We start from the raw sequence: 112,548 nt of genomic DNA, 5'->3' as shown, positions 1-112,548 counted from the left end.
TTTCTCGCTCGGCTTGAGCACGACCGTGTTGCCGCACGCGATCGCCGAGGCGACCATCCACAGCGGCACCATCACAGGGAAGTTGAACGGCGTGATCGCCGCGACGACGCCGACGGGCTGCTTGACCGAGTGCACGTCGACCCCGCGGGAGACCTGCTCGCTGCGCTCGCCCTTCAGCAGATGCACGAGACCGGCGGCGAACTCGACGTTCTCGATACCGCGCGAGACTTCGCCCGCCGCATCCGAGAGCACCTTGCCGTGCTCTGAGGTGACGATCGCCGCGAGCTCGGGGGTGCGCTCCTTGAGCAGCTGGCGCAGACGGAAGAACACATCGGCGCGCTTGATGAGGCTCGTCGCGCGCCACCCGGGTGCCGCGGCTGCTGCGGCGGCGATCGCGGAGTCGACTTCGGCAGTCGACGCGAAGGCGACCTGCTTCGACACCTGACCGGTGGCGGGATCGAAGACCTGGCCGGTGCGGGCCGCCTCGGCGGTGTCCACTCCGTTGATGACGTGACGGACGATGTCCACGATGTTCCTCCGAGGGCTGAGAATGAGCGATCGAACACTCTGACCGGCGTTCGATAGGCTTGCGTTTCTCCATGATCACAGACTGAACGAGGGGATCGCGATGTCAGACCGTCAGGACTTTCGCTTCATTCGGACAGATCGTCCGACGCGCGACGACGCACTGCTCACGGTGGCGGATGTGCTCGCCGAGCCCGTGCTGCAGGCCGGTGTTCCGGAGGTGCTCGTCGGTGGCGCAGCCCTCGATGCCGCCGTGCGCTGGGTGCATGTGTCCGACAGCGTCGGCGTCGCCCGCCTGCTCGACGGCGGGGAGCTGCTGCTCAGCACCGGGGCAGGCTGGCCGACCGCCCCCGAGGAGCTGCGGGACTTCGCCGTCGGGCTGTGTCAGGCCGGGATCGCGGGGGTCGTGGTCGAGCTCGGCTCCGGCCAGGCACGCATCCCCGAGGCCGTCGTCGAGGTGTGCGCGGAGCGTGGGCTCGCCCTGATCGCGCTGACCAGCGAGGTCAAGTTCGTCGCCGTCACCGAGGCCGTGCACCGGGCGCTGATCGCCGCGCAGACCATGGCGCTGCGCGAGCGCCAGCACCTGCACGAGCTCTTCACGGCGCTGAGCCTGCGGGGAGCCCCGGCCGACGTCGTGGTCGCCGAGACGGCGCGCGCGCTCGGTGCCCCCGTCGTGCTCGAGAACCTGGCTCGCGAGGTGATCGCCCACGAGACCCTGCGGATGCCGGTCGCCGAGGCGCTCGCACAGCTCCGCGTCGCTGACCGGGTGCCGGTGCAGGCGCGCGGCGTGCGGTGGGGGACACTGCTCGCGCTGCCCGGACCCGTGCATCCGGCCGGGCGTCTCACCGTGCTCGAACAGGGGGCCACAGCCCTCGCCTTCGGATGTCTCGCAGACGGCGGTGACTCCGAGTGGTCTCTGCTCGCCCAGCGCGGCCTCATCGATGATCTGCTGGGCGCGCGCTTCGCGAGTCCGGATGACATCGAGGCCCGCCTCGCGACCAGCGGGCTCATGCTCACGGGGCGGCACTGCCACGGGATCGTGGCGCGCGGTACAGAACCTGCGGTGCAGCTCGCGTATCGCGCGGCGCAGGCCGGGGTCGCGGTGGTCGCCGCGCCGGTGGGCGGCGACGATGTCGCGCTGCTGTCGCTGCCGGCATCCGTTCCGCTGACGGATGCGCTGGCCGCCGACCTCGTCGGTCCCGACCGCACGGTCTTCGTCGGACCCGCGGCGGATGACGTGTTGGGGCTGCTCGCCTCGGTGCGGGCTGCGCGTGATCTGGCCGGGAGCGACCGTGCGGACGCCGGCCCGCGCGTGCGGCGGGTGGACGACCGCCCGCTGGAGCGCTTCGTCGCGTCGCTGCGCGACGACCACCGCCTGCTCGCGCACAGCGAGCGGATGCTGGCGCCCGTCGTCGCGCACGATCGCGAGCGCCGCGGCGACCTGCTCGACGTGCTCGCCGCCCTCGTCGCCCACCCCGGCAACCGTTCCGCGGCTGCCGCAGCGAGTCACCTGTCGCGGTCCGTCTTCTATCAGCGGCTCACGCTGATCGGCGATCTGCTGGGCGCCGACCTCGATGACGGCGAGACGATCGCGGCGTTGCACCTGGCTCTTCTCGCGCGCCGCCGCACCTCGCCGCCGGCCTGACACGCCCCGCCCCGAGACTGTCGGGCCGACGCCCCAGGTCTACAGAACCGACTGGGCCTCCGAGAGCACCCCGCGAAGGATCTGCGTGATCTCGCGGAATTCGGCCGGGCCGATCGTCAGCGGTGGAGCGAGCTGGATCACGGGATCTCCGCGGTCGTCAGCACGGCAGTAGAGCCCGGCCTCGAACAGCGCGGGGGAGAGGAAGCCCCGCAGCAGCCGCTCGGACTCGTCGTCGTCGAACGTCTCCCTGGTGCCCTTGTCCTTCACCAGCTCGATGCCGAAGAAGTATCCGTCGCCGCGCACGTCGCCGACGATGGGCAGGTCGAGCAGGGTCTCGAGCTCGGCACGGAAGAGCGGGGAGTTCTCGCGCACGTGCGCGTTCAGGCCCTCCTCATCGAAGATCGCGAGGTTCTCCAGAGCCACGGCGGCCGAGACGGGGTGGCCTCCGAAGGTGTAGCCGTGCGGGAACGACACATCGCCCTTCGAGAAGGGCTCGTAGATCCGGTCGCTGATCACCGTGGCGCCGATGGGGGAGTATCCGCTCGTCATTCCCTTGGCGCACGTGATCATGTCGGGCACATAGCCCAGGCCCGTGCACGCGAAGGTGTGGCCGAGGCGTCCGAACGCGCAGATCACCTCGTCGGAGACCAGGAGCACGTCGTGCCGGTCGCAGATCTCGCGCACTCTGGCGAAGTAGCCGGGAGGGGGCGGGAAGCATCCGCCCGAGTTCTGCACCGGCTCGAGGAAGACGGCGGCGACGGTGTCGGCGCCCTCGAACAGGATCATCTCCTCGATGCGGTCGGCGGCCCAGCGGCCGAAGGCCTCGAGATCGTCGCTCGGGCCACCCATCTCGGCCGCCCGGTAGAAGTTGGTGTTCGGCACGCGGAAACCGCCGGGCGTCACCGGCTCGAACATCGACTTCATCGCCGGGATGCCGGTGATCGCGAGGGCGCCCTGCGGGGTGCCGTGGTAGGCGACCGACCGGGAGATCACCTTGTGCTTGGTGGGCTTGCCCATCAGCTTCCAGTAGTGCTTCGCGAGCTTGAACGCCGTCTCGACCGCCTCGCCGCCGCCGGTCGAGAAGAACACGCGGTTGAGGTCGCCCGGCGCCTCGTCGGCCAGCCGGTCGGCGAGCTCGATCGCCGCGGGGTGCGCGTACGACCAGAGCGGGAAGAAGGAGAGCTCGGATGCCTGCGCCGCCGCGGCCTCCGCCAGACGGCGTCGCCCGTGGCCCGCGTTCACCACGAACAGGCCCGCGAGCCCATCGAAGTACTCCTTGCCCTTCGAATCCCAGATGCGGTGCCCGTCGCCCTTGACGATGATCGGCACACCGCTCTTCTCCATCGTCGACTGGCGCGTGAAGTGCATCCAGAGGTGATCCTTGGCCATGGCCTGGAGCTCGGCCTCGGACGGAGTCGTGCGGTGCGTGCTCATCTGGTCCCCCAGTTGTAGAGCTGCTTCTGCAGCTTGGCGTAGATGAAGGTCTCGGTCGACAGCACACCGTCGATCGGGCGGATGTGGTCGTTGATCATCGCGAGGAGGTCCTCGTCGTCCTCGCACACCACCTCGGCGAGGATGTCGAAGGAGCCGACCGTGATGACGACGTAGTCGATCGCGGCGATCTCGGCGATCTGCTCCGCGACGACGCGGGTGTCGCCGGACACGCGGATGCCGATCATGGCCTGACGCGGGAAGCCCAGCTGCATCGGGTCGGTGACGGCCACGATCTGCATCACCCCGGACTCGGTCAGGCGCTGCACGCGCTGGCGCACCGCGGCCTCGCTCAGGCCGACCTCTCGGCCGATGTCGGAGTACGAGCGCCGCCCGTCCTCCTGGAGCAGCTCGATGATCGTCTTCGCGACGGCATCCAGCGGAGGGTGCTTCTTCGACTGCGGCATGATGCGATCTTCGCACTCCAGGCCGTGCTCTTCAACTGATTCCGCAGAGCGAATGGCCGCGCAGTCGTGAAACCGGAAGCTCAGCTCTCGAGTGGACCCAGCCAGGCACTCGCGGCCGTCGCGTGCGCGGATTCGGGGTCGGAGGGGTGGAAGGCTCCCGCCAGGACGTCGCGGTAGAGCCGGGAGAGCTCGTTCGAGGAGAAGTACGATCCGCCGCCCCCGACCAGCATCGCCTGGTCGACGACGTGCTTCGCCATGGTGATCGCGCGATGCTTGACCCCCGACAGCAGGACGAACCAGCGGGCGCCGTTGTCGACGCGCTCGTCGACGTCGCGGGCGAGCGCGGCGATCTGAGGGGGGAGCGCGTCGTAGGCGAGTCCCATGTCGGCGATGCGCCAGCGGATGTCGGGGTCCTGACTGTATGCCGCACCCGTCTTCTTGGATCGGCGCGACGAGGCGGCGTGCACGGCGAGGTCGATCGCGCGACGCGCGATGCCGGTGTACACCGAAGCGAGCAGGATCTCGAACACCGAGAAGATCCCGAAGACGATGGGGTCGGGACCGGGTCCCGCGTCGATGCGGCGGACGACGTGCGCGGCATCCGCGACGGCGCCGTTCAGGCGGGTCGTGCGGCTCTGCGTCGCGCGCATGCCGAGGGTGTCCCAGTCGTCGCTCGTCGTGATCGCGTCGGTGCGCTCGACGAACGCGAACACGAGCTTCGGGGCATCGGGGCTCGTCGTGTCGAGGCCGTGCAGTCCGAGCTTCGTCCAGACCGGCGCGAGTGAGGTGAAGATCTTCGTGCCGGTGAAGGCGTAGCCGCCGTCCGCCGTCGGCGCCGCCTCGGTGTCGCTGCCGAAGAGCACGAGGTCGTTGCCCGCTTCGCTGATGCCGAAGGCGAACACCTCGCCGGCGACCGCGCCGTCCTGCACGAACTCCAAGCCGGGGACGCCCCGGTCGGAGAACACCTTGGCGACCCCGGTCCAGACGAGGTGCATGTTGATCGCGAGCGCCGTCGCCGGCGCCGCCGAGGCGAGGCGCTGCTGCAGTATCGCCGCCTGAGCCAGGCTCAGCCCCGCGCCGCCGCGCGCGGCGGGCACGAGGATCGACAGGTATCCCGCGGCGCGCAGCTCCTCGAGATCCTGTTCGGGGAAGGTGTTGTCGCGGTCATGGATCGGCGCCCGCTCGCGGATCCGCTCGAGCAGCTCGTCGGGCAGGTGCACGGTGGGGTCGAACGGGTTCACGAGAGAGCCTCCTCGAGCTGGCGGAGCGTCTCCTCCGGTCTGTCGCGGTGCAGGGAGTGTCCGGCACCGGCGACCACCGACATGGTGATCAGCGGATTGGCGTCGAGCACGGCGTCCGCGAGGTCTCCGGTGAGGATGCTGTAGACGGCGGGGTCCGCGCCGATCACGTGCGTGGGCACCGTGAGTCGCGCGGCGTCGGCCGTGACATCCCAGGGCGTGTTCTGCACGCTCGTCTGCTCGACGGCCCAGGCGCTCGCTCGACGCACCGCGTCGACCTTGAGCTCGGCATCCTGTGGATGCCACTGCGGATGCTCCTGCCGCACCAGCTCCACCCTGTTGTCGGCGAAGGCGCGTTCCTGGCTCCGACGCACGACGGCCGCGTCCCGTCCGTCGATGAGGATCGCCGGATCCCACAGCACGAGTCTGCGGGTCCAGGTGGGGGCGGATGCCGCGGCGACCGTGCTCGCGGCTCCGCCGAGCGAGTGGCCGACCACCGCATCCCAGGAGCCGCCGCCGTCGGGGAGCGTCGCGGCGAGGTCCGCCGCGTAGGCCGCGACCGAGTAGTCGAGCGCTCGCGGTGCATCGCCGTGGCCGCGCAGGTCGATCGCCGTCGCATGCCATCCGCTCTCGGCGAGGGCGGCGCCCACACGCCACATGAGGGCGCCGGACGAGCCCAGTCCATGCACGAGGAGGATGCGGCGATCCGAGGCGGGATCACCCCAGCTGATGCGGGGGAGGGTGAGCGGTGCGGCCATGCTCTCAGCCTACGACCGGGACACGGCGCGGCGGCGGGTCAGGACGGCGTGACCGCCACGGGCTCGGTGTCGGGGTGGGGGCTCGCGTCCCGACCGCGCAGATCGGGGAACGACCTGACGAACACGATGGAGACGGCCAGGCCTGCCGCGGCGAACAGCGTGGCCGCGAGGTACGCGCCACGGGGATCGGTCGCGTCGACGAGGAACCCGGCCACGGCCGAGCCCGCCGCGGCGCCGATGAGCTGGCCGGTGCCCGCCCAGCCGAACGCCTCGGCGGTCTCGCTGAACTTCACGCTCGCAGTGGTGATCGCGAACAGCACGGCGAGTGCCGGGGCGATGCCGATGCCGGCGAGCACCAGCGTGCCGCCCAGCCAGAACACGTCGAGCGAGACCATCGTCAGTGCGAGACCGACCGTGACGATCGCGAGGCGGCGCGCCATCGCCCACGGTCCGATCGGGATGTGCCCGAACGAGAGTCCGCCGGCGAGGCTGCCGACCGAGAAGACGGCGAGCACGAGCCCCGCCGCGAGGCTGCCGTGCTCGAAGGTCGCGACGACTCCGACCTCGACCGCCGAGCAGGCGCCGATCAGGAGGAAGCCGATCACGGTGGCGAGGAGCACCGGCGGCTTCAGCACGACCTTGCCGAACGCGTTGCGACTGCGGGGGATGCGCACGCGGCCGACTTCGGGGGAGAGGATGAACCACGCTCCACCGCCCACGAGCACGATCACGACGAGGAGCAGGCCCTCCGAGGTGCCGACCTGCGTCGAGACCAGGGTGATCACGACCGGAGCGAGGACCCAGATGATCTCCTGCAGCGAGGCGTCCAGGGAGAACAGCGGGGTGAGCTGCTTCGCGTTCACGAGCTTCGGGTAGATGGTGCGCACCGCCGACTGGACCGGTGGTGTCGAGAGGCCTGCGATCATGCCGAGCACCATGTAGCCGGGAACGTTCAGAGGGAGCAGCGCGAGGCCCAGCACGGCGATCGCGCAGACGGCGAGGGTGAGGGTGAGCACGCGGCGCATGCCCCACGCGCCCATCCATCTGCTGGTGATGGGCCCGGCGACGGCCTGTCCCACGCTGGTGGCGGCGAGCACGAGGCCGGCGGATCCGTACGAGCCGGTCTGCTGCTCCACGTGCAGGAGGATCGCGAGCGATGTCATCCCGTTCGGGAACCGCGCGGTCAGCTGTGCAGCGATCATGCGCGCCACTCCGGGCGTGCGAAGAAGGTCCCGATATCCCGCCACGGGTCAACGTTACCGGGCGGCGCGGACGCGCGGCGAGGCGGCTCCGCGCCGACACGCCGCGACACGCCGAGACGTCGATTCCACAGAAACTCGGATGTCCGAGGCCCCTCGTAACCTGCCCCCTGTGGATAGATCCCTCACAGGTGCTTCCCAGCCGCGATTTCACGCGGTTCGACGACGTCGCCGGAGGGGCCGCACCTGTGGAAGAAACGGTGGAGAACCTGTGTTGTATCAGTGGAGAGCGGTGGAAAACTACACGGATGTAACTACTACCCCTAGTGGTCACTCTGAATGTCCGTACCTATATGTAGTATTGAGATCCTGGTGAGGGTCTGCCGGAAAAACACCCGATGAACAACCGGGCCAGAGATTTGAGGGGAAGCGAAAAGATGTCGATCACGGTCTACACGAAGCCGTCCTGCGTTCAGTGCAACGCCACCTACCGGGCGCTCGACGCCAAGGGCATCGAGTACGAGATCCTCGACCTGTCGGAGGATCCGGCAGCCCTCGAGCAGGTCAAGTCGCTCGGCTACATGCAGGCACCCGTCGTCGTGACGGATGAGGGCCACTGGTCGGGCTTCCGTCCCGACAAGATCGACGAGCTCGCCTCGCGTCTGGCCTGATCCGCCATGAGCGCCGTCGCGACCGCTGCGCCGCTCCTGGTCTACTTCTCGAGCGCGTCGGGCAACACCGCCCGCTTCGTCGAGAAGCTCGGGCTCCCGGCCCGCCGCATCCCCCTTCTCCGGCAGCAGGATGATCTCGTCGTCGACGAGCCCTTCGTGCTGATCACTCCCACCTACGGCGGGGGTGAGGGACGCGGCGTCGAGCGAGGTGCCGTGCCCAAACAGGTGATCCGGTTCCTCAACGACGAGCGCAACCGGCGCCACATCCGCGGAGTGATCTCCGCGGGCAACACCAACTTCGGCGAGTCGTTCTGTCTCGCCGGTGACATCATCAGCCGCAAGTGCCACGTGCCTCACTTGTACCGGCTGGAGATATTCGGCACACAAGATGACGTGGATCGCGTGAGCGACGGATTGGAACATCAGTGGACAGCACAGTTGACGAGCAGGCAGTGACCGAGACGGTCGCCTTCAAGATGAACCCCAGCTACGAGGGGCTCGACTATCACGCGCTCAACGCGATGCTGAACCTGTACGACGCGAACGGCAAGATCCAGTTCGACGCCGACAAGCGTGCTGCACGCGAGTACTTCCTGCAGCACGTCAACCAGAACACCGTGTTCTTCCACTCCCTCAAGGAGCGTCTCGACTACCTGGTCGAGAAGGAGTACTACGAGCCGGCGGTCATCGAGCAGTACTCGATGGAGTTCATCCAGAAGCTCAACGACCTCGCCTACGGCAAGAAGTTCCGCTTCGAGACCTTCCTCGGCGCCTTCAAGTACTACACGAGCTACACGCTCAAGACGTTCGACGGCAAGCGCTACCTCGAGCGCTTCGAGGATCGCGTCGTCATGACGGCCCTCGGTCTCGCGGGCGGCGACGAGAAGCTCGCGGTCGACCTCGTCGAGGAGATCATCTCCGGCCGCTTCCAGCCCGCGACCCCGACGTTCCTCAACTCGGGCAAGGCGCAGCGCGGCGAGCTCGTCAGCTGCTTCCTGCTGCGCATCGAAGACAACATGGAGTCGATCGCCCGCGGCATCAACTCCGCCCTCCAGCTCTCCAAGCGCGGCGGCGGCGTGGCGCTGCTGCTCTCGAACATCCGCGAGGCCGGCGCGCCGATCAAGCAGATCGAGAACCAGTCCTCGGGCATCATCCCCGTGATGAAGCTGCTCGAAGACAGCTTCAGCTACGCCAACCAGCTCGGTGCCCGTCAGGGCGCCGGTGCGGTGTACCTCAACGCGCACCACCCCGACATCATGCGCTTCCTCGACACGAAGCGTGAGAACGCCGACGAGAAGATCCGCATCAAGACGCTGTCGCTCGGCGTCGTCGTGCCCGACATCACGTTCGAGCTCGCCAAGAACGGCGAGGACATGTACCTCTTCTCGCCCTACGACGTCGAGAAGGTCTACGGCGTTCCCTTCGGCGACATCTCGGTGACCGAGAAGTACCGCGAGATGGTCGACGACCCGCGTATCAAGAAGACGAAGATCAACGCGCGCGAGTTCTTCCAGACGATCGCCGAGATCCAGTTCGAGTCGGGCTACCCGTACATCATGTTCGAGGACACGGTGAACAAGGCGAACCCGATCAAGGGCCGCATCAACATGTCCAACCTCTGCAGCGAGATCCTGCAGGTGAACACGCCGACCACGTACAACGACGACCTGTCGTACGACCAGATCGGCAAGGACATCTCCTGCAACCTGGGCTCGATGAACATCGCGCTGTCGATGGATGCCGACGACCTCGGCCAGACCGTCGAGACCGCGATCCGTGCACTGAGCGCGGTCAGCGACCAGAGCCACATCCGCTCGGTCCGCTCGATCGAAGACGGCAACGACCGCTCGCACGCGATCGGTCTGGGGCAGATGAACCTGCACGGCTACCTCGCTCGCGAGCACGTCTACTACGGCTCCGAAGAGGGCATCGACTTCACGAACATCTACTTCTACACGGTGCTGTTCCACGCGCTGCGCGCCTCGAACAATCTCGCCATCGAGCGCAAGCAGGCCTTCGACGGCTTCGAGGACTCGACCTACGCGTCGGGGGAGTTCTTCGACAAGTACATCGATCGCGCCTGGGTTCCCGAGACCGACAAGGTCAAGGAGCTCTTCGCCGGCAAGCACATCCCGACGCAGGCCGACTGGGTGGCGCTGAAGTCGTCGATCCAGGAGCACGGCATCTACAACCAGAACCTGCAGGCGGTGCCGCCGACCGGCTCGATCTCGTACATCAACAACTCGACGTCGTCGATCCACCCGATCGCGTCGAAGATCGAGATCCGCAAGGAAGGCAAGCTCGGTCGCGTCTACTACCCGGCCGCGTTCATGACGAACGACAACCTGGAGTACTACCAGGACGCGTACGAGATCGGCTACGAGAAGGTCATCGACACGTACGCCGCGGCCACGCAGCACGTCGACCAGGGCCTGTCGCTGACGCTGTTCTTCAAGGACACCGCCACGACGCGTGACATCAACAAGGCGCAGATCTACGCATGGCGCAAGGGCATCAAGACGATCTACTACATCCGTCTGCGTCAGATGGCGCTCGAGGGCACCGACATGACCGAGTGCGTCTCGTGCATGCTCTGATCGCCCCCTGAACACGAGAAACGACGAGGACATGACCCCCCACCCCCCGATCAAGCTGGTCGACAGCGTGCAGGCGATCAACTGGAACCGCATCATCGACGACAAGGACCTCGAGGTCTGGAACCGTCTGGTGAACAACTTCTGGCTGCCCGAGAAGGTGCCGCTGTCGAACGACATCCAGTCGTGGAACACGCTGACCCCCGACGAGCAGCTGCTCACGATGCGCGTGTTCACCGGCCTCACGCTGCTCGACACGATCCAGGGAACCGTCGGTGCCGTCTCGCTGATCCCCGATGCGATCACCCCGCACGAGGAGGCCGTGTACACCAACATCGCCTTCATGGAGTCGGTGCACGCGAAGAGCTACTCCTCGATCTTCTCGACGCTCGCGTCGACCAAGGAGATCGATGAGGCGTTCCGCTGGTCGACCGAGAATCCGAACCTTCAGAAGAAGGCTCAGATCATCATGGACTACTACCAGGGCGACGATCCGCTCAAGCGCAAGATCGCCTCGACGCTGCTCGAGTCGTTCCTGTTCTACTCGGGCTTCTACCTGCCGATCTACTGGTCGTCGAAGGCGAAGCTGACGAACACGGCCGACCTGATCCGTCTCATCATCCGCGATGAGGCCGTGCACGGGTACTACATCGGGTACAAGTTCCAGAAGGGTCTCGAGAACGAGACCGAGGAGCGTCGTCAGGAGTTGAAGGACTACACCTTCAACCTGCTGTTCGAGCTCTACGACAACGAGGTGCAGTACACGCAGGACCTCTACGACGGCGTCGGTCTGACCGAAGACGTCAAGAAGTTCCTGCACTACAACGCCAACAAGGCGCTGATGAACCTCGGCTACGAGGCGATGTTCCCCTCGACCGTGACGAACGTGAACCCGGCGATCCTGTCGGCGCTCTCGCCGAACGCCGACGAGAACCACGACTTCTTCAGCGGTTCGGGCTCGTCCTACGTCATCGGCAAGGCCGAGGCCACGGAAGACGACGACTGGGACTTCTGAGTCCCGCTGTGCGGCGTCGCGCATCGCGGCGCCGCACACCACTCAAGTTGGCGCAGTTCAAACAGTCTGGCGCTGATGGTCTAGTTGGCGCATGAAAATACGCGACTAATGCTCTGCCACTTTTTTGCGAGGTGCTATGCCAAAGTCTCAGCGCGCTACTCCTGCCGACCTCACTCCCTCCTGGACCGATGCTCCCTCCTCGGATGTTGCTGGCGAGGTTGCACGTCAACTTGCCCTCCGCGTTCGACGAGCGATTCGTGGTCAAAGCGTACGAGGAATCGCGGACATTGCCGGCCTCGACGAGGGGACGTTGCGCAACATCCGGTCGGGCGCCCGCTGGCCGGATCTGCGCACGATTGCTCTGCGTGAGCACGCGCTCGGCGAACCGCTGTGGCCAGCACGCGAAAGACGTGACGAGCCGAGCGCTGATGCGTGAAGATCGGTGATGCCGCGTCGCGGACCTCATGTCGCGCGTCTAACTCGCGCCATTCGCGGCGCAAGGACAAGAGCTCGCTGGCTGCAGCTGATGTAGTCGGAGAGCGCGCTCCACGTCTCGGCGCTTGCCGTCACGGTGTTACGGCCCCTCACGCAGGGAGGACGGTCCATCCTCGATGGTGAGAACGAAAGGCAGGAGCGATGGCCAGGGTCGTATATCCGCAGGACTTCGAGGCGGCCACGCCATTCATGCGTTGATGTCTATTCATCCCGATAGAGTCAATCCAGTTTGATGACAGGGGAATGGATATGCGTGCACTCAGCGCGGAGGACCTCGTTCCGGATGAGCCACTCGGTACGAGGACAGGCAGCATCGGCGCGAAAGACGATCTGCTACATCACCGTGTGCTGGCGCAACGAACGGCAGAACTGGCGATGTCGTCGTCCGGAAACGTAAACGTCGCTCTGTTCGGTCCCTGGGGATCGGGCAAAAGCAGCTTCAACGCGTTACTTCGGGAGGAGCTGAGCTCGCACGCCTCGAAAACACAGCACATCACTTTCGACGCATGGAAGAACGCGGGTACCGGGTTTCGGACCAACTTCCTTTCAGAGGTGGCGGAACAGATGCACGCGGATGTCAAGATCTCCGACAAGCTCTTTCAGTCGACGAGTTCCGTGCGTGGTCCGCTGACAGATCTTCAATGGAGCAAACGTCGCAGGATCGCGACGCTCGTCAGCTTTCTCGTGGGCATCTTCCTCGGTCTACCCGCGATCTGGACCGTTCTCCATCTGATCCTTGGTATGGATCGCGAGTTCCCAAGCCTCTACTCCGAGAACATCGGCGGATTCGCGAGCATGGCAGCGAGTGGCACTCTCGTTGTGGTTGTCGTCCTCGCCGTCATCGAACTATCCAAAGTCACGGTCTCGAAGTCGACACCGAGCCATGTTGCTCAATTCGGCAAGCTCTTCCACGAAATATTGAACACGAAGAAGAATCATCGCTTCGTGATCTTCATCGATGAACTCGACCGGTGTAGCCCGGACGACGTGATGGCTACCCTCGAGGGTCTCCGCACCTTTCTCGGTCACCCCAGATGCGTGTTCGTCGTCGCGTTCGACCGGGAGGCCATCGCGGGGGTCATCGCCACCAAGCTGGGGGCGATGACATCACGTGAGAACGCAGCCCCGTACTACCGCACGAGTGGTGAGTATCTCGACAAGATCTTCCAGTTCCAGCTCGCACTTCCCCCGCAGCCGGTCCACACCTTCCGACGCTTCGCCACCTCACTCGTACGAGAGCGCGGCGGAGTGTGGGCCCAGCTTCGCGCCGACCAACCGGACCTCCTCGACCGCGTTGTCAACATTCTGTCTCCCATGCACTTGGCCAGTCCTCGCAGGACCAAGGTGCTGCTCAACGACTTCGCGGTCAACGCGCGCGTCTACGAGGGGATGGGGTTTGACTGGCTCGACAGGGCGGAGGAGATCGCAGTGCTCACGGTTCTGCAGACGGAGTTCCCGCGCCTGGCTGCGGATCTCGAACGTGAGCCCGCGCTCATGCGTTTCCTCTACGGCGATGAGGTGCCGAATCGTGAATCGCTTCATGCGCTCGTCAAGCAGTACTCCGAAGACGCCGCTGGTGAACCTACGCCGCTCGACGAGGTCGTGGGAAACGATAAGCGCGAGGTTGCAGGGCGACTCGAGGAGAACCTGCAGCGGTACCTACGCCTTCTTAAGGAACGTCACGTGCCGGAGCCCCGGGCCGACCTCATCATGATGCACTCCGACGGGTCACTCCTTGCTTTCAACGATCCCGGCGTTTACCACGAGCTCCTCTCCGCAGCTGACATGCCTCGAAAGGACGTCCTGGGCGCGTTGAGCGAAGCAAGCGAGCACGACCTCGCAGAAGCGGTTCGTTATCTCTTGGATCAGACTGAGAAGGAGGCTCGGGAGGTCTCGGATCGGCTCGTCGTGCTCGTCGGTGAGATCACCGCCAAACTGTCGGCCGTCGAACCAGAACTCGCGCGTCTACTGCGCGGACGAGTGTCTTCGTCCGTCGGTGGAATGACGATTCGAAGCCTTCAAGGTTTCGGGGCTGCGGCCGCCGCAGCGTACGACCAGTCAGAGATGCAGACGATTCTCCGAGTCGCGTCCGCGCAGCGCGGAGCGAGTGTCGCCGAGGTCGTCAGGACGCTTGTCATCAGCATTGGCGAGGACGACTGGGAGACCGCCCGAAGTGACCTTCTGCCGATAGTTCTCGAGCATGCTGTCGCTGCTCCGGATGTTGCATCTGCTTTCTTCGTGCGGTACTCCCGCGACATCGAGGCGGACATCCCCTGGGACGACATAGACGCCCTCGCCGCGTCGCTTACAGCCATCGCACCGAAGCCAGTCGAACCGGCATCCGCTACGGCTGCAGCGAAGGCGGCGGCGGAGGAACAGGACGCGGAGAACGATGAGGCGTACGAGGCGCAGCGTAGAGCGAACCGCGAGGTCGCTGCAAGTCTCGCGTCGGGGTGGGCTGACATGACCCTGAACTCGGAGGTGCGCCGAGATCTCCTGCGCGTGTTCAGACGTGTTGAGAAGGGGCGAGGCTTCTATGAGTTGCATGACTCGCTCATCGACCGGGACATCGAGCGCGGACAGGTGGATGAGGCGAACACTCTCCTGCTAAGCGCGATAGACGACCGTCCCGGACGTGTCGCCCGCTGGCGGGACAAGCTCGACACAAGTAGGTCAGTATCCGCATCGCGCAAGGACAACGCCCTGCGCGCCATCCTCAAGCTCGTCACGGAAAGCTCGAACGAAGCAACCCGCGAGGCCGGTTCCATAGCCGCGCAGACCGTCGCAGAGCTTCGTTCCGATGAGTTTGACCTGACTGAGGTAGTCGAGCTGGTTCGAAGCGACCTCGCGACCGACTGGGATGAATACTCGGACTCTCGATTCGAGACACAGCTACGACTGTTGAAGGTCCTCGACATCCTCGATGATGATCCTCAGACGACCGGGCATAAACGCGCCACTCTGTATCTGACCGCGGTCGTTGCTGCTCAAGCTGAAGGTGCCGCGGTGGATATCCTCGCGTCGTCCCTAGGAGCTGAAGACCCGTCGCTTGCCGCGTTCGTCGCGACAGAGCTGAGTGCGCGGGCACCGTGGGAGCAGGACAATCCCGAGCTCGTCATTCGCGTGATCTTGGCGGCGCAGATCTGCGCCTTGTCCGGTGGCCTGGACGTCGAGACGCTCCCGCCCCAGCCGGTGGCGGCGCTGAGTGAAGCAAAGTTCAATCGCCCCCTCGCTGCAGCATGGCTCTCTACGGCGCCGCCGGTCGCTGATGTCGAGCGCGTTCCGAATGTAGTGACCATCCCCGCGGGGGCGTGGGGTCGATTCGGAGCGTCCGCGACCGAAGAGCAGCGCGGGGAGGCGTGGCAGTTCATGGTGAAGAAGCAGGCGCCCTTCGACCGTATTGGCGCCCTCGGCAAAGCGGGTCTGAACCTCGCGATCTATGAGCAGATGGGTCAGGCAGTTCGCGAAGCGGGCACCGTATCCGTCCGCGAGCGCGCCGTGAAGACGTTCTTGCAGCTTCCGGTGAGATCGGACGCGGCCGATGAGGTGCGCGCGATGGTAAAGGTGATGGCGCAGGACAAGAAGCGCACAGAGCTGGCGTCAGGAGTCCTGCTTCTCCGGGCGTACGCCCGCGTGCTTCCGAGCGCAGCGACAAAATCCTTGAAACCTCTCGTCTCCCGCTGGGCGGAGGAAGGCGAGGGGAACGTCGCCAAGCAAGATATCGCATGGCTGGTCGACCATGGTTTCGCAACGAAGAACTCGCCCCTTTGGGGAGTTGTCAAGCGCATCCGAGGTCGGCGCTAGCCGGAGGTGCAGTGGGCGGTAGAGGCTAGCGTTGTCACTGTGGACCCGGCAACCGCGCCTCAATAAGCTCCCGGCAGATCCGTCAGCTGAACACGACGTTCGGCATCCCTGCCTTGGGGAACCAGGCCGGCGGTGCGACGCTCAGCGGGAAGTTCGACATGCCGTGGAACGACCGCTGGTCGACGCCGTCGTGGCGTGGGAGCGCGTCGAGCATGGTGACCGGCGTCTTGGTCGAATCCAGAACGGTGAGCTCCGGGAAGACCTGCTGGGCGATGTATGCGGCTGCATTCCAGGCGCGGATTCTTCGCTTTTCGGCCAGCGTGAGGATGACCTCGAGGTGGATAGACGCATACTCGAAGCGAAGTTCGCCGTCGGCGGTGCGCACCGCGTCTGTATTCTCCCGTTCGGTGAGCCGGATCACCTCGTGTATCTCCTCGAGTCCTAGACCGGGCGCCAGTACGGGGGTGGGCAGGATACGGTGACCGCCGACGGTGAGCATCTCCTCGAGCGGAACGTGCGAGTCTAGGGATCTGCGCAAAAGGCCATGGCGGACTCGCTAAGCACTGAACCGCTTGTGTTTGTTTTCGGAATAGATGTAAAGTATAGGAGTCGGTTAGGCGTGAGAAAGCTGGGGGATGTATGAACACGGCACAAGAACTTGGCGGGAGCGAGTGGTTCCGCTCACGGTTTGGCGATGCGGCGCCCACCGTGGCAGCTGCCCTTATTCGAGCCGGCCGATCCGCGCATGACACGTCAGCCGATACCAAGGCGACGAGCGGTCTGCGCACGGACGAGCCCTACGGGGCAACGTTCTGGCAGGTGCTCGCGCTCGGCGTCGTCGAAGAGCTCGCCGAGGTCCAGAACGTGCGTAAGATCCGCCCGAAAGGCAGCCGTTTCCACCTGCCCGTCGTCGCTGGCACCACCATCTACGCTGCGAAGTGTGCATCGCAGTCGGGCCCCGAGGCTGATCGCCTCGTCATCCGCTGGTCGCAGTTCCGCGACGAACTCCTGTCCGATGTCGAGCGTCGCCCCGAGGAGTACCTTCCCCTGGAGGAGTGGCAGGACGACGAGGGCACCGAAGAGCTCGTGTCCCCGACATCCGAGGCTGAAGCTGTTGTACTCGTCGCGTTCGTAGCGAGTGACCGCGCTGGCCTCGAGCGGATCCATATTGGAGACGGCTACCTCGACGGCAACGGCGCAGTGATCTGGCTCCACCACGAAGAACTGCCCGTCGAGGTGGCGCTCGACCTCGACGTCACGGACGAGGCGAGCGAACCGCGCCGCTTCGACGAAGCGCCGATGCGGAGCCTCGACATGGCTGTACGTGAGGACGACGATCTCGCAAGGGGCAGCCAGTGAGGCCGATCTCGGGCGGCACATCGGCCGCGGACCCAGCGACCGTCGCGCGCGCGTTCGACCCCGAACGGTTGCAGCAAGCGCGGCAGCTCGCGCTGCGGACGAAGCAGGACGTGGCTGACGCTGTCGGTGTGTCCGCAGCAGCCATCGGCCAGTTCGAATCAGGCGTCACTCCGCCGCGGGCTGACACAGTCGAGAAGCTCGCCAGCTTCTTGAAGGTACCCGTCGGCTTCTTCGCGGCGGGGCGGCCCCGGGTTCGGCTCGAGTCAGACAGTGTGTTCTTCCGCAGCCTGCGGGCGACGACCTCTCGCCAGCGGAAAAAGGCCGTTTCCTACACGGAACAGGTCTGGGAACTCGCGAACGCTCTCGAGCGGCACGTGCGTTTCCCCTCCATCGACATCCAGGGGTTTGCAGGCGGGGAGATCGCGCCGGGCACTTTCTCTGCCGACCCCGCCGCGGCTGCTAGGCAGCTGCGTGAAGCGTGGAATCTGGGCGATGAGCCTGTGCCACAGGTGGTTCGCCTGGCGGAGTCCAAGGGGATTGTCACTGTCCTCGTCCCGATGGTCGAGGCCGAGGTTGCACGCATCGACGCATTCTCAACGTCGGCGTTCAACCGACCAGTGATGGTGCTCTCGCCCGACCGGGCGGACGATGTCTACCGTCACCGGTTCAGCGCGGCTCACGAGCTGGGGCACATCATCCTCCACGGTGGACGTGTCGCCGGCACCGCGGACATCGAGCGTGAGGCCGACAAGTTCGCGGCGGAGTTCCTCACACCGCGGGCCGCAATGGAACCTCGGCTGAAGACTCGGCTAGACATGGCAGATGTGCTGAAGGTGAGCCGCGAATGGGGCGTAGAGCCCAAGTCTGTTGTCTACCGCAGCCGCGAGCTCGGAAAGATTTCCGAGGCCACCGCACGCCGAGGCTACATCCGCCTCAATCAGGTCGGCATAGTGCACGAGCCAGTTGCGCAGTTCCCCGGCGAGCTCCCGTCGCTGCTCTCAACTGCTGTCGAACTCGCGGAGCAGCGAGGCATTACGATTCCCGAGCTTGCCACAGAACTCGCGTGGACACCCGCTCACGTTCGGCGCATGCTTGGCGCCCACGACGAACGCCCCCGACTGACACTCCTAGATTAGACCGTGTTCGCGAGTCAGGGCCGGGCGGCGAGAGGGGCGGGGTAGTGTGAGAGCATAGCGTCACCGCTGGTAGCGAGGTAATTGACTCTCGGCAGCGTCGGAGAATGGGGAACTGATGAGCACCGTCTGGACAGATGATGTCGTACCGAGCAGCGAGGTCCTTGAGGGGATCGCGGTGCTGCAAAGAAGTGCAGCGCATGATGCCGAGGTCTTCTCGCAGGTTGTCGCAGTTGCGAAGAGCATCCTCAAGCGCAACGCCTCCATCTCCGAGTCAAAACTCATTGAGCAGCTCACAACCGAAGCAGAGGTCAACGAGTCACTGGCTTCCAGCGCAGTCTGGAGGCTGAGCGACGAGGGTGCGCTGCGGCAGAGCTCAGACATCTTCGAGCTGTCCTTTGCCCGGTAAGCGAAGTGGTCCGCAACTCGACCCGACGCGTTCATAATCTCACCCGGAATCCGGAGCCCTGGCGCACAGATGCCCACGTGGATAAGGACAGAGTCTTCTATTCTCGCGAGTTCAGGCGGCTCTCCGGAGTCACTCAAGTCATCCCTCCGCAGTCGGGCTACCTTTTCCACGACCGACTGACACACTCTCTCAAGGTCGCGCAGGTGGCCGAAACGCTGGCTCGCCGACTGGCCCACAAGCACCCGCTTGTAGGCCCTCAGAACGCGCCCATCGCAGGCTGGGTGGACCCCGATTACTGCTACGTCGCCGGGCTCGCTCACGACATCGGCCACCCACCATTTGGGCATGCCGGCGAACACCAGCTGCAGACCATCTTCGAACGCCTCCCTGACCGGTGGGCTGAACAGGCTGCAGCGACCAGAAAAATGTCCGAGCACGAGGTCGAGGAAACAAGGCAGGGCCTCACTGCGCTCTCCACGCGCGCGTTCGAGGGCAACGCTCAGTCCACCCGGATCGTGGCTTCTCTGTCCGCGCGTCGCGAAAGCCCGCTGGGCTTGAATCTGACGTTGCGCTCCCTCGCTGCCATCGCGAAATACCCGTGGCAGAAGGGGCAGCATCCGGCGGGGGTGGGGAAGCTCGAGAAGAAGTGGAACTTTTACCCCGAGGAGGCGTCCATTCTGGGTGAACTCGAAGACGAGGAGTTCGTGCGCACCGAACGCGTTAATGGCGCGGTGAACCGAGTCGACCGCTGGATCGAAGCTGAGATCATGGACTGGGCCGACGACATCACCTACGCCGTCCACGACGCCGAGGACTTCTTCCGCGCTGGGATGCTGCCCCTCCATCGTGTACGAACCGGGCTGCAAGATCTTCCCTCGAGCACGGACTGGATGACCTCGTCGTTCAAGGACGTGCGAGACGACGAGATCCGCTCTTGCTTCATCTATGTCGCGGAGAAGCTCTCAAAGAGCATCTCATTCGACGGCTCCAGTCTCACCGCCTCCCTGCCAGAAATGTGGAAACTCCTGCAGGCGCTCGCGAAGAATTCGTCCTTTCCTAGCGGCCCATTCTCAGGAACGCACGATGCAAATGAGAAGCTGCAGCGATTCGCGAGCTCGATGATCCGCCTGCTTAGCGCAGCAACGTCGGTGAACTACGACGGGAGTAGCCAGCGGCTAAACTTGCGGATCCACCCCAGTGGGATTCTCATTGCCGAATTCTTTAAGGCGCTGAACGACTACTTTGTCATCCAGACCGGGGCGCTGGGTGCAATGCAGTCGGGCCAAGCGAACAGTCTCGAGCAGGTCTTCGATACCTACTGCCAGATGAGCCGCCAGATGATCCAGCGAATCAGCCGAGATGAAAAATCGCGAACTCGTGCTGTGCCACTGAACGACCTCGCGAACCTTTACCGCGAATTACCCGCAACGCTCCGCGAGTACATCCTGGCAAACACTAGCCCGAAGTCTATCGCTAAGCTCCAGGATGCGGGCGGCGTGACCGTCAATATAACCGCAGCCACAGAGTTCGCCGTGGCCGTATCCGTCGTCGACTTTCTCTGCGGCATGCGGGACAGTCAGCTTGCAACTCTCGCCGCCCAATTGAACGGCTCGCGAGAGCCCGGTTCGATGCCGGTTAGCTGGCTGGACAGTTAGGTCCGGCCAGACAGGATACGTCGCAGCCGGATCGACGCTCGGCAAGGGCTGAGTGCAAGGAGGGTCGGCGGTTGTCGCCGGCCCTCCTTTGTGCTGTTCCGGTTCTTGGGTCGCATTTTCATATTCTGCGGATTTTATTCCGCATTATTGCTGGGCCACCCACCCCAACATCGCCGCCGAGGTCAACGAGGCACTGAGCGAAGGGCGCACGGCCGACAACGTCGTCGCAGGCTCCGGGTGCACGATGACGTTCACATGCCCACTCGGCCACGACTATGAGACGACGCCCGCCAACCGGACCCGCGGCTCCCAGTGCCTGGTCTGCACCCACCAGGTGGTGAACCCGAGCACATGCCTGGCAACCGTCGCGCCCGAGGTAGCAGCCATGTGGCACGAGACCATGAACGGCGACCTTACCCCGCGGGATGTGTTCCCGGGGTCCTCCGCCAAGGCATGGTGGAAGTGCGTGAACGGATGCGACTACGACGGGGTCATCGCCAAGCGCGTCGAGGGTGTCGGCTGCCGCTACTGCTCGAACCGTGCCGTCAGCAAGAAGAACTGCATGCGGGTGACGCGACCGGACCTGGCCGCCGAGTTCCACCCGTGGAAGAACGGTGAGCGGACCCCGGGCAGCGTCGTGGCCGGCACCTCCCACAAGCTGTGGTGGCTATGCACCCCGCACGGTCACGACTGGGATGTGTCCGGCGACCACAGAGTCCGTTCAGGCACCGGCTGCCCGTACTGCAGTGGCAAGAAAGTGTGGGTGGGGTTCAACGACATGGCGACAACCAGACCCGAAATGACCGCGGAGTTCTCGCTATCCCGCAATGGCGACCTCACCCCTCAGGACGTGGTGGCCGGAACTGGCAAGCGCATCTGGTGGGAATGCCAGACCTGTGGCCACGACTGGCCGTCGACCGGGGACTCGCGGGCGAACAGCAAGCGGGGGTTCAAGGAGTGCGCGCAACGGAAGCGGTCTCGGGCGTGAGGCTGGAGCCTGCGTCTCCCGGGTACCCGCGATCTCCCGTATCGAGTTCGCTGCACCGACCGTTCACTATTCGGGAGCGCCGAGTGTTCTTCTCGCGATGTCGATGGAGCGGAGGGCCGCGTCCTTCGTGACGTGGCCCTCGCTGACTGCGAGAACTTCACCATTCCCTGCCCTCAACCGCCAGCGGTAGGCGCCGGCGCGGTCGTGGTACACCTCGAATCGACCCCGTGGACCGACGGCCGCATTTTTCAGCTGCTCGGCGACACTCTTGTCGGTGATGGCGCTGACGACGGCGGCTCGGATGTGTGCCGCCTCGTCATCGGGTGAAGGCGCCAGAGAGGAGAGGACGCTCGCCGCGGTCGCACGATCTTCGTCGGTCGCCCATTCGGCCTTGGACAGTTTCTCGATGAGGATCAGCCCCGCTGCGGATTCACGTGCATCCGTGCTGAGCGCCTGCGCGAATGCCTGCTCGTACCTTCTCGCCCACTCTTGCCGCGCGGCGTCTGCCTGTTGGGCGCGGCGAGTGATGAAGAAACTGACGACTGACCATGCGAGGCCGAGTGTCGCGATGGCCGCGGCGATGATGGCAGCGATGAGCGTGGCGGTGGTCTCATCCATGGGCTCACGATAGCGCTGACTCGACCGAGCACCGCGCATGAAGGGTAGTGGCCGACATCTGGCGTCTCATCCTTCTGATCTAACGCTAAATCAGTGATTCTGAGAGAGTGTCGTGTATGTCCCTCAGCGAACTGACCTCTGCGCTTGCGTTGGCGCTCTCCGCGGTCGCCATATTCATTACATTGGCATGGCGGCAGCGCCCGTTCATTCGCGTGGAGATCAGCGATCTGAAAGACAACAGTGAGACATCGCAACCACGGTGGCGGATCCGTGTGTCCAATCGAGGCAACGGCGAGGCCTGGGATGTTCGGCTCCGAGTCTTGCCAGGGGACGGTCTGGACGAAGTGTGGACGGTTGGGACGCTGAAGCCCGATGAATCGCACGACCAGGAGTTCATGGTCACCCCTTTCTTCGAAATAGGGGAAGGCAGCGGTACCTGGGCGAACGGCAAAGTCGACCCACGCTCATTGAAGGCGGTTGTACGTTGGCGTGCGCTCCCGTTCATTCGCTGGTATCGGCGAAAAGCCGTTCGCGTAGGTACGCCGACCGAGAACCTCGCGTGGTATCGGGACGAGTAGCGATCTCGCCGCGGCTACTTGCCGGCGGGAGCGGCCAGCGTGTACGGCGCGTTGAAAGCCGCTTCAAGTTGTGGTCGCAAACCCGACAAATACCGCTTCCCAGCCGCGTTCAACGGAAGTGCGATTCCTCGGCTCGCGAGGCGAGAGGCGACGATCTTGTGTCCCACTCCGTTGGGGAGTCCAAGATGGTTCCTGGCGTAGTCATCAACGGCTTTCGCAATGGTCACATTCGTTGCAAGGTCTTTCAACAGGATCGATTTTCCGCGCTCGGCCAGCAGCTCGTTCACGGTCTCTAAGTAGGTCGCGCGGTCGATGAGGTCTTCGATGGCCTTGCCCTTGGGTAGTTGAAAGATGTGACTTCGCGGAACTCCTTCATCTTCAAGCTGCTTCTTCTTGATCCCGCCCGATGTGTCGCCGTCAACCAAGAACGTAGTGATGAGCGCGACGGAGCTGATGGCTCTCGGCGCCGAGAGGTTAGACAGTCCGAAGGCTACTTGGAAGTCGAGCTGCGACCCGTCGGTCGCGTTGCGCAAGAGAGTGGGAAGCAAAATCATCTCGCTGACGCCCTCCGTGAGGACCGCGCGGCGAAAAGCCGAGAACGCGGCGGCTTCGGCGCCCATCGCGAAGAGCAGGTGCGAGAAGCCGGGATGTTCATTCGTCCAGAAGTTGTTTGCCACGCTACTCGTCCCTGGGTCGTCGGCATTGCGCGAGACTACACGGATGCCGGTCCCCAGATCGAGGGGTAGACACCCGGGCGAATGCGTCGTGTAGATCACCTTGTGAACTTTGAGCTCGTGAGTGAGTACTCGCACCAGATCTGCTTGCGCGTCATAGTGGAGGTTTCGCTCTGCCTCGTCGACGAGGAGCACCGGGGGAACATCGAGATTGGCAGCGAGGAGGAAACAGATGAGTCCGAGGAACGTTCGGAGCCCGTCGCTGCGCTCAGCAATCGGCGTAACCACGTAGTCGGGGCTATCCAGCTCCAGGATGTTGACCTCCAACACGCCGCCCTGGTTCAGTCTCAGCTCAATAGTGAGCTCAGACTGGGTCCACATCGGCTGGAGTCGCTCGCGAAGAGTCTCATTCATGCGGCGTTCCAGCGTCCGCATGGTTGCTGGATCCCCTCCGGTCGTGGCAGCCCACACCTCTCCCACGCTCGTCCCCGCAACACTGACGAGGTTTTTCAGCGGAGACGGAGGGCTTTCCCGTAGCGATGAGTCTTCGAGATGGTACGACTCCGATAGCTCTCGGTCATCGTCGCCAAACAGAAGGAACTTCGGTACACGTTGCTTGAGGGCGGCGCGGATCGCATCTCTGGGATCCGCGCGCTCGCCTGCCACGGCGGCGGTCAGGAGGGAACCGACCGCGATAAGACTCGCAGTCCGCAGCGCGGTGAGATTCCTCGGTTTGGGATCCTGCTGGTCAATCTCATTCACGAAAGTGCGCAGGCCGTCGCCCGCGATACGTAACTGAGCGACACGCTGAGGGGTCCAGACCGTGTCTGACGAATCGAGGGAGTGCTCTGCCGCTTCGATGGCGTCGTTCGGGGCGTCGATCTCGAGGTCATCGAGGACGTCATACGCCGCCTCCATCCGAGACGCGGCTTTGGCGAGCAGCTTCGAGGCGTCCTCGAAAGGCCGTGGATTCCGCTTCACTGTCGATTCGAGGCCGGTGGTCTGCTGACCGTTCGCCTGGCGATTGAGCCTGAAGTGGTTGACTGTCTTGAGCGAGACGGGCTGGTCGGTGTCCAGATCGAGTTGCCTCAACGCTTCGATGTCGTCGGCGTCAACGCGGTAGTGAGCACGAACAACCACCGCATCATCCGCCGGCCGCTGGCGTCGATTCTGATCTCGGAGCGGGAGCGCTGGATCCTCATGCTCGCCGGTAAGCCACGCGAGTCCTCGTAGCACGCTGGTCTTGCCTGCTTCGTTCGGACCGATGAATGCGATGGTCTGGCCGTCGACATTGCAGGATGTCTGGTCGAGCCGCTTGAACCCGTTGAACTCGATCTTCCACAGCTGCATGCCACATCCCCCACCCGTCCGTGGCTTCATATTGGCACATCGGGTCGCTGATGAGGCGAAAGCGGAGATCGTCCGCCGCGAGAACGGCGCCGGCCAGCTGATGGAACTGAAACTCTCGGATAGCTGTGACGCACCAGCCAATACGAGCCATGCGGACCTGATGACCCTAGACTCCTTGAATTTCGCGGCCCCAAGACTGTGCCAACTTCTACGACGCGTCTTGGAGTTAGCGGCTCGGACTGTCTTCAGCGTTCCCTTGAGCCAAGTGCTGTATATCTGCGCCAAGCATGTCGACGCGGCACACCCGCCGAACCGAGACGCCCGAGAGAACGACGACGGGGCGGATGCCGCGGCATCCGCCCCTTCGTCGTTTCTGCGCCCCTACGTCCGGTTCGCGCGGTAGTACTCCAGCAGCGCCCTGGTCGACGCGTCCTGGGCGTCGATCGCCGCGGCGTCGCCGCCGATCGCGGGCGCGATCTGCATGGCGAGCTGCTTGCCGAGTTCGACACCCCACTGGTCGAACGAGTTGATGCCCCAGATCGTGCCCTGCGTGAACGTGATGTGCTCGTAGAGGGCGATCAGCTGGCCGAGCACCTGGGGCGTCAGCGCCGGCGCGAAGATCGACGTCGTCGGGCGGTTGCCCGGGAAGGTGCGTGCGGCGACGAGGGCGCCCTCGGTGCCCTCCGCCTCGACCTCCTCCGCCGTCTTGCCGAACGCGAGCGCCTTGGTCTGAGCGAGGAAGTTCGCGAGGAACAGCTCGTGCACGTCCTGGTCGCCGTCGCTCGACGGATACGCCGGGTTCACGAACGCGATGAAGTCGGCGGGGATGAGCCGGGTGCCCTGGTGGATCAGCTGGTAGAAGGCGTGCTGGCCGTTGGTGCCGGGCTCGCCCCAGAAGACCTCGCCCGTGTCGGTCGTCGCCGGAGTGCCGTCCCAGCGCACGGACTTGCCGTTGGATTCCATCGTGAGCTGCTGCAGGTATGCGGGGAAGCGGTTCAGCTGCTGCGCGTAGGGCAGCACCGCGTGCGACTGCGCGCCATGGAAGTTCACGTACCAGACGTTCAGCAGGCCCATCAGGATCGGGACGTTGCGCTCGAGCGGCGTGGTGCGCACGTGCTCGTCGACCGTATGGAAGCCGGCGAGCAGGTCGCGGAAGACATCGGGACCCAGAGCGACGGCGAGCGACAGGCCGATCGCCGAGTCGACGGAGTAGCGGCCGCCGACCCAGTCCCAGAACCCGAAGGCGTTGGCGGGGTCGATGCCGAACGCGGCCACCTTGTCGAGGGCGGTCGACACGGCGACGAAGTGATGCGCGACGGCGTCGGTGCGGGCCTCGTCGTCATCGGCGATCGCCGCGGATGCCGTGAGCCCCGCCCACAGCCAGTCGCGCGCGAGCCGGGCGTTGGTCAGCGTCTCCAGGGTGGTGAACGTCTTCGACGCGACGATGAAGAGCGTCGTCTCGGGGTCGAGATCGGCGGTCTTCTGGGCGAGGTCCGTGGGGTCGATGTTCGACACGAACCTGGCCTCGATCCCGGCATCCGCATAGGGCTTCAACGCCTCGTAGACCATGACGGGTCCGAGGTCCGAGCCGCCGATGCCGATGTTCACGACGTGGGTGACCCGCTTGCCGGTGATCCCGAGCCACTTGCCCTCGCGCACCCGCGTGGCGAACGCGCTCAGCGCCTCGAGCACGGACTGCACGTCGGCATCCACATCCTGGCCGTCGACGGTGAGTTCCGGGGAGGCTCCGGCCGGTCGCCGGAGTGCGGTGTGCAGCACGGCACGGTCCTCGGAGGTGTTGAGGTGCGCGCCCTCGAGCATCGCGGCGAATCGTTCGGCGACGCCCGTCTGCTCGGCCAGACGGAGCAGTGCCGCGAGGACGTCGTCATCCACGAGGTTCTTCGACAGGTCGACATGGAGATCGGCGAGCGGGAACGAGAGGCGCTCGGCGCGGTCCGCATCGGCGGCGAACCAGCCGCGCAGGTCGGGGCTGATCGACTCGCGCAGCGCGGCGAGCTCGGACCAGGCGGGGGTGTGTGTCGGATCAACGGGAGCGGTCATGGATCCACGGTACTGCCGTGCGGAGGGTTGCGCGCCCGTCGTGACGACTGCCCTCGTCCTAGGATGACTGCGATGACCGATACGGCCCCCGAGACCGCAGCCGACCGGCGGATCAGAGCCACTGTTACCCGCCGGTTCGTGCGTGACCCCTTCGTGATCGGCGTCGGCCTGCTCGTCGCTGCGATCGCCTGGACCCTCGCCGGTGGCGACCTCGACTTCTTCCCGTTCCTGCTGATGCTGTTGGGGGGCTTCGGCATCGCCTTCTCGTTCGTCAACGCCACGATGGAGATGCGCCCCGCGCGCGTCGGCGTCATCGTGCACGTGGTCGTCGCTGCCGCGCTGGCCGCGACGGTGCTCGTCATGATCGAGTTCGACGGGGCCGAGCTCCTTGCCGATCTGCCGGAGCCCGCGCGCGCGATCGCCCTCGTGCTGCAGATCGCGGCGGGCCCCGCGACGGGATGGATCCTGCTCGGTCTGCTCTCACGCGTGACCGACCTGTTCCGGCGTCGCGACACGGAGAAGAGGCCGGCCCCCGTCGCGCCGGTCTGGCAGCAGGAGGACACCGCCGACGGATCAGGCGTCGATTTTCCGGCCGTGCCGCTGCGGATGCGGACGCTGACGATGGCCATCGTCGTCATCGTCGTGGTCGTGGGGCTCGCGGGGACCGCGCTGCTGATCGCCCTCGACGGCGCCGGCATGCTCTTCGGCCCGAGGATCGCGGTCATCGTGGTGGGAGCGGGCCTGGCGCTTCCCGTGTACCTCGTCCTGCTGGCGGTCACCCGGCGCCGCACTCTCGTGTGCGCGGTGGCCTTCGGCGACGACGAGCTGCGCATCCGGGCCGGCGCCTCGACGTATCGCATCCTGTTCCGCGACCTCCAGGCGCTCGTCTGGCGGACGCGCAGCGACTACGCGAGGATCGAAGTGCAGGGCACCACCGCTGAGGGTGCCGCCGTGGATCTCTCGCTGATCGCCGGCCTGGCGAAAGCCCCCGCGGGTCGCATCTCGGAGCTTCCCGCGCTGCCGCGACGCGTCTTCCGCCGGCTCGAGCTCGCGGGCATGGCCGTGCACCGGACGCGTCGTGACGAGGTCGTTACCTTCCGGCGGGGTGTCTGAGCGATGACATGTCTGCGCCGGAGCGCGCGTGGAGGTACGGTTTTCTCATGGGAAGACTCCGATACGACGGCATCTCAGAGCCGATCCTCATCGACGATGAGACGCTCGCGCATCTGAAGGTCATCGTGGGCACGAAGCTACGTCGTCAAGAGAGCTTCATGATGAGCTGGCGCCCGCGCGAGGGCGGTGACCCAGGACGGGTGACCGTGTGGGTCCACCCCGCGATCCCGCTGCAGTTCCTCTACACCAGCGCCGAGCCCCAGCACGTCGAGAAGCAGCGCATCGAGGACATGATGCGCTCTCTCAACGCGACCGGCGAACTCGTGATCGACGACTTCATCGAATTCGGCAAGAACGAGGGCAGCCTCGTCGAGGAGTGAGCTCGGCGGTGTGAGCTACTCGGCGGTGTGAGCTACTCAGTGGGGTAGCCGTCGTCCGCCAGCAGGCGTGCGAGGTGTGCGGCGTTGCGGGCTGCGGTCGCCGTCGCCTGCGCGACCTTCTCGGGCGTCTCGTCGAGGTCCTTGTAGTCGACGGTGTGCATCGCCTCGCCGTTCCAGTAGACCGACCCCTGTGCCGGCACGGAGTATCCGATGTCGTTCAGCGACTGGAACAGGATTGCGGCGATGTGGTGCGCGCCGTCCTCGTTGCCGACGATGCCGGCGATCGCGACCTTATCGAAGAGGATCGGGCGTCCCGCGTCGTCGGTCTCGCTCAGCTCCGCATCCAGGCGCTCGAGCACGCGCTGAGCGACGCTGGAGTGCTGTCCCATCCAGGTGGGCGTGAGGAAGACGAGGATGTCGGCGGCGTGGACCTTCTCGCGCAGCTGCGGCCAGGCGTCGCCCGCGCCCATGTCCGCCTCGACACCGGGGCTGATCGCGTGGTCGACGGCGCGGACGAGCTCGCCCGTCACGCCGTGCTCACGAAGGGCTTCAAGGATCTGCTCGCCGAGCAGGTCGCTGCTCGACTCGGCGGGGGAGGGCTTGAGAGTGCAGGAGATGGCCAGTGCTGTCAGTGGAGTGCTCATACCCCGCACGAAACCACCATCGTCGCGCCAGGCACAGGGGGTTCCGTGCCCGGGGCGTGTGCGCTAGACGGTATCGTGGAACACGGCCGCTACGACAGGAGATCCCGTGATCCTCAGCTTCATCTTCTTCATGATCCTCTTCCTCGGAGGCATCTGGCTCATGGGGCTCGCTCAGTCGCTCGAGGACTTCCAGGCGATCGTGTTCATCGGCGGCCTGCTCATCACCAGCCTGTCGCTGGCGTTCATGATGCGCGCGGGAGGCTCCGCCACCCGCCGCAAGGACAACTGGTCGGGCAACGCCACCGAGTAGTGGGTCGCGGCGCGCTCAGCCGCGCTTCGCGAGCCTCGCTTCGAGATTCGCCTTCACCGCGGGCCACTCCGGCTCGATGATCGAGAACTCCACGCTGTCGCGCAGCGCGCCGTTGCGGTAGCGGCTCATCGCCCGCATGACACCGTCCTGCTTCGCTCCCAGGCGCTCGATCGCCGCGCGGGACTGGAAATTCACCCACTGGGTCGTCAGGCCGACACGGAACACGCCGAGCTCGTCGAACGCGTGCTGCAGCAGCAGCAGCTTGGATTCTGCATTCGTTCCGGTGCCGTGGACGGACGGCCGATTCCAGGTGTAGCCGATGTGCAGTCGGGGTGCGTCCTCGTCGAGGTCGTAGTACGAGGTGAGTCCCAGTACGCGACCGTCCGCATCGAACGCTGTGAACGGGATCATCCCGCCGCTCTCGATCAGGCCGATGCGGCGCTGGATCTCGGCCGCGAGTCCCTCCGGCGAGGGCACCGAGGTGTACCACGCGTTCTTCCACAGGTCGCCCTCGAGCAGCGCGTCGAGCAGGCCGTCATGGTGCGAGGGGTCGAGCGGGCGCAGCTCGACGAGGCGACCGGTGAGGGTGACTGGGGCGGGTGCGGCGCGGAACGTCATGGTGTCATTCAATCAGCGCCGCGGGCGTTGCGGGATCAGGCGCTCAGCGACTGCTCGTCCCACTGCCCACGGCCCATCCTCGCGCCGACGTAGGTCGTGTCTCCGATGCGCAGCAGGAGACGCCGGTAGGCGGTCACGATCTCGACGGTCACTCCCAGCTCGAAGGCCATGCTCGCCAGGTGCGTGCCGCGCAGCCGCTCGGCCTCGGCGTATGCGGGCGCGGTGATGAGCAGCCGAGCCGCCCACTCGTCGGCACGACGCTCCTGACGCGCGCGCAGCGCGGGGTCGCCCGTCGGCGTGTGCCCGAGTACGGCGTGCGCCAGCTCGTGGGCGAGCACGCTGCAGGTCGCTCGCGCAGTGAGTCCCGGCACCACACGGATCGTCGCGGTCGTCGGCTCGTAGCCGCCGTAGGAGCGGCCGGGAGCCTCGATCAGGCGCAGCCCGTTGTCTTCGAGCAGGCGGAGGAGATGCTCCATGAGTCCTCCTCGTCGCGGGTCGCGGGGTCGCGGGGTCGCGGGTCAGTCGTACAGGTCGTCGGTGTCGTCGCCGTGGGTGACGGGGGAGTCGAACGCGACTTCGGAGTCATCTTCTCGTCGACCGCGGACATCGGTGCGAGGGCGCAGAGGGGTGATGGTGGCGCCCTTGCGTGCGGCCTCGGCCCGCAGTCGTTCCTCGGCGCGTCGGAGGATCAGGTGGGGCTCGAGGTCGACGGCTGCGCACACCGCGTAGACGATCGGAACCGGGATCGCGCGCTTGCCGGTGACATAGTTGTCGAGCGCGCTGCGGGCGATGCCGATCTCCCGCGACATCGCGGCGATGCTGCTGCCCGCGGCGGCGATCTCGCCTCGTAGCTGTCGGCCGACTGCTGCGTTGAACTCCTCGCCCGGTGTCTTCACGTGAGTCACGATAGCACTGCTGCGGAGCCAGTATGCCGTCATACCAGTGCTGCCGCGCTTGTCGTGAGGTCATGTGCGGCGATAGTGTCTACGAGTGACGACAGATGTGAGGCGAATGGTCGCATCCAGGGTGAGAGCCGAGATGGCCGCGTCCGGAAGGACGCCGCAGTGGCTCGCCGAACAGGCCGGGATCACCACGAAGGCGCTGCAGAACAAGCTCGCGCTGCGCGCCGATTTCACGGTCGTCGACCTCGCCGGCATCGCGCATGCACTGGAGATATCGGTGGAGGAACTCGTGCCACCGGCGCGCTAGCGTGGGCGTATGAAGACCATCCCCTTCGGATCCACCACCGCCCCCGCCGTCGTCGCCGGAATGATGCGGATCGACGACAAGGACGACGCGCACATCCGCGCGCTGTACGACAGTGCGCGCACCGCCGGCATCGACTTCTTCGACCATGCCGACATCTACGGCGGCGCGATGCATGTCTGCGAAGGGCGCTTCGCAGACGCTCTCGGCCTCTCCGCGAGCGAACGCGACGAGATCGTCCTGCAGGCCAAGTGCGGCATCAACCCGGCCGAGGGGTCGTTCGACTTCTCGTACGACCACATCATCCGGCAGGTGGAGGGATCTCTCGCGGCGCTGCGCACCGATCGTCTCGATGTGCTGCTCCTGCACCGCCCCGACGCGCTGGTCGAGCCCGAAGAGGTCGCGAGGGCGTTCGACGAGCTCGAAGCGGCCGGCAAGGTCAGGGCCTTCGGCGTCTCGAATCACACGCCCCGGCAGATCGACCTGCTGCGCACGGCGGTGACCCAGCCGCTGGTCGCGAATCAGCTGCAGCTGTCGATCACGCACGCGCCGATCATCGCCCAGCCGATCGCCGCGAACATGTCGGGCGAGGACCAGAGCATCGTCCGCGACGGCGGAGGGATCGTCGAGTACTGCCGCATCAACGGCATCACGATCCAGGCGTGGTCGCCCTTCCAGGGCGGGTTCTTCACGGGAGTGTTCCTCGGCGACCCGAACTACGCCGAGCTGAACGTGGTGATCGATCGTCTCGCCTCGTCGTACGGTGTCGAGCCGATCGCGATCGCGACGGCGTGGATCACCCGGCATCCCGCGAAGATGCAGGTGGTGCTCGGCACCACGACGCCCGACCGCGTGCGGGATGCCGCCGCCGGCGCCGACATCGAGCTCACGCGCGCCGAATGGTACGAGCTGTTCCGTGCGGCGGGGCACCTGCTGCCCTAGTCCGAGCGCCGCGGGCGCGCGTCGTCTACCCTGAACACATGCCGTTCCTGTTCACGATCCTCGTCATCGCCCTGATGGTCGGCGCGCTCGTCGACATCATCAAACGCGACGATGCGCAGGTCAGATACCTGCCGAAGATGGCCTGGATCGTCATCGTGATCCTGCTGCCGCTGATCGGGAGCCTGCTGTGGTTCGCGATCGGACGCGAGTACTCGGAGGCGGGTCTGCGCATCCCGCGGATGCGTGCGTCCGCACCGCCGACGAGCAGTAGGCCGGCTCCGGCTCCTGTCATGCCGATCGACACGCGGAGCACGGAGCAGCAGATCGCCGACCTGGATCGGGAGATCGAGGAATGGCGGCTGCGGCAGGAGATCGAGAAGCGCCGTGGAGAGAACGGCGATGCCTCGGCAGGACCGGGTTCAGTCCAGATCTAGGCGGCGGGCTGCACGAGATCGAACGATTCCCGGACGGCGTCTTCGAGTGACGGGTAGGCGAATTCGAAACCCGCGAGGGTGAGCTTCTCGGGTATCACCCATCGGCTCTTCAGGATCAGCTCGGTCTCGGTGCGGATGCCGATCGCGCCGAGCTCCAGCATCCACCGCGGCAGCGGAGGGCCGAACCCGGCGCCGAGCACGCGACGAACGGTCGCCATGAACTCCGCGTCGTCCGACGGGTTCGGGGACGCCGCGTTGACCGGCCCGTCGAGGGAGGGCGTGACCTCGAGGAAGTCGATGATGCGGGCGACATCCTCGACGTGCACCCAGCTGAACCTCTGCTCGCCCCGGCGTGCACCGGGGCGGTGCCCGGTGCCGGCCGCGCGCCGTGCGGGTCCGATCGGCCACGGGCCGTCGTGATGCGCTCCACCCAACCCGAGACGGGCGAGATTCCTGAGCGGACCGAGCACCCCTCCATGGCCGAGCACGATCGCGCTGCGCAGCGCGACCCTTCGCGTCTGCGGGAGGTCGTCGGCGAACAGTGCACGCTCCCAGGCCTTGGCGACCTCGACGGAGAATCCGGTGCCGATGTCGCCCGAGGATTCCGTCATCGGCCGATCCTCGGCGTGGCGGTAGATCGTCGCGGTCGACGAGTTCACCCACAGGGGCGGAGGGTTCGACGCCGTCGCGATCGCGGAGCCGAGCGACGACGTGGTGTCGAGGCGCGAGCGGAAGATCGCGGCGCGGTTCGCGGGCGTGTAGCGGCAGTTCACGCTCTTGCCCGCGAGGCCGATCACGAGGGAGGAGCCGTCGATGGCGCGGTCGATCGCACGCTGGTCGCCCCACGCGATGTCGGCACCCGACCGCGAGATCGTGATCACCTCCCGCCCGGCGGCGCGCAGGCGGGGGATCAGATAGCTCCCCATGAAGCCCGTGGAGCCGCCGATCACGACGGGCCCGGCGGGCAGGGGAGCAGCAGCGGTCACGGGGTCTCGCTCTCGATCGCGTAGGAGAAGAAGCCGGTGTACTCGTAGACCCGACCGAGCAGCGGGGCGTCGATCGTCATGTTCACGTGGTGGCGTTCGGTCGCGGCATCCCAGCGCTCCACGAGCCTGATCCGTGGCCGCAGGAACCGCGGTGCCGCGATGCGCAGGGGACCGAGGCGCAGTCCGACGCGCCGGATCGAGAGCACGACAGCCTCGTCGTGCACATCGATGTCGAACGTGGTGACGACTGTGCGGTGCGGCCCGATCTCGTTGCGCAGGATGCGGTTCGCGCCGAGGACCACGACGTCGGGCATGACCCAGGTGCGCCCGGGGAGCTCGAAGTGCCGGACGGCGACGGCCGTGCCGTCGACCGTGCGGTTCTCGATGCGGAAGGGGACGTCGCGCTCCCAGCCCGCGAACGCGACGCCGAGGGCCTCGGCGATGCGGAAGACCGGCCACAGCGAGCGGTGGCGGGAGCCCGCGCTGGTGAACACGCCCGTGCCGACCCCCACCTGACCGTCGGGGATGGTGCGGAAGTACCACGCGGTCTTCGGATGCAGTTCCGAGATGCGCTCACCCAGCGCGCGCTCGTATGGCGACAGGTGGGTGGTGTCCGCAGCCGTCATCGTCTCACCTCACGACGACGAGTCGCGGAGTCTGACCAGACGCTCGTGCCCGGTCTCCTCGAGCTCGGCGATGTCTTCGCGCGACTTGACGAAGTCGGAGAACGAGCGGTACCCCAGGGCCTTCTCGCTGAACGACGGATCCATGCGGCGCATGTGCGTCTTCACCGCGGAGCTGTGCAGCCACTCGTCGGCATCGGTCTTGTCGTGACCGAGGCGCAGCGCGCGATGCAGCAGCTCGGTGGCCTCGCTCTGCTCGGTGGCCTCGCCCGCGTCGACGACCGGGGACTTCGCGGTGGTGCTCGCCGCCGCCGGCGTCTGTGCGGGAGCCTGAGTCTGCGCCTGCGCCTGCGCGGGCGCCGGGGCCTTGGCCTTGGACGTCTTGGTCTGGGCGCGCGATTTCGTCTTCGCCACCGGCTCGGCGACGGTCTCGACGACCTCTGCGACCGGTGCGGCGACCGGTGCGGGGGCGCTCTTGCTCGGGCGGACGACGCCGGGCAGCGAGTCGTACGCCTCGAACTCGTCGCACGCCGCGGCCAGCGACTTCGCGGTCGACCCGGCCACGCCCACGCCGATCACGTAGCGGCCCAGTCGCTTGCAGCGCTGGGCGAGGGGGACGTAGTCGCTGTCGCCGGCGACGATCACCACGTGGGTCAGGTCGGGAAGCCGGAACATGTCTTCGACGGCGTCGACGGCGAGACGGATGTCGGCACCGTTCTTCGCGTACGCGGCCGCGGGGAACAGCTGCACGAGGTCGACGGCGCGCGCCACGAGCTGCGACCGGTACACGGCGTTCACCGGCGACGACCAGTCCGCATAGGCCCGGGTGAGCACGAGGGTGCCGAAGGAGGCGGCGTAGTCGATGATCGCGCCCACCTCGATCATCGCGCGGGACAGCCGCTCGGTGACATCGGGGTCGGACGGGTTCTCGGTGATCCTCTGGCGGTCCTTGCCGTAGGCATTCCGCCCGTGGACACGGTCGTACCAGGAGATGACGATGTTGTCGAAGTCCAGGTAGACGGCGACGCGCGCGTCGGGAGCCTCAGCCACGGTCTGCCTCCTCGCCGGGGTAGCGCACCCCGATCTGGGAGCGGATCTCGTCGAGGGTGCCCATGATCGCGACGCTCTCGGCGATGGGCAGCAGGTCGCCGCGGAGCAGGCCGTCGCGCACGAGTCGCTCGGCGGCGTGGGCCTGGTACTGCATCCCGCGACCGGCGACCTCGGAGTCGTACTCCTCGACGACCGTGCCGTCGGGCAGGACGACCCTGAACGTGGTCGGGACGTACCAGACGCGGTCGATCTCGATGCGCGCCGCGGTGCCCACGACGGTCGCGGCGTTCGCGCCTGCGGCCCTGGACGACGAGAGCGTGGTGGAGATCGCCCCGCCCGCGTGCGTCATGACGGTGGCGACCTCGGCGTCGGCGCCCGTCTCGATGAGACGGCCGACGGCACGGATGTCGGTCGGGGCGCCCAGGATGTCCCACACGAAGGAGATCGGGTAGATGCCGAGGTCGAGCAGCGCGCCGCCGCCGAGCTCGAGCGCGTTGAGGCGGTGTGCGGGATCGCTCGGAAGTAGCTGGGTGTGGTCGGCGGTCACGGCTCGGATCTCGCCCAGAGTGCCGGCGGCGATGATCTCGCGGATGCGCACCATGTGCGGCAGATAGCGCGTCCACATCGCCTCCATCACGAGCAGACCCCGCTCGGCGGCGAGCCGCTGCAGGTCTTCCGCCTCCCCGTGGTTGAGCGTGAACGGCTTCTCGACGAGCACGTGCTTTCCCGCCTCGAGCGCGAGCCTCGCGTTCTCGTGGTGCATCGGATGCGGCGTCGAGACGTAGATGATGTCGACGCCGGGATCCGCGACGAGCGCCTCGTACGAGGGATGGGCGGTGGCGATGTCGAAGCGTGCGGCGAAGGCGTCGGCCGACTCCTGAGACCGAGAGCCGACCGCGACGAGATCGAGCCCCGCGGTGCGCAGATCGGATGCGAACGCGCCGGCGATGCCGCCGGTCGCGAGGATTCCCCAACGAAGACCAGTCATCCTCTCAGCGTAGGGGGTGCGACCGACGCGCGGGGTGTTCAGGTCAGGGCGGCTGCAGTGCGCGGCGAGACGAGCGGGAGCACCTGCGCGGCGATCCGCTCGAGTTCCTCGTCGAGGGGCGACGCCTGGATCAGCAGCAGCGTGATGCCCGCATCCGCGTACGCGTCGATGCGCTCGGCCACCTGCTCCGCAGTGCCGACCAGGTTCGGACGCAGACCCCGCGTGCCCACCGAGTACTCCCGACGGGTGAGCTCGAGCGACAGCTGGGAGTTGCGCTGGAATTCCTCGAACGAGGCGTAGCCGGGCGAGTCGGGATCGACGGTCGTGATCCGATCGAGCTCGCGCTGCGCCTCGGCCTCGGTGTCGCGCACGATCACGTACGCCGGCATCCCGAACTCGGCGATCGGGCGGCCGTGCAGCCGTTCGGAGCGTGCATTCATGTCGGTCACGTTCGCGCGGACCTCGTCGAGCGTGCCGCCGTGCATGACGTAGGCGTCGGCGAAGCCGGCGATCGATTCGCGTCCCGCCTCGCTCTCGCCGCCCGCGAAGACGACGGGATGACTCGACGGCTTCGGCTCGACGATGGTGCCGTCCAGCGTGTAGTGCGCCCCGTCGAACGAGAAGGGCGTCTGCTCCCACAGACCGTTCAGTACGGACACGAACTCCGCGGCCTGCACGTAGCGCTCGTCGTGGGTCGTGAACCGCCCGCCGAACTGGCGCGCCTCCTCGGCCCACCAGGCCGCGACGACGTTGAGGGAGACCCGGCCCGGTGCGATCCGATCGAGCGTGCCGACGGTCTTCGCCAGCACCGCGGGGAGGTGGAAGCCGGGGCGCACGGCCGTCATCACGCGCAGGCGGTCGGTGACCGCGAGGATCGCCGCCGACAGCGACCAGGCCTCGAGGCTCGGCGCATCGATGCCCTTGCGGTCGTTCAGGTACAGCTCGGGGACGAGCGTGGTGTGGTACCCGAGACGGTCGGCTCTCACCGACACGTCGCGGATGTAGTCCCAGGTGGCGGCCATGCGCCCCTCGTCGGCGACATTGCGCAGGAACCCTCCGTACACGGGGGTCCAGTATCCGAGATCGATGGCCATGGTGGTCCTTCCGTCAGGTCAGGGCGAGCGCCCGGTCGAGGTCGGCGATGAGGTCGGCCGCGTCCTCGAGTCCCGCCGACAGCCGGATGGTGGTGGGTGAGATGCCCGCCGCCTCACGCTGCGCCGCGGTGAGGTGGGAGTGCGTCATGGATGCCGGGTGGTTCACGAGACTGCGGGCATCGCCGATGTTCGCCACGAGACGGATCACGCGCAGCGCATCGATCACCCTGGCGACGCTCGCGTGCGTGTCGGCGCCGCGGGGGACAGCGAGGTCGAACGAGAACACCGACGGGCCGCCGCGGGGCAGGTAGCGCTCGGCGAGCGCATGCCAGGGGGTGCCCTCGAGGCCGGGGTGGTGCACCCGCGCGACGGCCGGATGCTGCTGCAGGTGCCGCGCGAGCGCGAGCGCGGTGGCGCTCTGCCGGGACACGCGCAGATCGAGGGTCTCGATGCCCTGCAGGATCTGCCAGGCGTTGAACGGCGAGAGCGACGGGCCCAGATCGTGCACGTACTTCGACTTCACGAGCGCCGCGAACGCCTGCCCGATGCCGAACCGCTCCCACAGCGTGAAGTCGCCGACGCGCGCGTACGGCTCGGTGAAGTGCGGCCAGCGGGCAGGCTCCCGCCCGGCGTCGAACGTCCCCAGATCCACGACGACGCCGCCGAGCGATGTGCCGTGGCCGCTCAGGAACTTGGTCGCGGAGTGCACCACGAAGTCGGCGCCGTGCTCGCCCGGTCGCACCAGGTACGGGGTGCCCACGGTGTTGTCGATCACCAGCGGCACTCCCGCGGCGTGGGCGATGTCGGCGACCGCACGGATGTCGAGGACCTGCGCGATCGGATTCGCGATCGACTCGGCGAAGAGCACCCGCGTCTCGGGGCGGATCGCCGCCCGCCACGCCTCGGTGTCATCCTGATCGACGAAGGTCACCGGGATGCCGAAGTCGTCGAAGGTCTCCTGCAGCAGGTCGACCGTGCCGCCGTACAGCTGGGTGGCGGCGACGATGTGCCCGCCGCGACCGACGAGCGCGAGCAGCGTCACCGCGACCGCCGCCTGACCCGAGGCCACCGCCACCGCGGACACGCCGCCCTCGAGCGCCGCGACGCGCTCTTCGAGCACCTGCTGGGTCGGGCTCGCGTTGCGGCTGTAGAGGTTGCCCGCCGTACGCAGCGCGAACAGGTCGGCGGCCTCGGCGAGCGATCCGAACTCGTAGGCCGCGGTCTGGTAGATCGGCGGCACGGCGCTGTTCTGCGGAGTGGCGGGGACGTACCCGGCCTGGATCTGGCGTGTGGAGAACCCGGTCATGCGGTCGCCCCCGCCGTCGTCCCCGCCGTCGTCGCTGCGTTCGCTGCCGTCGCCTGGTACGCGCGGACGATCGGAGCGTGGACGTCTCCACCGCGCAACCGCTCGAGCCACTGCACCAGTGCGGCCGCGACGCTGCGGTGCGTCTGGTCGTTCAGAGCGTCGTGCAGACCGTCGACGGTCTCGAGGATCTCGAGGTCGGGCACGCTGCGAAGCGCGGTCGATATGGCGGCGATCGGCGACACGGGGTCGGCTCCGCCATGGACGGCGAGCACCGGAACCTCCACGGCCGCGAGATCGGCCGGTGCGGGCAGCGGTGCGGCCGCCGCGACGTCGACCGACGTCGCCTCCGCCGCGAGGACGCCCAGATGCAGCGGGCACGCGGTGCGCTGCTCGGCGGACGGCAGGTCGAGCTCGGCATCCACCAGGGTGCCGGCGATGACGGCCGCGTCGACCGGCGCGCCCTGCGCGACGAGATGCAGGACGGCGGATGCTCCGGCATCCGCGCCGACGAAGACCCTCGGGGCGTCCGTCGCCGCGCCGAGCCAGGCGCTCGCCGCATCCGCATCTCCTTCGAAGACGGCGACGGTGTAGCCGTCGGCGCTCAGTCGGCGGCCGAAGCGCTCGTACACGCCGGCGCGCTCGCCGCGTCCGGTGACGACGGCGAGGCTGCCGCGAACGCGCGCGGACGGCGTCCACAGCGTGGGGGAGGAGGTCGAAGTCATACCGCCCATCCTGTGCGGGGAGGGCGGGGCCGCGTTCCGATGTGTCGCCGTGTTGCGGTCCGTGTCGCTCGACTGCCGAGCGGATTGTGGGCCCTGTCGTCGCGCTCCTAGCTTCGCTTGCATGACCCGACGACCTCGCGCCGCACTGTTCGCCGCCGCCTCTCTCGCCACCCTCGCCCTGGCCGGATGCGCCGGTGCCGCCGCCGCCCCCTCCGACGCCGCGGGGCCCACCTCGCTGACCTGGGGCTGGGCGCTGCCCACGAGCTGGGACCCGGTGACCTCGACGGCCGGATGGGACACGCACGCGCTCGCCCTCGTCTACGACGGGCTCACGCAGCTCGACACCGAGGGCCAGGTCGTGCCCGGCCTCGCCGAGAGCTGGGAGTACAGCGACGACGGCACCGCGATCACCTTCCACCTGAGGGAGGGCGCCGAGTTCACGGACGGGACGCCGGTGACCGCCGATGCCGTGAAGCAGAGTCTGGAACGGGGCCGCGATCAGGAGAACTCGACGCTTGCGGGGCAGCTGCGCATCGTGGTGGGCATCGACGTCGTCGACGAGCAGACCGTGACCGTGCATCTCGACCAGGCGGACTACCAGGTGCCCTATCTGTTCGCCGGCAAGACGGGCTTCATCGTGAATCCCGCGGCCTTCGACGATGTCGGAGCCCTCGCGACGCAGCCGGAGGGCTCGGGGCCGTTCGCCCTCACCGAGTTCGTGCCGAACGCGCACGCCGATCTCGAGAAGAACGACGACTACTGGAACGCCGACCACATCTTCATCGACGACTTCTCGATCGTCCCCGTCACCGACCCCGCGACGGTCGTCGCCGGGGTCTCGTCGGGCCAGTGGGACGTCGCCATCGTCCCGCCGGCGCAGGTCCAGGGCGCCGAGGCCGCGAATCTCGAGGTCGAGACCATCAAGGCGCTGACCGTGCGGGCGCTCGACGTGAACAGCACCGTCGCGCCGTTCGACGACCAGAGAGTGCTGCAGGCGATCAGCCACGCCACCGACCGGCAGGCGCTGGTGGACGCGGCGTACTTCGGCCAGGGGACGCCGAACTGGCAGCCCTTCCCCGACGGATACGTCGCGCACAGCCCCGAGCTCGACGATCTGTACCCGTACGACCTCGACGCCGCGGAGCAGCTGCTGACCGAGGCCGGATATCCGGACGGACTCACGATCACCCTCTCGCTCACCGAGGACGACACCGCGCTCGCCGAGGTGCTGCAGGCCCAGTGGGCGAAGGCCGGCATCGACGTCACGCTCGACGTGCTGCCGGCGGCAGCCGTGGCACAGAACTACGTGCAGCGCACGCTGCCCTTCGTGCTCGACAGCTACTCGGGACGCCAGTCTCCGCTGCAGGGGCTCGAGGTGCTGTACGGCGCCGAGGGACTGATGAACCTCGGACGTCAGACGCCTCCGGAGCTCACCGCGGCCATCGACGCGGCCAGGGCGACGCCCACCGACGCCGACGACTACGCGCAGAAGGTGCAGGACGCCGTCGAGGTGGGCGTGAGGCTGCAGCCCAACACCTTCCTGTTCAGCTGGCCGCGCATCCTCGTGCACCCCGAGACGGTGACCGGCATCCAGCACTGGCTCGACGTGCAGCGCTGGGAAGACGTGAAGGTCGACGGCTGAGACGACCATGACGACCACCACCGCCGAGGCGCCCCGCGCGCCCGACATCGACGAGGCCACCGCGCCTCGCACACCGTGGCCGGTGCTCCGCTCGGTCGTCGCGACGCTGCTCACGGCGGTCACGGTCTTCGTCCTCGCGACGTTCGCGACCTTCGCACTCGGAGCGGCGAGCGGATCGGACCCCGCGGCCGTCGCCCTCGGCGAGGTCGCGACGCAGGCCGACGTCGATCGGCTGAATCACCAGTTCGGTCTCGACCGGCCGTTCCTGGTGCGCTACGTCGACTGGATCGGAGGCGCGATCGGCGGCGACCTCGGGAACTCGTGGTTCACCACCATCCCCGTGGGGGACAGCATCGCGCAGGCGTTCCCGGTGAGCTTGTCGATCGCGGCGGGCGCCACCCTGGTCGCCCTCGTCTTCGGCTTTCTCGGCGGCGTGCTCGCCGCGGTGACCCGCGGGGGTGCGATCGACCGGGTGATCACCCTGCTCAGCACGGTCGCCGCGACCGTTCCCGCGTTCGTGGCCGCGATCGGCCTCATCCTGCTGTTCTCCTACGCGATCCCCGTGTTCCCCGTGGCCGGGTACACGCCGCCGGAGAGGAGCATCGCGGCCTGGCTGACGTGCCTGGTCCTGCCGTCGGTGGCGCTCAGCCTCGACGCCGGGGCCGACATCGCCCGACAGCTGCGCACCTCGCTCGTCGGCACCCTCGGCGAGAACTTCATCGTCGGCGCCCGCGTGCACGGGCTCGGGCCTGGGCGCATCGTGTTCCGGCATGCGCTGCCGATCGCCTCGGGCCCGGCCCTCTCGGCGCTGGGCGTGCATGCGCCGCGGTTGGTCGGCGGCGCGGTGATCACCGAGGTGATCTTCGGGATGCCCGGTCTCGGCCAACTCGCGAACCGGGCGGCGCTGCAGGGTGACGTCCCCGTCGTACAGGGGGTCCTGCTCGTCACGATCGCGGTCATCGTCGTGGTGGGCGCGATCCTCAACGTCGTGATCTCCCGCACCGCCGGAACCGAGAGGAGTGCCGCATGACCGCCCTCGCCGCACGCACCGGACGGATCGCACCGCTCACCGGACTCTGGAACACGGGATGGGCGACCAGGGCGGCGCTGGTCATCCTGCTCGGCGTGGCGATCCTCGCGGTGGCCGGCCCCGCGCTCGCGCCTCAGGATCCGCTCGCGCAGAATCCCGCCGCGGCGCTGCAGGAGCCGAGCCTGACGCACCTGCTGGGCACTGACTACCTCGGCAGGGACGTGCTCTCGAGACTGTTCGCCGGCGCGCCCGCGTCTCTGCTGAGCGCGGTGTCCGCCGCGCTGATCGGACTGGTCCTCGGCGCGGTGCCCGGAGCGCTCAGCGTGTTCGTGCCGCGGGCGGCCGAGTGGCTGTCGCTGCGGGCGGTCGACGCCCTGCTGGCGCTGCCCTTCATCCTCTTCGCGATCGTGTTCGCCGCCCTGCTGGGCAACGGCCTCGTGCAGGCGACGCTGGCCATCGGCATCCTCGTCGCGCCCGGCTTCTTCCGCATCGCGCGTGCCGCGACCCTGCGGGTGCGGGATTCGCAGTACATCGATGCGGCCGGCTATCTCGGGGCGTCCGCGTGGTGGATCCTGAGTCGTCATGTCTGGCGTCACGTGGCACCGACGCTCGTGGTCGCGTCGGTCTCGGCCCTCGGCGGGGCGCTGCTGGCCGTCGCCTCGCTGACCTTTCTCGGGATCGGGGTGCAGCCGCCGGCACCCACCTGGGGCGGGATGCTGTCGAGCGACCTCGGCTACCTCGGTCAGCGCCCGTGGGGGCCCGTGGCCCCGGCGCTCGCGATCATCCTCACGGTCGGCGCGCTCAACCTCGTGGCGGATGCCGCCAGGGATGGTCTGGCGCATGTCTGATCTCCGTTCCCTCGAGCGCCCGGCCGCGCCGCTGCCGCCCTCGTTCGACGAGGCGTCGCTCGCGCGGCCGCCGATCGCCGCCGCCACCGACCTGGTCGTCAGCGCTCCCGACGGCACCGAGCTGGTGCAGGGCGTCTCCGTGTCGGTGCGCCCCGGTGACGCCCTCGGCATCGTCGGCGAATCGGGCAGCGGCAAGACGCTCACCTGCCGCGCCCTGCTGGGCATCCTCCCCGCAGGTCTGTCGGTCACCGGGGGCGCGGTGCAGATCGACGGCCTCGACCTCACTCACGCCGGGGAGCGGGAGTGGCGTCCGGTGCGCGGCACGCGCATCGGCGCGGTCTTCCAGGACCCCGCCTCGTATCTGAACCCGGCGATCCCGGTCGGGGCGCAGCTCGAAGAGACCCTGCGCGTGACCGCCCGTGTGCCGCGACGACGGGCCAGGGCGCGGGCGCGCGAGCTGCTCGGCGACCTCGGCATCCGCCGCGTCGACCTGGTGCTGCGCCAGCGCGTCGCGCAGCTCTCGGGCGGCATGCTGCAGCGCGTGCTGATCGCGATGGCGCTCGCCGCCGACCCCGCCGTGCTGATCGCCGACGAGGCGACGACCGCTCTCGACGTCACGGTGCAGGCCGAGCTTCTCGAGCTGCTGCGGCGGCTCCGCCGGGAGCGCGACCTCGCGCTCATCCTGGTCTCGCACGACCTCGCCGTCGTCGCACAGGTCTGCGAGCGCGTGCAGGTGTTCCGCGACGGCCGGGTCGTCGAGGCCGGTGCGACGTCGCGGGTGCTCCGGGCGCCCGCCCACCCCTACACCCGTGAACTGCTCAGCGCGCACGCCGCGTACGGACTCGAGAGGTTCCTCGCATGACGCGCACTCCGCTGCTCCGACTCGACGATCTGTCGGTCGACTACGGGGCCGTCCGCGTGCTCGACCGCATCTCGCTCACGGTGCGCCCCGGCGAGGTCGTCGGCGTCGTCGGCGAGTCGGGCTCGGGCAAGACGACGCTCGCCAGGGCGGTGCTGCGCGCGGTCGACAGCGCGGCGGGCTCGCGGATCCTCGTCGACGACCGCGACGTGACGCGCCTGCGCGGCCGCGGCCTGCGGCTCTGGCGCCGGGCCGGCGTCGTGCAGTACGTCTTCCAGGATCCCCTCCGCTCGCTCGACCCCGGGGTGCGCGTCGCCGAGTCGATCGTCGAGGGGCTCCGCATCGCGAAGGTCTCGGCGCAGGAGGCCACCCGTCGTCGCGCGGCGGCGTTGGAGGCCGTGGGGCTCGACGAGGAGCTCCTGACGCGGGTGCCCGCCGGCCTCTCCGGCGGGCAGCGGCAGCGCGCCGCGATCGCCAGGGCCCTCGTCGTCGAACCTCGCCTGCTGCTGCTCGATGAGCCCGTCAGCGCACTGGACGCCGCGAGCCGTGACCGCGTGGTCAAGGCTCTGATCGCTCTGCGCGACGCGCGAGGCGACGATCTGGCGATGCTCGTCATCTCACATGACATCGGCTCGCTCGCCGCCATGAGCGACCGACTGGTGGTGCTCGACCGCGGACGCATCGTCGAGGACGGCCCCACGCGGCGCGTGATCTCGCGCCCGGAGCACCCGTACACCCGCCTGCTGATCGACTCCGTCCCCCTCATCCACACACCCACCGCGAACCGACCTTCGCCCGTCCCCGCCAGGAGCTGACACCATGCCCATCGAGATCCTCGGAATGATCGCCACCACTGCGGGGTCGGAATCGACGGCGGTCTCCGGCCCCGTCGTCGACGCCGCGTACGTGCGGGAGTTCTCCCGCGCGCACGAGGAATCCGGTTTCGACCGGGTGCTGATCGGCTACAGCGCCAGCTCTCCCGACGGATTCGCCGTCGCGGCCGCGGCGCTGCACGCGACCGAACGGCTGAAGGTGCTCATCGCCCACCGACCGGGGTTCGTCGCGCCGACCGTCGTCGCGCGCAAGCTCGCCACCCTCGACCACCTGACCGGAGGCGGACGGGTGGCGATCCACCACATCACCGGTGGCAGCGAGGCCGATCAGCGTCGTGACGGGGACTTCAGCGCGAAGTCCGAGCGCTACCGCCGCACCGGAGAGTTCATCGAGGTGCTCCGACGCACGCTCGCCTCCGACGAGCCCTTCGACTACGAGGGCGACTTCTATCGCGTGCAGGGGGCCTTCTCGGCCGTGAAGCCCGCGACCGAGGCCGGCATCCCGATCTTCTTCGGCGGGCTCTCCGACGGTGCGGTCGACGTCGGGGCGGGCGGGGCCGACGTGTACATGCTGTTCGGTGAGCCGCTGGCCGAGGTGGCCGAGAACATCCGGGTGATCCGCGCGGCGGCGGCCGCGCGAGGGCGCACCGTCGAGTTCAGTCTCTCGACCCGCCCGATCATCGGCGCCACCGAAGCTGAGGCCTGGGAGAGGGCCGACCGGATCCACGCCGAGACCGCGGCGCTGATCCGCGACAGGGAGTCCGGCGACACCCTGTCGTTCGCGCGCCCCCTGCAGCGCGAGCAGAACGCCGTGTCGGCCGACCGCCTGCAGCAGGCGGCCCTGCGCGGTGACGTGCACGACGAGCGCCTCTGGCTGGGGATCACGAAGCTCACGGGCCCGTCGGGAAACTCCACGGCTCCGGTGGGCACGCCCGCGCAGGTGGCCGAGGCGCTGCTGAAGTACTACGACCTGGGTGTGACGCGCTTCCTCATCCGCGGATTCGATCCGCTCGGCGACGTGCGCGAGTGGGGAGACGAGCTCGTCCCCGCGCTCCGCGAGGGCGCGCGGCTCCGGGATGAGGCGCGCGCAGCACGTGACGACGCACGTGACGAGACCCGCGTCGCCTGACCACGCTCCCTACGGAACGAGGACGATCTTGCCGGAGGCGGCGCCGGACTCCACGAGCTCGTGGGCCTGTGCCGCCTCGGCGAGGGGCAGCTCGGGGCCGAGCTCGATCGTGAAGTCGCCGGTGGCCAGCAGATCGACGGTCGCCGCGAGCGCCTCGGCTCGCCACTCGAGCTCTTGCGGCGTCAGGGGCTCGGGCGATCCGCCGGAGAAGGCGCGGATGCCGAACGACGCCGCGTCGGGACCCCGGACGATCGTCGCGATGCGGTCGCGGTCGGCGACGAGCTCGAGGGAGACCTCGATGGCCTCGTCGGTGCCCGCGCAGTCCAGTGCCACCGTCACCCCGTCGGGGGCGGCGTCGCGCACGCGGTCGAGCAGTCCCTCGCCGTAGGCGACGGGGATCGCACCGAGTTCACGCAGCTGCTCGTGCCGCGCAGGGCTGGCGGTCGCGACGACGGTCGCGCCCCAGGCGACGGCGAACTGCACAGCCGCCTGCCCGACCGACCCCGACCCGCCGTGCACGAGCACCACGTCGCCCTGCGCGACGCCGAGCGAGCGGAGGGCCTGGAACGCGGTCCCTGCGGGGATGCCGATCCCGGCGCCCTCGGCCGAGGTGACGGAGTCGGGCAGCGCGACGAGCTTCTCGACCGAGACGGCGAGGTGGCTCGCGTACGTGCCGACCGTGTCGCGGATCGCCACGCGGTCGCCCACGCCGAAGGTCTCGACGCCGTCGCCGACGGAGTCGATCACGCCCGCGCCGTCGAAGCCCACACCCCGCGGCTCGGTGATCGGCGGCGACGGGCGCTTCGCGCTGCGCAGCTTGGCGTCGATCGGGTTCACTCCGGCGGCCTCGATGCGCACCACCGCCTCGCCGCTGAGCGCGATCGGGTCGGGGACCTCGATCAGGTGCAGCACATCAGGGGAACCGAACTCCGTATAGACGATCGCGCGAGCCATGCGTCCAGGCTACCCCCGCGTCGACAGCGCCTTCATGATGCGCTGCGGCGAGACGGGCTGGGCGGTGCCGAGTCGCTGCGCGAACACGCTCACGCGGTACTCCTCGAGCAGCCACCGCGTCTCGACCAGTGCGGACGGCGCATCGGCGGGGAGCGGGATCGCGCCTCCGGCGTCCTCGAACGCACTCGCCATCCGCTCGTACTCGGTCATCCGGGCACGGTCCTTGCCCGGCTCGCTCGCCAGGGTCTTCAGCCGGTCGAGCATCCCGTCGAGGTAGCGCGGGAAGTGCGCGAGGCGGTCGACGCCCGCCGCGGAGACGAACCCCGGGTGCAGCAGCCCTGAGAGCTGCGTGCGGATGTCGTTCAGCGGGCCGAGCAGCGCGAGGGAGTTCTGCGAGCGGATGCCGCGTTCGACGTCGCGCGTCTTCGTCAGGATGCGCGCGACGAGCGACACGCACGCGAACAGCGCGTCGACGAGAGCCGCCGACACCGCCTCGCGCACGCGCTGGAATTCGGCCTCGGTGCGGATGATGCCACCCGGCACGGTGCGATCGATCACGTTCTGCACCACCGCGGCCCGGCAGTCCTCGATGAGCGCCGCCGCCGACTGATAGGGCGATGCGGCGAGGGCGAGCTTCTCCTGGCTGGTGAGGTGCTCCTGCACGTACGACGAGGGCGAGGGCACCCCGAGCAGCACGAGGCGCAGCACACCGCGGCGTGTGGCGGCCACGGCGGCATCCGCCGTGGACTCCACCCGCACCGACACGGTCTTGCCCTGGTCGACCAGGGCGGGGTAGCCGCGCACCACGCCGCCGGCGACGCGGGTGTCGAGGACCTCGGGCAGCTCGCCGAACGTCCAACCGGTGAGGCCGTCCTTCTCGATCGAGGTGGCGACGGCGGGCGGCTGCGGTCCTTTCGCGGGGCCGGGGCGGCGTGGCGGGGCCGCGATCGAGCGGGCGACGCTGCTGCGCGCCCGGTCGGCGAGCTGCGCCTGCAGTGCGCCCAGGTCGCGACTGGATGCGACCACTCGGCCGCGCTCGTCGACGGCGCGGAAGTTCATGCGCAGGTGCGCGGGCACCCGGTCGTCCTCGAACTCGGACGCCGAGACGAGCTGGTTCGCCAGCGGCTGGATCAGTCGCGCGAGCGCGTCCTTCAGCGTGCGCGTCGGCAGACCCCCGTGCGATTCGGGGCCGTGACCGACCAGTTCCGCCCCGAACCTGTCGGCCCAGTCGGCTGCGGGGACCACGTGCCGGCGGATCGCCTTCGGCAGCGCGCGCAGCAGACCCGTGACGAGTTCGGCGCGCAGACCCGGCACCTGCCAGTCGAAGCCGCGATCCTCGATCTGCGCGAGCAGGGGCAGCGGAATGACGACGCTCACGCCGTCATCGGCCGCTCCCGGCTCGAAGCGGTAGGCGAGGCCGAGCACCTGGTCGCCCTGCGTCCATCTGGTCGGGAACTCGTTCTGATCGGCGCGACCGTCGTCGTCGAGCAGGTCGGCCTCGCGCATCACGAGGAGCTTCGGCGTGGTGGACAGCTGCTCTCGCCACCAGGTCTCGAACGAGCGGACATCGAACACGTCCGAGGGGATGCGCTCGTCGTAGAAGCGGAAGACGGCCTCGTCACCCGCGAGGATGTCACGGCGGCGCTCGCGCTCCTCGAGCTTCTCGAGACGTCGGCGCAGTTCGGCGTTGCTGCGCCAGAAGGCGCTCACACGCTTGTCGATGCGCGTCGGATCCCACTCGCCCTCGACCAGCGCATGCCGGAGGAACAGCTCGCGCGACGCGGCGCGGTCGATGCGGGCGAACTGCACACGGCGCCGAGGGATGATCTCGACCCCGAACAGCGTCACCTTCTCGTAGGCGACGGCGGCGCCGGCATCCTTCGACCAGTGCGGCTCGGTGACCTGACGCTTGGCGAGGTCACCCGCGAGAGCCTCGGCCCAGGCCGGATCGATCGCGGCGACCGTGCGCGCGTAGGTGCGCGACGTCTCGACGATCTCGGCGGCCATGACCGCCTGCGGGGCCTTCTTGCGCAGCGCGGAACCGGGGAAGATCGAGAAGCGGATGCCGCGCGCACCGCGGTACTCCGCCATCCGCTTCTTCTTGGGATCCACGCCCTTGCCGCTGTTGCGCTCGTCGAGGATGCCGATCTGCGACAGCAGACCAGCGAGCAGCGCGCGATGGATCGCGTCCGGATCCGCGGCGCCCGAGCCGCCCGTGTCCTTCTCCCTGACCAGCGAGCGCAGCTGACGGTGCACGTCGAACCACTCCCGCACCCGCACGTAGTTGAGGTGCTCGGAGCGGCACAGTCGCCGGAACGCGCTCGACCCGAGTTCGCGCTGCTGTTCCCTGAGGTGGTTCCAGAGGTTGAGGATCGAGAGGAAGTCGCTCGTCGGGTCGGCGAACCGCGCGTGCATCCGGTCGGCCTCGTCGCGCACGCTCTGCGGGGCGTCCTGCGACGGGCGCTCACGGACGTCCTGGATCGACATCCCGGCCACGATCGCGAGCACGTCACGGCTGACGGCGGCGCCGCCCGCGCGACCGGCCTCGATCAGCATGCGGGCGAAACGCGGGTCGATGGGGATGCGCGAGATGTCGCGGCCGATGCGGGTGAGGCGCGGGGAGTCCCCGCCGCCGTCGACGGCGCCGAGCTCGGTGAGCAGGTCGACGGCCGCCTTCACACCCCGGGAATCGGGAGGGGTGAGGAAGGGGAAGGCGGTGATGTCGCCGAAGCCGAGCGACAGCATCTGCAGGATGACCGAGGCGAGGGAGGTGCGCAGGATCTCGGGCTCGGTGAACTCCGCCCTCCTGTCGAAGTCCTCTTCGCTGTAGAGACGGATCGCGATGCCGTCGCTCGTGCGGCCCGCACGGCCCGAGCGCTGGTTCGCCGAGGCCTGGGAGATCGCCTCGATGGGCAGGCGCTGCACCTTCGACCGGCTGCTGTAGCGCGAGATGCGCGCGGTGCCGGTGTCGATCACGTAGCGGATGCCCGGCACGGTCAGGCTGGTCTCGGCGACGTTCGTGGCGAGCACGACGCGTCTGCGCACGCCGGCCACCCGGCTCTTCTCGAACACCCGGTGCTGCTCGGCGGCCGACAGGCGCCCGTACAGCGGCAGGACCTCGGTGGGGGAGCGGTCCTTCGCGTAGGCGCCGCGCACGGCATCCGCGGCGTCGCGGATCTCCGCCTCGCCGGGCAGGAACACGAGCACGTCGCCCGGCTCCTCGCGATCGAGCTCGCGCAGCGCCGCGACGATCGCGGTCACCTCGTCGGCCTCCTCCGCGGAGCCGGTCTCGCCGGTCTCCTCGTTCTCGTCGGTCTGCGCGCGGTAGCGGATCTCCACCGGGAAGGTGCGACCGGACACCTCGATGATCGGGGCGGGCTCGCCGGCGGCGGTGGCGAAGTGCCGGGCGAAGCTCTCGGGATCGATCGTCGCCGAGGTGATGATCACCTTGAGGTCGGGGCGCTCGGGCAGGATGCGCACCAGGTAGCCCAGCAGGAAGTCGACGTTGAGCGAGCGCTCGTGCGCCTCGTCGATGATGATCGTGTCGTAGCGGCGCAGCAGTCGGTCGCGGTGGATCTCGTTGAGCAGGATGCCGTCGGTCATCAGGGCGATGCGCGTCTCGTCGGACACCTTGTCGGTGAAGCGCACCTTGTACCCGACGACGCCGCCCAGCTCCACCTGCAGCTCTTCGGCGACGCGCTCGGCGATCGTGCGGGCGGCGAGGCGGCGGGGCTGCGTGTGGGCGATGCGCTCACGGCCGAGGTCGAGGCAGATCTTCGGCAGCTGCGTGGTCTTGCCGGATCCCGTCGCGCCCGCCACGATCACGACCTGATTGTCGCGGATGGCGTCGGCGATCTCGTCCCGCGCGGCGCTGACGGGCAGCTCGGGAGGATAGAAGATGACGGGGGAGGACATAGAACTCCCATCGTACGATTCATCCGTGAGCACTGCGTCGTCGTCCCTCCCCGCCACCCGGTGGTTCCGCGAGTTCGGTCGGTCGCCCCGCATCCTGGGTCTCGACATCGCGCGGGGTCTGGCGATCCTCGGGATGGCCGGCGCGCACATCGGCGAGACCCCGTCCTTCGATCCGATGGATCCGTCCACCTGGACCGATCTCGTGCACGGCCGCTCCTCGATCCTGTTCGCCGTGCTGGCGGGCATCTCGATCGCCCTGATGACCGGGCGCCGCACGCCGCCCGCACCGGCGCAGCTGCCCACGATCCGCCTGCAGCTGGTGGGGCGCGGCGCCGTGATCTTCCTGATCGGTCTGGCGCTGGAGATGCTGAACACCCCGATCGCCGTCATCCTCACCCTCTACGGCCTGCTCTACGTCGCCGTCATCCCGTTCCTGCGGTGGCCGCCGTGGAAGCTGCTGACGGCGGCCGGCGTCCTCGCGCTCGCGGCGCCGTCGCTGCTGGCGCTGCTGGCTGCCCTCACCCTGCACCCGTACGGGGCGGGGGTGAGCCTGGTGCTGTACGGCTCGTATCCGATCACCGCCTGGCTCGCCTTCGTGCTGGCCGGCATGGCGCTCGGCCGCCTGCAGGTCGACAGGCTCGAGACCGCGGCGATCACCCTCGCCGTCGGGCTCGGTCTCATGGCGGTCGGATACGGGCTGGGTCTCTTCGGCGCGGTCGCGGGGCTGGGTGCCTCGTCGTACGACGGCGGCGGCGCGTCCGCGTCGGGCTGGAGCACCTACCCGGAGGCTCTCGCCGCCGCAGATCCGCTGCGTGCGGTGCTCTCGGCGATCTTCGCCGTCGACCCGCATTCGGGAGGGACCGCCGAGATCGTGGGATCCGGAGGCTTCGCGCTGGGCGTCGTCGCCGCGTGTCTGCTGCTGAGCGGCCCGCTGCGCTGGGTGCTGCTCCCGCTGGGCGCCCTCGGATCCATGCCGCTGTCGGCATACACGCTGCACGTCGTCTCGGTCGCTCTCATCGGCGGACCCGGGGGCTTCTTCGCGAGCAACGCGTTCTGGGGTGCCACGGCCATCTGCCTGCTGCTGATCTCGACCGTGTGGTCGATCCTCTGGGGTCGCGGCCCCCTGGAGAGGCTGGTCGGACGTGCCGCGACGAAGATGGCCGCGATCCCGAGCGGCCCCGCCGCGACAGGCCCTGCACAGGCCACGGGTCGTAGGCTGGAATCATGACGATTCCTGCACTCGAACTCAACGACGGACACTCCATCCCCCAGCTCGGGTACGGGGTGTTCAAGGTCCCGGCCGACGAGACCGAGCGTGCCGTGAGCCAGGCGCTCGAGATCGGCTATCGGCACATCGACACCGCCGCCATCTACGGCAACGAGGAGGGCGTCGGCGCCGCGATCGCCGCCTCCGGTCTCGCGCGTGACGAGCTGTTCATCACCACCAAGCTCTGGAACGACCGTCACCACGGCGAGGAGCCGCGCGCGGCGATCGGCGAGAGCCTCGACAAGCTCGGTCTCGACGCCGTCGACCTCTACCTCGTGCACTGGCCCACGCCTGAGAAGGACGACTACGTGCACGCCTTCGCGAAGCTGGTCGAGCTGCGCGAGGCCGGCCTGACGCGCAGCATCGGCGTCTCGAACTTCCTGGTCCCGCACCTCGAGCGCGTCGTGGCCGAGACCGGTGTGACCCCGGCGGTCAACCAGATCGAACTGCACCCGGCCCACCAGCAGCGCGACATCGTGGACTGGGCGACCGCGCACGGCATCCGCATCGAGTCCTGGGGCCCGCTCGGACAGGGCAAGTACGACCTGTTCGGCACTCCGGCCATCGCCGATGCGGCCTCGGCGCACGGCGTGACGCCCGCCCAGGCGGTGCTGCGCTGGCACCTGCAGAAGGGGTTCATCGTGTTCCCCAAGTCGGTGCGCGAGGAGCGGCTGCGCGAGAACCTCGATGTCTTCGGATTCGAGCTCACCGAGGCCGAGATCGCGGCCATCGACGCGCTCGACCCGCTCGACGGATCGGGTCGCGTCGGCTCGCACCCGAACGACGTCAACTGAGGCCAGGTGCCCTGACCCGGCTCGGACGGAGACGTCCCGTATCGACAGATGACGCCCCGTGTCGCCGCTCGCGACACGGGGCGTCGTCGTGAGTAGCGTCGTCGGCATGACTGCTCCCTACCGCGTCGTCGCCGTCTCCGGCTCCCTGCACGAGCCCAGCAAGACCACGGCGCTCATCCGTGCCATCGCCGATGCCGTCGCCGAGCGCGCGGAGGTCGAGATCGAGATCGTCGAGCTCACCGACATCGGACCCTCGCTCGCGGGTGCACTGCGCCGCGATCAGCTGCCCGCCGAGGTCGAGGAGAAGCTCGTCGCGATCGAGGCGAGCGACCTTCTGATCGTCGGGAGCCCCGTCTACCGGGCCTCCTTCACCGGGCTCTTCAAGCACCTGTTCGACTTCGTCGGCCAGTACGAGCTCGTCGGCAAGCCGGTGCTGCTCGCCGCGACCGGCGGCGGCGAGCGCCACGCGCTCATCATCGAGCACCAGCTGCGACCGCTGTTCGCGTTCTTCCAGGCGCTCACGCTGCCGGTGGGCGTGTACGCCAGCAACACCGACTTCGACGGCTACGTGATCGCGTCGGAGGTGCTGCGGGCGAGGATCGCGCTCGCGGCCGAGCGCGCCCTGCCGCTCGTCGGCTACGCGGCATCGCGTCCCGCGGAGCAGCTCCTCGTCTCCTGAGCAGTTCGTCTCCGCGCCTCGTCGTCGGCGCGGCGGCGTAGCGTGATGGCATGACCAACCGGCTCGCCGACACGCTCAGCCCCTATCTCCGCGCTCATGCCGACAATCCGGTCGACTGGTATCCGTGGGGGCCTGAGGCGTTCGCCGAGGCGCAGCGCCGCGACGTGCCCCTGATGATCTCGATCGGGTATTCGACGTGCCACTGGTGCCATGTCATGGCGCGGGAGTCGTTCGCGGATCCCGAGACGGCCGCGCTCATCGACCGCGATTTCGTCGCGGTGAAGGTCGATCGCGAGGAGCATCCCGAGGTCGACAGCGCCTACATGGCCGCCGCGTCGGCGTTCACGCAGAATCTCGGCTGGCCGCTCACGGTCTTCACCACACCCCGGGGGCGCGCGTTCTACGCCGGCACCTACTGGCCGCCCGAGGCGCGGCCGCCGATGCCCGCGTTCCGAGACGTCCTCGCGGCCGTGCACGAGGCCTGGACCGTCCGCCGCGGGCAGGCGGAGGAGTCCGCGGATGCGGTGGCCGACGCGCTGGCGAGGGCGGCGACCTCGACGCCCTCCGATCTGCCGGATGTCGCGGCGATCGCCGCCGCGGCCGGGGCGATCGCCGCGCGCGAGGATCCGCAGTTCGCCGGGTTCGGCGGCGCACCCAAGTTCCCGGTGGCGACGACGCTGGGGCTGCTGCAGGCCCCGCTGGTGCGCCGGGAAGCCGCGGATGCCGCGGCGGCGGCCGAACGGGCGCTTGCGGCGATGGCGGCATCCGACCTGCGAGACGCCGACGGCGGGTTCTTCCGCTACGCCACACAGCGCGACTGGACGGTGCCGCACTACGAGCGGATGCTGACCGACAACGCGCAGCTGCTCCTCGTGGCTCTCGACGCGGACGATGAGCCGACGGTCCGCGGCCTGGCGGGGTTCCTGCTCGACACGCTGCGCCTCGACGGGGGAGGGTTCGGCGCCGCGCAGGACTCGGAGTCGTGGATCGACGGCGCGCGCAGCGAGGGCGGCTACTACCTGCGGCCGGTGTCGGCGCGGGCGGGTCTGGAGCCGCCGTCGGTCGACGGCAAGGTGATCACGGGCTGGAACGGCCTGGCGATCGCCGCGCTCGCCACGGCGGGGGCGGTGCATGCCGAGCCGTCGTGGGTGCGCGCGGCGCAGGAGGCCGCCGAGTACGTGCTGCGCGTCAACACGGACTCCGCCGGGAGGCTCGTGCGCGCCTCGCTCGACGGGGCCGCGTCCGATGCGGTGGCGACGACCGCCGATGTCGCGCTGCTCGCCGAGGGGCTGTTCGCCCTCGCGCTCGCGACGGGGCAGGCAGCGTGGGCCGTCTTCGCACGCGACCTGCTCGACACCGCCATCGAGGGCCTGGACGGCGATCCGCTGCTCGCCGCGCACGGCATCGCCGCCGCGCCGGATCAGACCGACGGCGATCTGCCGTCGGGTACGGCCGCCGTCGCCCAGGCCGCGCTCACCGCCTGGCGTCTGGGAGCGGGGGAGCGGTATCGGGAGGCCGCCGCCGAGCGGGTGCGCGGGCACGCGGCATCCGCTCTCGCCCAGCCTTTCGCGCACGGCAGCCTGCTGCGGGTCGCGGCCGGGCTCGTCGATGCTCCCCGCCAGCTGGTCGTGGTGACGCCGTCACCCTCTGGGGCGCTCGCCGCCGCTGCGCGCCGCAGCGATGCCGACGTGATCTCGATCGTCACGCCCAGCCAGGCCGAGGCGTTCGCGGATGCCGGGTTCACGCTGTTCGAGGGCAAGGGCGCACCCGCCGAGGCGAATGCCGCCGAGCGGGCGTTCGACTGCCGAGGGTTCGTCTGCCGGCTGCCGGTGAGCGATCCCGGCGAGATCTCCCGTGCGAGATGATCGGCGGCGGGTCCTGCCCGCTCAGCCGGCGTTGCGCGGATGCCGGCGCGCGGTGCGCTCGTTGCCGCGGCGGTAGTCGCCGGTGATCCGCGCCATCAGCAACTGCGCATCAGGGCCTGCAGGCTGCGCATCGGTGCCTGCGACCTGAGCGAGGAAGTCGCGCGCCCGCGCGCCGCGAAGCACTGTCGCGGTCGTCCCGTGGTGTTGGATGACGACGTCGTCGCCGCGCACGGTGAACTCGAAACCGGAGGGGCTGCCCATGCTGCGATCGTAGACCTCGGGTCAGATCCAGCCCGGCATCCAGTTGTGCAGCAGCCAGAACTCGTACGGCACGCTCATGCCGGTCCAGACGGGGTAGAAGAACGCGGAGACCAGCACCACGACGACGAGGAAGATCAGCACCGTCCGTTCGCCCGCCTGACGTCGGTGCAGCGGGTCCTCGCGGCGTCCGGCGAGGTGACGCAGCACGACGGCGAGCGCGATCGCGAGGAAGGGTGCCATCGCCACCGTGTAGAACTGGAAGATCGTGCGCTCGGGGAACAGCAGCCACGGGATGTACGTGGCGGCGAGGCCGACGAGCGCGAAGGTGAAGGCCGGTCCGACGGGGCGACGGGAGATCCAGCCGCGGACCATCCGGTAGATGAGGTAGACGGCGGCGGCGACACCGGCGTACCAGATGAGCGGATTCGGGATCGTCGAGATCACGGCGATGCAGTGGTCGACGCCGCACGGGCCGGGGTCGCTGCCCACCCAGACCGCCGTCGGGCGCAGCAGGAACGGCCACTCCCATGCAGGACTGGCGTACGGATGCCCCTTCACGAGTCCGACGTGGAAGTTCAGGATCGCCTCGTGGTAGTTCCACAGGGCGATCAGCGGGTTCGGGTCGCTCTGGCGGGCGTAGCCGCCGGAGGTCACCAGCCACCCGGTCCAGCTGGCGAGGTAGACCGCGAAGGCCGGGACGACCAGCAGCACGAACGACACGGGCCCCTGGCGGAAGGCGGCGGAGGTGGGCCACAGCACCACGCCGGCGCGTCGGCGGGCGAGGGCATCGGTCACCACGACGTAGAGTCCGAACGCGGCGAGGGCGTACAGGCCCGACCACTTCACGGCGCACGCGGCGCCGAGCGCGACACCGGCGGCGAGCAGCCACGGCCGCCGCCACAGCACCCGGCCCCACATCGGGTCGGGGGCGTCGGGGTCGGCGCGTTCGAGCACCGGGATGACCCGGTCGCGGTCGATGAGGATGAAGAGCGCCCCGAGCATCAGGAAGAACGTGAGCGGACCGTCGAGCAGCGCGGTGCGGCTCATCACGATGCTGAGGCCGTCGATCGCGAGCAGCGTCGCGGCGACGGTCCCGACGACGATCGAGCCGGTCAGACGGCGCGCGACCAGGTACACGAGCAGCACCGTGGCGGTGCCGAGCAGGGCGGTCGCGATGCGCCAGCCGACGGTGTTGTCCGGTCCGCCGACGGCCATCCCCAGGGCGATCAGCCATTTTCCCAGCGGCGGATGCACGATGAACGACCCCGCCTCCGACAGCGGAAGCTGCTGCAGGGTGATGAAGGCCTCGTTCGCGTCCTTGCCCCACGTGCCCTCGTAGCCCAGGGTCCACAGCGACCAGGCGTCCTTGACGTAGTACGTCTCGTCGAACGCGAGCTGGTGCGGATGCCCGAGGTTGACCAGACGCAGCACGGCGGCGAGCGCCGTCACGACCAGCGGTGCGAACCAGCGCAGCATCCGCCCCCAGTCCGGGTCGTCGAGGAGGCGGTCGCGCAGCCGTCCGTAGCGCGTCAGCCGTTCCTCAGGCGGAGGCATCAGCGGTACGGGCGTGGTCACCGCTCCAGCCTAGACAACCCGGCCATGGCGTCCGCCTAAGCTGGGCGGGTGATCATCCTCGCCGCGACCCCGATCGGAAACCTCGGGGATGCGTCACGTCGCCTCGTCGAGGTGCTGGAGAACGCCGAGGTCGTCGTCGCCGAAGACACCCGCACCACCGGGCGACTGCTGCAGGCCCTGCAGATCGCGAATCGGCCGCGGCTGATCGCCCTGCACGATCACAACGAGAAGCAGAAGGCGGCCGAGCTCGCGACGCTCGCGATCGAGACCGATGTCGTCGTCGTCAGCGATGCCGGGATGCCGGCGATCAGCGACCCCGGCTACGGGCTGGTCGCCGCGGCCGTGGCGCTGGGCGTGACCGTGACCGCCATCCCCGGTCCCAGCGCGGTGCTGATGGCCCTGTCGATCTCGGGACTGCCGACCGACCGGTTCACGTTCGAGGGGTTCCTGCCCCGCAAGCCGGGGGAGCGGCGCTCGACGCTGCGCGCGCTCGCCGCCGAGCCCCGCACCATGGTCTTCTTCGAGTCGCCGGCACGGCTGGCGTCGTCGCTCGCCGACATGGGCACAGCCTTCGGCGACGACCGACGCATCGCGGTGTGCCGCGAGCTCACGAAGTTCTACGAGGAGGTCCGCCGAGGCACCTCCGCCGAACTGGTGGAGTGGGCGACGGCGGGGGTCAAGGGCGAGGTCGTGGTCGTCGTCGAGGGGGCGCCCCGCAGGGAGGCCTCGGCGGATGACGCGCTCGCGCAGGTGCAGCGGCTCGTGTCCTCCGGAGTGCGCCTGAAGGAGGCCTGCGCCGAGGTCGCCGCGGCCACCGGTCTCTCATCGCGCGACCTGTACCAGGCCGCGCTCGCCGCCCGCAGCTGATGACCGCGGGGGTCGATGCCGAGATCGCGGCGGCGTACGACGCGCGCGCGGCCGAGTACGTCGCGCTGGCGGGCACGATCGCACAGCTGGATGCGCGGGATGCGGCGGTCATCGCTGCCTGGCGCGACGGCACCGCGGGCGCGCTGCTGGACGCAGGATGCGGGCCCGGTCAGTGGACGCAGCTGCTGGCCCGAGGGGAGCGTGAGGCGCGCGGGATCGATCTGTCGGCCGCCTTCGTCGCCTCCGCGCGGCGCCGGCACCCCGGCATCCGCTTCGACGTCGGCTCCTTCCGCGACCTGCCTCCGGACGACCGGTCGGTCGGCGGCATCCTCGCCTGGTACTCGCTGATCCACGTTCCCCCTGCAGAGCTGCCCGAGATCCTCGCGGAGTTCGCGCGGGTGCTGGTTCCCGGGGGCAGCCTCCTGATCGGCTTCTTCGACGGCGAGCCGCGAGAGAGCTTCGCGCATGCGATCGCTCCGGCGTACTTCTGGTCGGCCGACGCGCTCGCCGCGGCGCTGGCCGAGACGGGGCTCGAGGTCGTGTCGTCGGAGAGCCGCGGGCGCGAGCCCGGCGAGATCAGCACTCGGCCGCATGGGTCGCTCATCGCGCGCTCGACACCCGGGTAGCCTTGCTGCACACCCACCCGGAGGAGGAGCGAGCGTGAGCAGGAAGGCGACCGTCTACGACGTCGCGGAGCGCGCCGGCGTGTCGATCGCGACGGTGTCGCGCGTGCTCCGGCAGCCGGACGCCGTGCGTCCCGCGACGCGTGAGCGCGTGCTCGACACGGTCTCCGAGCTCGGGTACGTGCCCAGCGGCAGCGCGCGCGGGCTCGCGGAGCGCCGCACCGGTGTGCTGGGACTGTACTTCCCGGGGTTCGACGCCTCGGAGGACGCCCCGGCGCTCGACGTGCTCGCCGAGGGGCAGCCGACCCGTCCGTCGTTCACGGTCGAACAGCGCACCGCTGATGCCGGCGTCCCGCAGCCGACCATGCTGTTCCTCGACGAGGTGCTGCGCGGTGCCGAGCTGGAGGCCTGGAAGCAGGGCTTCGTGCTCATGATCGGCGTCGGTCGCGACGATCCCGGCCGGGAGACGGTGCGCGACATCGCCGGTCGGGTCGACGGGCTGATGGTGCTCGCCCGGAGCGTGCCCGACGATGTGCTCGCCCGGCTCGCCCGGCGGATCCCGGTGGTCGTGCTGTCGGGGCCCGCGCGCGGCGACAGCTACGACCACGTCACGGTGGACAACGCCGAGGCCATGGCCGAGCTGACCCGCCTGGTTCTCGCGCAGGCCGACCCCGGGGGGATCGCCTACCTCGGGGGACCCGCGGATTCTCCTGACGGTGCACAGCGGTGGGACGGCTTCGCCGCCGCCGTCGCCGAGGCGGGGCTCGCGCTCGATGACGTCACCGTGCTGCGCGGCGACTTCACGCGCGCGTCGGGTCATGCGGCGGCGCAGACGCTGATCGTCGGCGGAGCGCCCGCGGTGCTCGTGGCCGCCAACGACCAGATGGCGCTCGGTGCCATCGACGCGTTCCGCTCGGCGGGCATCCGGGTTCCCGAGGATGTGCGGGTCACCGGTTTCGACGGCATCGAGGCCGCGGCGCTGTCGCGTCCGGCGCTGACCACCGTGCGGCAGCCGATGATCGATCTCGGTCGTGCCGCCGTGCAGCTGCTCTCCCGCCGCCTCGAGCGGCCGGACGCCGATCCGATGACCGTGCGCCTGCCGTTGCAGATCATCGTCCGCGAGAGCTCGCAGCGCCCCTGACCGACGGACGGCGGCGACGGCGGTCCCGAGAGCGGCTGCTCAGGCGCGATCGTGCAGCGTGATGCGGTAGCCGTCGGGGTCGGCGAACGTGAACGTGCGCCCGAACGGGCCGTCGATCGGTGCGGCGACGATCGTGTGGCCGTCGGCGACCAGCGCGTCGTGGATCTCCTGCACGTCGGTGGCATGGAGCCAGATCGCGGCGCCGATGCCCGGCTGGTCGACGGCGTCGAGGTCGGTGCCGGGGGCGATGTCGCGCAGGGCGAAGGCGATGGGAGTCGTCGTGAAGACCACGGCGTGCGGGGGGCCTGCCGGTGAGCGGACGAGGCCGAGGTACTTCTCGTAGAAGGCCTGGGAGGCGGTGAGGTCGCGGGTCTGAAGGGAGACGAAGTCGGGGCCGGTGACGGGCATGGGGTGCTCTTCTCTTGTTCGTGTCAGTTATCTGACACGAGTCAGCATATGTCAGAATACTGACATGAGTCAAGACGGCAGCGGCATCGACCTCGACACTTCGCTCGGGTATCTGCTCAAGGAGGCGTCGAGCGCCCTCCGCGCGGCCATGGAGGAGGTGCTGCGTCCGCTCGGGATGACGATCACGCACTACTCCTGCCTCGAGCTGCTCGCCCAGCGCCCCGGCCTCTCGAACTCCGAGCTCGCCCGTGGGGCCTTCGTCACACGGCAGTCCATGAACGTCCTGCTCCAGGCGCTCGAGCGCGACGGCCTCGTCTCGCGCCCCGCCGCTCCTCCGGTCGGCAAGGCGCTTCCGGCCCGCCTCACCCCGCGCGGGCGGGAGAGTCTCGCCGCCGCCACGGCGGCGGTCCGCTCCGTCGAGATCCGCATGCTCGCGGGTATGACGGAGGCGGATCAGTCCGCGGCGTTCCGTGCGCTGCAGAGTATGACCAGGTCTCTGCGCAGCCCCACTCATTGAGCCTGCGCAGCCCCACCCGCTGAATCGCTCCCTCGTCGAGCGGGGGTTGCGCGGCGTAAATGTATGCGCTTACAATTGCCGGAACGGCTTCGGCCGTGGGGTGCCCCGACCCGTGGGATCCCTTCATGACACAGACGACATGAGGTGGCAGTGTGGCGAAGACGCACATGCTCCGGCGCTGGCGGAGAGCGGCGATCGTGGGACTGGCGGCAGCGGCCGTGGTCCTCAGCGGTTGCAGCATCCAGATCAGTTCGCAGCCCGATCCATCGATCGGCGACGACACGATGCTCATCAATGCGGACAAGGGGAACCCGTTCTTCACGCGGAACTTCAATCCGTACCTGACGAACACCCGCACCGCGTCGAGGTGGATCTATGAACCGCTGATCCTGGTGAACCCGCTCGACAACACGCTCAACCCGTGGCTGGCCGAGTCCTGGTCGCAGCCCGATGCGCGCACGGTCGTCATGACGATCCGCGACGGCGTGGAATGGAGCGACGGCGAAGAGCTGACCCCCGAAGATGTCGCCTTCACGTTCCAGCTGCTGAAGGACAACCCCGCCCTCGACATCAAGGGCGCGTGGCAGCACCTCGAGAGCGTCGAGGTCGACGGCGACGACGTCATCATGCACCTGCAGACCGACGACGCCCCGTCACTGTCGATCCTCGGTCTGACGATGATCGTCCCCGAGCACATCTGGAGCGATGTCAAGGACCCCGGCACGTTCCGCAACGAGAACCCGGTCGGCACCGGCCCCTTCGTGCTGGGCAACTACAACGACCAGCAGTACTCGATGGACAAGAACCCCGACTACTGGCAGGCCGACAAGATCGAGATCGAGCACATCATCCTGCCCGGCACCAACACCCAGCTCGACACGGTGACGCGCGGCTACGACTGGTCGTACTCGTTCATCTCCGACGTCGAGGGCACCTGGGGTGCGGCGAGCGAGCACAACACCTGGTGGTTCCCGCCGGGCGGCGTGATCGCCCTGATGCCGAACCTCGAGGTCGCGCCGTTCGACGACGTGAACGTGCGTCGCGGCATCGCGCTCTCGCTCGATCGTGAGGAGATCGCCGAGACCGCCTCCGAGGGGTACATGCAGCCCGCCGGCCAGACCGGACTCATCCTGCCCAACCAGGAGGAGTACCTGGATCCCTCGATCCCCGATCAGGGAATGATCACGCAGGACAGGGATGCCGCGCTCGCGGCCTTCGCGGAGTCCGGATACACGCTCGACGGAGACCGCCTCGTCGGCCCCGACGGCGCGCAGCTCGAGTTCGCGCTCACGACCGCCAACGGCTATTCGGACTGGACGCGTGCCGCGCAGACCGTGCAGCGCCAGCTCGCCGACGTCGGCGTGAAGGTCACTCTCAAGCTGCCGCAGCCCGCGGGATATCAGAGTGCGATCAGCAACGGCGACTTCGAGATGGCGATCGGAGGCATGGGCAACGGCGACATCTACCAGGCGTACAACAACCTGCTCTCGAGTCAGTTCTATGTCCCCTCCGGAGAGGCCACCGCGAACAACTTCGAGCGGTACCGGTCCGACGAGGTCGACGCGCTGCTCGCGGAGTACCGCGAGACGGTCGACCCCGCGCGGCAGACCGAGATCACGCACGAGCTGCAGAAGATCGTCTACGACGAGATGCCGGTGATCGGGCTCTACTACGGCGGTATCTGGGGTCTCTTCAACGACGCCAAGTTCACCGGGTGGCCCTCGGCGGACGACCCGTACATGATCCCGCAGAACTACGACTCGGCGCCGCTGCTGATCTTCACCAGGCTCGAGCGCGTGAAGGGAGACGACCAGTGAAGTACGTCCTGCAGAAGGTCGGCCTCTTCGCTCTCACGCTGTGGGCCGCGATCACGCTGAACTTCTTCCTCCCGCGGATGATGCCGGGTTCCCCGGCGGATGCCGCGATCGCCAAGCTCGCGCAGAACGGCCCGGTGTCCGATGCGACCCGCGCCGCCATCGAGGCGCAGCTGGGCGTGCCGACCGGTTCGCTGTGGGATCAGTACGTCTCCTACCTCGGACAGGTCGCCCGCCTCGACTTCGGCGTCTCGTACACGTTCTATCCGCAGACCGTGTCGAGCATGGTGTCGACCGCGCTGCCGTACACGATCGGCCTGGTCGGCATCGTCACGGTCCTCGCCTTCGTGATCGGCACGTTGATCGGCGTCGCCGCCGCGTGGCGCCGCGGCACCTGGCTCGACTCGCTGCCGACGCTGACGGGCTCGTTCCTCAGCACCTTCCCGTACTTCTGGACCGCGCTGCTGCTGCTGTTCTTCCTCGGGTATGTGCTGCACTGGTTCCCGACGACCGGCGCGTACGCCGCGACCACGGCACCGGGCTTCACGGGCGACTTCATCGCCGACCTGGCCCGCCATGCGGTGCTGCCGGCGCTGACGATCCTGCTGACCTCCCTCGGCGGCTGGATCATCGGCATGCGCAACGCCATGATCAACACGCTGGGTGAGGACTACGTCACCTTCGCCGAGGCGAACGGTCTGCACGGCCGCACGATCGCCATCCGCTACGCCGCCCGCAACGCGATCCTGCCGAACCTCACCGGCTTCGGTCTCACCCTCGGCGGTGTGGTCGGCGGATCGATCCTCGTCGAGCAGGTCTTCCAGTACCCCGGTATCGGATATCTGCTCTTCAACGCCGTGATCGGGCAGGACTACCCGCTCATGCAGGCGCTCTTCCTGATGATCACCGTCAGCGTGCTCGTCGCCAACTTCCTCGTGGACATCCTCTACGGGGTACTCGACCCGAGGACTCGCCGATGACCTCCACCATGAACGTCAAGGTTCCCGCCGAGCGGATCGCGGCTCCCAGCCCGTGGCGCTCGTTCGCCCGCATGGTCGGCACGCTCTGGTCGAACGGCAAGGCCAGGCTCGGACTCATCATCCTCGGACTCTTCGTCGTGGTGGCGGTGTTCGCACCGCTGATCGCGCCGTACGGGGCCAAGGACAACTCGTTCGAGCGCAACGCCGACGCCTCGTGGGCCCACTGGCTCGGGACGACGGCCGCCGGGGAGGATGTGCTGAGCCAGCTGATCTTCGGATCGCAGATCAGCCTGCTCGTCGGCCTCGCCGCCGGCATCCTCTCGACGATCGTCGCCGTGCTGATCGGTCTCAGCTGGGGGTACATGCGCGGATTCCTGGGCGAGGTGATCGGCTTCATCGTCAACCTCTTCCTCGTGATCCCCGGTCTTCCCCTCATGATCGTGATCGCCGCCTACCTGCAGAACGGCGGCATCCTGATGATCATCGCGGTGATCGTCGTCACCGGATGGGCCTGGGGAGCGCGCGTGCTGCGCAGCCAGACCCAGTCGCTCCGCGGCAACGACTTCGTCACCTCGGCGCAGTTCTCGGGTGACAGCCGTGCACGCATCGTGTTCCGCGAGATCCTGCCGAACATGACCTCGATCATCGCCGGGACGCTCTTCGGAGCGGCGACGGCCGCGATCCTCGCGGAGGCCGGACTCGAGTTCCTCGGTCTCGGAGACTCCAGCATCGTCAGCTGGGGCACCATGCTCTACTGGGCGCAGAACTCCAACTCCCTGCTCACGGGGCAGTGGCTGCTGCTGTTCGCCCCCGGTCTGTGCATCGCCCTGCTCGCCCTGAGCCTGACACTGATCAACTTCGGCGTGGACGGCATCTCCAATCCGCGCCTGCGTGAAGGGAAGGGCCGATGAGTGCCATGGAAGACAGCGGCATCCTGCTCGACGTGCAGGATCTGTCGGTCGAGTACGCCTCGCCGGGCACGAAGCCGGTGACCGCGGTCGAGAGCGTCTCGTTCTCGCTGCGTCGCGGCGAGTTCGTCGGACTCGTCGGAGAGTCCGGGTCGGGAAAGTCGACCCTGGGCTTCGCGCTGACCCGTCTGCAGAAGCCTCCGGCGCGCATCAGCGGCGGCCGCATCCTGTTCGACGGTCGCGACATCCGCGAGCTGAACGCAGAGGAGCTGCGGCGTCAGCGTCAGGGCGGGTTCGCGATGGTGCTGCAGTCGGGTATGAACGCGCTGAACCCGGTGCGCACGGTCGGCAACCACTTCCGCGACATCTTCGCCGCCCACGGACACGTCGCCCAGAAGGATCGGGAGGCCAGGGCCGAGGAGCTGATCGGCAAGGTGGGTCTCGACCGCTCGGTGCTCGCGCGATATCCGAGCGAGCTGTCCGGCGGAATGCGCCAGCGCACGTCGATCGCGCTCGCCCTCTCGCTGGAACCCCAGCTGATGGTGTTCGACGAGCCGACCACGGCCCTCGACGTGCTGGTGCAGCACGCCGTCATGGACACGATCAAGGATCTGCAGCGGTCCGAGCACTTCACCGCGATCCTGATCAGCCACGACCTGGGCATCGTGCTCGAGGCCACCGATCGGGTCATGGTCATGCACGAGGGGCGGATCGTCGAGGACGCACCGAGCATCGACATCCTCACCCGGCCGCAGGACGAGTACACGCAGATGCTGCTCAGCCACTACGCCGACCCGAGGGCCGAGTCGATCTCGATCCCCGGTTTCGTCGACCTGGGCACGCGTCGTCGCGAGGGCCGCTCGCGCACCGACGTCACCGAGACGGTGCCGACGGTGTCGCAGCGGGACACGCGCCGTGCGGACGCCGCGATCGTCGTCGAGGGCGTGTCGAAGCGGTACCCCGCACCCCGCCGCGGCGAGAAGCCGGTGACGGCGGTCGACGACGTGTCGTTCCGGCTCGAACCGGGCGAGGCGCTCGCCCTCGTCGGTGCGTCGGGCTCGGGCAAGTCGACGATCGCGAAGCTCATCACGGGCGTCGAGAAGCCCACCGACGGCACCGTGCGCTTCGGCGACGTCGATGTCGCGACCCTCGGCCGCACGGGGCTGCGCGATCTCCGCAAGGACGTCCAGATGGTCTTCCAAGACCCGTATGCGGCGCTCAACCCGCTGCACACCGTCGAATACGCCCTCAGCCGACCGATCCGCAACTACACGAAACTCCGCGGGCAGGAGGCACGGGATCGCGTGCTCGAGCTCCTCGAGACGGTGGGTCTGACGCCAGTCGAGCAGTTCGCGGCGAAGCTCCCGCACCAGCTCTCGGGCGGCCAGCGTCAGCGCGTGGTCATCGCGCGGGCGCTCGCCAGCGACCCGCAGGTGCTGATCGCCGACGAGCCCGTCTCGATGCTCGACGTGTCGCTGCGCGCGGGCGTGCTCGCCCTGCTCGAGGACCTGCGTGAGCGCTGGGGCATCAGCATGCTCTACATCACGCACGACCTCCTGAGCGCGCGCCTGGTCACCGAGAACATCCTGGTGCTCAACAGCGGTCGGGTCGTGGAACGCGGAGAGACCGCCCACGTGCTCCAGCATCCCGAAGACCCGTACACGGTCCAGCTGCTGGATGCCGTACCCAACCCGTCACGCATCCGATGACCCGTCACTGACCCATCGCTGACCCGTCACACACCTCATCCCATACACACGAGAGGGGCGCACCTGTGCTCACATTCCCTGACGGCTTTCTCTGGGGTGCCGCGACCGCGGCCCATCAGGTGGAGGGGAACAACACGACCAGCAACTGGTGGGCGATGGAGCATGCTCCGGGGTCCTCGATGGTGGAGCCCTCGGGCGATGCCGCGGACCACTTCCACCGGTACCCGGAGGACATGCGGCTGCTCGCCGACGCCGGACTGAACTCCTACCGCTTCTCGGTGGAGTGGGCGCGCATCGAGCCCGAGCGCGGCTTCGTGTCGCGGGCGATGCTCGACCACTACCGGCGGATGATCGACACGGCGCGCGAGAACGGGCTAGACCCGACGGTGACGCTGATGCACTTCACGGTGCCGCAGTGGTTCCAGAAAGACGGATTCTGGCGCGCGGACGACGCGGTCGACCTCTTCTCGCGCTATGTCGAGACGGTGCTGCCGATCCTCGACGGCGTGACCTACGTGTGCACGATAAACGAGCCGAACATCGCGGCGATGCTCGCCGGGGGAGAGGATGCGGCCAACCTCGTCGCGTTCGGGCTGCCGAACCCCGACCTCGCGGTGGCCGACACCCTTCTCGACGCGCACCACCGGGCGTCCGAGATCCTGCACTCCGTGCCGGGCGTGCAGGCGGGATGGACGATCGCGACGCAGGCCTTCCACTCCACCGGCGAGCCCGGTGCCGACGAGATGCTGGCCGAGTACGGCGACCCTCGCGATCACTGGTACCTCGACCAGTCCGCGGGCGACGACTTCGTCGGTGTGCAGGCGTACACGCGCACCTTCATCGGCCCCGAGGGCCCTCGCCCGGTCGCGGACGACGTCGAGACGACGCTCACCGGATGGGAGTTCTTCCCCGAGGCGCTCGAGCTGGGAGTGCGCAGCGCGTGGGAACGCAGCGGAGGCGTGCCGGTGCTCGTGACCGAGAACGGCATCGCGACCGCCGACGACACACGCCGCATCGCATACACCCAGGGCGCGCTCGAAGGTCTGCACCGGGCGATCTCGGACGGCATCGAGGTCAAGGCGTATCAGCACTGGAGTGCGCTCGACAACTACGAGTGGGCGAGCGGATTCCGCCCGACCTTCGGGCTGATCGGCTTCGACCACGAGACGTTCGCACGCACGCCGAAGCCGTCGCTGGCATGGCTGGGAGAGGTCGCACGCCGCAACGGCCTCTGACGGGGTTACCCTCGGATCATGACCCCGCAGACCGTGACCGACGAGACACGCACGCTGCGAGGGGACCGGCTGCGGTCGGCGGCCGCCGGGCTGAGCTCGGCGGTCGTCGCGGTCGGCCTGGCAGAGCTCGTCGCCGCGGTCGTGGAACCCAGTGCGAGTCCGTTCGCGGTGATCGGCGGCGGTCTGATCGATCTCGCGCCGAGCTGGGCGAAGGACGCCGCCATCGCCCTCTTCGGCACCGGTGACAAGCTCGCCCTGATCACCGGGATCGCGATCGTCCTCGCCGGGGTCGCCGCCCTCGCCGGCATCCTCGAGCGGCGTCGCGCGGGAGTGGGCGCCGCGGTCCTCGCCGCCCTCGGCGTGGTGGCGCTGGTCGCCGCGATGATCCGTCCTGGCGCCGGGCCGTTCGCCTGGCTTCCCGGGCTCGTCGCCGGAGCGGTCGCCGTGGTCGCCCTGCGGCTGCTCGTGCGACGGCTGAGTCCGGTGCCGTACCTCCGCCCCGATGCCGAGGAGCGCCGCCGGTTCCTGCTGTGGACGGCCGGGGTCGCCGCGACCGGCGTCGTGGCGCTGGTCGTCGGCAACGCCGCGCGGGGTGCGACCCGATCGATCGAGGCCGTGCGCACCGCTCTGCGCCTGCCTGCGCCGACCGCGCCGGCGCCCGCGGTCGCCGCGAGCGCCGAGCTCGGCGTGCCCGGTCTCGCGTCGGTGGTCACCTCGAACGCCGACTTCTACCGCATCGACACCGCGCTGATCGTTCCGCGTCTCGACCCCGCGGACTGGACGCTGCGCATCCACGGCATGGTCGAGCGCGAGGTGCGGATCACGTGGGACGAGCTCCTCGCACTCCCGATGCAGGAGGCCTACGTGACGCTCGCCTGCGTCTCGAACGAGGTCGGTGGAGACCTGATCGGCAACGCCCGGTGGCTCGGGCACCCCGTGCGCGAACTTCTCGCCAGGGCGGGGGTCGACGCCGACGCCGACATGGTGCTGTCGAGGTCGTCCGACGGATTCACCGCGTCGACCCCGATCGAGGCGCTGACCGATGACCGCGACGCGCTGCTGGCCGTCGCCATGAACGGCGAGCCGCTGCCGATCGAGCACGGATTCCCGGTGCGCATGGTGGTGCCGGGGCTCTACGGCTACGTGTCCGCGACGAAGTGGGTGACCGAGCTCGAGGTCACCCGGTTCGATCGAGCGACCGCGTACTGGACCGATCGCGGCTGGTCCGAGCGCGGGCCCGTCAAACTGCAGTCCCGCATCGACGTGCCCCGACCGGGGCAGCGGATCGACGCCGGCGACGCGGTCATCGCCGGCATGGCCTGGCAGCAGCACATCGGCATCGAGGGCGTCGAGGTGCGCATCGACGAAGGGCCCTGGCGACGTGCCGAGCTCTCGACCCCGATCTCGCCCGACACCTGGGTGCAGTGGCGCCTGCCGTGGGCGGCCGAGAGCGGCATGCACACCGTCGAGTGCCGGGCGCTGAGCGCCGACGGCGAGACCCAGACCTCGGAACCGGCGGGTGTCGTGCCCGACGGCGCGCAGGGGTGGCATCGCATCCAGGTCTCGGTGGCGTGAGCGCCGTTCCCGACGGCGTAACGACCCCCGGCATCCCGCCTAGAATTGTCCCCATGCCCGCAGGCGACTCGTTCTACATCACCACGCCCATCTACTACCCCTCCGATGTCCCGCACATCGGCCACGGGTACACGTCGGTGGCGGTCGACGCGCTCGCGCGCTGGCACCGCCAGGGCGGCGACGACACGTGGATGCTCACGGGCACCGACGAGCACGGCCAGAAGATGCTGCGGGCGGCGGCGGCGAACAACGTCACCCCGCAGGAGTGGGTCGACAAGCTCGTCACCGAGTCGTGGTTCCCGCTGCTGGAGACCCTCGACGTCGCCAACGACGACTTCATCCGCACCACCCAGGAGCGCCACGAGACGAACGTGCAGACGTTCTTCCAGCGTCTCTACGACAACGGGTACATCTATGCGGGCGAGTACGAGGCGCTCTACTGCGTGGGCTGCGAGGAGTTCAAGCCCGAGTCCGAGATCGTCGACGGCACCGGTCCCTTCGAGGGGCTCAAGGTCTGCGCGATCCACTCCAAGCCCCTCGAGCTGCTGCAGGAGAAGAACTACTTCTTCAAGCTCAGCGAGTTCCAGGACCGTCTGCTGGAGCTGTACCGCACGCAGCCCGATTTCGTGCGCCCCGATTCGGCCCGCAACGAGGTCGTCTCCTTCGTGAGCCAGGGGCTCAAGGACCTCTCGATCTCGCGCTCGACGTTCGACTGGGGCATTCCGCTCCCGTGGGACGAGTCGCACGTCATCTATGTGTGGGTCGATGCGCTGCTCAACTACGCCACCGCCGTCGGGTACGGCGCCGACCAGGCGACGTTCGACCGTCGCTGGCCCGCCTACCACGTGGTCGGCAAAGACATCCTGCGATTCCACGCGGTGATCTGGCCCGCGCTGCTGATGGCGGCAGGGCTCGAGGTGCCCCGCGGCGTCTTCGCGCACGGCTGGCTGCTCGTGGGCGGCGAGAAGATGTCGAAGTCGAAGCTCACCGGCATCGCGCCGACCGAGATCACCGACGTCTTCGGCTCCGACGCGTACCGCTACTACTTCCTGTCCGCGATCGCCTTCGGTCAGGACGGCTCGTTCTCGTGGGAGGACCTGTCGGCGCGCTACCAGTCCGAGCTCGCCAACGGCTTCGGCAACCTTGCCTCGCGCACCGTCGCGATGATCGAGAAGTACTTCGGCGGTGTCGTCCCCGAGGCCGCCGAGTACACGGCGCGTGACCTCGAGATCCAGAAGATCGTCGCGGATGCCGCCACGAGCGCGGATGCCGCGGTCGAGCAGTTCCGCATCAACGAGGCCATCTCGTCGATCTGGACGATCGTCGATGCCCTGAACGGCTACATCACCGAGAACGAGCCGTGGGCGCTGGCCAAGCAGTCGAACAGCGGAGACGACGAGAAGCGCGGTCGCCTCGGCACCGTGCTGTACACCTGCGCCGAGGGGCTGCGCGCGCTCGCCGTGCTGCTCTCGCCGGTGATGCCGCAGTCGACGGAGAAGCTCTGGAGCGCCCTCGGGGCCGCCGAGAGCCTCGGGCGTCTGCAGGATCAGCCGATCCGCGAGGCGGGGGCGTGGGGCGTACTGCGCCCCGGCACGAGCGTCAGCGCGCTCGCGCCGCTGTTCCCGCGCGTGGAGACCGCCGCCTGAGCCGCATCCGATGACCTACGTGCAGCAGCGAGACGGCGACGGGCGCAAGGACCTCCGGTATCCGGCGGCGCCCGAGCCCCTCGCCGTGCCCGTGTACGACAACCACGCGCACCTCGAGATCCTCGACGGCGACCAGCCGCTGTCGCTGACCGAGCAGCTCGATCGGGCCGAGGCGGTCGGCATCGCCGGAGTGGTGCAGGCGTCGGGCGACATCGAGTCGTCGCGGTGGGCGGTCGAGGCCGCGGCATCCGACGCCCGCGTGCTCGCGGCGGTGGCGATCCATCCGAACGACGCGCCCGCCTATGCCGAGGCCGGGCGGCTCGGCGGGGTCGGTCTCGACGAGGCGATCGCGGTGATCGACGAGCTCGCAGCCCACCCGCGGACGCGGGCGATCGGCGAGACCGGGCTCGATTTCTTCCGCACGGAGCCCGAGCGCAGGGGGGCGCAGTTCGAGTCGTTCGAGGCTCACATCTCTCTCGCGAAGACGCACGGCATCGCGATGCAGATCCACGATCGCGACGCCCATGATGCGGTTCTCGAGACCTTGCACCGGGTCGGGGCGCCGGAGCGCACGGTGTTCCACTGCTTCTCGGGCGATGACGCGATGGCCAGGATCTGTGCGGATGCCGGCTACCACCTGTCGTTCGCGGGCAACGTCACGTTCAAGAACGCGCAGAACCTGCGGGATGCGCTGAAGGTGACGCCGCTCGATCGCATCCTCGTCGAGACCGACGCGCCGTTCCTCACGCCGTCCCCGCTGCGCGGTCGACCGAATGCGCCCTATCTGGTGCCGATCACCGTGCGCTTCATGGCGGCGGAACTCGGCATCGAGGTCGACGAGCTGTCCGCACAGATCGCCGAGAACACGCTGCGGGTCTACGGCTCGTTCGTCTGAGTCTCGTTCAGCGACTGATCGACCGGTGCTGCGCTGATGATCTGCGAGATCGGCTTCCAGACCAGCGCCAGCGTGAGCGCGGCGCCGACGAACGCGAACCACCAGGGCGCGGTGAGTCCCCACACCTGCGCGATCACGCCACCCAGCGCCTGTCCGATCACCATGCCGCCGAACACTCCGACCATGTTGACCGAGGCGACTCGGCCCTGCAGCTCGGCCGGCACGAGGCGTTGTCGCACCGTGGTCGAGATCGTGCCCCAGACGAAGGCGTACGCCCCGAAGACGAACATGATCACCAGCGCGACCCACCCTGTGGAGGTGAGGGCGAACGCGAGGTGCATCAGCACCTCCAGCGACAGCACGACCCGCATGAGCGTCGCGAAGGACACATGCCGCTCCAGCCATCCGAAGCACAGCGTGGCGAGGATCCCGCCCACCGCGGACGCCGTGGTGAGGGCGCCGTACCCGACCGCGCCCATGTGCAAATGCTCGGTGGCGTAGAGCACGAGCACGCCCCACGGTGCTGCCCATGTGACGTTGAACACGAGGATGATCAGCACCAGCATCCGCACCGGCGGGTTGCGCCACAGCCAGCGCAGGCCCTCGCCGATGTCGGTGTGCACGGGAGATCTCTCGCCCTCGCCCGCGGAGCGCGGAGGTACCGGCGTCGTCGCCATGCGTGAGATCAGGACGACCGCGAGGAGCACGCAGACGATCTCGAGCAGGAAGGGCCAGGCCGTGCCCGCGGCGAACAGGAACGCGCCCAGAGGGGGCCCCGCGAACTGATTGGCGACGAGGTATCCGGCCTGCAGCCGGGCGTTGCCGATGCCGAGATCCGACGGTGCCACGAGCATCGGCAGCAGCGTGCTCCCGGCCGTGTCGACGAACACCTCGGCGGTGCCGTAGAGGAAGGCGACCGCGAGCACGATCCAGATGTTCGCCGTGCCGGTCAGCAGGAAGACGCAGAGCCCTGCGAGCACCACGGCTCGCGCCGCGTTGGCGAACATCACCAGCCGGCGACGGTCGAACCGGTCGGCGATCGCCCCGGCGTGCAGGCCGAACAGCAGCCACGGCAGGAACTGCATGATGGCGCCCGCGGCGACGAGAATCGGCGACGACGTCATCGACGCGATGAGCAGGGGAGCGGCCGCGAGGGCGACGCCGTCTCCGACGTTGCTCGTCCACGATGACGCGAGCAGCCAGCGGAAGTCCCTGCCCATGCGCCGTGGTGCGATCAGTTCACCGAGGGAGGGCATCACAGAAGACTACTGGGGGGGGGGGGGGGGCATCGAGGGAGTGGGGGAGAATGGAGCAATGACAGTCACCCTGCTCGGCGCCACCGAGATCCGCCGACTCGCCGCCGAGCTCGATGTCACCCCGACCAAGAAGCTCGGACAGAACTTCGTCGTCGACGCCAACACGGTCCGCAAGATCGTGCATGCGGCGCGGGTGCAGCCGGGGGAGCGGGTCGTCGAGGTCGGGCCGGGGCTCGGATCCCTGACCCTCGCGATCCTCGAGGCCGGGGCGTCGGTCACCGCCGTCGAGATCGATCACCGGCTCGCCGCCCGACTGTCGCAGACCGTCGTCGAGCACGGGGTGCCGGCCGAGATGCTCACGGTCGTCGACGCCGACGCGCTGCGCATCACCGAGCTGCCGGGCGAGCCCACCGTGCTCGTCGCGAACCTGCCGTACAACGTCTCTGTCCCCGTGCTGCTGCACTTCCTCGAGAACTTCTCGTATCTGCAGCGCGGGGTCGTCATGGTGCAGGCCGAGGTCGCCGAGCGACTCGCGGCGAAGCCGGGCTCGAAGATCTACGGCTCGCCGAGTGTCAAGGCGGCCTGGTACGGCGAGTGGAAGCTCTCGGGCACCGTGTCGCGCCAGGTCTTCTGGCCCGTGCCCAACGTCGACAGCCTCCTCGTCGGATTCGACCGGTCGGTGGGTGAGCGCGGCACGGAGGACGAGCGTCGTCGCACGTTCCAGATCGTGGATGCCGCGTTCAACCAGCGCCGCAAGATGCTGCGGCAGGCGCTGTCCGGCCTGTTCGGCAGCTCCGCTGCGGCCTCCGAGCTGCTGATCGCGGCGGGCGTGGCCCCGACCGCACGTGGCGAGGACCTCACGGTCGAGGACTACCACCGTGTTGCGCAGCAGGTCGCTCGGATCGAAGACGCCGTCGTCACCGACTAATCTGGCACCGTGACCGACTCTCCCCGCTTCCGCCCGAACATCCCCGAGCTGCACCGGCCGTATGCGGCCGACGAGAGCCGTTACCAGCAGTTCGAGTACCGCCAGGTGGGCACGTCGGGTCTGTTCCTGCCTCCCATCTCGCTCGGCCTGTGGTGGAACTTCGGCGACAACATCCCGCTCGACAACCAGCGTGCGCTGCTGCGCCACGCGTTCGACCGTGGCATCACGCACTTCGACCTCGCGAACAACTACGGCCCGCCCTACGGTTCCGCCGAGAAGAACTTCGGCAGGATCTTCGCCGAGGACTTCCGCCCCTACCGCGACGAGCTGATCATCTCGTCGAAGGCGGGCTGGGACATGTGGCCGGGTCCGTACGGCGACTTCGCGAGCCGCAAGTACATCCTGGCCAGCGCCGAGCAGTCGCTGACCCGCATGGGCCTCGACCACGTCGACATCTTCTACTCGCACCGCGCCGACCCGGTGACCCCGATCGCCGAGACGGTCGGCGCCCTCGACACGCTCGTGCGTCAGGGCAAGGCCCTCTACGTCGGGATCTCGTCGTACAGCGCCGAGCGCACGGCCGAGGCGGTCGCCGTCGCGACCGAGCTCGGCACTCCGCTCGTGATCCACCAGCCGGCGTACTCGATCCTCAACCGCTGGATCGAAGACGGCCTGACCGACACCCTCGAGCAGTCGGGGGTCGGCGCGATCGCCTTCACCCCGCTCGCGCAGGGCCTGCTCACCGACAAGTACCTCGGCGACGGCACGGCCTCCCGCGCGCAGAAGCGCGGGTCGCTTCCCGAGGCGCCGCTGTCGGATGCCGCGGTGCAGACGCTGCGCTCGCTGAACGACGTCGCGAAGGAGCGCGGGCAGTCGCTCGCCCAGCTCGCACTGCAGTGGACGCTGCGCAACCCGGTGGTCGCCTCGGCCCTCGTCGGCGCCTCGCGTCCCGAGCAGCTCGACGAGAACATCGCCGCGGTGAACGGTCCCGACTTCACCGACGCGCAGCTCGCGCGCATCGACGAGGCCGCGGGCTCGATCGACGTCGACCTGTGGGCGACGTCCACGGAGCTGTGACGGAACGCCCCTGATGAGCACCGCCGCCCCCGTCGACTCGGTCCGCGTCCGCGCACCGGGCAAGATCAACGTCTACCTCGGCGTGGGCGGCCGGCACGACGACGGCTACCACGCGCTGGCGACGGTGTTCCAGGCGGTGTCGCTGTACGAGGACGTGATCGCCCGTCACGCCGACGACTTCTCGATCACGGTGTCGGGGCTCGAAGATCCGAGCACGGTGCCGCTCGACGACCGCAATCTCGCCATGCGCGCGGCCAAGCTGCTCGCGACCGCGGCCGAGTACGACGGCGGGGTGGCGCTGGAGATCCGCAAGAGCGTGCCGGTGGCCGGTGGCATGGGCGGGGGGTCCGCCGACGCGGCGGCGGCGCTGGTCGCCTGCGACGCGCTCTGGGGAACCGGCTTCTCGACCGCGAGGTTGCACGAGCTCGCCGCGCGTCTGGGGGCGGACGTGCCGTTCGCTCTGCACGGCGGCACGGCCGTCGGCACCGGTCGAGGCGACCAGCTGAGCCCGGCATTGGCCCGTGGCCGCTTCGACTGGGTGCTGGTGCAGAGCGACGGGGGACTCTCGACGCCGGTCGTGTACGCCAGGCTCGACGCCCTGCGTGACGACGAGGGAGCGCTCGCCGACGACCCGCCGCTGTCGCTGGAGGTGCCGGCCCCGGTGCTGCAGGCGCTGCGGTCGGGGGATCCCGAGCTGCTCTCCGAGAGCATCTACAACGACCTGCAGGAGGCCGCTCTGTACGAACGGCCCGATCTCGAGAACGTCATCCTGCAGGGCATCCACGCCGGCGCCCTGCAGGGGATCGTGTCCGGTTCGGGGCCGACGGTCGCGCTGCTCTGCGCGGGCCCCGAGGATGCGCATGACGTGCAGTCCGCGATGCGGGCGCACGGCCTCGAGACCCTGCACGTGCACGGCCCCGTCGCCGGCGCCCGCATCATCTCCTGAGCCGGGTCGTGATCCCCGGGGTCGCAAAGGTGCGCTCGACGTGCCTTCCCGACATAATGAGTGAAGATGTGACCGTGCACATACGAGGAGGTCTGTGATGTCGACCCCCTCTGAACGCGCCCGGATGCCCAGCATCCGCGATGTCGCCCGCCTGGCCGGCGTCTCGCATCAGACCGTCTCGCGGGTGCTGAACGATCACCCCAGCATCCGGCCGGAGACGAAGGCCAAGGTGCTCGACGCGATCTCGGTCCTCGACTATCGCCCCAACCTCGCCGCGCGCGCGCTCGTGACCAGCAAGTCCAACATGCTGGGGATCCTGTCGGCGACGGTGGGGGAGTTCGGACCCACCTCGTCGATCGTCGGCATCGAGGATGCCGCGCGCGAGGAGGGGTACTCGGTCTCGACGCTGAACCTGTCGGCGACGACCCCCGAGGCCATCGGCAGCGCACTGCGCCAGCTGGCCCGCGAGCAGGTCGACGGCATCGTCGTGCTCGCGCCTCAGGTGCGGGCCTTCCATGTCCTGCGCGGCATGTCGGCGGACATCCCGTTCGTCTCGCTGCAGACCGCGTCGGGCTCCGACGGGGTGAGCCTGTCGGCCGACCAGGTCGCCGGTGCGCGCACCGCCACGGAGCATCTCATCGGGCTCGGCCACAGCGACATCATCCACATCGCCGGACCGCAGGACTGGATCGAGGCGGAGTCGCGCATGCGCGGGTACCTCGATGCGCTCCGCGAGGCCGATCTGCCGACCTTCCCGCCGATCCGCGGCGATTGGACCGCGGACTTCGGGTATTTCGCCGGACAGGAGCTGTCGAGGCGGCGGGACTTCACCGCCGTCTTCGTGGCCAACGACCAGATGGCGATCGGGCTGATGCACGGATTCCGGGACTCGGGCATCCGCGTTCCGGAGGATGTGAGCGTGGTCGGCTTCGACGACATCCCGGTGGCGGCGCACGTGGCTCCCACCCTCAGCACGGTGCATCAGGACTTCCCGGAGCTCGGGCGCCGGGCGGTGCGGATCCTGCTCGCGCAGATCCGCGGCGAGGCCGTGCCGGAGTTCGGGCCGCTGCAGACGACGCTGCGCACGAGGGAATCCTCCGCGCCTCGGTAGAGCCACATTTTCGTCGGTGGTCTTGACACCGCTTCGGCGAGCGTAGACTATGTAAACCAATGTGAACGGTCACATCGAAGGTGACCGCCCGTCGCGAGGAAGATCTTGTGAGCACCACAGCAACGTTGCCGGTCGTGTCAGGCCCCATCCTGGAGATGCGCAGCATCACCAAGGAGTTCCCGGGAGTCAAGGCACTGTCCGACGTGTCCATCACCGTTCGAGCCGGAGAGATCCATGCGATCTGCGGCGAGAACGGCGCCGGCAAGTCGACCCTGATGAAGGTCCTCTCCGGCGTGTACCCCTACGGGTCGTACGACGGGGACATCCTGTTGTACGGCGAGGAGCAGCGCTACCGCGACATCGCGGCCAGCGAGCAGGCCGGCATCGCGATCATCCACCAGGAACTGGCGCTGATCCCCGAGCTCTCGATCACGGAGAACATCTTCCTCGGCAACGAGATCCGCAGCTTCGGCCGCATCGACTGGCAGGCGCAGCGTCAGCGCACGATCGAGCTGCTGGCGCGCGTGGGTCTGAAAGAAGACCCCGACGTGCCGATCAAGACGCTCGGCGTCGGCAAGCAGCAGCTGATCGAGATCGCGAAGGCGCTCAACAAGGACGTCAAGCTGCTGATCCTCGACGAGCCGACCGCGGCGCTCAACGAGAACGACTCGCAGCATCTGCTCGACCTGATCCTGGGCCTGAAGTCCAAGGGGATCGCGTCGATCATGATCAGCCACAAGCTCAACGAGATCGAGCAGATCGCCGACGAGATCACGATCATCCGCGACGGACGCACGGTCGAGACCCTCGACATCTCCCGCGGTGAGATCAACGAGGACCGCATCATCCGCGGCATGGTGGGGCGTTCGCTCGAGAGCCGCTATCCCGACCGCACCCCCGAGATCGGCGAGGTGTTCTTCGAGGTCAAGGACTGGTGGGTCCAGCATCCGACCGTCTCCGAGCGCATGGTCGTGAAGGGCTCGAACATCAACGTCCGTCGTGGCGAGGTGGTCGGCATCGCCGGTCTCATGGGTGCCGGTCGCACCGAGTTCATGATGAGCCTCTTCGGTCGCTCCTACGGCACGTTCCTCGGCGGTCAGGTGTTCAAGGACGGGCAGGAGATCTCCATGCCCGACGTCGCGTCGGCCATCAAGCAGGGCCTCGCGTACGTCAGCGAGGACCGCAAGGTGCTCGGCCTGAACCTGCTCGACACGATCAAGCGCTCGGTCGTCGCCGCGAAGCTGTCGAAGATCTCCCGTCGCGGTGTCGTCGACGAGCGCGAGGAGTTCGCGGTCGCCGAGCGGTACCGCAAGGCGCTGCGCATCAAGGCGCCGAGCGTCGAAGAGGGCGTCGGCAAGCTGTCGGGTGGAAACCAGCAGAAGGTCGTTCTGGCGAAGTGGATGTTCACCGACCCCGACCTGCTGATCCTCGACGAGCCGACGCGCGGCATCGACGTGGGCGCCAAGTACGAGATCTACGCGATCATCAACGAGCTCGCGTCCCAGGGCAAGGGCGTCATCGTCATCTCGAGCGAGCTGCCCGAGCTTCTCGGCATCTCCGACCGCATCTACACCGTCTTCGAAGGTCGGGTCACCGACTGCATCCCGGCCGACCAGGCGACACCCGAGGCACTCATGCGCAGCATGACCTCCGCGAACCAGAAAGCATCCGCATGACCACCGACCTCACGACAACGAAGCGCGGCTTCCACTTCGGCGACATCCGCAAGATGTTCGGGGGCAACGGCACCTCGTCGCTGCGCCAGTTCGGCATCCTCGGCAGCCTGATCGTCATCATCGCGCTCTTCGAGATCCTCACGCTGCTGCGCAACGGACCGAACGGCGCGACCCTGACGCCGGGCAACCTGATCAACGTCATCAACCAGTACTCGTTCATCCTGATCCTCGCGATCGGCATGGTGATGGTGATCATCATGGGTCACATCGACCTGTCGGTCGGATCCGTGGCGGCGTTCACGGGCATCATCGTCGCGAAGGCGATGGCGGACTGGAACCTCCCTTGGCCGCTCGCCATCCTCCTCGGCCTCGGTGTCGGTGCCCTCGTGGGCGCCTGGCAAGGATTCTGGGTGGCGTACGTCGGGGTCCCGGCGTTCATCGTGACGCTCGCCGGCATGCTCTTCTTCCGTGGAGCGCAGCAGTTCATCGGCGACGCGCAGACGATCCCGGTGCCCAAGGGGTTCCAGGTCATCGGCACGGGGTACCTTCCCGAGGTCGGCCTGCCGCTCAACTTCAACGTCCTGACGATGCTGCTCGCCCTGCTCGCCGTGGCGTGGCTGGTGTTCTGGGAGATCCGCACCCGTCGCATCCAGCACAAGATGGGCTCTGACAGCGCCCCCGTCTGGGTGAGCGTCGTCAAGGTCGTCCTGCTCTCGGTGGTCGTGCTCGCCGCTGCCTGGATGTTCGCGACCGGCCGCCCCGGCACCAGCTTCCCCGTACCGGGCCTCATCCTGCTCGCGCTCGTCATCATCTACTCGTTCGTCACGCGCAACACCGTGTTCGGCCGTCACATCTACGCCGTCGGCGGCAACCGCCAGGCCGCGCGCCTGTCGGGTGTGAAGGACCGCTGGGTCGACTTCTTCGTCATGATGAACATGTCGATGATGGCCGCACTCGCCGGAATGATCTTCGTCGCCCGTTCGCAGGCCTCCGGCCCGAACGACGGCACCGGCTGGGAGCTCGACGCGATCGCGTCGGTCTTCATCGGTGGCGCCGCGGTGGCCGGCGGTATCGGCACCGTGGTCGGCTCGATCATCGGTGGTCTGGTGATGGCGTTCCTCAACAACGGCCTCGCCCTGCTCGGTCAGGGTTCCGATGTCGTGTCCATGATCAAGGGCCTCGTGCTCCTGCTCGCCGTGGGCATCGACGTCTGGAACAAGCAGCAGGGTCGCCCGTCGCTCATCGGCTTCATGATGCGTCGCTCCGCGCGCCAGCAGGATCCGGCGACCGCGACCTTCGAGCCCAACAAGACCTACCAAGCCCCACCCGTCGACAAGACGAGCGGAAAGTAAGCGGACGCACACGCGCAGTGCTCGCGCGCCGAGTCCGTCACACCACAGAGAAAGAGATCACATGAAGAAGATCATCGTCACAGCGACAGCGCTCGTCGCGACGGCTGCCTTCGCACTCACGGGTTGCTCCGCTGAGCGTGGTGGCGGAACCGACACGGGATCCGGCGACGAGGCCGCAGCGGGCTTCGAGGCAGGATCCACGATCGGTGTCGCGCTTCCCGACAAGACCAGTGAGAACTGGGTCCTCGCGGGCAAGCTGTTCACGGACGGCCTGAAGGAGGCCGGCTTCAAGGCCGACGTCCAGTACGCTCCTGCGAGCAACACGGTCGCCGAGCAGCAGAACCAGATCCAGGCCATGGTCCAGAACGGTGCCAAGGTCATCATCATCGGCGCGAAGGACGGCAAGCAGCTGGCCACGCAGGTGCAGGCCGCGAAGGATGCCGGCGCCTACGTCATCGCCTACGACCGTCTCATCGAGAACACCGAGGCCGTCGACTACTACGCCGCGTTCGACAACTTCAAGGTCGGCAACCTGCAGGGCCAGGCCCTGCTCGACGGTCTCGCCGAGCGTGCAGGTCACGAGGCTCCGTACAACGTGGAGCTCTTCTCGGGCTCGCCGGATGACGCCAACTCGGCGGTCTTCTTCGACGGGGCCATGGAGGTCCTGCAGCCGAAGATCGACGACGGCACGCTGAAGGTCGTCTCGGGTCAGACCGAGATCGCGCAGACGGCGACCGACGGATGGCTGCCCGAGAACGCGCAGAACCGTATGGACACGATCCTGACCTCGTCGTACAGCGGTGACACGGTGCTCGATGGCGTGCTGTCCCCGAACGACACCCTCGCTCGCGCCATCATCACCTCGGTGCAGCAGGCCGGCAAGCCCGTTCCGGTCGTCACCGGACAGGACTCCGAGGTCGAGTCGGTGAAGTCGATCATGGAGGGCATCCAGTACTCCACGATCAACAAGGACACCACGCTCCTCGTCGAGCAGGCCATCAAGATGGTCGGCCAGCTCCAGAAGGGCGAAAAGGTCGACGTCAACGACACCGAGTCCTACGACAACGGCGCCAAGGTCGTTCCGGCGTACCTGCTCGACCCGGTGATCGTCACCAAGGAGAACGCTGCTGAGGCGTACGCGAACGTTCCGAGCCTGCTCGAGATCGTGAAGTCGTACCAGTAAGCGACGTCGCTTCTCCACGCACAGGAGCCGTCCGGACCTTCGGGTCCGGGCGGCTCCTCTGCGTCGTGCCGCGCCGTTCAGGAGCGTGCGGCGGTTCAGGGTCGTGCGGTTCAGGGTCGTGCGGTTCAGGGTCGTGCGGTTCAGGGTCGTGCGGTTCAGGGTCGTGCGGTGTGCTCGGGGTGACGTGCGGCGCTCAGCATCCGGCTGACGCGGGGCGTTCGAGACAGGTGTGGGCGACGAGAGCGGTGCGCGCTTCGAGGATGCGGATCTCCTGGGCGGGACCGTCGGTGGTGAGCTGCCCGTCGACCGGGAACCATCCGCTGCCGAGGTCGATTTCGGCGGTGTAGCGGACGTCGACGTCGGCCAGGTACATGCCTCGGTTGCGGTAGGTGTGGCTCGTCGGCGTGGGGGTGAATTGCGCCTGGCCCAGCGCAGCCCATGTCTGCCCGGCGGCGTCGAGTGTCGCGATGCTTCCGTCGCCGTAGCGGTAGTGGTATGCGACGGGGGTGAACCGGACCGTGACCGGGGATCCAAGGATGGTGCCGGCGCTCGTCTGCGATGTGGCGATCGCGACGAAGTTGGTCGACATTCCGGCGATGCCGATGTTGCCCGGCTCGGCGACGGCGGTGATCGCCTGCGGCGCGAACTGCTCGAGGTCGCCGATCGTGATCGATGGGACCACACCCACGGTGGGGAGCACCGGGGCCGTGGCGCAGTTGCCGGCCCGCGAGCCCAGGGGGCTGCACAGGTCGGATGCAGCCCGTGGGGTGGGATCTGACGGGGAATCGGTGTCGTTGCGGTCGGAGGTGGAGTCGTCAGTGCTCGTGCCCGGCTTGTGCTCCGTCCCGGTGATCGTGAGCGTGGTGCCGTCGTTGGTGACTCCGCATCCTCCGGTTGCGAGCGCTGAGTCGGAACAGCCTGTCGCGGTCGTCGCGGCAGGCACGAAAGCTAGCACTGCCACAGCCAGTGCCGCCGTCAGCACGGGATCTCCGAGTTGACCTCATAGTCAGAGATCAGCAGCGAGTTGTTGTTGCCGCTGAACTCGACGTCCAGTCCATAGAGATCGCTGCGTCCGATGGTGGTCACATCATTGCCATCGGCATCGATAGCCCGAACGTTCTCGATATCGAGGCACACGCGTGCCACCACCTTGGAGACCGCGACGCCTTTGTCAGCAGATACGCCTGCAAACTCGAGGATCTGCGTGTGCCCCTCCAAGCGAATGTGGGATTCTTCAAGAGTCTGCGAAGCGGCGGTCTCCGCAGCGAGGATCTGGCCCGTCAGAAAGTCTTCTGGAGCGAGCGTCTGTTCATTGTCGCGAGACTCATTCACCGCTTCGTTGTACGCCCTGTAGACGTCTTCGGCTGCGGCGAACGCGTCTTGCTCGGTGGCGAAGACGGCTGCCGGGGTATGTGTCGGTGCAGGGCGGGGCGTGCACCCGATCAGCGCTCCGGTTGCGAGTGCGACCGCACCCAGTGCCAGAAGGACGGTGGCGCGCGCACGAGCAGGTCTGTGAATCATCCGGCCAAGGTAGCCCGGATGCCGCAGCCGCCGTCGAGGTTATCCACAGCCCGTCAGGGTGGCGAACTCGACGTCGCAGCGCCCGTCAGGAGGCTGCGCACCGGGCGGCGGGCACACATCGAGCCGAGCATCGTGCCCATGCGTGTCGCGTTGTTTTGCGCGGTGTTCAGCACCCGGCGGCCGCAGGGCGCTCGAGACAGGTGTGGGCGACGAGCGCGGTGCGGGCACTGAGGATGCGGATGTTCTGGGCCCGGCCGCGGCTGGTCAGTTCCCCGGCGATCGGCTGCCACCCGCCGCCGATATCGACCTCGGCGGCGTAGCGGACGTCGACGGATGCGGGGTAGATGCCTGAGATGCGATACGTGTGGCTGGTCGGTGTCGGGGTGAATTGGGCCTGGCCCAATGCCTTCCAGGTCTGCCCAGCGCTTTCGAGGACGGCGGTGCTGCCGTCACCGTAGGTGTAGTCGTAGCCGGTGGGCGTGAACCTCACGCGGATGGGCATGCCGAGCAGTTCGCCGTCTCGGATGTCGGTCTCGGCCGCGGCGACGAAGTTCGTCGGCAGACCGGCGATCCCGACGTTGCCGGGCTCCGCGACGGTGCGCGTCGGCTCGGGAGCGAACTGTGCAAGGTCCGAGATGGTGATGGCGGGGGCGCCGGTGTCCTGCTTCTGCGGCGCCGTCTCCGGGGTACCGGGTGTGGGCAGTTCTCGGGCGCAGCGCGTGGTTCCTTGATCGTCCATGCACTTGGCGAACTTGATCGCTTCGTCGCTCGGCCCTGATCGTGTGCCAGGGGCGCTCGGAGAGCCGGGCGCGGTCCGTGCGCCGGGGTCGGGGCCGGGGTCGGTCGACCCTGTGCCCGGTTCGTCTCGAGTCCCGGTGACGGTGAGCGAAGAACCGTCTGTGCCATATAGGTAGTCCGTTCCACCATCACCACCGCCCAGGTTGGCTGGCAAGAGCAACATCATCAGGAATATCGCTGTTGATGTCACATGCATGAGTTGTCCTCCGTCTTCGACGCCGAGTCGATTGTCACTTTGCCGGCCGAGGCCAGAAAAGTGAGATTCAGCGGATATATGTCTGGTCGGGTTTCGGACACCAAAGATGCACCGTCACGGTCAGCGATGCGGACATCGCTCACATCGAGACAAGCGGTCGCGACCACTTCGTCAAAGGCTGGCGTGGCTGAGATGCCAGTGAAGCTGACGATCCTCGCGCTGCCACTGATCTCGTGCCCCTCGGCGTGCATCACCGAAAAGTTCTCTCGATCGGCTGCCTCGAAATTGCCACTCGACAAGGCATACAACGGCGCAAAAGTCTCGGGATCGGCAGGGTCTACTTCATTCAGCGCATCGTTGTACGCCCGGTAGACCTTCTCGGCTGCGGCGAAGGCATCCGCTTCGTCGGTGAAAGCGGGAGTCGGAGTGGGGGTGGGGCTCGGCCCTGGCGAGCATCCGGCGGCGGCGATGATCAAGGCTCCGGCGATCGCAGCCGCAACGATCTGACTGAGGGGGTGAGGCATGCGGGACGTGCGGGACTTGTGGCGCTCGCGGGCGGTGGTGGCAGCGAAGACTCTCGAACAGGACATCGCGCCACCGTAACCACACACCGGCCTTCCCCGTTTCAGTTATCCACAGGACGGCGAAGTCTCGGTCAGAAGGGCGCGGGGGCGTCTGCCGAGTCGCGAAAGGTCACGGTGTTCGGCACCGGGGGTGTGTCGACATATGTCCGCCCGGTCGGGCTGGTCCACTCGATGACACCGCCGGGCTTCTGCTCGACATGCCACGGTGAATTGTGTTTGAGCACGTGATGTCGACGACAGAACGTCGCCAGGTTCGTGTCACACGTCGCACCACCCGCCGATGCGGCGTGGTTGTGGTCGAGATCGCACTTGCGGGCGATGATCCCGCACCCGGGAAAGCGGCACCGCCCGTCGCGGGCTCGCAGGTGCCGTCGAAGGTGCGTGCTCGGCCGATAGCGGTCGACCGCGAGCACCCGACCGCTGACGGGATGGGTCATCACTCGATCCCAACCGGTCACGAGTCCGGCGAGCCGTCGTGCAGTGTCGACGTCGATCGGCATGGCACCGTCGAGTTCCGCAGCAGGAGCAGCGTCAGCAGGTTCCCCAGCAGCGTCAGCAGGTTCCGCAGCAGAGTGAGCCGGTTGCGCAGCAGCGTCAGCCGATTCCGCAGCAGGAGCAGCGTCAGCAGGTTCCGCAGCAAGGTCACCGGGCTGAAGCGCGAGGAGGCCGGCGGTGGTCCATGCATCGGCGCCGGCATCGTCGGACATCAATGTCATCACAGGAACCGTGATCTCGACGCGTCCTCGAAGCGAACCGAGCAGTCCGTCGTCGCTGTCGTGGCCGGCGGGGGTGCCGCTCAGCACCAGATCGGCGAGCAGGTCGGCGCGGATCTCGTCGACCGAGCGGTCATCGGCGTCGTACTCGCGACCCTCGCGAATGGCATCCCGCTTCGCACGGCGGTTCTCGTCGCGGAGGGTGTGCGCCATCTGCGAGAGCCGATCGAGCATTCCGTGGACCAGCGCAGCGGGAGCATGTGTGTGCAACGCCGCCATGCCGTCTTCCCCGTCGGTCATCCAGACTCGTCGCTGCGCCCGGGCCGTGCGATGGCGTTCGGTCACCGTCGACGGGGCGAACCGCTCTGCCACGCGGCGGGCGAGTAGGCGAAGACGGTTCGGCGAATCGGTCTCGGCCAACGGCAGCACGATCGCCGCGAAGGCCTCGCGCGCGCTCGACGACTCGAGGTGTGCGCCTGCGTCGACGATCACCCGGGAGTGGGCCGCGCTGATACGCCCCTTCGACTGCGCCTCCCAGACGGTGGGGAAGAGGTCGACGAGCATGCTCGCTGCGGCCATCCGTCGCTCGATCGTCCTGTCGCTGACGTGCTGGACGGCGGCGATCTCGGCGGCGATCATCGTGACCGATTGGTCACCGCAGTCGGGGTGATCGCCCTGCGTCGCGATATCGATGGCCAGCCGCCCGGCCATCGCCAGCAGCCCGTCTCGAGCGGCCGTCATGCTGCTCAGCGTCGACTCGGCGATCTCGAGCGTGGCCACCAGATCGGCGAGGGTCGCCATCTGGGAATCGGTCGCGTCGAGGACTGCGTTCATATCTCCATCGTATCCCGAAAGAGCTGCGAGATTAGAACAAAGATACGATATATGCCGATACGACGATACGCCTGGCAGCACCCTCCGTGACACACTGACCTGATGCTCCTGCACGTGGACGAGTCGGGTATCGGCCCTCGAACGGTGGTGCTTCTGCACGGCATGATGGGCTCGTCGGAGAGCTGGCACCGCGTCGTGCCCCGGCTCGCGAGGCGGGGGTTCCGGGTGCTCGCATTCGACCTTCCCGGCCACGGCCTGTCTCCCCGGGATCCGCACCTCACGATCGAGACCGCCGCGGCATCGGTGGTGGAGACGGTGAAGAGCAGGGCGACGGGCGGCCCGGTGATCGGCCTCGGCCACTCCTACGGGGCGACCGTTCTCGCGCAGGCCGCCGCATCACTGCGGCCCCGCCTCGCCGTGTACGTCGACGCCGCCCTGCGCCTGACCGGAGGGGCGGATCGGGCAAGCCTCGTCGAGGCCTACGAGAAGGACCGCCGAGCGCGATCGTCATCCGAGGTGCTGCGGATCGCCCGACCGTTCTACTCCGCCGCGGATGCCGAGGTCGAGGCCCGTGCGGCGGAACGCTTCGATCCCGAGACCATGGCATCCGTGTCGTGCGGGATCGACCACGCGTGGGTGCCGGGCCCGGCGTCGATCCTGGTGCGTGCGGACCCGAGTGCCTGGGTCTCCGACGATGATGCGCGCAGGTTCGCTCGACAGGGTGGTGAGGTCCGCAGCATCCCCGGCGCGGCCCACACCCTCTGGTACAGCCATTTCGACGAGTTCATGGCCGCGCTCCCGGAGCTCTTCGGCTGATCGCGATTCCCCGTCTCGACGGCGCTCGAGGTTTCGACGAGCTCTATTCCCAGAGCAGGTCGTCATTCCCAGAGCAGGTCGTCATTCCCAGAGCAGGTCGTCATTCCCAAAGCGGTCGTCATTCCCAGAGCAGGTCGTCGGGGTCGGGGGAGTCCGTGCCGTCGGCGTCGGTCATGATGCGCGCGTCAGCGATCCACGACGTCAGAGCCCCATCGTGGAGCAGGCGGGATCGCGGAGTGTCGAGCAGGCCCGGGGCGGTCACGCTGTCCAGCGGCTCCTGGCTCGCCACTATGACGACGTTGCCGAGAGGCCCTTCGTCGTCGTCCGGCTCGGCATCGAGAACGACGGCGACGTGCTCGAACACGGATCTCAGGGTGGCCGCCTGTCGTCGTGAATACTCGAAGGGATGCCCGTCGAGCAGGTTCACCGCGACCACCCCGGTCGCCGCGGAGCGTGCGGCGACCCGGCGGTAGAACTCCTGGCTGGCCACGCGATGCCGGATGACGGCGGCATCCCAGAGATCGACGACGGTGAAGCGCGCCTCCACCCAGTCGTCGGCGCCCGCGGTGCTGCCCGTCACGTCGGCATCGGGCGCGGAGGAAGGAGCCGACGGCGCGGACGATGGATCCTCGCCCGGAAGCTCGGCGTCCGCCACGGTCCGTGCATCGCCGAAGATGACGCGTACGTCGGAGCCGGGAGGCAGGGGCAGTGCGTCGACCACCGCCGTGTAGAGCGTGGGCTCGAACTCGACAACGAGCTGGGGGGATCCGGCACGCGTCGCCGTGACGTAGCGGGCGAGTGTGAGCGCCCCGGCGCCCAGGTGCACGGTGAACAGCGGCGCACCGGGCTCGGCGGCGGCGTCGATCGCGCGGGCGATGTGCCGGGTGTACGCGTACTCGAGGTCGGTGGGGTCGGTCATCGAGACGACGGACTGCGGAATGCCATCCACGCTGAGTTCGAAGCGACCGGGCCGTCTTCTCGATTGCACGAGCTTCGCCCTGCGGTCGTCGAGTGAGAGCGAGAACACGCGGCGTTTCCATGGCACCCGTCGAGTTTAGGGGCCGAGGGGCCGCGAGCCCGAAGGGCGGATGCGGGCGGACGCCCAGCCGGGCCAACTAGCCTGGAGAGGACATGGCACATCTTCTCGGGGCAGAGGCCCTTCATCTCGAATATCCGACAAGGGTCGTCTTCGACTCCGTGACCCTCGGCATCGAAGAAGGTGACCGCATCGGCATCGTCGGCCGCAACGGCGACGGCAAGTCCAGCCTGCTCGGCATGCTGGCGGGCATCAAGGAGCCGAACTCCGGCCGTGTGACGGTGCGAGGCGGCACGACGATCGGCGTGCTCGACCAGGCCGACACCCTCGCGGATGACGTCACGATCAGCCAGGCCGTCGTCGGCGACACGCCGGAGTACGAATGGGCCGGTGATTCCCGCATCCGCGACGTGATCGAAGGACTGCTGAAGGATCTGCCCTGGGATGCCGAGATCGGCTCCCTCAGCGGAGGCCAGCGCCGCCGTGTCTCGCTCGCCAAGCTCCTCACGGGCGACTGGGACGTCATCGCCCTCGACGAGCCCACCAACCACCTCGACGTCGAGGCCATCACCTGGCTCGCCGGACACCTCAAGAAGCGGTGGAGCCCGAACTCCGGAGCGCTCATGGTCGTGACTCACGACCGGTGGTTCCTCGACGAGATCTGCACCGAGACCTGGGAGGTGCACGACCGCATCGTCGAGCCCTTCGAGGGCGGCTATGCGGCGTACATCCTGCAGCGCGTCGAGCGCGATCGCATGGCGGCGGCCTCCGAGGCCAAACGTCAGAACCTCGCCAAGAAGGAACTGGCCTGGCTGCGCCGGGGTGCCCCGGCTCGCACCGCGAAGCCGAAGTTCCGCATCGACGCGGCCAACGAGCTCATCGCCGACGTGCCGGAGATCCGCGACAAGGTGTCGCTGCAGTCGCTCGCCGTCTCTCGCCTCGGCAAGGACGTCGTCGACCTGCTCGACGTCGGCGTGACCTACCCGACCGTCGACGGCGGCACGCGAGAAGTGCTCCGTGATGTCGAATGGCGCATCGCCCCCGGCGAGCGCACCGGCATCCTCGGGGTCAACGGCGCCGGCAAATCGACGCTGCTCGGGCTCATCTCTGGCACCGTCGAACCGACGGTCGGGCGCGTGAAGCGCGGCACGACCGTGAAGGTCAAGACACTCACCCAGCGCCTCGACGAGCTCGATGACGTGCGTCGCGAGCCGGTGCGCGTCGTGATCTCGCGACTGCGCACGTCGTACACGATGGGCTCCGGCTCGAAGGCGCAGGAGCTCACCCCCGGACAACTGCTCGAGCGACTGGGATTCGACTCGGCGCAGCTCTCCACTCCGGTGAAGGACCTCTCGGGAGGGCAGCAGCGTCGACTGCAGCTGCTGCTCGTGCTCCTCGACCAGCCGAACGTGCTGATCCTCGACGAGCCGACCAACGATCTCGACACCGACATGCTCGCGGCGATCGAGGACCTCCTCGACTCGTGGTCGGGGACGCTCCTCGTGGTCAGCCACGACCGCTACTTCCTCGAGCGCGTGACCGACCAGCAGTTCGCGATCCTCGACGGACACCTGCGCCACCTGCCCGGCGGCGTGGACGAGTACCTCCGTCTGCGCCACCTGCAGACCTCGGCGCCGGGCAAGTCGCAGACGGCCGTCAACACCGAGAAGAAGACGTCCAGCCTCGACGGCGCCGCCCTGCGCTCCGCTCAGAAAGAGGTCTCGTCGCTGGAGCGTCGCATCCAGAAGCTCACGCAGCAGGTCGACAAGGCGAAGACCGCGCTGGCGGATCATGATCAGTCGGACTTCGCCGGACTCGGTGACAGGATGAAGGCCATCAGCGATCAGCAGGCGGAGATCGAGGAGCTCGAGCTCCGCTGGTTCGAGCTGACCGAAGAGCTCGACTGATCCGACCCTCGCCATCCGGCGCCTGTGGGAATACTGTGGCACTGCCGTGCGCTGTGCTCTGGGCGGGGTTCGATGCCGTCCGGGATCGCACAGCTTGATCCTGCGGTACCCGGGAGGTTCAGATGGAAGGACTCGAGGTCACCGTCCTGATCGGACTCACGATCCTCGTGGGAACGCTGCTCGCGCCGCGGGTGCGGCTGGCGTTGCCGCTGGTGCTCGTCATCCTCGGGCTGGCGCTCGGCTTCGTGCCGCAGCTGCGCGAGATCCAGCTGCCGCCCGAGACCGTGCTGCTGCTGTTCCTGCCGGTGATGCTGTTCTGGGAGAGCCTGACGACGTCGCTGCGCTCGATCCGGCGCGACTTCCGCTACATCCTCCCGATGAGCACACTGCTCGTGGTGGCATCGGCGTTCGCCGTCGCCGGGGTCGGGATCCTGTTCGGGATGCCCTGGGAGACCGCGCTGATCCTCGGTGCCGCAGTCGCACCGCCGGATGCGACGGCTGTGGCCGCGCTCGGAAGGCTGCTGCCGAAACGCCTCTTCATGAAGCTCAAGGCGGAGAGCCTCACGAACGACGGCACCGCGCTGGTGCTCTACGCCATCGCGATCTCGCTCGCGCTCGGTGGCAACGTGACGCCGCTGTCGGTGACGATGTCGGTGCTCACCTCCTACGTCGGCGGCATCGCCGCCGGTGTGGTGATCGCCGCCCTCGGCTACCTGCTGCTGCGTCGCTCCTCGTCGACGACCGTCATCAACGTCACCCTGCTGCTCGTCCCCTTCTCGTCGTTCCTGCTGGCCGAGATCGTGCATGCCTCCGGCGTCCTGGCCGTGGTGGTCGCGGGACTCATCGTCGCCTACGTGTCGCCGAGGGTCACCACGGCGTCGTCCCGGCGTCAGGTCGCCGCGGCGTGGCCGTTCGGCGTCTTCCTGCTCAACGGCGCGCTCTTCGTGCTGATCGGGTTGGAGGTGCAGTTCGTCGCGCATGAGATCTCGGCGGCCGCCATCGGACGCCTCGTGCTGATCACGCTCGCGGTATGGGTGTCGCTCCTGGTCGTGCGCTACCTCTTCCAGGTCATGAACGCACCGTTCCAGCGCCGCAATACGGTGCGTCCCTCTCGCGGCGCGAGGGCGCGTTCGATGGCGGTGTCGACCGTCGCCGGAATGAGGGGCGCGGTCTCGCTGGCGATCGCCCTGTCGGTGCCGGTCGCGAGTTCCACCGAGGGCGAGATCGCGGGGCGCGATGAGATCGTCTTCGTCACCGCGGGGGTCATCCTGCTGAGCCTGCTCGTTCAGGCCCCCCTGCTCCCGGCGATCGTCCGCTGGGCCAGATTCCCCGTCGATCACGCGGAGGATGAGGAGTACGAGCTCGCGGAGCGGACCATCTCGGGAGCCGCTCTCGCGGCGCTCGACGACCTGGCCGTCGAGCACGGGATCGGGCAGGAGATCCGCGACAAGGTGCGCGCCGAGGGGTATCAGATGCTCGAGTTCTCGAACGCGCGGGCCCTCGCGCGCGAACAGGCGCTGGTCGATGCCGAGGCGGAGGCGCTCGATGTGATGCTGGGGGAGCCGGACCCTCTGGGCGACGAGCAGCTGGGCGGCGGAGAGCAGCTGGACGGCGGGACGGATGCCGGGTCGCCGCGGCTCCGGCTTCCCGACCCCCGGCCCGGCGCCGACGGCGGCACCTCGGCGGATGCGGATGGCGCCTCGCCGGACGGCCAGGTGAGGACTCTGCAGATGCTCGCGACCTCGGTCGACGTCGACGTGATGCAGCGCTCGCCGCTGCTGCGCCACGAGGAGCACACGAGGCTCAAGCTGGCGCTGCTCGACCGCAAGAGGGAAGTGCTGCTCGGGTTGCGCAGAGACGGCACCGTCGACGACCTCGTGGTGCGCCGCATCTCCGCCCGGCTCGACCTGGAGCAGGTCCGTCTGCAGGGCATCGAGGAGTACGACTGAGAGCTGTGACGCCGTGTGACACTCGATTGTCGCGCACGGCGTCGCGCTGCCTAACGTATTCGAGTCCCCCAAGAGAGGAACCCGAACACTCATGTCCATCACCGCATCCCGCCGGACCACATCCGTCATCGCCGCGCTCGCCGCGGTCCCGCTCTTCGTCGCGCTCTCAGGCTGCGCGACGGCATCGTCCGACGCCGGCTCCGGCGGCGACTCCGAGAACGAGACCGTCAAGATCGGCGTCGTCGGCGAGAGCGATCCGCAGTGGCCCGCGTTCGTGGATGCGGCTGCGGCGCAAGGCATCACCGTCGAGCTCGTCGATTTCGGTTCGTACGAGCTTCCGAACCCCGCGCTGAGCGAGGGAGAGGTAGACCTCAACCAGTTCCAGCACATCGTGTATCTGGCTCAGTACAACGAGGCGTCGGGCGATGACCTTGCTGCGATCGGTTCGACGCAGATCTACCCGTTGGGCCTCTACTCGACGAAGTACGACTCCGTGAAGGACATCCCCGAAGGAGAGACCGTCGCTGTGCCCGATGACGCCTCGAATCAGGCCCGCGCGCTGCTGGTGCTGCAGGCCGCCGGTCTCGTAGAGCTGAAGGACGACGGTACGGCGTTCTCGGACCTCGCTGACGTCGATGAGGCCAAATCCAAGGTCAAGGTCACAGCGCTGGAGGCGGCGCTCACGCCGGAAGCTCTACCCGACGTGGCAGCAGCGATCATCAACAACGACTTCGTGGAAGAGGCAGGGCTTTCGTTCGATGACGCGCTGTTCACCGACGACCCGAAGGACCCGAGCGCGCTCCAGTATGTGAACATCTTCGCGTCGCGCGCTGAAGACGTCGACAACAAGACCTACCTCAAGCTGGTGGAGATCTTCCAGACCGACAAGGGCGTGCAGGAAGGCCTGGCGAAGTCGTCGGGCGGCACCGGTGTGACGCTTCAGACTCCAGCCGACGAGCTTGCATCGCTGCTCAAGGATGTCCAGAAGGACGTTTCCGCCAACGGCTGATCACCGTGACCTGAGAGAATCGGGCGACGCATGCGCGTCGCCCGATTCTGCATCTTCAGGTCGACTACGCCCTTCTCCCCCTCAAGACCGGAGCACCCCCATGCCGATCGTCTCCCTCGAGAACGTGTCGAAGAAATACCCCTCCCCGGCGGCGGCCGACGAGCAGATCACGGCGGTCGACGACGTCACGCTGCAGATCGACCAGGGCGACGTGTACGGCATCATCGGCTATTCGGGGGCCGGCAAGTCGACCCTCGTGCGTCTCATCAACGCGTTGGAGCCCGCCTCCGAGGGGCGTATCACCGTCAACGACGTGGAGATCACCGCCCTCACGGAGCGGGAGCTGCGCCGCGTGCGCAGCGGAATCGGAATGATCTTCCAACAGTTCAATCTCTTCTCTTCGAAGAGCGTGCGGGCGAACGTCGGGTACCCGCTCAAGCTCGCCGGATGGTCCAAGCCCGACGTTGACGCGCGCGTGACCGAGCTGCTCTCCTTCGTGGGTTTGAGTGACAAGGCGCGGTCGTACCCCGAGCAGCTCTCCGGCGGTCAGAAACAGCGCGTCGGCATCGCCCGCGCCCTCGCCACGAGGCCGGCGATCCTCCTCGCAGACGAAGCGACCAGCGCGCTCGACCCGGAGACCACGCACGAGGTGCTGTCGCTGCTCAAGAAGGTCAACGAGGAACAAGGCGTGACGATCGTCGTCATCACGCATGAGATGGACGTCATCCAGACGATCGCGACGAAGGTCGCCGTCATGGACCGCGGTCGGGTCATCGAGCAAGGTGACGTGTTCGAGGTCTTCTCCAACCCGCAACACGCGGCGTCGCAACGCTTCGTCGGCACGGTCGTGAAGGGCGTGCCCTCTCCGTCTGAACGGGCGGTGCTCCGAGAACGTCACGATGGTCGCCTCGTGACGTTCTCGTTCCGTGACGGCGGTCCGTCCCAGGCGCAGGTCTTTCTCCAGCTCGCCGACGCGGGACTGGAATTCGAGCTCGTGTTCGGGGGAATCAACGATATTCGTGGGCGAGCCTTCGGGCACCTGACCCTCGCGATCCGTGGGGAGGATAGCGACACTATCGAGCGCACTCTCGTACGCATCGCTCAGAACGTCGAGGTGTCCGATATCGACCGCGAGGAGGTGCGCTGATGGATCGTCTCATCGAGCTGGGTCCTGAGTTCTGGAAGGCCGCCGTCGAAACCCTGTATATGGTTTCGGTGACGCTGGTGCTGGGGGGCCTGCTGGGTGGTCTGATCGGCGTCGGCCTGTATCTCACTCGGCCGGGAGGGATGCTGCCGAGCCGCCCTGTGTCCGCGGTGCTGAATCTCTTCATCAACTTCTTCCGCCCCATCCCGTTCGTGATCCTGATCACAGTGCTGATCCCGTTCTCGCGGTTCATCGTGGGCAGCGGCATCGGTACGAACGCCGCGATCGTCGCACTGGTCGTGGCATCGATGTTCGCGATCGGCCGTATCGTCGAGCAGCACCTCGTCGGCGTCTCGCCCGGAGTGATCGAAGCTGCGCGCGCCATGGGGGCAGGCCCTTGGCGGACTCTCTTCACCGTTGTGATCCCGGAAGCACTGGGCCCGCTCATCCTCGGATACACCTTCGTCATCGTCGCGCTCATCGATATGACGGCAATGGCCGGGTACATCGGCGCCGGCGGACTCGGCAACTTTGCATTGACGTATGGCCGCCGTCAATTCGAGCCCGTGGTGATGTGGGCGGCCGTGCTGCTCATCGTCGTATTCGTGCACCTGGCCCAGACGCTCGGAACACGGCTGGCACGCAAGGTCATGCGCCGCTGACGGGTGCGTCCTGCAGCGTGCGCGTCGTGGAGAACACCCTCGGCGCGTCGCTCAGCGGGTCCACGAAGTGCAGCTCGCGCGCGAGCAGCTGCATGGGGTGGTCGAAGTCGTCGGGGCGCTCGCCCCGCAGCTCGGGGTAGAAGGGGTCGTTGAGGATGCCCAGATTCAGAGCTGCGAGGTGCACCCGCAGCTGATGCATCTTGCCGCTGTGCGGGCGCAGCAGCGTGTGCACGACGCGCTCGTCGGCGTCGATGACCTCGATCGCGGTCTCGGCGTTGGGCTCCCGCTCGTCGTCGACCTGCACCTTCAGCTCGTTGCGGAGCTTGACGATGTGGTTGCGGTAGACGAGCGGGAACCGAGACGCGTCCCAGTCGACCGGGCGCGCGGAGACCGCCTCGTACACCTTCTGCACCTGCCGCGTCTCGAACAGCAGCTGGTACGGCGCCCTGGTCTGCGGGCGCGCCGAGAACATCAGCACACCCGCGGTCGCGCGGTCCAGACGGTGGATCGGGGCGAGCTCGTCGTTGCCGAGCAGGTTGCGCAGGCGGATCAGCGCGGAGTTCTGCAGGAACTTGCCGCCGGGGATGGTCGGCAGGAAGTGCGGCTTGTCGATGACCACGAGGTCGTCGTCCTGATGCAGGACCTCGATCTCCACCGGGAGCCGGGTCTCGACGGGGGGATCCCGGTAGTACCAGATGAACTCCTCGACGCCCAGGGGAGTGTCCCTGGCGAGAGGCGTGCCGTCACGGGCCACGATCTCACCGCGGTCGAACCGGCTCAGCAGGCCCTCGGGATCGAGGTGGAAGAAGCGGTCGATCATGTACGCGCCGATCGTCGGCCAGTCGCCGGTCATCGGCACGTGCAGGCGCGTGGCGCCGACGCCGTCGCGCACCGGCAGAGGAGAGAGCATGGCCACGGGGTCAGAACCTCACGCGTCGACACTGAGGCTGAGCTTGCGCAGCAGACCGGCCAACCGGTCACGATCCGCGCGCGACAGCGCCTGCAGCAGATCGTCTTCGACATCGACGAGGCGCGTGATCGCGGCGTCCACCCGGATCCGTCCGTCGTCCGTGAGGGTGACCAGCACGCTGCGTCCGTCGGCGGGATCCGCTTCGCGGCGCACGAACCGGCGCCCGACCAGACGGTCGATGCGATTCGTCATGGTGCCGCTCGACACCAGCGTCTGCTGGAGGAGCTGCTTCGGAGAGAGCTGGAACGGCGCGCCCGCGCGTCGCAGCGCGGAGAGCACATCCCATTCCCAGGCCTCGAGATCGCTGCGACGGAACACGTCACGACGCGCCCTGTCGAGCAGGCGCGTCAGTCTGTCCATCCGCGAGAGGACCTCGAGGGGCGAGAAGTCGAGGTCGGGACGCTGGGTGTTCCAGGCACCGACGATCCGGTCAACCTCATCCGCCTCAGTCATCCGTCCATTATCGCGGGTGCGGCGGTCAGTCCGCGTCGAGTCGCATCGTCATGAACGTGCTGTGCGGATCGGCGGCGTAGTCGGCGAACGGGTCGCACTCCTCGAAGCCGGCGCGGGCGTACAGTGCCCGCGCCGGGCGGAAGAAGTCCGCACTCCCCGTCTCCAGCGAGACCCGTCGCACGCCACGACGTCTCGCATCGTCGAGCAGTGCGTCGAGCATCGCGCGACCGAGTCCTCTGCCGCGCCGGCCGGGATCCGTGCGCATCGACTTGAGCTCCTCATGTCCCTCCGAGATCGAGGCGAGGGCGCCGGTGCCCACCAGCAGATCGCCGTCTCGGAGCGCGAACAGACGTACACCGGGTGTCAGCAGCCGGTCGAGGGGGAGTGCATGCTGGCTCTCCGGCGGTGCCGTGCCTGCCATGTCGGCGTGGTGGTCGAGAAGGAATGCGGCGAGGCCGGGCACGGGGCCCTCGACGCGGTCGATCGTGATGCTCATGTCGGAAGCATCGCAGGGCCGTGTTTCGCAGGGATGACGGCGTGGCACAATTGACGGGCGGTGCCCTCGGCACCGCGGTCCGCCGTGGTGTAATGGCAGCACGACAGCCTTTGGAGCTGTGAGGTCTAGGTTCGAGTCCTGGCGGCGGAGCATGACTGGGAACACGCTCGCCATCATCATCCTCGCCGCAGGCCAGGGAACGCGCATGCGCTCTCGGCTGCCCAAGGTGCTGCACGAGATCGGCGGGCGCCCGCTCGTCGGCCATGTGCTCACCACGGCGCAGCGGCTCGGGGCCGACCACGTCGAGGTGGTCGTGCGGCACGAGCGCGATCAGGTGGTGGCGGCGCTCGCTCAGGACTATCCGGATGCGGTCTTCATCGATCAGGACGAGATCCCCGGCACGGGACGTGCCGTCCAGGTGGCCGTCGACGCGCTCCCGGACGACTTCGACGGCGATGTCCTCGTGCTCTCGGGCGACTGCCCGCTCGCCGATGCCGACACTCTGCGTTCGTTCCTCGACGCGCACCGTGCGGGTGAAGCGGGGGCGACGCTGATGACCGCCGTCGTCGACGACCCCACGGGGTACGGTCGCGTGATCCGCGACGAGTCCGGCGGTGTCGACCGCATCGTGGAGCAGAAGGATGCGAGCTCCGACGAGGCGGCCGTGCGTGAGATCAACGCGGGCATGTACGTGTTCCGCGTCGGCGTGCTGCGCGAGTACCTCCCCTCGGTGGGAGTCGACAACGCGCAGAGCGAGATGTACCTGACCGATGTCCCCGGGATGCTCCGTCGCGACGGCAGCCCGGTCGCCGCCTCCGTGGTGACGGACGTCACCGTGACCTACGGGGTGAACGACCGCGCGCAGCTCGCCGAGGTGGGGCGACTTCTCAATCAGCGCATCGTCCGGCGCTGGCAGCTCGAGGGCGTCACCGTGATCGATCCCGCGACCACGTGGATCGACGACGATGCGACGCTGGCGCCCGACGTCACGATCCTGCCGAACACCCACATCCTGCGGGCCACGAAGATCGCGGAGGGCGCGATCATCGGCCCCGACACGACCCTCGTCGACTGCGAGGTGGGGGAGGATGCGATCGTCCGCCGCAGCGACGCCACGCTCGCGGTGATCGGCGCGGAGGCGATGGTGGGTCCGTTCTCGTTCCTCCGCCCCAACACCGTGCTGGGGGCTCGAGGCAAGATCGGCGCGTACGTCGAGACGAAGAACGCCGAGATCGGCGAGGGCAGCAAGGTGCCGCATCTGTCGTACGTCGGCGACGCCACCATCGGACGCGGGGTCAACCTCGGAGCGAGCACGATCACCGCCAACTACGACGATGTGCACAAGCACCGCACCGTCGTGGAGGACGAGGTGCACACCGGCTCGCACACGACCCTCGTCGCGCCCGTTAGGCTGGGAGCCGGTGCCAAGACGGGCGCCGGCGCCGTCGTCCGCAAGGACGTCCCCGCCGGATCGCTGTCGATGAGCATCGCCCCTCAGCGCAACATCGAGGGGTGGGTCGAGAAGAACAGGGCAGGCACGGGTGCGGCAGACGCCGCCGCCCGATCCCGAGTGGCGGAGTAGGCGAAAAACGATGGCGCGCAAGAAGAAGACGGTCGATCTGGACCGTGACAACGGCATCGCTCCCGGCCTTGTCGCCAAGACCAAGAAGCGTCTCGTCGTCGCCGGTGGGCGCTCGCATCCGCAGCTGGTCGCCGATGTCGCGGCCTCGCTCGGCACCGAGGTCGTGCCGACCGAGCACCGCACCTTCGCATCCGGCGAGATCTACGCGCGATTCGACGTCTCGATCCGCGGATGCGATCTCTTCCTCATCCAGACCTTCGGCGAGCCGGTCAACGAGTGGCTGATGGAAGCGCTCATCATGATCGACGCGGCCAAGCGCGCATCCGCCAAGCGCATCACCGTCGTCGCCCCGTACTATCCGTACTCCCGCCAGGACAAGAAGGGACGCGGCCGCGAGCCGATCAGCGCCCGCCTCGTCGCAGACCTGCTGAAGACCGCGGGCGCCGACCGCGTGATGAGCGTCGATCTGCATGCCGCCCAGATCCAGGGCTTCTTCGACGGACCCGTCGACCACCTGTTCGCCAAGCCCGTGCTGCTGGAGTATTTCCAGCGCACCCTGAGCGCGGCGGATCGCGAGATCCTCACGGTCGTCTCGCCCGACATGGGCCGCGTGCGCGTCGCCGACACCTGGTCGGACAGCCTCGGCGCACCGCTCGCCATCATCCACAAGCGTCGCGACCCCAAGGTCGCGAACCAGGTCTCCGTGCACGAGATCGTCGGAACCGTCGAGGGGCGCACCTGCCTCCTCGTCGACGACATGATCGACACCGGCGGCACGATCGTGAAGGCGGCGCAGGCGCTCAAGGCCGCGGGCGCGCACCGCGTGATCGTCGCTGCGACGCACGCGATCTTCAGCGATCCCGCGTCCGAGCGACTTCAGGATGCCTCGATCGACGAGGTCGTCATCACCGACACGATCCCGCTCACCGAGTCGCGGCGCTGGGACAAGCTCACCATCCTGCCGATCGCCCCGCTTCTGGCCCGTGCGATCCACGAGGTCTTCGAAGACGGTTCCGTCACGAGCATGTTCGGCGGCGACGCTTAGGGTCCCCATACCCGGGGCACAGCCCGTGCATAGACGCGATCCCTACGGTCGAGACAACACATCGATCAAGGCCGGAAGGACCATCATGATCCGCACGACTGTACCGACTTCTGTTCGCAAGGGCGCTGCCATCGCCGGCGTCGCGGGGCTCCTCGTCCTCGCAGGGTGCTCCGGCACCGCCGACGCCGAGGACTCGTCCAGCGGGGCGGGCACGGGCACCACCGCCGAGTCCGATGCCCCCACGAGCTCGGCCGCGACGGGCGACTACACCGACGGCACGTACACGGCCGACGGCTCGTACCAGACGCCCGAGACCGTGGAGTCGGTCAGCGTCACCCTCACGATCGCCGACGGCGTCGTGAAGGACGTGAAGGTGACGGGCGACCCGAAGGCCCGCGAGACCGAGCAGTACCAGGGACAGTTCATCAAGGGAATCTCGGATGAGGTCGTGGGCAAGTCGCTCGACGACCTGAAGGTCGACCGCGTCGCCGGATCCTCGCTCACCAGCGGCGGATTCAACGAGGCCGTCGCGTCGATCAAGGAGCAGGCCGCCGCCTAGGCGCCTGCCCACGGCAATGGCGATCTGGCGTTTCGACGCGATCGGCACCCGCTGGGAGATCGAGACGACCGATGATCTCGAGAGCGACGCCAAGGGCCGGGTCGCCGCCGAGATCGAGCGTTTCGACGCGGAGTGGTCGCGGTTCCGCACGGATTCCGCGGTCACCAGGGTCGGACGCGAGGGCGGTGAGATCGCCTCTGCGGATGCGGGGGCGATGCTCGACGCGTATCGAGAGCTCGCGCATGCCACAGCGGGAGCGGTGAATCCTCTCGTCGCCGACAGTCTGGCGGCGCTGGGATACGACGCCTCGTACTCTCTCGTCGCGGGCGATCCGATCGCCGCTCCCCGCGAGTGGTCGCAGCGGCTGCGGTGGACCCCGCAGGCGGTGACCGCCGACGAGCCGACCCTGCTCGATGTGGGTGCACTCGGCAAGGGACGTCTCGTCGACCTCGTCAGCGGCGTGCTCGCGGATCTGCCGGGCGGCCTCGTCGTCGATGCGGGAGGTGACATGCGCGTGCGCGGGAGCGCCGTGCGCGTCGGCCTCGAGCATCCGTACGACGCGACGAGGGCGATCGGCGTCGTCGAGCTGAAGGACGCCGCGCTGTGCGCCTCCGCGGTCAACCGCCGCACGTGGGGCGACGGGCTGCACCACGTGCTCGACGCCCGCACCGGGCTGCCCGTGCGGACGTGGGCGGCCACGTGGGCGATCGCGCCGGACGCCATGCGAGCGGATGCCGTCGCGACCGCGCTGTTCTTCGACGGCGGCCCGGAGCTCGCCGCATCCTGGGGCGTCGAGTGGGTGCGGATGTCCACGGACGGCCGGGCCGAGCGCTCGCCCGACTGCCCCGCCCAGCTTTTCACCGCCCGTTCCTGAGTCCCCGAGAGGGAAGATAAGACCGTGATCACCTTCATCACCTCCGCACGCCAGCGCGTCCTCGCGCTGCTCGGCGGCATCTCGATGTACCGAATGGTGCTGTTCGCGCTCGTCGCGCTGACGGCCATCGCTCTGGTGATGTCGGCACTGGGGGTGATCGTGTCGCCCACTCCGGTCGAGATCCTCGTCTCCCTGGTCGTGCTCGCGGTGGTGATCTCCCTCGTCGACGCGGCCGCGCAGCGCATCCTCCGCCGACCGTGGCGCATCGAGTCGTCTCTCGTGACCGCGCTGATCCTGCTGTTCGTGCTCCGCCCCGGCATCGAGCCGAGCGCGCTCCTCGGGCTCGCTATCGCCGGAGTGGTCGCGAGCCTCTCGAAGTACCTGATCGTGTGGCGGGGCAGGCATATCGTCAATCCCGCCGCGTTCGGCGCCTCGGTCGTCTCGATCCTCGGATCCTTCGGCGCCTTCGAGTGGCTGGGAACATCGTCGTCATGGTGGGCGGGAACCCCCACGCTTCTCGTCCCGGTCGCCATCCTCGGTCTCGCCGTGCTGTGGCGCACCGAGAAGGTGCGCATCGTCGTGATCTTCCTGGTGATCGCGGTCGCGGTGTCGGTCCTGCGCCAGGCGGTCCAGGCGCAGGAGGCATCGTTCGCGTTCGACGTGGGCACGGCCCTGTCGTTCGCCGTGCTGCAGTCTCCGTTCCTGTTCCTCGGCGCGTTCATGCTGTCCGAGCCGCTGACCCTGCCGCCGCGTCGCTGGCAGCAGTTCTCGGTGGCGGCGCTGGTGGGTGTGCTCGCCGGCTGGCCGATCGCCGTGGGTTCGCTGTTCACCCTCGGACAGGAGCGCGCGCTGATCATCGGGAACCTGCTCGCGTTCGCCTTCGCCCTGCGCGGATCCGTGAAGCTGGTGCTGGAGAAGAGGCGCTCGGTCACCCCGACAGCGCAGGAGCTCACCTTCCGGGTCGAGGGGCCCGTCAAGTTCCTGCCGGGTCAGTACCTCGAACTCGACGTCCCGCATCGCCGCCCCGACGTGCGCGGCACCCGACGAGAGTTCAGCATCGTCTCGGCTCCCGCGGACCTTCCCACGCTGCGCATCGCCTACAAGCACGGCGATCAGGCGCATCCGTCGAGCTACAAGCGCGCACTGGCCGATGCCGTGCCCGGCGCCGGCCTCGCGGTCACGGGCACCTGGGGCGACTTCCTGCTGCCGCGAGAGGAGACACCCGTTCTGATGGTCGCGGCGGGGATCGGCGTCACCCCGTTCGTGTCGCAGCTGCGGCAGCTGCAGCTGACAGGGCAGCGACGCGACGTGGTCCTCGTGTACGTGGCGTCGAGCAGCGCGGAGCTCGCGTTCCGTGACGAGCTCGCGGAGACGGGAGCGCGGGTGATCGTGTTCACCCGCGATGAGCCGAGCGATCTGCCCGCGCACTGGAGCTGGGCGCAGGGTGCCCGACTCGATGCCGCGGGACTCGAGCGGCACGTGCACGATCTCGACGAACGGCACTCGTACATCTCGGGTCCGCCGCGCCTGATCGCCGACCTCGCCCCGGCTCTCCGCAAGGCGAGGTCCCTGACGACCGACGCGTTCGCCGGGTACTGACGGTCCGAGGTCCGGTCCAGGTTCCGGGTCCGGGGTCGGGGTCCGGGGTCGGGCTCCGTGTCTCGTCCCGTTTCTTCCGGGTCCGGGTCCGGGCCTCGGTCCACCTCCGGGCCCACGGCGCACGTCTGGTCCGTCTGCAGGATCGGGGCACGTTCTGCGGACGTTCCGGGGTTTCTGGTCCTGCATCCGTGCCGTGGTCCTGCAAACGGTGCGTCAGAACCGGGCGTGAAGCCGAGCGACAGCGGACACGATGGCCGCTGCCACGATCGGCCAGTCGTGCACGATCATCGCGTAGTCGAATCGCAGGGTCTCGAATCCTTGCCGGGATGCTTCCGCATCCCGCATCAGGTCGCGGTGCCGATGCGCGGCGTCGCCGTGGTTGCCGGTACCGTCGGCCTCGAGGATGAGCCTCCCGTCGATCACCAAGTCCACCCTCCCGACCGAGGGGATCTCGACTTGGCATTCGAGAAGGATGCCGAGCAGGTGAAGCCGCAGTCGCAGCAGCGATTCGAGGCCGCTGTCGGCGTCGGCCCGAGCAAGGTCGATGAGCCATTGCGCCTTCAGGGGCAGTCGGGAGCGGATCCGCGCGCGACCTGCGGCTTCGACCAGGCGCAAGCGCAGAGCGGATTCCAGGGCGACGAAGAAGGCCTCGTCGCCTCGGCACAGATAGACATGCACGAGGGCGTCTTCCAACGGCGCGATCCCGAAGAGGGTGCGCCCCTCGAAGTAATGACCGGTGCAGGTGCAGTCGACGTGGTGGGTGCGTCCATGAGCGCCCAGCCAGACGTGCGGATCGGCGTCCTCGTCGAGAGTCCAGACGCCGTGCGAGCGGAGAGCACCCGAACATGTCAGGGCGCCGCCGTGCTGCGCCGCGGTGATCACCTCGGGCGGAGCCGTCGGAAGAGCGAACACACCGTTGCGCACACGGAGGATGGTGCCATTCCGGACCGCCGCCGAAAGGATTCGCCGACTGAGCCCGTATCGGCGCAGCGTCGTACCCATGGCGGCATCGCCGAGATGGGAGAGGATATGGGCGGCGGTCGGCATCCGACAGATCATGCCCGACGACGCGGGCGGTTGGGCTGCGAACGGTGCACCGAGGACGGACCCCGGCCTGATCCGGATCCGTGCAGGAGAGGTCCTGCCTGAGTCGCAGAGCCTCGGACGGCGAGTGGTGCGAGCCGTCTGCAGGATCGAAGCACGGATGCAGGGTCACCTCCGCCGTCCGATCCTGCATCCGTGCCGGGGTCCTGCAAACGGGCCGGCCGGGAGGATGCAGGCCAGAACCGCTACGGAGAGGTCACTCCGCCGGGACTCAGCGGGATGCGGACCGTGAAGGTCGTGTCTCCCGGCCGGCTGTCGACGGAGATGCGGCCACCGTGACCCTCGACGATCGCCTTGACGATCGCGAGGCCGAGGCCCGTGCCACCCGTCTGGCGGGCACGCGAGCTGTCGCCTCGGGCGAACCGCGCGAACAGCTCCTCGCGCACCCCTGGGTCGATGCCCGGGCCGTCGTCGTGCACCCGGAGCACCGCCTCGTCGCCCTCGCGGCTGACCTTCAGCGTGATCGCCGTGCCGGGGGGAGTGTGCGTGCGGGCGTTCGCGAGCAGGTTCGCGACCACCTGGTGCATGCGTCCCGAGTCGCCGACGATGACGAGCGGCTCGTCGGGTGCCTCGATGTTCCAGTGGTGGTCGGCGGCCGTCGGCCGAGCGTCAGACAGGCCCTCGAGCGCCAGCTGCGTGAGATCGACCGTGCCGTACACGAGTTCGCGGCCCTCGTCGAGCCGAGCGAGCAGCAGCAGATCCTCGACGAGCCGGGTCATCCGCAGCGACTGCGCCTGGATGCGTTCGAGCGAGGTGGTCGTGCTCTCGATCGCCGCCTCCCCGGCCTGCTGCTTCAGTGCACGCAGCGAGAGCTCGGAGTACCCGCGGATCGACGAGAGCGGCGTGCGCAGCTCGTGGCTGGCGTCGGCGACGAACCGACGCATCCGCTCCTCGTTCTTCTGACGCGAGGCGAGCGAGTCGTTGACGTGGTCGAGCAGGGTGTTGAGCGAGGCGCCCACGAGGCCGGTCTCGGTGCGCGGGTCCGCTTCGGCGGCGGGCACGCGCTCGGTGATCTCGACCTCACCGCGATCGAGCGGCTGGTTCGCGACGCGGGTGGCCGTCGCCGCGACCGCCCGCAGGGGCCTCAGGCCGACCCTGATCGTGATCGCGGTGGTGAGGGCGAGCAGGATCAGTCCGCCGATCGTCGCCAGGGCGATCACCGTGAGCAGCGTCGCCAGCTGATTCTGGATGTCGTTGCGGGGGAGCCCGGTCACCACGGTGACTCCGTTCGGCGCCTGCTTCGCGACCACGAGGTAGGAGCCGAAGTCGTCGAGAGTGACGGTGGCGCTGGACTGCCCGCCGAGTGCGGCGTCCATGCGGGCGAGATCGGCAGCCGTGAGCGTCTGCGACACCTCGCTCCACTGTCCCTTGGTGTCGGGGAAGATCACGCCGCCGGTGCCGTTCTCGGGGCTCGACACCGCGAGCAGGATCCCCGGCACGGCGTTCGTGGCGTCGAGCAGGGAATCGATGCTCGCATACTGCTCGGGGACGTTGATCGCCCACTTCGCCACCTGCATGGCGTAACCGTCCAGCCGGTCCTCGAGCTGACGCTCGAGCGTCCCCCCGAGCAGGGCGCTGGTGATCACGGCCACGATCACGAGGATGAGCGAGACGAAGCCGATCACCGCGGTCATCAGCCTCGTCTGCAGGCTCATCGGCCTGTGCGTCATCCTCGTATGGCTCACTGCGGCGCCTTGATCATGTAGCCCACACCTCGCACGGTGTGCAGCAGCGGGGTGCGGCCCGCGTCGATCTTCTTGCGCAGGTACGAGATGTAGAGCTCGACGACCGACGACTTGCCGCCGAAGTCGTAGCTCCAGACCCGATCGAGGATCTGCGCCTTCGACAGCACCCGGCGCTCGTTGCGCATCAGGTAGCGCAGCAGCTCGAACTCGGTGGCGGTGAGCTCGATCTCGGTGCCGTCGCGCATCACCTCGTGGCTGTCCTCGTTGAGGGTGAGGTCGGCCACCCGCAGGATCGACTGCCCCTCGTCGGCCATCGCATGCCCGGTGCGGCGGATGATGGCACGCAGTCGCGCGATCACCTCCTCGAGGCTGAAGGGCTTGGTGACGTAGTCGTCGCCGCCGGCGGTGAGGCCCGCGACGCGGTCGCCGACAGCATCCTTCGCGGTGAGGAAGAGCACGGGAACGAGGCTGCCGGATTCACGCAGTCGGCGCAGTACAGCCATCCCGTCGAGGTCGGGCATCATGATGTCGAGCACCAGGGCGTCCGGCTCGAATTCGCGTGCGACCTGCAGGGCCTCGAGACCGGAGGATGCGGTGCGCACCTCCCAGCCCTCCATCCGCAGCGCCATCGCGAGCAGGTCGGTGAGCATCTGCTCGTCGTCGACGGCGAGGATGCGCAGCGGAGAGCCGTCGGGACGGTGCAGTTCGGGGAGATCGGTGCTCATGAGTACATTCTGCGGAATCAGCTATGGGTTTTCTATGGAGTCCGTTATGCGTCTGCTGTGAGGTCCGAGAGCATCGGCGATCTCAGAGGCCCGACGCAGCGGACACGACGAAGGCCCCGGCGTTCCCACCGGGGCCTTCGTTCTGTCGCAGACGCGATCAGTGCGTGTCTTCCGCCTCGATCTCGGTGCGGTCGCCCGACCACTGCGTGTGGAAGGTACCCGGCTTGTCGATGCGCTTGTACGTGTGCGCACCGAAGAAGTCACGCTGACCCTGCACGAGAGCGGCCGGGAGGCGGTCGGCGCGGATGCCGTCGTAGTACGACAGCGACGACGAGAACGCCGGAGCGGGGATGCCGGCCTCGGCCGCGGCGATCACGACACGACGCCACGACGCCTGTGCGCGCGTGATGGCCTCGGTGAAGTACGGGGCGGTCAGCAGCACGGGAAGACCGGGCTCCGCCTGGTACGCGTCGGCGATGCGGTTGAGGAACTGGGCGCGGATGATGCAGCCGCCGCGCCAGATCTTGCTGATGGCGCCGAGGTCGATGTTCCAGTCGTATTCGGCCGCGCCGGCGCGGATCTCGTCGAAGCCCTGCGAGTAGGCGACGATCTTCGACGCGTAGAGCGCCAGCCGCACGTCTTCGATGAAGGACTCGGTGTCCTCGACCGTGAACTCGTCTTCGGGACCGGGCAGGTCGCCCGACACGGCACGCTGCTCGGGATGCGACGAGAGTGACCGGGCGAAGGTCGCCTCCGCGATGCCGGACACGGGCACGCCGAGCGACAGAGCGGTCTGCACCGTCCACGCGCCGGTGCCCTTGGCGCCGGCCTGGTCGAGGATCACGTCGACGAGCGGCTGGCCGGTCTCGGCATCCACCTGGCGAAGCACCTCCGCGGTGATCTCGATCAGGTACGACTCGAGCTCACCCGTGTTCCACTCGGCGAAGATCTCGGCGATCTCGGCGGGGGACTTGCCGGTGCCGCGGCGGATGAGGTCGTACGCTTCGGCGATCAGCTGCATGTCGGCGTACTCGATGCCGTTGTGCACCATCTTCACGAAGTGACCGGCACCGTCGTGTCCGACGTGCGTGACGCAGGGCTCGCCCTCGGCGACCGCGGCGATCGACTTCAGGATCGGTCCGAGGGTGACCCACGACTCGTCCGAACCGCCGGGCATGATCGACGGGCCGAGCAGTGCGCCCTCCTCGCCGCCGGAGATGCCGGCGCCGACGAAGTTGATGCCGGTCTCGCGCACGGCCTTCTCGCGACGGATCGTGTCGGGGAAGTACGCGTTGCCGCCGTCGACGATGATGTCGCCCGGCTCGAAGACCTCGACGAGGGAGTCGATCACGGCGTCGGTCGGCCTGCCGGCCTTCACCATGATGATCGCGGTGCGCGGCTTCTGGAGGCTGTCGGCGAACTCCCGATACGTCGCGGCCGGCACGAACTCGGCTTCAGGATGCTCGGAGAGGAGCGTCTCGGTCTTCTCGTAGCTGCGGTTGAAGATCGCCACCGTGTTGCCCTCGCGGCTGGCGAGGTTGCGGGCGAGGTTCGACCCCATGACGGCGAGTCCGACGACTCCGATGTTCGCTGATGCTTCGGGCACAGAAGGCTCCTAGATCGAGAAAGAGGGATGGGTCCAGATTATCGCGGCGCCGGGGGAGAGGCTCTCGTGTGTCGCCGCCCTCGACCTCAGTCCTTGCGGTAGCCGGAGCGTCCGAGAGAGAACAGGGCGGCGAAGGTGAAGCCCGCGGCGCACACCGTCATCGCGCCGATGAGCCAGGCGATCGCGTGGGAGAAGAAGACGCCGTCGAGCATGAGTGAGACTCCGTGATCTGCAGAGAGGAAATCGGTGTTCTCAGCCTATCGGCTCATCCGGTACCATGAGAGGAGTACCTCGGCGAGGGATGCTTCTGCGCGTGCGCTGGCATCCGTTATCGACGCGGCGAAGCAAGCCGGTGGCTTTCCTCACGTGTCTGCGTTCGAGAACAATTCCAAGACCACCGCGCGGCTCTCGCTGCGTGTCCCGAAGGAGAACCCCCATGTCTGAAGACACCAAGGTCGTCGCCGAGCTCCGCGAGAGCTTCGGCAAGGGCTTCGCCCGCCGTCTGCGCGCAGCCGGAAAGATCCCCGCCGTCATCTACGGTCACGGCACCGAGCCCGTGCACGTCGCTCTGCCGGGCCACCAGGTCTCGCTGATCATCCGTCGCGCCAACGCGCTTCTCGAGCTCGACATCGAGGGCAAGGGCCAGCTCGCGCTGGTCAAGGACGTCCAGCGCGACCCGGTGCACCAGATCATCGAGCACATCGACCTGCTCGTCGTGAAGAAGGGCGAGAAGGTCACGATCGACGTTCCGCTCGTCGTCACGGGCGAGACGTTCCCCGGCACCATCGCCAACCTCGACGCGACCACGCTGTCGATCGAGGCCGAGGCGACGCACATCCCGCAGAACGTCGAGGTCTCGGTCGAGGGACTCGAAGAGGGCGCGCACATCACCGCCGCCGACGTCAAGCTGCCCAAGGGCTCGACGCTGCTGACCGACCCCGAGACGCTCGTCGTCGCGGTCTCCGTGCCGGTGCTCGACCTCGAGACCGACACCACCGCCGAGGAGCCCGCTGAGGGCGAGACCGAGGAAGAGGCCGCGGAGGAGGACGCCGCGGAGTGATCTCCGCAGGCGCAGCCCACGGCTGACTGCATCACAGAGGGGGCGCGAGCAGATCGCGCCCCCTCTGTCGTATCCTGACCCGGGCGCCGCACAGGGCCCACCCCCGAGAGGACGACGACATGGCATCCACCTGGCTCGTGGTGGGGCTCGGCAACCCCGGCCCGCGATACGAGGCGACCCGGCACAACGTCGGGCAGATGGTGATCGACGAGCTCGCCGCACGGCGCGGTGAGACCTTCCGTGAGCACAAGGGCGGCGCACGCGTCGTGGAGACGTGGCTCCGCCCCGGGGGAGACAAGCTGGTGCTCGCGAAGCCGAACACCTTCATGAACGTCTCGGGTACCCCGGTCGCCGCTCTCGCGCGGTTCTACTCGGTGCCCCCCGAGCAGATCATCGTGATCCATGACGAGCTCGACATCCCGTTCGACACCGTCAAGCTCAAGACAGGCGGCGGACACGGCGGGCACAACGGTGTGCGCGACATCGCCCGAGCGATCACCACGCCCGAGTTCCCGCGCGTGCGGGTGGGGATCGGCCGGCCCGTCGGCCGCCAGGATCCGGCGGACTGGGTGCTCTCGCCCTTCGGCAAGGACGAACGCGCGAACCTGCCCATCCTCGTCTCGGACGCCGCCGATGCGGTCGAGCTGCTGGTCGCCGAGGGGCTGCTCGCCGCGCAGCAGAAGCACCACGCTCCGCGCTGACCGCGGGTTCGCGGGTGCGCGCCCGGAGGCGCGTGTGATCAGGGAAGGAAGCCCGCGGCGGTTCCCGTCGAGACGGTGACGAGGACGACGAGCCAGAAGATGATCGGGCCGAGCACTGCCACGACGAGGGCCGCGATCCCCGCGCCCCGTCCCTGCTTCTTGCGGATGGCGAGGATGCCGATCACGATCGCCGCGATGCCGAGGATCGTGCCCGTCCAGAACGACACCTCCGCCCAGAGAACCTGGTCGCGCGCCGGGGAGAGCACCGAGAGGAAGTCAGGAGAGGTCGTGTCCAGGCCGCCGGGGATGCGACGGCCGATCTCGAACCCCGCGATTCCGGCGACGATGGGCGTGACCACGGCTGCCACGAGCGACAGGATCAGGGCGACGAGGCCGAGCATCCCGGACTTCTTCTGCTCCGCGGCGGGCGGCTGGTAAGACCCTGCGGGCGTCTGGTAGCCGCCGACCGGCACCTGATAGGCGCCGGGAGGGCTCGCCTGGTAGACGGGAGCGCCCGGAGGTGCCTGGTACGGCTGCGCGGCGGGGGCCGACGGTGCCGACGGCTGATAGGTCTGCGGCGCAGGCGGATAAGGCTGATACGCGGCAGGCGGAGCGGACTGGTACGCGGGAGGCGGAGCAGACTGGTACGCGGGAGGCGCGGGCTGATACTCGGGCTGAGCCGGCTCGTCGGGCTGAGTGGGCTGGTACGCGGGAGGTGCGGGTGGTACGGGAGGAACGGCGCCGGACGGGGGCAGCTGCGGGTCAGTCACGCCCCCATCCTATGGCGCAGCGCGTCAGATGCGACGGAGCAGTCCCACCCGGTCGTACACCGCGCCGAGGGTGGCATCGGCGACGGCATCCGCCTTGGCCGCGTTCGCGGCGAGGATGCGATCGAGCTCTGCGGGATCATCAAGGAGCTCGAGCGCGCGGGTGCGCACGGGGGCGAACTCGTCGACGACGACCTCGGCCAGACCCTTCTTGAAGTCGCCGTACCCCCGGCCCGCGTACTCGTCTTCGATCGATCCGACCGGGCGGCCGGTGAGGGCGGAGTAGATCGTCAGCAGATTGGAGACGCCGGGCTTGGTCTCGCGGTCGAAGCGCACCGACCCCTCGGTGTCGGTCACCGCGCGCATGATCTTCTTCGCCGACTTGGCGGGATCGTCGAGCATCCACAGCACACCGGCGTCGCTCTCCGCCGACTTCGACATCTTCGACGTGGGGTTCTGCAGGTCGTAGATGCGCGCCGTGTCCTTCTGGATCACCGGACGAGGAACGACGAACGTCTCGCCGAAGCGCGAGTTGAAGCGCTCGGCGAGGTCGCGAGTGAGTTCGACGTGCTGCTTCTGGTCGTCTCCGACAGGCACCACATCGGTCTGGTAGAGCAGGATGTCTGCCGCCATCAGCACCGGGTAGGTGAACAGACCCACGCTCGTGGCGTCGGCGCCCTGACGTGCCGACTTGTCTTTGAACTGGGTCATGCGACCGGCTTCGCCGAAGCCGGTGATGGTGGAGAGGATCCACGCGAGCTCCGCGTGCGCGCGGACGTGCGACTGCACGTACAGCGTCGACAGCGACGGCTCGATGCCTGCGGCGATGTACTGCGCGGCTGTCCGACGCGTCTTCTCGCGCAGCTCTGCGGGGTTCTGCGCGACGGTGATGGCGTGCAGGTCGACGACCGAGAAGAACGCGTCGTTGGTCGTCTGCAGCTCCCGCCACTGCAGCAGCGCTCCGATGTAGTTGCCGATCTGGAGGGAGTCGGCGGAGGGCTGCATTCCTGAGTAGAGGCGGGGTTTCGTCACAGCGTCAATCCTACGGGGATGCCGGTGTCGGCAGAGTCCGCCCGCTCAGTACGTGTAGTCGACCACGACGGGTGCGTGGTCGCTCCAGCGCTGGTCGTAGGCGTCGGCTCGGGCCACGTGGTAGGCGGTGACCCGTTCGGCGAGGGCAGGGGTGGCCAGGTGGTAGTCGATCCGCCACCCTGAATCGTTGTCGAAGGCCTGCCCGCGCATCGACCACCACGTGTAGGGGCCCTCGACCTCTCCGTGGAAGGTGCGCCCGACGTCGACCCAGCCGAGGCCCTCGCCGATGGTGCCGTCGACACCTTCGACGGTTTCGCCCACCGCGCCGAGGAAGCGGTCGAAATACGCGCGCTCGCGGGGGAGGAAGCCCGCCTTCTTGCGGTTGCCTCGCCAGTTCTTGATGTCGAGCTCGCGGTGGCCGACGTTCAGATCGCCCGTCACGAGAGCGAGCGGACGGTCGCCCTCACCGAGCTCGGCGAGACGCACGCCGAAGGCGTCGAGGAACTTCCACTTCTCGTCTTGCTTGGGGGTGTCGGCCTCGCCGCTGTGGACGTAGGCGCTGACGACGGTGAGAGGACGATCGCCGATCAGGAAGTCCGCTTCGATCCAGCGGCCCTTCGAGTCGAAGCCCGGGTCGCCGAAGTCGGTCCGCGCCGCGAGGGCAGGGATGCGGCTCGCGATCGCCACGCCGGCCCGCCCCTTCGCCGTCGCCTCGTCGTGCACGAACGTCCATCCGGGGAGCGCGGCCTCGAGGTGCTCGTCCTGCCCGCGGACCTCCTGCAGGGTGAGGATGTCGACGTCGGCGGTGTCGAGCCAGGAGGCCATGCCGTTGCGAGCCGCCGCTCGGATCCCGTTGACATTGACCGAGGCGATACGCAGATGAGGCATACCGACAAGCCTAACGAGGGCGGCTGACATCAGGAGACGTGCGCTCCGTCTCCGCCAGGAGTCGCTGGACGAGCGGCGAGCCCGTCTGCGGCGGAGGAGGAGCGGACGCCTCGAGCGCGTGCAGATCGGATTCGGCCGCGCGCACTGCACGTCGCGCTGCGAAGGCGCGGAACCAGGGCGCCTCGTCAGCGGCCGAACGGGCCTCCCGCACGCGGATGCGCGCCGCCCGCAGCAGCGTGCGGTGCTCGGCCGCTCGCCGCTCCGCGTCGGACATGTGCAGCAGCGGCACATCACGATCCTTCGCGGCGACCGCGATCCACGAGGATGCCACCAGCATCACGACACCGTTGATCCGGAACCAGAGCAGCAGGCCGACGAAGATCGCGAACGTCGCGAGGAGGGGGTTCGCGGGGGTGTAGCTCAGCAGGAATCCCACCCCGAACTGCAGCACGGTCATCGCGCCCCCGCCCAGCAGCGCGCCGGGCCAGATCACGACCCAGTCGAGCGAGGTCCCCGTCAGAAAGCGCACCATCGCGGCGAGAGCGCTCGAGAGCAGGACGAAGGAGAAGAGGATCGTGCCGATGCGGATGCTGATCTCCCAGCCCGTCGAGCCGGAATCCCAGCCGACGAGGCCGAGGATCCACGTCAGCGCGGCCGCGCTCGCGGAGCTGAGGACGGAGCCCGCGATCAGCGCGATCCCGAAGAGCAGCGCGGCCAGCAGATCCCGTGCCTTCAGCAGGAAGTAGCTGCGCAGATCCGGCGGCAGCCCGAAGATGTCCCTCGTCGCCCGCCGCGAGAAGGTGACCCAGCCGATGGCGGTCCAGATGACGGTGCCGAGGGCGATCAGGCCCGTCACGCTCAGCACGCCGGTGGTGTTCGCCGCGATCTCCTGCACCTGCGCCGGGGTGAACACGCCTCCCTCGTCGAGGATCAGGTTGGGGACGTAGCCGTTCACGAGGGCGATCACGCCGTCGACCGCCTCGGTGCTGCCGCCCAGCCAGAGCCCGGTGACGGCGAATGCCAGATAGATCGCCGCGAAGATCGCGAACAGGGCCTGATAGCTCACGCCCGCGGCGAGGAGGAACCCGTTGTGCTGCAGGAAGTGTCGCCACACTCGCACGGGGAACAGCGCGAGGGTCCGCTGCGTCAGGGCGGTCGCCCGCTCGACGGCGGCGTCGACGCGACCGGAGCCGGTGGCACCGCGATCACGATCAGACACGTCTTCAGCCTATCCGGGCGACGAGAAGGGGCGGGCACCCGACCGGGCGCCCGCCCCTTCTCTGCGTACGAGTCGCGTCAGGGACGCCCGCGCAGCACGGCCTGCTTGACCTCGGCGATGGCCTTGGTGACCTCGATGCCGCGGGGGCACGCCTCGGAGCAGTTGAAGGTGGTGCGGCAGCGCCACACGCCCTCTTTGTCGTTGAGGATGTCGAGGCGCACGGCGGCGTTGTCATCGCGCGAGTCGAAGATGAATCGATGCGCGTTCACGATCGCGGCGGGGCCGAAGTACTGCCCGTCGGTCCAGAACACCGGGCACGAGGACGTGCACGCGGCGCAGAGGATGCACTTGGTCGTGTCGTCGAAGATCTCGCGGTCGGCGATGCTCTGGACGCGCTCCTTGCCCTTCTCCGGCACCGAGTTGGCGACGAGGA

The 112,548-nt window shown here is 68.2% G+C and carries 106 protein-coding genes, 1 tRNA gene and 1 pseudogene (2 of these 108 only partly in view); 62 read left to right on the top strand and 46 right to left on the bottom strand.

Annotated features, from left to right (window positions below; all coding sequences use genetic code 11):
• Positions 1-528, bottom strand: partial view of a CoA-acylating methylmalonate-semialdehyde dehydrogenase gene (locus tag DXT68_RS12030; protein ID WP_045253193.1) — the beginning only. The gene continues 957 nt to the left of window position 1, outside the view; only the first 528 of its 1,485 coding nucleotides appear in the window; its start codon is at positions 526-528; its stop codon lies beyond the left edge, outside the window.
• 100 nt (positions 529-628) lie between these two features.
• Here DXT68_RS12030 and DXT68_RS12025 point away from each other — a divergent pair, with 100 nt between their 5' ends.
• On the top strand, positions 629-2,170 hold the full coding sequence (locus DXT68_RS12025; RefSeq protein WP_115760499.1) for a PucR family transcriptional regulator: 1,542 nt from the start codon (positions 629-631) through the stop codon (positions 2,168-2,170).
• 39 nt (positions 2,171-2,209) lie between these two features.
• Here DXT68_RS12025 and DXT68_RS12020 read toward each other — a convergent pair whose 3' ends face one another.
• The 5 genes from DXT68_RS12020 to DXT68_RS12000 all read right to left on the bottom strand — a co-directional run bounded on the left by DXT68_RS12020 (position 2,210) and on the right by DXT68_RS12000 (position 7,266).
• Positions 2,210-3,604 carry an aspartate aminotransferase family protein gene (locus tag DXT68_RS12020; RefSeq protein WP_045253194.1) on the bottom strand — a complete coding sequence of 465 codons (1,395 nt, stop codon included), beginning with the start codon at positions 3,602-3,604 and terminating at the stop codon, positions 2,210-2,212.
• Positions 3,601-4,068 carry an Lrp/AsnC family transcriptional regulator gene (locus DXT68_RS12015; protein ID WP_045253195.1) on the bottom strand — a complete coding sequence of 156 codons (468 nt, stop codon included), beginning with the start codon at positions 4,066-4,068 and terminating at the stop codon, positions 3,601-3,603. Before DXT68_RS12015 ends, DXT68_RS12020 begins: the two co-directional genes overlap by 4 nt.
• Before the next feature lie 80 nt (positions 4,069-4,148).
• A complete protein-coding gene (locus tag DXT68_RS12010) occupies positions 4,149-5,309 on the bottom strand; it encodes an acyl-CoA dehydrogenase family protein (protein ID WP_045253196.1) in 1,161 nt (386 codons plus the stop codon).
• Complete coding sequence (locus DXT68_RS12005; RefSeq protein ID WP_045253197.1) at positions 5,306-6,064, bottom strand: alpha/beta fold hydrolase; 759 nt, start codon at positions 6,062-6,064, stop codon at positions 5,306-5,308. The genes DXT68_RS12010 and DXT68_RS12005 overlap by 4 nt, the downstream gene beginning before the upstream one ends.
• A gap of 38 nt (positions 6,065-6,102) precedes the next feature.
• Positions 6,103-7,266 (bottom strand): MFS transporter, encoded by a 1,164-nt coding sequence (locus DXT68_RS12000; RefSeq protein ID WP_045253198.1) that lies wholly within the window; start codon positions 7,264-7,266, stop codon positions 6,103-6,105.
• 434 nt (positions 7,267-7,700) lie between these two features.
• Between DXT68_RS12000 and nrdH the strand changes: the two genes are divergently transcribed.
• The 5 genes from nrdH (at position 7,701) to DXT68_RS11975 (ending at position 15,842) form a co-directional block, all read left to right on the top strand.
• Positions 7,701-7,934, top strand: coding sequence for a glutaredoxin-like protein NrdH (nrdH, locus tag DXT68_RS11995; protein ID WP_045253199.1), 234 nt, complete (start codon positions 7,701-7,703; stop codon positions 7,932-7,934).
• 6 nt (positions 7,935-7,940) lie between these two features.
• Positions 7,941-8,390, top strand: a complete 450-nt coding sequence (gene nrdI / locus DXT68_RS11990; protein WP_045253200.1) for a class Ib ribonucleoside-diphosphate reductase assembly flavoprotein NrdI — start codon at positions 7,941-7,943, stop codon at positions 8,388-8,390.
• Positions 8,391-8,410: 20 nt separating this feature from the next.
• Positions 8,411-10,531 carry a class 1b ribonucleoside-diphosphate reductase subunit alpha gene (nrdE, locus tag DXT68_RS11985; RefSeq protein WP_045253250.1) on the top strand — a complete coding sequence of 707 codons (2,121 nt, stop codon included), beginning with the start codon at positions 8,411-8,413 and terminating at the stop codon, positions 10,529-10,531.
• A 31-nt stretch (positions 10,532-10,562) separates the two neighbouring features.
• The gene (gene nrdF, locus DXT68_RS11980; protein WP_045253201.1) at positions 10,563-11,543 is read left to right on the top strand and encodes a class 1b ribonucleoside-diphosphate reductase subunit beta; all 981 of its coding nucleotides are present in this window, start codon (positions 10,563-10,565) and stop codon (positions 11,541-11,543) included.
• A 738-nt stretch (positions 11,544-12,281) separates the two neighbouring features.
• Complete coding sequence (locus DXT68_RS11975) at positions 12,282-15,842, top strand: P-loop NTPase fold protein (RefSeq protein ID WP_045253202.1); 3,561 nt, start codon at positions 12,282-12,284, stop codon at positions 15,840-15,842.
• Positions 15,843-15,924: 82 nt separating this feature from the next.
• Here the strand turns inward: DXT68_RS11975 and DXT68_RS11970 are convergent, their stop codons facing one another.
• Positions 15,925-16,341, bottom strand: coding sequence for a hypothetical protein (locus DXT68_RS11970; protein WP_045253203.1), 417 nt, complete (start codon positions 16,339-16,341; stop codon positions 15,925-15,927).
• A 140-nt stretch (positions 16,342-16,481) separates the two neighbouring features.
• On the opposite strand from DXT68_RS11970, the gene DXT68_RS11965 reads away from it, so the two are divergent.
• The 6 genes and pseudogenes from DXT68_RS11965 to DXT68_RS17240 all read left to right on the top strand — a co-directional run bounded on the left by DXT68_RS11965 (position 16,482) and on the right by DXT68_RS17240 (position 21,386).
• A complete protein-coding gene (locus DXT68_RS11965) occupies positions 16,482-17,201 on the top strand; it encodes a hypothetical protein (protein WP_156149247.1) in 720 nt (239 codons plus the stop codon).
• Complete coding sequence (locus DXT68_RS11960) at positions 17,198-18,337, top strand: XRE family transcriptional regulator (protein WP_045253205.1); 1,140 nt, start codon at positions 17,198-17,200, stop codon at positions 18,335-18,337. Before DXT68_RS11965 ends, DXT68_RS11960 begins: the two co-directional genes overlap by 4 nt.
• Positions 18,338-18,452: 115 nt before the next feature.
• Entirely contained in the window at positions 18,453-18,743 is a 291-nt protein-coding gene (locus DXT68_RS11955; RefSeq protein WP_045253206.1) for a hypothetical protein, read from the top strand.
• Between the two features lie 5 nt (positions 18,744-18,748).
• Complete coding sequence (gene dgt, locus DXT68_RS11950) at positions 18,749-20,398, top strand: dGTP triphosphohydrolase (RefSeq protein ID WP_279625475.1); 1,650 nt, start codon at positions 18,749-18,751, stop codon at positions 20,396-20,398.
• Positions 20,399-20,450: 52 nt separating this feature from the next.
• A pseudogene (locus DXT68_RS17430) lies at positions 20,451-20,717 on the top strand (hypothetical protein); the annotation flags it as partial.
• A 66-nt stretch (positions 20,718-20,783) separates the two neighbouring features.
• Positions 20,784-21,386, top strand: a complete 603-nt coding sequence (locus DXT68_RS17240; protein ID WP_045253207.1) for a zinc-ribbon domain-containing protein — start codon at positions 20,784-20,786, stop codon at positions 21,384-21,386.
• Positions 21,387-21,452: 66 nt separating this feature from the next.
• On the opposite strand, the gene DXT68_RS11940 is transcribed toward DXT68_RS17240, so the two are convergent.
• Entirely contained in the window at positions 21,453-22,004 is a 552-nt protein-coding gene (locus DXT68_RS11940) for a YegP family protein (protein ID WP_082068837.1), read from the bottom strand.
• Positions 22,005-22,120: 116 nt separating this feature from the next.
• On the opposite strand from DXT68_RS11940, the gene DXT68_RS16965 reads away from it, so the two are divergent.
• Positions 22,121-22,582, top strand: a complete 462-nt coding sequence (locus DXT68_RS16965) for a hypothetical protein (RefSeq protein ID WP_156149248.1) — start codon at positions 22,121-22,123, stop codon at positions 22,580-22,582.
• Between the two features lie 14 nt (positions 22,583-22,596).
• Here the strand turns inward: DXT68_RS16965 and DXT68_RS11935 are convergent, their stop codons facing one another.
• Both DXT68_RS11935 and pgi read right to left on the bottom strand, forming a co-directional pair.
• A complete protein-coding gene (locus tag DXT68_RS11935) occupies positions 22,597-24,606 on the bottom strand; it encodes an AAA family ATPase (protein WP_045253208.1) in 2,010 nt (669 codons plus the stop codon).
• 381 nt (positions 24,607-24,987) lie between these two features.
• Complete coding sequence (pgi, locus tag DXT68_RS11930; RefSeq protein WP_045253209.1) at positions 24,988-26,667, bottom strand: glucose-6-phosphate isomerase; 1,680 nt, start codon at positions 26,665-26,667, stop codon at positions 24,988-24,990.
• Positions 26,668-26,739: 72 nt separating this feature from the next.
• On the opposite strand from pgi, the gene DXT68_RS11925 reads away from it, so the two are divergent.
• Both DXT68_RS11925 and DXT68_RS11920 read left to right on the top strand, forming a co-directional pair.
• Positions 26,740-27,780, top strand: a complete 1,041-nt coding sequence (locus DXT68_RS11925; RefSeq protein WP_045253210.1) for a hypothetical protein — start codon at positions 26,740-26,742, stop codon at positions 27,778-27,780.
• Positions 27,781-27,827: 47 nt separating this feature from the next.
• Entirely contained in the window at positions 27,828-28,160 is a 333-nt protein-coding gene (locus DXT68_RS11920; RefSeq protein WP_045253211.1) for a DUF7882 family protein, read from the top strand.
• Positions 28,161-28,192: 32 nt separating this feature from the next.
• Here DXT68_RS11920 and DXT68_RS11915 read toward each other — a convergent pair whose 3' ends face one another.
• Positions 28,193-28,804: a flavodoxin family protein gene (locus DXT68_RS11915; protein WP_045253212.1), complete on the bottom strand. Its 612-nt coding sequence runs from the start codon at positions 28,802-28,804 to the stop codon at positions 28,193-28,195.
• A gap of 106 nt (positions 28,805-28,910) precedes the next feature.
• Here DXT68_RS11915 and DXT68_RS11910 point away from each other — a divergent pair, with 106 nt between their 5' ends.
• The gene (locus DXT68_RS11910; protein WP_045253213.1) at positions 28,911-29,114 is read left to right on the top strand and encodes a hypothetical protein; all 204 of its coding nucleotides are present in this window, start codon (positions 28,911-28,913) and stop codon (positions 29,112-29,114) included.
• Between the two features lie 15 nt (positions 29,115-29,129).
• Here DXT68_RS11910 and DXT68_RS11905 read toward each other — a convergent pair whose 3' ends face one another.
• Genes DXT68_RS11905 through DXT68_RS11895 form a run of 3 tightly spaced genes read right to left on the bottom strand, consistent with a single transcriptional unit; the run spans position 29,130 to position 30,628 of the window.
• Positions 29,130-29,732, bottom strand: a complete 603-nt coding sequence (locus tag DXT68_RS11905) for a GNAT family N-acetyltransferase (RefSeq protein ID WP_045253214.1) — start codon at positions 29,730-29,732, stop codon at positions 29,130-29,132.
• 35 nt (positions 29,733-29,767) lie between these two features.
• On the bottom strand, positions 29,768-30,208 hold the full coding sequence (locus tag DXT68_RS11900; protein WP_082068839.1) for an ImmA/IrrE family metallo-endopeptidase: 441 nt from the start codon (positions 30,206-30,208) through the stop codon (positions 29,768-29,770).
• A 42-nt stretch (positions 30,209-30,250) separates the two neighbouring features.
• Complete coding sequence (locus tag DXT68_RS11895; protein WP_244268143.1) at positions 30,251-30,628, bottom strand: XRE family transcriptional regulator; 378 nt, start codon at positions 30,626-30,628, stop codon at positions 30,251-30,253.
• Positions 30,629-30,743: 115 nt separating this feature from the next.
• Between DXT68_RS11895 and DXT68_RS11890 the strand changes: the two genes are divergently transcribed.
• Genes DXT68_RS11890 through DXT68_RS11880 form a run of 3 tightly spaced genes read left to right on the top strand, consistent with a single transcriptional unit; the run spans position 30,744 to position 32,314 of the window.
• Positions 30,744-30,941 (top strand): hypothetical protein, encoded by a 198-nt coding sequence (locus tag DXT68_RS11890; protein WP_045253215.1) that lies wholly within the window; start codon positions 30,744-30,746, stop codon positions 30,939-30,941.
• 9 nt (positions 30,942-30,950) lie between these two features.
• Positions 30,951-31,880 (top strand): aldo/keto reductase, encoded by a 930-nt coding sequence (locus DXT68_RS11885; protein WP_045253216.1) that lies wholly within the window; start codon positions 30,951-30,953, stop codon positions 31,878-31,880.
• Positions 31,881-31,918: 38 nt separating this feature from the next.
• Positions 31,919-32,314: a PLD nuclease N-terminal domain-containing protein gene (locus DXT68_RS11880; protein ID WP_045253217.1), complete on the top strand. Its 396-nt coding sequence runs from the start codon at positions 31,919-31,921 to the stop codon at positions 32,312-32,314.
• On the opposite strand, the gene DXT68_RS11875 is transcribed toward DXT68_RS11880, so the two are convergent.
• Genes DXT68_RS11875 through DXT68_RS11845 form a run of 7 tightly spaced genes read right to left on the bottom strand, consistent with a single transcriptional unit; the run spans position 32,311 to position 39,083 of the window.
• A complete protein-coding gene (locus tag DXT68_RS11875) occupies positions 32,311-33,282 on the bottom strand; it encodes an epimerase (protein WP_082068845.1) in 972 nt (323 codons plus the stop codon). The two genes, DXT68_RS11880 and DXT68_RS11875, sit on opposite strands and share 4 nt — an antisense overlap.
• Positions 33,283-33,296: 14 nt before the next feature.
• Positions 33,297-33,926, bottom strand: a complete 630-nt coding sequence (locus tag DXT68_RS11870) for a DUF4166 domain-containing protein (RefSeq protein WP_045253218.1) — start codon at positions 33,924-33,926, stop codon at positions 33,297-33,299.
• Positions 33,927-33,935: 9 nt separating this feature from the next.
• Positions 33,936-34,973 carry an NYN domain-containing protein gene (locus DXT68_RS11865; RefSeq protein ID WP_045253219.1) on the bottom strand — a complete coding sequence of 346 codons (1,038 nt, stop codon included), beginning with the start codon at positions 34,971-34,973 and terminating at the stop codon, positions 33,936-33,938.
• Positions 34,966-35,961: a Gfo/Idh/MocA family protein gene (locus DXT68_RS11860; RefSeq protein WP_045253220.1), complete on the bottom strand. Its 996-nt coding sequence runs from the start codon at positions 35,959-35,961 to the stop codon at positions 34,966-34,968. Before DXT68_RS11860 ends, DXT68_RS11865 begins: the two co-directional genes overlap by 8 nt.
• Before the next feature lie 38 nt (positions 35,962-35,999).
• Positions 36,000-37,055 carry an LLM class flavin-dependent oxidoreductase gene (locus DXT68_RS11855; RefSeq protein WP_045253221.1) on the bottom strand — a complete coding sequence of 352 codons (1,056 nt, stop codon included), beginning with the start codon at positions 37,053-37,055 and terminating at the stop codon, positions 36,000-36,002.
• Between the two features lie 13 nt (positions 37,056-37,068).
• Entirely contained in the window at positions 37,069-38,361 is a 1,293-nt protein-coding gene (locus DXT68_RS11850; RefSeq protein WP_045253222.1) for an O-acetylhomoserine aminocarboxypropyltransferase/cysteine synthase family protein, read from the bottom strand.
• The gene (locus tag DXT68_RS11845; RefSeq protein WP_052677637.1) at positions 38,358-39,083 is read right to left on the bottom strand and encodes an alpha/beta hydrolase; all 726 of its coding nucleotides are present in this window, start codon (positions 39,081-39,083) and stop codon (positions 38,358-38,360) included. Before DXT68_RS11845 ends, DXT68_RS11850 begins: the two co-directional genes overlap by 4 nt.
• Positions 39,084-39,204: 121 nt before the next feature.
• Between DXT68_RS11845 and DXT68_RS11840 the strand changes: the two genes are divergently transcribed.
• The 6 genes from DXT68_RS11840 to DXT68_RS11815 are packed head-to-tail and all read left to right on the top strand — an operon-like array spanning position 39,205 to position 45,424.
• Positions 39,205-40,725, top strand: a complete 1,521-nt coding sequence (locus DXT68_RS11840; protein ID WP_045253223.1) for an ABC transporter substrate-binding protein — start codon at positions 39,205-39,207, stop codon at positions 40,723-40,725.
• Positions 40,726-40,732: 7 nt separating this feature from the next.
• Positions 40,733-41,755 carry an ABC transporter permease gene (locus DXT68_RS11835; RefSeq protein WP_052677638.1) on the top strand — a complete coding sequence of 341 codons (1,023 nt, stop codon included), beginning with the start codon at positions 40,733-40,735 and terminating at the stop codon, positions 41,753-41,755.
• Positions 41,752-42,603 (top strand): ABC transporter permease, encoded by an 852-nt coding sequence (locus DXT68_RS11830; protein ID WP_082068840.1) that lies wholly within the window; start codon positions 41,752-41,754, stop codon positions 42,601-42,603. The genes DXT68_RS11835 and DXT68_RS11830 overlap by 4 nt, the downstream gene beginning before the upstream one ends.
• Positions 42,596-43,465: an ATP-binding cassette domain-containing protein gene (locus DXT68_RS11825; RefSeq protein WP_115760563.1), complete on the top strand. Its 870-nt coding sequence runs from the start codon at positions 42,596-42,598 to the stop codon at positions 43,463-43,465. The genes DXT68_RS11830 and DXT68_RS11825 overlap by 8 nt, the downstream gene beginning before the upstream one ends.
• Positions 43,462-44,277 carry an ABC transporter ATP-binding protein gene (locus tag DXT68_RS11820; RefSeq protein WP_045253224.1) on the top strand — a complete coding sequence of 272 codons (816 nt, stop codon included), beginning with the start codon at positions 43,462-43,464 and terminating at the stop codon, positions 44,275-44,277. The genes DXT68_RS11825 and DXT68_RS11820 overlap by 4 nt, the downstream gene beginning before the upstream one ends.
• Before the next feature lie 4 nt (positions 44,278-44,281).
• On the top strand, positions 44,282-45,424 hold the full coding sequence (locus DXT68_RS11815; protein WP_045253225.1) for an LLM class flavin-dependent oxidoreductase: 1,143 nt from the start codon (positions 44,282-44,284) through the stop codon (positions 45,422-45,424).
• 9 nt (positions 45,425-45,433) lie between these two features.
• Here the strand turns inward: DXT68_RS11815 and DXT68_RS11810 are convergent, their stop codons facing one another.
• Both DXT68_RS11810 and hrpA read right to left on the bottom strand, forming a co-directional pair.
• A complete protein-coding gene (locus tag DXT68_RS11810; RefSeq protein WP_045253226.1) occupies positions 45,434-46,378 on the bottom strand; it encodes a quinone oxidoreductase family protein in 945 nt (314 codons plus the stop codon).
• Positions 46,379-46,387: 9 nt separating this feature from the next.
• Positions 46,388-50,293, bottom strand: a complete 3,906-nt coding sequence (hrpA, locus tag DXT68_RS11805; RefSeq protein ID WP_045253227.1) for an ATP-dependent RNA helicase HrpA — start codon at positions 50,291-50,293, stop codon at positions 46,388-46,390.
• Positions 50,294-50,318: 25 nt separating this feature from the next.
• Here hrpA and DXT68_RS11800 point away from each other — a divergent pair, with 25 nt between their 5' ends.
• The 4 genes from DXT68_RS11800 (at position 50,319) to DXT68_RS11785 (ending at position 54,898) form a co-directional block, all read left to right on the top strand.
• Positions 50,319-51,521 carry a heparan-alpha-glucosaminide N-acetyltransferase domain-containing protein gene (locus DXT68_RS11800; RefSeq protein WP_045253260.1) on the top strand — a complete coding sequence of 401 codons (1,203 nt, stop codon included), beginning with the start codon at positions 50,319-50,321 and terminating at the stop codon, positions 51,519-51,521.
• Positions 51,518-52,354, top strand: coding sequence for an aldo/keto reductase (locus DXT68_RS11795; RefSeq protein WP_045253228.1), 837 nt, complete (start codon positions 51,518-51,520; stop codon positions 52,352-52,354). Before DXT68_RS11800 ends, DXT68_RS11795 begins: the two co-directional genes overlap by 4 nt.
• 106 nt (positions 52,355-52,460) lie before the next feature.
• Entirely contained in the window at positions 52,461-53,033 is a 573-nt protein-coding gene (gene msuE / locus DXT68_RS11790) for an FMN reductase (RefSeq protein WP_045253261.1), read from the top strand.
• A 50-nt stretch (positions 53,034-53,083) separates the two neighbouring features.
• Positions 53,084-54,898, top strand: a complete 1,815-nt coding sequence (locus tag DXT68_RS11785; RefSeq protein ID WP_045253229.1) for a thioredoxin domain-containing protein — start codon at positions 53,084-53,086, stop codon at positions 54,896-54,898.
• Between the two features lie 21 nt (positions 54,899-54,919).
• Here the strand turns inward: DXT68_RS11785 and DXT68_RS11780 are convergent, their stop codons facing one another.
• On the bottom strand, positions 54,920-55,159 hold the full coding sequence (locus DXT68_RS11780) for a hypothetical protein (RefSeq protein WP_045253230.1): 240 nt from the start codon (positions 55,157-55,159) through the stop codon (positions 54,920-54,922).
• A gap of 21 nt (positions 55,160-55,180) precedes the next feature.
• Positions 55,181-56,734, bottom strand: a complete 1,554-nt coding sequence (locus DXT68_RS11775; RefSeq protein ID WP_244268144.1) for a dolichyl-phosphate-mannose--protein mannosyltransferase — start codon at positions 56,732-56,734, stop codon at positions 55,181-55,183.
• 48 nt (positions 56,735-56,782) lie between these two features.
• Here DXT68_RS11775 and rsmI point away from each other — a divergent pair, with 48 nt between their 5' ends.
• The 3 genes from rsmI to DXT68_RS11760 are packed head-to-tail and all read left to right on the top strand — an operon-like array spanning position 56,783 to position 59,365.
• Complete coding sequence (gene rsmI / locus DXT68_RS11770; protein ID WP_045253232.1) at positions 56,783-57,601, top strand: 16S rRNA (cytidine(1402)-2'-O)-methyltransferase; 819 nt, start codon at positions 56,783-56,785, stop codon at positions 57,599-57,601.
• Positions 57,601-58,227, top strand: coding sequence for a class I SAM-dependent methyltransferase (locus DXT68_RS11765; RefSeq protein WP_045253233.1), 627 nt, complete (start codon positions 57,601-57,603; stop codon positions 58,225-58,227). The genes rsmI and DXT68_RS11765 overlap by 1 nt, the downstream gene beginning before the upstream one ends.
• A gap of 34 nt (positions 58,228-58,261) precedes the next feature.
• Positions 58,262-59,365 (top strand): LacI family DNA-binding transcriptional regulator, encoded by a 1,104-nt coding sequence (locus DXT68_RS11760; RefSeq protein WP_045253234.1) that lies wholly within the window; start codon positions 58,262-58,264, stop codon positions 59,363-59,365.
• Positions 59,366-59,404: 39 nt separating this feature from the next.
• On the opposite strand, the gene DXT68_RS11755 is transcribed toward DXT68_RS11760, so the two are convergent.
• Positions 59,405-59,773, bottom strand: a complete 369-nt coding sequence (locus DXT68_RS11755; RefSeq protein WP_045253235.1) for a VOC family protein — start codon at positions 59,771-59,773, stop codon at positions 59,405-59,407.
• A gap of 64 nt (positions 59,774-59,837) precedes the next feature.
• Here DXT68_RS11755 and DXT68_RS11750 point away from each other — a divergent pair, with 64 nt between their 5' ends.
• The 9 genes from DXT68_RS11750 (at position 59,838) to DXT68_RS11710 (ending at position 71,052) form a co-directional block, all read left to right on the top strand.
• Positions 59,838-60,290, top strand: a complete 453-nt coding sequence (locus DXT68_RS11750; RefSeq protein WP_045253236.1) for a MarR family winged helix-turn-helix transcriptional regulator — start codon at positions 59,838-59,840, stop codon at positions 60,288-60,290.
• 152 nt (positions 60,291-60,442) lie between these two features.
• Positions 60,443-62,107: an ABC transporter substrate-binding protein gene (locus tag DXT68_RS11745; RefSeq protein WP_244268145.1), complete on the top strand. Its 1,665-nt coding sequence runs from the start codon at positions 60,443-60,445 to the stop codon at positions 62,105-62,107.
• Positions 62,104-63,084, top strand: a complete 981-nt coding sequence (locus DXT68_RS11740) for an ABC transporter permease (RefSeq protein WP_045253237.1) — start codon at positions 62,104-62,106, stop codon at positions 63,082-63,084. Before DXT68_RS11745 ends, DXT68_RS11740 begins: the two co-directional genes overlap by 4 nt.
• Positions 63,081-63,995 (top strand): ABC transporter permease, encoded by a 915-nt coding sequence (locus DXT68_RS11735; protein WP_045253238.1) that lies wholly within the window; start codon positions 63,081-63,083, stop codon positions 63,993-63,995. Before DXT68_RS11740 ends, DXT68_RS11735 begins: the two co-directional genes overlap by 4 nt.
• 5 nt (positions 63,996-64,000) lie before the next feature.
• Positions 64,001-65,701: an ABC transporter ATP-binding protein gene (locus DXT68_RS11730; protein ID WP_045253239.1), complete on the top strand. Its 1,701-nt coding sequence runs from the start codon at positions 64,001-64,003 to the stop codon at positions 65,699-65,701.
• 65 nt (positions 65,702-65,766) lie between these two features.
• A complete protein-coding gene (locus tag DXT68_RS11725; protein ID WP_045253240.1) occupies positions 65,767-66,936 on the top strand; it encodes a glycoside hydrolase family 1 protein in 1,170 nt (389 codons plus the stop codon).
• An 18-nt stretch (positions 66,937-66,954) separates the two neighbouring features.
• Complete coding sequence (locus tag DXT68_RS11720) at positions 66,955-68,511, top strand: molybdopterin-dependent oxidoreductase (protein ID WP_045253241.1); 1,557 nt, start codon at positions 66,955-66,957, stop codon at positions 68,509-68,511.
• 53 nt (positions 68,512-68,564) lie between these two features.
• Positions 68,565-70,157, top strand: coding sequence for a methionine--tRNA ligase (gene metG, locus DXT68_RS11715; protein WP_045253242.1), 1,593 nt, complete (start codon positions 68,565-68,567; stop codon positions 70,155-70,157).
• Positions 70,158-70,167: 10 nt separating this feature from the next.
• The gene (locus tag DXT68_RS11710; protein ID WP_045253243.1) at positions 70,168-71,052 is read left to right on the top strand and encodes a TatD family hydrolase; all 885 of its coding nucleotides are present in this window, start codon (positions 70,168-70,170) and stop codon (positions 71,050-71,052) included.
• On the opposite strand, the gene DXT68_RS11705 is transcribed toward DXT68_RS11710, so the two are convergent.
• Positions 71,034-72,308, bottom strand: a complete 1,275-nt coding sequence (locus tag DXT68_RS11705) for an MFS transporter (protein ID WP_045253244.1) — start codon at positions 72,306-72,308, stop codon at positions 71,034-71,036. The genes DXT68_RS11710 and DXT68_RS11705 overlap by 19 nt on opposite strands.
• Positions 72,309-72,366: 58 nt before the next feature.
• On the opposite strand from DXT68_RS11705, the gene rsmA reads away from it, so the two are divergent.
• The 7 genes from rsmA to DXT68_RS11670 all read left to right on the top strand — a co-directional run bounded on the left by rsmA (position 72,367) and on the right by DXT68_RS11670 (position 80,581).
• Positions 72,367-73,236 carry a 16S rRNA (adenine(1518)-N(6)/adenine(1519)-N(6))-dimethyltransferase RsmA gene (gene rsmA / locus DXT68_RS11700; RefSeq protein ID WP_045253560.1) on the top strand — a complete coding sequence of 290 codons (870 nt, stop codon included), beginning with the start codon at positions 72,367-72,369 and terminating at the stop codon, positions 73,234-73,236.
• Positions 73,237-73,245: 9 nt separating this feature from the next.
• Positions 73,246-74,313 (top strand): aldo/keto reductase, encoded by a 1,068-nt coding sequence (locus DXT68_RS11695; protein ID WP_045253559.1) that lies wholly within the window; start codon positions 73,246-73,248, stop codon positions 74,311-74,313.
• A 13-nt stretch (positions 74,314-74,326) separates the two neighbouring features.
• Positions 74,327-75,259 carry a 4-(cytidine 5'-diphospho)-2-C-methyl-D-erythritol kinase gene (locus DXT68_RS11690; RefSeq protein ID WP_045253558.1) on the top strand — a complete coding sequence of 311 codons (933 nt, stop codon included), beginning with the start codon at positions 74,327-74,329 and terminating at the stop codon, positions 75,257-75,259.
• A 97-nt stretch (positions 75,260-75,356) separates the two neighbouring features.
• Positions 75,357-76,370: a LacI family DNA-binding transcriptional regulator gene (locus DXT68_RS11685; RefSeq protein WP_045253557.1), complete on the top strand. Its 1,014-nt coding sequence runs from the start codon at positions 75,357-75,359 to the stop codon at positions 76,368-76,370.
• A 155-nt stretch (positions 76,371-76,525) separates the two neighbouring features.
• The gene (mmsA, locus tag DXT68_RS11680; RefSeq protein ID WP_045253581.1) at positions 76,526-78,046 is read left to right on the top strand and encodes a multiple monosaccharide ABC transporter ATP-binding protein; all 1,521 of its coding nucleotides are present in this window, start codon (positions 76,526-76,528) and stop codon (positions 78,044-78,046) included.
• Positions 78,043-79,398 (top strand): multiple monosaccharide ABC transporter permease, encoded by a 1,356-nt coding sequence (mmsB, locus tag DXT68_RS11675; protein WP_045253556.1) that lies wholly within the window; start codon positions 78,043-78,045, stop codon positions 79,396-79,398. The genes mmsA and mmsB overlap by 4 nt, the downstream gene beginning before the upstream one ends.
• 61 nt (positions 79,399-79,459) lie before the next feature.
• Positions 79,460-80,581 (top strand): substrate-binding domain-containing protein, encoded by a 1,122-nt coding sequence (locus DXT68_RS11670; protein ID WP_045253555.1) that lies wholly within the window; start codon positions 79,460-79,462, stop codon positions 80,579-80,581.
• Positions 80,582-80,774: 193 nt separating this feature from the next.
• Here DXT68_RS11670 and DXT68_RS11665 read toward each other — a convergent pair whose 3' ends face one another.
• From DXT68_RS11665 to DXT68_RS17235, 5 genes are all read right to left on the bottom strand, one after another.
• Complete coding sequence (locus DXT68_RS11665) at positions 80,775-81,524, bottom strand: hypothetical protein (protein ID WP_244918544.1); 750 nt, start codon at positions 81,522-81,524, stop codon at positions 80,775-80,777.
• Positions 81,525-81,556: 32 nt separating this feature from the next.
• A complete protein-coding gene (locus DXT68_RS11660; RefSeq protein ID WP_052677666.1) occupies positions 81,557-82,102 on the bottom strand; it encodes a hypothetical protein in 546 nt (181 codons plus the stop codon).
• 166 nt (positions 82,103-82,268) lie between these two features.
• Entirely contained in the window at positions 82,269-82,841 is a 573-nt protein-coding gene (locus tag DXT68_RS11655) for a hypothetical protein (protein ID WP_244268153.1), read from the bottom strand.
• Between the two features lie 245 nt (positions 82,842-83,086).
• Positions 83,087-83,686: a hypothetical protein gene (locus tag DXT68_RS11650; protein ID WP_052677665.1), complete on the bottom strand. Its 600-nt coding sequence runs from the start codon at positions 83,684-83,686 to the stop codon at positions 83,087-83,089.
• Between the two features lie 65 nt (positions 83,687-83,751).
• Positions 83,752-85,341 (bottom strand): HNH endonuclease signature motif containing protein, encoded by a 1,590-nt coding sequence (locus DXT68_RS17235; RefSeq protein WP_244918543.1) that lies wholly within the window; start codon positions 85,339-85,341, stop codon positions 83,752-83,754.
• Here DXT68_RS17235 and DXT68_RS11635 point away from each other — a divergent pair.
• Complete coding sequence (locus tag DXT68_RS11635) at positions 85,330-86,043, top strand: alpha/beta fold hydrolase (protein ID WP_045253554.1); 714 nt, start codon at positions 85,330-85,332, stop codon at positions 86,041-86,043. The two genes, DXT68_RS17235 and DXT68_RS11635, sit on opposite strands and share 12 nt — an antisense overlap.
• A 118-nt stretch (positions 86,044-86,161) precedes the next feature.
• Here DXT68_RS11635 and DXT68_RS11630 read toward each other — a convergent pair whose 3' ends face one another.
• Entirely contained in the window at positions 86,162-87,088 is a 927-nt protein-coding gene (locus DXT68_RS11630; protein WP_156149268.1) for a spermidine synthase, read from the bottom strand.
• An 86-nt stretch (positions 87,089-87,174) separates the two neighbouring features.
• On the opposite strand from DXT68_RS11630, the gene DXT68_RS11625 reads away from it, so the two are divergent.
• From DXT68_RS11625 to DXT68_RS11605, 5 genes are all read left to right on the top strand, one after another.
• Positions 87,175-88,986: an ABC-F family ATP-binding cassette domain-containing protein gene (locus DXT68_RS11625; protein WP_045253552.1), complete on the top strand. Its 1,812-nt coding sequence runs from the start codon at positions 87,175-87,177 to the stop codon at positions 88,984-88,986.
• A gap of 122 nt (positions 88,987-89,108) precedes the next feature.
• Positions 89,109-90,935 carry a Na+/H+ antiporter gene (locus DXT68_RS11620; RefSeq protein WP_045253551.1) on the top strand — a complete coding sequence of 609 codons (1,827 nt, stop codon included), beginning with the start codon at positions 89,109-89,111 and terminating at the stop codon, positions 90,933-90,935.
• Between the two features lie 91 nt (positions 90,936-91,026).
• Positions 91,027-91,944 carry a MetQ/NlpA family ABC transporter substrate-binding protein gene (locus DXT68_RS11615; protein WP_045253550.1) on the top strand — a complete coding sequence of 306 codons (918 nt, stop codon included), beginning with the start codon at positions 91,027-91,029 and terminating at the stop codon, positions 91,942-91,944.
• A 100-nt stretch (positions 91,945-92,044) separates the two neighbouring features.
• On the top strand, positions 92,045-93,091 hold the full coding sequence (locus DXT68_RS11610) for a methionine ABC transporter ATP-binding protein (protein WP_045253549.1): 1,047 nt from the start codon (positions 92,045-92,047) through the stop codon (positions 93,089-93,091).
• On the top strand, positions 93,091-93,750 hold the full coding sequence (locus DXT68_RS11605) for a methionine ABC transporter permease (protein ID WP_045253548.1): 660 nt from the start codon (positions 93,091-93,093) through the stop codon (positions 93,748-93,750). The genes DXT68_RS11610 and DXT68_RS11605 overlap by 1 nt, the downstream gene beginning before the upstream one ends.
• Here the strand turns inward: DXT68_RS11605 and DXT68_RS11600 are convergent.
• Genes DXT68_RS11600 through DXT68_RS11590 form a run of 3 tightly spaced genes read right to left on the bottom strand, consistent with a single transcriptional unit; the run spans position 93,737 to position 95,669 of the window.
• A complete protein-coding gene (locus DXT68_RS11600) occupies positions 93,737-94,660 on the bottom strand; it encodes a pseudouridine synthase (protein WP_045253547.1) in 924 nt (307 codons plus the stop codon). The two genes, DXT68_RS11605 and DXT68_RS11600, sit on opposite strands and share 14 nt — an antisense overlap.
• 18 nt (positions 94,661-94,678) lie before the next feature.
• Positions 94,679-95,173 (bottom strand): MarR family winged helix-turn-helix transcriptional regulator, encoded by a 495-nt coding sequence (locus tag DXT68_RS11595; protein ID WP_045253546.1) that lies wholly within the window; start codon positions 95,171-95,173, stop codon positions 94,679-94,681.
• 25 nt (positions 95,174-95,198) lie between these two features.
• Positions 95,199-95,669 carry a GNAT family N-acetyltransferase gene (locus DXT68_RS11590; protein WP_045253545.1) on the bottom strand — a complete coding sequence of 157 codons (471 nt, stop codon included), beginning with the start codon at positions 95,667-95,669 and terminating at the stop codon, positions 95,199-95,201.
• Between the two features lie 78 nt (positions 95,670-95,747).
• Here DXT68_RS11590 and DXT68_RS11585 point away from each other — a divergent pair.
• From DXT68_RS11585 to DXT68_RS11560, 6 genes are all read left to right on the top strand, one after another.
• A tRNA-Gln gene (locus DXT68_RS11585) sits at positions 95,748-95,819 on the top strand.
• A 1-nt stretch (position 95,820) separates the two neighbouring features.
• A complete protein-coding gene (glmU, locus tag DXT68_RS11580) occupies positions 95,821-97,251 on the top strand; it encodes a bifunctional UDP-N-acetylglucosamine diphosphorylase/glucosamine-1-phosphate N-acetyltransferase GlmU (protein ID WP_045253544.1) in 1,431 nt (476 codons plus the stop codon).
• Positions 97,252-97,261: 10 nt separating this feature from the next.
• Positions 97,262-98,296, top strand: a complete 1,035-nt coding sequence (locus tag DXT68_RS11575; protein ID WP_045253543.1) for a ribose-phosphate diphosphokinase — start codon at positions 97,262-97,264, stop codon at positions 98,294-98,296.
• Between the two features lie 85 nt (positions 98,297-98,381).
• Positions 98,382-98,855: an FMN-binding protein gene (locus DXT68_RS11570; RefSeq protein WP_045253542.1), complete on the top strand. Its 474-nt coding sequence runs from the start codon at positions 98,382-98,384 to the stop codon at positions 98,853-98,855.
• A 16-nt stretch (positions 98,856-98,871) separates the two neighbouring features.
• Positions 98,872-99,729: an FAD:protein FMN transferase gene (locus DXT68_RS11565; RefSeq protein WP_045253541.1), complete on the top strand. Its 858-nt coding sequence runs from the start codon at positions 98,872-98,874 to the stop codon at positions 99,727-99,729.
• 84 nt (positions 99,730-99,813) lie between these two features.
• Positions 99,814-101,328: an FAD-dependent oxidoreductase gene (locus DXT68_RS11560; RefSeq protein ID WP_373372460.1), complete on the top strand. Its 1,515-nt coding sequence runs from the start codon at positions 99,814-99,816 to the stop codon at positions 101,326-101,328.
• A gap of 213 nt (positions 101,329-101,541) precedes the next feature.
• Here the strand turns inward: DXT68_RS11560 and DXT68_RS11555 are convergent, their stop codons facing one another.
• The 5 genes from DXT68_RS11555 to DXT68_RS17325 form a co-directional block, all read right to left on the bottom strand.
• Positions 101,542-102,375 carry a DUF559 domain-containing protein gene (locus tag DXT68_RS11555; protein WP_052677663.1) on the bottom strand — a complete coding sequence of 278 codons (834 nt, stop codon included), beginning with the start codon at positions 102,373-102,375 and terminating at the stop codon, positions 101,542-101,544.
• 242 nt (positions 102,376-102,617) lie between these two features.
• The gene (locus DXT68_RS11550; RefSeq protein WP_082068868.1) at positions 102,618-104,087 is read right to left on the bottom strand and encodes a sensor histidine kinase; all 1,470 of its coding nucleotides are present in this window, start codon (positions 104,085-104,087) and stop codon (positions 102,618-102,620) included.
• A gap of 26 nt (positions 104,088-104,113) precedes the next feature.
• Entirely contained in the window at positions 104,114-104,842 is a 729-nt protein-coding gene (locus DXT68_RS11545) for a response regulator transcription factor (protein ID WP_045253538.1), read from the bottom strand.
• Positions 104,843-104,999: 157 nt separating this feature from the next.
• A complete protein-coding gene (gene gnd, locus DXT68_RS11540; protein WP_045253537.1) occupies positions 105,000-106,448 on the bottom strand; it encodes an NADP-dependent phosphogluconate dehydrogenase in 1,449 nt (482 codons plus the stop codon).
• An 86-nt stretch (positions 106,449-106,534) separates the two neighbouring features.
• Positions 106,535-106,660 (bottom strand): hypothetical protein, encoded by a 126-nt coding sequence (locus DXT68_RS17325; RefSeq protein ID WP_256381367.1) that lies wholly within the window; start codon positions 106,658-106,660, stop codon positions 106,535-106,537.
• A gap of 224 nt (positions 106,661-106,884) precedes the next feature.
• Between DXT68_RS17325 and DXT68_RS11535 the strand changes: the two genes are divergently transcribed.
• The gene (locus tag DXT68_RS11535; protein ID WP_045253536.1) at positions 106,885-107,508 is read left to right on the top strand and encodes a 50S ribosomal protein L25/general stress protein Ctc; all 624 of its coding nucleotides are present in this window, start codon (positions 106,885-106,887) and stop codon (positions 107,506-107,508) included.
• Positions 107,509-107,627: 119 nt separating this feature from the next.
• Positions 107,628-108,209, top strand: a complete 582-nt coding sequence (gene pth / locus DXT68_RS11530; protein WP_045253535.1) for an aminoacyl-tRNA hydrolase — start codon at positions 107,628-107,630, stop codon at positions 108,207-108,209.
• A 38-nt stretch (positions 108,210-108,247) separates the two neighbouring features.
• On the opposite strand, the gene DXT68_RS11525 is transcribed toward pth, so the two are convergent.
• The 5 genes from DXT68_RS11525 to DXT68_RS11505 form a co-directional block, all read right to left on the bottom strand.
• On the bottom strand, positions 108,248-108,610 hold the full coding sequence (locus DXT68_RS11525) for a hypothetical protein (protein ID WP_244918542.1): 363 nt from the start codon (positions 108,608-108,610) through the stop codon (positions 108,248-108,250).
• A 393-nt stretch (positions 108,611-109,003) separates the two neighbouring features.
• The gene (trpS, locus tag DXT68_RS11520) at positions 109,004-110,008 is read right to left on the bottom strand and encodes a tryptophan--tRNA ligase (RefSeq protein ID WP_082068867.1); all 1,005 of its coding nucleotides are present in this window, start codon (positions 110,006-110,008) and stop codon (positions 109,004-109,006) included.
• A gap of 45 nt (positions 110,009-110,053) precedes the next feature.
• A complete protein-coding gene (locus DXT68_RS11515; protein ID WP_174233209.1) occupies positions 110,054-110,896 on the bottom strand; it encodes an exodeoxyribonuclease III in 843 nt (280 codons plus the stop codon).
• 10 nt (positions 110,897-110,906) lie between these two features.
• Entirely contained in the window at positions 110,907-112,115 is a 1,209-nt protein-coding gene (locus tag DXT68_RS11510) for a YihY/virulence factor BrkB family protein (RefSeq protein WP_045253531.1), read from the bottom strand.
• Positions 112,116-112,192: 77 nt separating this feature from the next.
• Positions 112,193-112,548 carry the 3' portion of a succinate dehydrogenase iron-sulfur subunit gene (locus tag DXT68_RS11505; protein WP_045253530.1) on the bottom strand. 412 nt of this gene lie beyond the right edge of the window, so only the last 356 of its 768 coding nucleotides appear in the window; its start codon lies off the right edge, out of view; its stop codon occupies positions 112,193-112,195.

It is taken from the genome of Microbacterium foliorum (assembly GCF_003367705.1).
GTDB classification, from domain to species: domain Bacteria; phylum Actinomycetota; class Actinomycetes; order Actinomycetales; family Microbacteriaceae; genus Microbacterium; species Microbacterium foliorum.
Note: the sequence above shows the minus strand (reverse complement) of the source record. Positions and strands in the feature narration are given on the sequence as shown.

Bases quoted from the DNA above. Each gene is read 5' to 3' on its own strand.
- DXT68_RS11590 (WP_045253545.1), bottom strand. From the start codon at position 95,669: ATGAGCATCACGATCGACCGCGTCGAGGGCCCCGTGCCCGGCCTCGCC.
- DXT68_RS11925 (WP_045253210.1), top strand. From the start codon at position 26,740: ATGACCGATACGGCCCCCGAGACCGCAGCCGACCGGCGGATCAGAGCC.
- DXT68_RS11820 (WP_045253224.1), top strand. From the start codon at position 43,462: ATGACGCGCACTCCGCTGCTCCGACTCGACGATCTGTCGGTCGACTAC.
- DXT68_RS11610 (WP_045253549.1), top strand. From the start codon at position 92,045: ATGCCGATCGTCTCCCTCGAGAACGTGTCGAAGAAATACCCCTCCCCG.
- DXT68_RS11850 (WP_045253222.1), bottom strand. From the start codon at position 38,361: ATGACCGGGTTCTCCACACGCCAGATCCAGGCCGGGTACGTCCCCGCC.
- DXT68_RS12005 (WP_045253197.1), bottom strand. From the start codon at position 6,064: ATGGCCGCACCGCTCACCCTCCCCCGCATCAGCTGGGGTGATCCCGCC.
- DXT68_RS11905 (WP_045253214.1), bottom strand. From the start codon at position 29,732: ATGACGTTCCGCGCCGCACCCGCCCCAGTCACCCTCACCGGTCGCCTC.
- DXT68_RS11750 (WP_045253236.1), top strand. From the start codon at position 59,838: ATGAGTCAAGACGGCAGCGGCATCGACCTCGACACTTCGCTCGGGTAT.
- rsmA (WP_045253560.1), top strand. From the start codon at position 72,367: ATGACAGTCACCCTGCTCGGCGCCACCGAGATCCGCCGACTCGCCGCC.
- DXT68_RS11890 (WP_045253215.1), top strand. From the start codon at position 30,744: ATGGTCGCATCCAGGGTGAGAGCCGAGATGGCCGCGTCCGGAAGGACG.
- DXT68_RS11720 (WP_045253241.1), top strand. From the start codon at position 66,955: ATGACCCCGCAGACCGTGACCGACGAGACACGCACGCTGCGAGGGGAC.
- DXT68_RS11955 (WP_045253206.1), top strand. From the start codon at position 18,453: ATGAGCACCGTCTGGACAGATGATGTCGTACCGAGCAGCGAGGTCCTT.
- nrdH (WP_045253199.1), top strand. From the start codon at position 7,701: ATGTCGATCACGGTCTACACGAAGCCGTCCTGCGTTCAGTGCAACGCC.
- DXT68_RS11710 (WP_045253243.1), top strand. From the start codon at position 70,168: ATGACCTACGTGCAGCAGCGAGACGGCGACGGGCGCAAGGACCTCCGG.
- DXT68_RS11830 (WP_082068840.1), top strand. From the start codon at position 41,752: ATGACCGCCCTCGCCGCACGCACCGGACGGATCGCACCGCTCACCGGA.
- DXT68_RS11780 (WP_045253230.1), bottom strand. From the start codon at position 55,159: ATGGGCAGCCCCTCCGGTTTCGAGTTCACCGTGCGCGGCGACGACGTC.
- DXT68_RS16965 (WP_156149248.1), top strand. From the start codon at position 22,121: ATGTCCCTCAGCGAACTGACCTCTGCGCTTGCGTTGGCGCTCTCCGCG.
- DXT68_RS11660 (WP_052677666.1), bottom strand. From the start codon at position 82,102: ATGATTCACAGACCTGCTCGTGCGCGCGCCACCGTCCTTCTGGCACTG.
- pth (WP_045253535.1), top strand. From the start codon at position 107,628: ATGGCATCCACCTGGCTCGTGGTGGGGCTCGGCAACCCCGGCCCGCGA.
- DXT68_RS11600 (WP_045253547.1), bottom strand. From the start codon at position 94,660: ATGCTCTCTCCTCTGCCGGTGCGCGACGGCGTCGGCGCCACGCGCCTG.
- DXT68_RS17240 (WP_045253207.1), top strand. From the start codon at position 20,784: ATGTGGCACGAGACCATGAACGGCGACCTTACCCCGCGGGATGTGTTC.
- nrdI (WP_045253200.1), top strand. From the start codon at position 7,941: ATGAGCGCCGTCGCGACCGCTGCGCCGCTCCTGGTCTACTTCTCGAGC.
- DXT68_RS11620 (WP_045253551.1), top strand. From the start codon at position 89,109: ATGGAAGGACTCGAGGTCACCGTCCTGATCGGACTCACGATCCTCGTG.
- DXT68_RS11685 (WP_045253557.1), top strand. From the start codon at position 75,357: ATGTCGACCCCCTCTGAACGCGCCCGGATGCCCAGCATCCGCGATGTC.
- DXT68_RS11545 (WP_045253538.1), bottom strand. From the start codon at position 104,842: ATGAGCACCGATCTCCCCGAACTGCACCGTCCCGACGGCTCTCCGCTG.
- DXT68_RS12000 (WP_045253198.1), bottom strand. From the start codon at position 7,266: ATGATCGCTGCACAGCTGACCGCGCGGTTCCCGAACGGGATGACATCG.
- DXT68_RS11840 (WP_045253223.1), top strand. From the start codon at position 39,205: ATGACCCGACGACCTCGCGCCGCACTGTTCGCCGCCGCCTCTCTCGCC.
- metG (WP_045253242.1), top strand. From the start codon at position 68,565: ATGCCCGCAGGCGACTCGTTCTACATCACCACGCCCATCTACTACCCC.
- DXT68_RS11795 (WP_045253228.1), top strand. From the start codon at position 51,518: ATGACGATTCCTGCACTCGAACTCAACGACGGACACTCCATCCCCCAG.
- DXT68_RS11860 (WP_045253220.1), bottom strand. From the start codon at position 35,961: ATGACTGGTCTTCGTTGGGGAATCCTCGCGACCGGCGGCATCGCCGGC.
- DXT68_RS11735 (WP_045253238.1), top strand. From the start codon at position 63,081: ATGACCTCCACCATGAACGTCAAGGTTCCCGCCGAGCGGATCGCGGCT.
- DXT68_RS11765 (WP_045253233.1), top strand. From the start codon at position 57,601: ATGACCGCGGGGGTCGATGCCGAGATCGCGGCGGCGTACGACGCGCGC.
- DXT68_RS11575 (WP_045253543.1), top strand. From the start codon at position 97,262: ATGGCGCGCAAGAAGAAGACGGTCGATCTGGACCGTGACAACGGCATC.
- DXT68_RS11920 (WP_045253211.1), top strand. From the start codon at position 27,828: ATGGGAAGACTCCGATACGACGGCATCTCAGAGCCGATCCTCATCGAC.
- DXT68_RS11965 (WP_156149247.1), top strand. From the start codon at position 16,482: ATGAACACGGCACAAGAACTTGGCGGGAGCGAGTGGTTCCGCTCACGG.
- glmU (WP_045253544.1), top strand. From the start codon at position 95,821: ATGACTGGGAACACGCTCGCCATCATCATCCTCGCCGCAGGCCAGGGA.
- mmsA (WP_045253581.1), top strand. From the start codon at position 76,526: ATGCGCAGCATCACCAAGGAGTTCCCGGGAGTCAAGGCACTGTCCGAC.
- DXT68_RS17325 (WP_256381367.1), bottom strand. From the start codon at position 106,660: ATGCTCGACGGCGTCTTCTTCTCCCACGCGATCGCCTGGCTCATCGGC.
- DXT68_RS11940 (WP_082068837.1), bottom strand. From the start codon at position 22,004: ATGGATGAGACCACCGCCACGCTCATCGCTGCCATCATCGCCGCGGCC.
- DXT68_RS12025 (WP_115760499.1), top strand. From the start codon at position 629: ATGTCAGACCGTCAGGACTTTCGCTTCATTCGGACAGATCGTCCGACG.
- DXT68_RS11810 (WP_045253226.1), bottom strand. From the start codon at position 46,378: ATGGCTCGCGCGATCGTCTATACGGAGTTCGGTTCCCCTGATGTGCTG.
- DXT68_RS11975 (WP_045253202.1), top strand. From the start codon at position 12,282: ATGGATATGCGTGCACTCAGCGCGGAGGACCTCGTTCCGGATGAGCCA.
- DXT68_RS11635 (WP_045253554.1), top strand. From the start codon at position 85,330: ATGCTCCTGCACGTGGACGAGTCGGGTATCGGCCCTCGAACGGTGGTG.
- DXT68_RS11825 (WP_115760563.1), top strand. From the start codon at position 42,596: ATGTCTGATCTCCGTTCCCTCGAGCGCCCGGCCGCGCCGCTGCCGCCC.
- DXT68_RS11655 (WP_244268153.1), bottom strand. From the start codon at position 82,841: ATGGACGATCAAGGAACCACGCGCTGCGCCCGAGAACTGCCCACACCC.
- DXT68_RS11915 (WP_045253212.1), bottom strand. From the start codon at position 28,804: ATGAGCACTCCACTGACAGCACTGGCCATCTCCTGCACTCTCAAGCCC.
- DXT68_RS11845 (WP_052677637.1), bottom strand. From the start codon at position 39,083: ATGACTTCGACCTCCTCCCCCACGCTGTGGACGCCGTCCGCGCGCGTT.
- DXT68_RS11565 (WP_045253541.1), top strand. From the start codon at position 98,872: ATGGCGATCTGGCGTTTCGACGCGATCGGCACCCGCTGGGAGATCGAG.
- DXT68_RS11970 (WP_045253203.1), bottom strand. From the start codon at position 16,341: ATGCTCACCGTCGGCGGTCACCGTATCCTGCCCACCCCCGTACTGGCG.
- DXT68_RS12015 (WP_045253195.1), bottom strand. From the start codon at position 4,068: ATGCCGCAGTCGAAGAAGCACCCTCCGCTGGATGCCGTCGCGAAGACG.
- DXT68_RS11550 (WP_082068868.1), bottom strand. From the start codon at position 104,087: ATGAGCCTGCAGACGAGGCTGATGACCGCGGTGATCGGCTTCGTCTCG.
- DXT68_RS11885 (WP_045253216.1), top strand. From the start codon at position 30,951: ATGAAGACCATCCCCTTCGGATCCACCACCGCCCCCGCCGTCGTCGCC.
- DXT68_RS11835 (WP_052677638.1), top strand. From the start codon at position 40,733: ATGACGACCACCACCGCCGAGGCGCCCCGCGCGCCCGACATCGACGAG.
- DXT68_RS11705 (WP_045253244.1), bottom strand. From the start codon at position 72,308: ATGCCCTCCCTCGGTGAACTGATCGCACCACGGCGCATGGGCAGGGAC.
- DXT68_RS11615 (WP_045253550.1), top strand. From the start codon at position 91,027: ATGTCCATCACCGCATCCCGCCGGACCACATCCGTCATCGCCGCGCTC.
- DXT68_RS11730 (WP_045253239.1), top strand. From the start codon at position 64,001: ATGGAAGACAGCGGCATCCTGCTCGACGTGCAGGATCTGTCGGTCGAG.
- pgi (WP_045253209.1), bottom strand. From the start codon at position 26,667: ATGACCGCTCCCGTTGATCCGACACACACCCCCGCCTGGTCCGAGCTC.
- DXT68_RS11785 (WP_045253229.1), top strand. From the start codon at position 53,084: ATGACCAACCGGCTCGCCGACACGCTCAGCCCCTATCTCCGCGCTCAT.
- DXT68_RS11870 (WP_045253218.1), bottom strand. From the start codon at position 33,926: ATGACGGCTGCGGACACCACCCACCTGTCGCCATACGAGCGCGCGCTG.
- DXT68_RS11570 (WP_045253542.1), top strand. From the start codon at position 98,382: ATGATCCGCACGACTGTACCGACTTCTGTTCGCAAGGGCGCTGCCATC.
- DXT68_RS11535 (WP_045253536.1), top strand. From the start codon at position 106,885: ATGTCTGAAGACACCAAGGTCGTCGCCGAGCTCCGCGAGAGCTTCGGC.
- DXT68_RS11515 (WP_174233209.1), bottom strand. From the start codon at position 110,896: ATGCCTCATCTGCGTATCGCCTCGGTCAATGTCAACGGGATCCGAGCG.
- DXT68_RS11935 (WP_045253208.1), bottom strand. From the start codon at position 24,606: ATGCAGCTGTGGAAGATCGAGTTCAACGGGTTCAAGCGGCTCGACCAG.
- mmsB (WP_045253556.1), top strand. From the start codon at position 78,043: ATGACCACCGACCTCACGACAACGAAGCGCGGCTTCCACTTCGGCGAC.
- DXT68_RS11880 (WP_045253217.1), top strand. From the start codon at position 31,919: ATGCCGTTCCTGTTCACGATCCTCGTCATCGCCCTGATGGTCGGCGCG.
- DXT68_RS11560 (WP_373372460.1), top strand. From the start codon at position 99,814: ATGTACCGAATGGTGCTGTTCGCGCTCGTCGCGCTGACGGCCATCGCT.
- DXT68_RS11595 (WP_045253546.1), bottom strand. From the start codon at position 95,173: ATGACTGAGGCGGATGAGGTTGACCGGATCGTCGGTGCCTGGAACACC.
- DXT68_RS11555 (WP_052677663.1), bottom strand. From the start codon at position 102,375: ATGCCGACCGCCGCCCATATCCTCTCCCATCTCGGCGATGCCGCCATG.
- nrdE (WP_045253250.1), top strand. From the start codon at position 8,411: ATGAACCCCAGCTACGAGGGGCTCGACTATCACGCGCTCAACGCGATG.
- nrdF (WP_045253201.1), top strand. From the start codon at position 10,563: ATGACCCCCCACCCCCCGATCAAGCTGGTCGACAGCGTGCAGGCGATC.
- DXT68_RS11815 (WP_045253225.1), top strand. From the start codon at position 44,282: ATGCCCATCGAGATCCTCGGAATGATCGCCACCACTGCGGGGTCGGAA.
- DXT68_RS11625 (WP_045253552.1), top strand. From the start codon at position 87,175: ATGGCACATCTTCTCGGGGCAGAGGCCCTTCATCTCGAATATCCGACA.
- hrpA (WP_045253227.1), bottom strand. From the start codon at position 50,293: ATGTCCTCCCCCGTCATCTTCTATCCTCCCGAGCTGCCCGTCAGCGCC.
- DXT68_RS11605 (WP_045253548.1), top strand. From the start codon at position 93,091: ATGGATCGTCTCATCGAGCTGGGTCCTGAGTTCTGGAAGGCCGCCGTC.
- DXT68_RS11755 (WP_045253235.1), bottom strand. From the start codon at position 59,773: ATGCCCGTCACCGGCCCCGACTTCGTCTCCCTTCAGACCCGCGACCTC.
- DXT68_RS12020 (WP_045253194.1), bottom strand. From the start codon at position 3,604: ATGAGCACGCACCGCACGACTCCGTCCGAGGCCGAGCTCCAGGCCATG.
- msuE (WP_045253261.1), top strand. From the start codon at position 52,461: ATGACTGCTCCCTACCGCGTCGTCGCCGTCTCCGGCTCCCTGCACGAG.
- DXT68_RS11525 (WP_244918542.1), bottom strand. From the start codon at position 108,610: ATGCTCGGCCTCGTCGCCCTGATCCTGTCGCTCGTGGCAGCCGTGGTC.
- DXT68_RS11900 (WP_082068839.1), bottom strand. From the start codon at position 30,208: ATGGAGCATCTCCTCCGCCTGCTCGAAGACAACGGGCTGCGCCTGATC.
- DXT68_RS11650 (WP_052677665.1), bottom strand. From the start codon at position 83,686: ATGTCCTGTTCGAGAGTCTTCGCTGCCACCACCGCCCGCGAGCGCCAC.
- DXT68_RS11670 (WP_045253555.1), top strand. From the start codon at position 79,460: ATGAAGAAGATCATCGTCACAGCGACAGCGCTCGTCGCGACGGCTGCC.
- DXT68_RS11855 (WP_045253221.1), bottom strand. From the start codon at position 37,055: ATGGCCATCGATCTCGGATACTGGACCCCCGTGTACGGAGGGTTCCTG.
- DXT68_RS11690 (WP_045253558.1), top strand. From the start codon at position 74,327: ATGAGCACCGCCGCCCCCGTCGACTCGGTCCGCGTCCGCGCACCGGGC.